This is a genomic window from Geobacillus thermopakistaniensis (genome assembly GCF_000498995.1).
Taxonomy (GTDB): domain Bacteria; phylum Bacillota; class Bacilli; order Bacillales; family Anoxybacillaceae; genus Geobacillus; species Geobacillus thermoleovorans.
Genome location: NZ_AYSF01000078.1, coordinates 1 through 92,861 on the forward strand (window position 1 = coordinate 1; position 92,861 = coordinate 92,861).

The 92,861-nt window shown below is 49.2% G+C and carries 108 protein-coding genes, 19 tRNA genes, 3 pseudogenes and 2 riboswitches; of the genes and pseudogenes, 109 read left to right on the top strand and 21 right to left on the bottom strand.

Annotated elements, in window-relative coordinates; all coding sequences use genetic code 11:
- The first annotated feature begins 12 nt into the window (after positions 1-12).
- The 19 genes from T260_RS125030 to T260_RS124940 all read left to right on the top strand — a co-directional run bounded on the left by T260_RS125030 (position 13) and on the right by T260_RS124940 (position 2,703).
- Positions 13-88 (top strand) — tRNA-Phe (locus tag T260_RS125030).
- A 234-nt stretch (positions 89-322) separates the two neighbouring features.
- Positions 323-395: transfer RNA gene (locus T260_RS125025), tRNA-Thr, on the top strand.
- 310 nt (positions 396-705) lie between these two features.
- Positions 706-778 (top strand) — tRNA-Lys (locus T260_RS125020).
- A 7-nt stretch (positions 779-785) separates the two neighbouring features.
- Positions 786-860: transfer RNA gene (locus T260_RS125015), tRNA-Gly, on the top strand.
- A gap of 5 nt (positions 861-865) precedes the next feature.
- Positions 866-951, top strand: a tRNA-Leu gene (locus T260_RS125010).
- Positions 952-956: 5 nt separating this feature from the next.
- Positions 957-1,030, top strand: a tRNA-Arg gene (locus T260_RS125005).
- 6 nt (positions 1,031-1,036) lie between these two features.
- Positions 1,037-1,110, top strand: a tRNA-Pro gene (locus tag T260_RS125000).
- 8 nt (positions 1,111-1,118) lie between these two features.
- Positions 1,119-1,191, top strand: a tRNA-Ala gene (locus tag T260_RS124995).
- A gap of 17 nt (positions 1,192-1,208) precedes the next feature.
- Positions 1,209-1,285 (top strand) — tRNA-Met (locus T260_RS124990).
- 5 nt (positions 1,286-1,290) lie between these two features.
- A tRNA-Ile gene (locus tag T260_RS124985) sits at positions 1,291-1,367 on the top strand.
- 19 nt (positions 1,368-1,386) lie between these two features.
- Positions 1,387-1,477 (top strand) — tRNA-Ser (locus T260_RS124980).
- A gap of 208 nt (positions 1,478-1,685) precedes the next feature.
- Positions 1,686-1,761: transfer RNA gene (locus T260_RS124975), tRNA-Thr, on the top strand.
- Between the two features lie 7 nt (positions 1,762-1,768).
- Positions 1,769-1,841 (top strand) — tRNA-His (locus T260_RS124970).
- A 172-nt stretch (positions 1,842-2,013) separates the two neighbouring features.
- Positions 2,014-2,084: transfer RNA gene (locus T260_RS124965), tRNA-Gly, on the top strand.
- A gap of 6 nt (positions 2,085-2,090) precedes the next feature.
- Positions 2,091-2,164: transfer RNA gene (locus tag T260_RS124960), tRNA-Ile, on the top strand.
- Positions 2,165-2,374: 210 nt separating this feature from the next.
- Positions 2,375-2,445 (top strand) — tRNA-Asn (locus T260_RS124955).
- 7 nt (positions 2,446-2,452) lie between these two features.
- Positions 2,453-2,527, top strand: a tRNA-Asn gene (locus T260_RS124950).
- A gap of 7 nt (positions 2,528-2,534) precedes the next feature.
- Positions 2,535-2,627: transfer RNA gene (locus tag T260_RS124945), tRNA-Ser, on the top strand.
- A 4-nt stretch (positions 2,628-2,631) separates the two neighbouring features.
- A tRNA-Glu gene (locus tag T260_RS124940) sits at positions 2,632-2,703 on the top strand.
- A gap of 300 nt (positions 2,704-3,003) precedes the next feature.
- On the opposite strand, the gene T260_RS124935 is transcribed toward T260_RS124940, so the two are convergent.
- A complete protein-coding gene (locus tag T260_RS124935; RefSeq protein WP_011229985.1) occupies positions 3,004-3,669 on the bottom strand; it encodes a B3/B4 domain-containing protein in 666 nt (221 codons plus the stop codon).
- 52 nt (positions 3,670-3,721) lie between these two features.
- Between T260_RS124935 and queG the strand changes: the two genes are divergently transcribed.
- The 5 genes from queG to yhbH all read left to right on the top strand — a co-directional run bounded on the left by queG (position 3,722) and on the right by yhbH (position 9,975).
- Positions 3,722-4,864: a tRNA epoxyqueuosine(34) reductase QueG gene (queG, locus tag T260_RS124930; RefSeq protein WP_011229986.1), complete on the top strand. Its 1,143-nt coding sequence runs from the start codon at positions 3,722-3,724 to the stop codon at positions 4,862-4,864.
- Between the two features lie 61 nt (positions 4,865-4,925).
- Positions 4,926-5,789, top strand: coding sequence for an amidase domain-containing protein (locus T260_RS124925; protein WP_023634359.1), 864 nt, complete (start codon positions 4,926-4,928; stop codon positions 5,787-5,789).
- A gap of 20 nt (positions 5,790-5,809) precedes the next feature.
- Entirely contained in the window at positions 5,810-6,283 is a 474-nt protein-coding gene (gene trmL / locus T260_RS124920; RefSeq protein WP_011229988.1) for a tRNA (uridine(34)/cytosine(34)/5-carboxymethylaminomethyluridine(34)-2'-O)-methyltransferase TrmL, read from the top strand.
- A 324-nt stretch (positions 6,284-6,607) separates the two neighbouring features.
- Entirely contained in the window at positions 6,608-8,503 is a 1,896-nt protein-coding gene (locus tag T260_RS124915) for a PrkA family serine protein kinase (RefSeq protein WP_011229990.1), read from the top strand.
- A 308-nt stretch (positions 8,504-8,811) separates the two neighbouring features.
- Positions 8,812-9,975: a sporulation protein YhbH gene (gene yhbH, locus T260_RS124910; protein WP_023634360.1), complete on the top strand. Its 1,164-nt coding sequence runs from the start codon at positions 8,812-8,814 to the stop codon at positions 9,973-9,975.
- A gap of 3 nt (positions 9,976-9,978) precedes the next feature.
- Here yhbH and T260_RS124905 read toward each other — a convergent pair whose 3' ends face one another.
- The 5 genes from T260_RS124905 to T260_RS124895 form a co-directional block, all read right to left on the bottom strand.
- Positions 9,979-11,532, bottom strand: coding sequence for a recombinase family protein (locus T260_RS124905; protein WP_023634361.1), 1,554 nt, complete (start codon positions 11,530-11,532; stop codon positions 9,979-9,981).
- A 122-nt stretch (positions 11,533-11,654) separates the two neighbouring features.
- Entirely contained in the window at positions 11,655-12,341 is a 687-nt protein-coding gene (locus tag T260_RS0120785) for an ImmA/IrrE family metallo-endopeptidase (RefSeq protein ID WP_023634362.1), read from the bottom strand.
- Positions 12,342-12,478: 137 nt separating this feature from the next.
- On the bottom strand, positions 12,479-13,393 hold the full coding sequence (locus tag T260_RS124900) for a BRCT domain-containing protein (RefSeq protein WP_023634363.1): 915 nt from the start codon (positions 13,391-13,393) through the stop codon (positions 12,479-12,481).
- 85 nt (positions 13,394-13,478) lie between these two features.
- The gene (locus T260_RS0120790; RefSeq protein WP_023634364.1) at positions 13,479-14,648 is read right to left on the bottom strand and encodes a 3'-5' exonuclease; all 1,170 of its coding nucleotides are present in this window, start codon (positions 14,646-14,648) and stop codon (positions 13,479-13,481) included.
- Between the two features lie 35 nt (positions 14,649-14,683).
- On the bottom strand, positions 14,684-15,049 hold the full coding sequence (locus T260_RS124895) for a helix-turn-helix domain-containing protein (protein ID WP_023634365.1): 366 nt from the start codon (positions 15,047-15,049) through the stop codon (positions 14,684-14,686).
- Positions 15,050-15,199: 150 nt separating this feature from the next.
- Between T260_RS124895 and T260_RS124890 the strand changes: the two genes are divergently transcribed.
- From T260_RS124890 to T260_RS124805, 21 genes are all read left to right on the top strand, one after another.
- A complete protein-coding gene (locus tag T260_RS124890) occupies positions 15,200-15,400 on the top strand; it encodes a helix-turn-helix transcriptional regulator (RefSeq protein ID WP_023634366.1) in 201 nt (66 codons plus the stop codon).
- 125 nt (positions 15,401-15,525) lie between these two features.
- Positions 15,526-15,753, top strand: a complete 228-nt coding sequence (locus T260_RS03575; protein ID WP_011230009.1) for a hypothetical protein — start codon at positions 15,526-15,528, stop codon at positions 15,751-15,753.
- Positions 15,740-16,261 (top strand): helix-turn-helix domain-containing protein, encoded by a 522-nt coding sequence (locus T260_RS124885; protein WP_023634368.1) that lies wholly within the window; start codon positions 15,740-15,742, stop codon positions 16,259-16,261. The genes T260_RS03575 and T260_RS124885 overlap by 14 nt, the downstream gene beginning before the upstream one ends.
- A 17-nt stretch (positions 16,262-16,278) precedes the next feature.
- A complete protein-coding gene (locus tag T260_RS124880; RefSeq protein ID WP_128738873.1) occupies positions 16,279-16,458 on the top strand; it encodes a hypothetical protein in 180 nt (59 codons plus the stop codon).
- Positions 16,458-16,625 carry a hypothetical protein gene (locus T260_RS1000000140015; RefSeq protein ID WP_023634370.1) on the top strand — a complete coding sequence of 56 codons (168 nt, stop codon included), beginning with the start codon at positions 16,458-16,460 and terminating at the stop codon, positions 16,623-16,625. The genes T260_RS124880 and T260_RS1000000140015 overlap by 1 nt, the downstream gene beginning before the upstream one ends.
- Positions 16,626-16,873: 248 nt before the next feature.
- A complete protein-coding gene (locus T260_RS124875; RefSeq protein WP_236620459.1) occupies positions 16,874-17,128 on the top strand; it encodes a hypothetical protein in 255 nt (84 codons plus the stop codon).
- Positions 17,125-17,520 carry a hypothetical protein gene (locus T260_RS124870; protein ID WP_023634372.1) on the top strand — a complete coding sequence of 132 codons (396 nt, stop codon included), beginning with the start codon at positions 17,125-17,127 and terminating at the stop codon, positions 17,518-17,520. The genes T260_RS124875 and T260_RS124870 overlap by 4 nt, the downstream gene beginning before the upstream one ends.
- On the top strand, positions 17,510-17,737 hold the full coding sequence (locus T260_RS124865) for a hypothetical protein (RefSeq protein ID WP_023634373.1): 228 nt from the start codon (positions 17,510-17,512) through the stop codon (positions 17,735-17,737). The genes T260_RS124870 and T260_RS124865 overlap by 11 nt, the downstream gene beginning before the upstream one ends.
- A 48-nt stretch (positions 17,738-17,785) precedes the next feature.
- On the top strand, positions 17,786-18,772 hold the full coding sequence (locus tag T260_RS124860) for a DnaD domain-containing protein (protein WP_023634374.1): 987 nt from the start codon (positions 17,786-17,788) through the stop codon (positions 18,770-18,772).
- A gap of 5 nt (positions 18,773-18,777) precedes the next feature.
- Positions 18,778-18,963 carry a hypothetical protein gene (locus T260_RS0120800; protein ID WP_031213103.1) on the top strand — a complete coding sequence of 62 codons (186 nt, stop codon included), beginning with the start codon at positions 18,778-18,780 and terminating at the stop codon, positions 18,961-18,963.
- Positions 18,948-19,481: a dUTP diphosphatase gene (locus T260_RS124855; protein ID WP_031213105.1), complete on the top strand. Its 534-nt coding sequence runs from the start codon at positions 18,948-18,950 to the stop codon at positions 19,479-19,481. The genes T260_RS0120800 and T260_RS124855 overlap by 16 nt, the downstream gene beginning before the upstream one ends.
- A gap of 15 nt (positions 19,482-19,496) precedes the next feature.
- The gene (locus T260_RS124850; RefSeq protein ID WP_023634377.1) at positions 19,497-19,763 is read left to right on the top strand and encodes a hypothetical protein; all 267 of its coding nucleotides are present in this window, start codon (positions 19,497-19,499) and stop codon (positions 19,761-19,763) included.
- Positions 19,764-19,966: 203 nt separating this feature from the next.
- Entirely contained in the window at positions 19,967-20,173 is a 207-nt protein-coding gene (locus tag T260_RS124845) for an XtrA/YqaO family protein (protein ID WP_031213108.1), read from the top strand.
- On the top strand, positions 20,100-20,390 hold the full coding sequence (locus T260_RS124840; protein WP_236620457.1) for an FmdB family zinc ribbon protein: 291 nt from the start codon (positions 20,100-20,102) through the stop codon (positions 20,388-20,390). Before T260_RS124845 ends, T260_RS124840 begins: the two co-directional genes overlap by 74 nt.
- Positions 20,390-20,623, top strand: a complete 234-nt coding sequence (locus T260_RS124835; RefSeq protein WP_023634380.1) for a hypothetical protein — start codon at positions 20,390-20,392, stop codon at positions 20,621-20,623. The genes T260_RS124840 and T260_RS124835 overlap by 1 nt, the downstream gene beginning before the upstream one ends.
- Before the next feature lie 36 nt (positions 20,624-20,659).
- Positions 20,660-21,001 (top strand): hypothetical protein, encoded by a 342-nt coding sequence (locus T260_RS124830; RefSeq protein ID WP_023634381.1) that lies wholly within the window; start codon positions 20,660-20,662, stop codon positions 20,999-21,001.
- A 132-nt stretch (positions 21,002-21,133) separates the two neighbouring features.
- Positions 21,134-21,874 carry a BRO family protein gene (locus T260_RS124825; RefSeq protein WP_023634382.1) on the top strand — a complete coding sequence of 247 codons (741 nt, stop codon included), beginning with the start codon at positions 21,134-21,136 and terminating at the stop codon, positions 21,872-21,874.
- Positions 21,875-21,989: 115 nt separating this feature from the next.
- A complete protein-coding gene (locus T260_RS124820) occupies positions 21,990-22,178 on the top strand; it encodes a hypothetical protein (protein ID WP_023634383.1) in 189 nt (62 codons plus the stop codon).
- Positions 22,179-22,201: 23 nt separating this feature from the next.
- The gene (locus T260_RS124815) at positions 22,202-22,642 is read left to right on the top strand and encodes an ArpU family phage packaging/lysis transcriptional regulator (RefSeq protein WP_031213110.1); all 441 of its coding nucleotides are present in this window, start codon (positions 22,202-22,204) and stop codon (positions 22,640-22,642) included.
- Positions 22,639-23,181: a site-specific integrase gene (locus T260_RS124810; protein ID WP_023634385.1), complete on the top strand. Its 543-nt coding sequence runs from the start codon at positions 22,639-22,641 to the stop codon at positions 23,179-23,181. The genes T260_RS124815 and T260_RS124810 overlap by 4 nt, the downstream gene beginning before the upstream one ends.
- Positions 23,182-23,326: 145 nt before the next feature.
- Positions 23,327-23,620: a hypothetical protein gene (locus tag T260_RS124805; protein ID WP_023634386.1), complete on the top strand. Its 294-nt coding sequence runs from the start codon at positions 23,327-23,329 to the stop codon at positions 23,618-23,620.
- A 192-nt stretch (positions 23,621-23,812) separates the two neighbouring features.
- Here the strand turns inward: T260_RS124805 and T260_RS1000000140020 are convergent, their stop codons facing one another.
- Positions 23,813-23,980 (bottom strand): hypothetical protein, encoded by a 168-nt coding sequence (locus T260_RS1000000140020; RefSeq protein ID WP_164834599.1) that lies wholly within the window; start codon positions 23,978-23,980, stop codon positions 23,813-23,815.
- 154 nt (positions 23,981-24,134) lie between these two features.
- On the opposite strand from T260_RS1000000140020, the gene T260_RS124800 reads away from it, so the two are divergent.
- The 23 genes and pseudogenes from T260_RS124800 (at position 24,135) to T260_RS124710 (ending at position 45,926) form a co-directional block, all read left to right on the top strand.
- A complete protein-coding gene (locus tag T260_RS124800) occupies positions 24,135-24,992 on the top strand; it encodes a PH domain-containing protein (protein ID WP_023634388.1) in 858 nt (285 codons plus the stop codon).
- Between the two features lie 34 nt (positions 24,993-25,026).
- Positions 25,027-25,431: pseudogene (locus T260_RS1000000139030) on the top strand (HNH endonuclease); the annotation flags it as partial.
- A gap of 114 nt (positions 25,432-25,545) precedes the next feature.
- Positions 25,546-26,040: a phage terminase small subunit P27 family gene (locus T260_RS124790; protein ID WP_023634390.1), complete on the top strand. Its 495-nt coding sequence runs from the start codon at positions 25,546-25,548 to the stop codon at positions 26,038-26,040.
- Complete coding sequence (locus T260_RS124785) at positions 26,037-27,764, top strand: terminase large subunit (protein ID WP_023634391.1); 1,728 nt, start codon at positions 26,037-26,039, stop codon at positions 27,762-27,764. Before T260_RS124790 ends, T260_RS124785 begins: the two co-directional genes overlap by 4 nt.
- 206 nt (positions 27,765-27,970) lie before the next feature.
- Positions 27,971-29,269 (top strand): phage portal protein, encoded by a 1,299-nt coding sequence (locus T260_RS124775; protein WP_023634393.1) that lies wholly within the window; start codon positions 27,971-27,973, stop codon positions 29,267-29,269.
- Positions 29,211-29,831: an HK97 family phage prohead protease gene (locus tag T260_RS124770; RefSeq protein ID WP_023634394.1), complete on the top strand. Its 621-nt coding sequence runs from the start codon at positions 29,211-29,213 to the stop codon at positions 29,829-29,831. The genes T260_RS124775 and T260_RS124770 overlap by 59 nt, the downstream gene beginning before the upstream one ends.
- 40 nt (positions 29,832-29,871) lie before the next feature.
- Positions 29,872-31,068, top strand: a complete 1,197-nt coding sequence (locus T260_RS124765; RefSeq protein ID WP_023634395.1) for a phage major capsid protein — start codon at positions 29,872-29,874, stop codon at positions 31,066-31,068.
- A 43-nt stretch (positions 31,069-31,111) separates the two neighbouring features.
- Positions 31,112-31,396: a head-tail connector protein gene (locus T260_RS124760; protein WP_031213117.1), complete on the top strand. Its 285-nt coding sequence runs from the start codon at positions 31,112-31,114 to the stop codon at positions 31,394-31,396.
- Positions 31,397-31,411: 15 nt separating this feature from the next.
- Positions 31,412-31,549: a hypothetical protein gene (locus tag T260_RS1000000139850; RefSeq protein ID WP_023634397.1), complete on the top strand. Its 138-nt coding sequence runs from the start codon at positions 31,412-31,414 to the stop codon at positions 31,547-31,549.
- Between the two features lie 7 nt (positions 31,550-31,556).
- Positions 31,557-31,886, top strand: a complete 330-nt coding sequence (locus T260_RS124755; protein ID WP_023634398.1) for a phage head closure protein — start codon at positions 31,557-31,559, stop codon at positions 31,884-31,886.
- Complete coding sequence (locus T260_RS124750; protein ID WP_023634399.1) at positions 31,886-32,245, top strand: HK97-gp10 family putative phage morphogenesis protein; 360 nt, start codon at positions 31,886-31,888, stop codon at positions 32,243-32,245. The genes T260_RS124755 and T260_RS124750 overlap by 1 nt, the downstream gene beginning before the upstream one ends.
- The gene (gp17, locus tag T260_RS124745; RefSeq protein ID WP_023634400.1) at positions 32,242-32,577 is read left to right on the top strand and encodes a tail completion protein gp17; all 336 of its coding nucleotides are present in this window, start codon (positions 32,242-32,244) and stop codon (positions 32,575-32,577) included. Before T260_RS124750 ends, gp17 begins: the two co-directional genes overlap by 4 nt.
- Positions 32,578-32,580: 3 nt before the next feature.
- Positions 32,581-33,465: a major tail protein gene (locus T260_RS0120815; protein ID WP_023634401.1), complete on the top strand. Its 885-nt coding sequence runs from the start codon at positions 32,581-32,583 to the stop codon at positions 33,463-33,465.
- Positions 33,466-33,517: 52 nt separating this feature from the next.
- Positions 33,518-33,826: a hypothetical protein gene (locus T260_RS124740; protein ID WP_023634402.1), complete on the top strand. Its 309-nt coding sequence runs from the start codon at positions 33,518-33,520 to the stop codon at positions 33,824-33,826.
- Between the two features lie 44 nt (positions 33,827-33,870).
- Positions 33,871-34,035: a hypothetical protein gene (locus tag T260_RS1000000140825; RefSeq protein WP_081712630.1), complete on the top strand. Its 165-nt coding sequence runs from the start codon at positions 33,871-33,873 to the stop codon at positions 34,033-34,035.
- Positions 34,036-34,050: 15 nt separating this feature from the next.
- On the top strand, positions 34,051-38,427 hold the full coding sequence (locus T260_RS124735; RefSeq protein WP_023634403.1) for a phage tail tape measure protein: 4,377 nt from the start codon (positions 34,051-34,053) through the stop codon (positions 38,425-38,427).
- A 16-nt stretch (positions 38,428-38,443) separates the two neighbouring features.
- A complete protein-coding gene (locus T260_RS1000000140340) occupies positions 38,444-41,743 on the top strand; it encodes a DNRLRE domain-containing protein (RefSeq protein WP_023634404.1) in 3,300 nt (1,099 codons plus the stop codon).
- A 40-nt stretch (positions 41,744-41,783) separates the two neighbouring features.
- Complete coding sequence (locus T260_RS1000000138330) at positions 41,784-43,370, top strand: hypothetical protein (protein WP_023634405.1); 1,587 nt, start codon at positions 41,784-41,786, stop codon at positions 43,368-43,370.
- A gap of 13 nt (positions 43,371-43,383) precedes the next feature.
- Positions 43,384-44,574, top strand: coding sequence for a hypothetical protein (locus T260_RS124730; RefSeq protein ID WP_023634406.1), 1,191 nt, complete (start codon positions 43,384-43,386; stop codon positions 44,572-44,574).
- Positions 44,571-44,798: a hypothetical protein gene (locus T260_RS124725; RefSeq protein ID WP_023634407.1), complete on the top strand. Its 228-nt coding sequence runs from the start codon at positions 44,571-44,573 to the stop codon at positions 44,796-44,798. Before T260_RS124730 ends, T260_RS124725 begins: the two co-directional genes overlap by 4 nt.
- 14 nt (positions 44,799-44,812) lie before the next feature.
- Positions 44,813-45,031 (top strand): hemolysin XhlA family protein, encoded by a 219-nt coding sequence (locus tag T260_RS124720; RefSeq protein ID WP_023634408.1) that lies wholly within the window; start codon positions 44,813-44,815, stop codon positions 45,029-45,031.
- Entirely contained in the window at positions 45,031-45,288 is a 258-nt protein-coding gene (locus T260_RS124715; RefSeq protein ID WP_031213123.1) for a phage holin family protein, read from the top strand. The genes T260_RS124720 and T260_RS124715 overlap by 1 nt, the downstream gene beginning before the upstream one ends.
- Positions 45,285-45,926 (top strand): LysM peptidoglycan-binding domain-containing protein, encoded by a 642-nt coding sequence (locus T260_RS124710; protein ID WP_023634410.1) that lies wholly within the window; start codon positions 45,285-45,287, stop codon positions 45,924-45,926. Before T260_RS124715 ends, T260_RS124710 begins: the two co-directional genes overlap by 4 nt.
- 31 nt (positions 45,927-45,957) lie before the next feature.
- Here T260_RS124710 and T260_RS1000000139040 read toward each other — a convergent pair whose 3' ends face one another.
- Positions 45,958-46,131 carry a helix-turn-helix transcriptional regulator gene (locus tag T260_RS1000000139040; RefSeq protein ID WP_306372131.1) on the bottom strand — a complete coding sequence of 58 codons (174 nt, stop codon included), beginning with the start codon at positions 46,129-46,131 and terminating at the stop codon, positions 45,958-45,960.
- Positions 46,132-46,509: 378 nt separating this feature from the next.
- Between T260_RS1000000139040 and T260_RS124705 the strand changes: the two genes are divergently transcribed.
- The 5 genes and pseudogenes from T260_RS124705 to T260_RS1000000139045 form a co-directional block, all read left to right on the top strand.
- A complete protein-coding gene (locus T260_RS124705; RefSeq protein WP_023634412.1) occupies positions 46,510-47,829 on the top strand; it encodes an FtsK/SpoIIIE domain-containing protein in 1,320 nt (439 codons plus the stop codon).
- Entirely contained in the window at positions 47,765-48,355 is a 591-nt protein-coding gene (locus T260_RS0120835; RefSeq protein WP_023634413.1) for a replication-relaxation family protein, read from the top strand. The genes T260_RS124705 and T260_RS0120835 overlap by 65 nt, the downstream gene beginning before the upstream one ends.
- Positions 48,356-48,369: 14 nt before the next feature.
- Positions 48,370-48,777, top strand: a complete 408-nt coding sequence (locus T260_RS124700; RefSeq protein ID WP_023634414.1) for a hypothetical protein — start codon at positions 48,370-48,372, stop codon at positions 48,775-48,777.
- 27 nt (positions 48,778-48,804) lie between these two features.
- On the top strand, positions 48,805-48,972 hold the full coding sequence (locus tag T260_RS1000000139855; RefSeq protein ID WP_023634415.1) for a hypothetical protein: 168 nt from the start codon (positions 48,805-48,807) through the stop codon (positions 48,970-48,972).
- 16 nt (positions 48,973-48,988) lie between these two features.
- A pseudogene (locus tag T260_RS1000000139045) lies at positions 48,989-49,144 on the top strand (sporulation protein YhbH); the annotation flags it as partial.
- A 76-nt stretch (positions 49,145-49,220) separates the two neighbouring features.
- Here the strand turns inward: T260_RS1000000139045 and T260_RS124695 are convergent.
- On the bottom strand, positions 49,221-49,931 hold the full coding sequence (locus T260_RS124695) for a DUF8580 domain-containing lipoprotein (RefSeq protein WP_023634418.1): 711 nt from the start codon (positions 49,929-49,931) through the stop codon (positions 49,221-49,223).
- Between the two features lie 233 nt (positions 49,932-50,164).
- Between T260_RS124695 and T260_RS1000000140655 the strand changes: the two genes are divergently transcribed.
- Positions 50,165-50,440 (top strand): LacI family DNA-binding transcriptional regulator, encoded by a 276-nt coding sequence (locus T260_RS1000000140655; RefSeq protein WP_306372130.1) that lies wholly within the window; start codon positions 50,165-50,167, stop codon positions 50,438-50,440.
- A complete protein-coding gene (locus T260_RS1000000138335) occupies positions 50,326-50,805 on the top strand; it encodes a type 1 periplasmic-binding domain-containing protein (RefSeq protein WP_236620458.1) in 480 nt (159 codons plus the stop codon). Before T260_RS1000000140655 ends, T260_RS1000000138335 begins: the two co-directional genes overlap by 115 nt.
- Positions 50,806-50,863: 58 nt before the next feature.
- Here the strand turns inward: T260_RS1000000138335 and T260_RS124690 are convergent, their stop codons facing one another.
- Both T260_RS124690 and T260_RS124685 read right to left on the bottom strand, forming a co-directional pair.
- Positions 50,864-51,544, bottom strand: a complete 681-nt coding sequence (locus T260_RS124690; protein ID WP_023634420.1) for a response regulator — start codon at positions 51,542-51,544, stop codon at positions 50,864-50,866.
- A 63-nt stretch (positions 51,545-51,607) separates the two neighbouring features.
- A complete protein-coding gene (locus T260_RS124685; RefSeq protein ID WP_023634421.1) occupies positions 51,608-53,185 on the bottom strand; it encodes an ATP-binding protein in 1,578 nt (525 codons plus the stop codon).
- Between the two features lie 313 nt (positions 53,186-53,498).
- On the opposite strand from T260_RS124685, the gene T260_RS124680 reads away from it, so the two are divergent.
- The 5 genes from T260_RS124680 to T260_RS124660 all read left to right on the top strand — a co-directional run bounded on the left by T260_RS124680 (position 53,499) and on the right by T260_RS124660 (position 59,364).
- Entirely contained in the window at positions 53,499-54,539 is a 1,041-nt protein-coding gene (locus tag T260_RS124680) for a TRAP transporter substrate-binding protein (RefSeq protein ID WP_014194935.1), read from the top strand.
- A gap of 160 nt (positions 54,540-54,699) precedes the next feature.
- Positions 54,700-55,962, top strand: a complete 1,263-nt coding sequence (locus tag T260_RS124675; protein ID WP_025039067.1) for a dicarboxylate/amino acid:cation symporter — start codon at positions 54,700-54,702, stop codon at positions 55,960-55,962.
- A gap of 282 nt (positions 55,963-56,244) precedes the next feature.
- Positions 56,245-57,072, top strand: a complete 828-nt coding sequence (locus T260_RS124670; protein ID WP_011230066.1) for an aldo/keto reductase — start codon at positions 56,245-56,247, stop codon at positions 57,070-57,072.
- A 147-nt stretch (positions 57,073-57,219) separates the two neighbouring features.
- Positions 57,220-57,912 carry a zinc metallopeptidase gene (locus tag T260_RS124665; RefSeq protein WP_011230067.1) on the top strand — a complete coding sequence of 231 codons (693 nt, stop codon included), beginning with the start codon at positions 57,220-57,222 and terminating at the stop codon, positions 57,910-57,912.
- Positions 57,913-58,023: 111 nt separating this feature from the next.
- On the top strand, positions 58,024-59,364 hold the full coding sequence (locus tag T260_RS124660) for a hemolysin family protein (protein ID WP_011230068.1): 1,341 nt from the start codon (positions 58,024-58,026) through the stop codon (positions 59,362-59,364).
- A gap of 74 nt (positions 59,365-59,438) precedes the next feature.
- Here the strand turns inward: T260_RS124660 and T260_RS124655 are convergent, their stop codons facing one another.
- Positions 59,439-60,338, bottom strand: a complete 900-nt coding sequence (locus T260_RS124655) for an RluA family pseudouridine synthase (RefSeq protein ID WP_011230069.1) — start codon at positions 60,336-60,338, stop codon at positions 59,439-59,441.
- A 138-nt stretch (positions 60,339-60,476) separates the two neighbouring features.
- On the opposite strand from T260_RS124655, the gene T260_RS124650 reads away from it, so the two are divergent.
- Positions 60,477-60,875, top strand: coding sequence for a YhcU family protein (locus T260_RS124650; protein ID WP_014194938.1), 399 nt, complete (start codon positions 60,477-60,479; stop codon positions 60,873-60,875).
- A gap of 157 nt (positions 60,876-61,032) precedes the next feature.
- Here the strand turns inward: T260_RS124650 and T260_RS1000000139050 are convergent.
- The 3 genes and pseudogenes from T260_RS1000000139050 to T260_RS124640 form a co-directional block, all read right to left on the bottom strand.
- Positions 61,033-61,287 (bottom strand): annotated as a pseudogene (locus tag T260_RS1000000139050) (zinc ribbon domain-containing protein); the annotation flags it as partial.
- Positions 61,288-61,290: 3 nt separating this feature from the next.
- Positions 61,291-61,764, bottom strand: coding sequence for a thioredoxin family protein (locus tag T260_RS124645; RefSeq protein ID WP_023634423.1), 474 nt, complete (start codon positions 61,762-61,764; stop codon positions 61,291-61,293).
- The gene (locus T260_RS124640) at positions 61,761-62,198 is read right to left on the bottom strand and encodes a disulfide formation protein C (RefSeq protein ID WP_011230072.1); all 438 of its coding nucleotides are present in this window, start codon (positions 62,196-62,198) and stop codon (positions 61,761-61,763) included. The genes T260_RS124645 and T260_RS124640 overlap by 4 nt, the downstream gene beginning before the upstream one ends.
- A gap of 173 nt (positions 62,199-62,371) precedes the next feature.
- Between T260_RS124640 and T260_RS124635 the strand changes: the two genes are divergently transcribed.
- Both T260_RS124635 and T260_RS124630 read left to right on the top strand, forming a co-directional pair.
- Positions 62,372-62,818 (top strand): CBS domain-containing protein, encoded by a 447-nt coding sequence (locus T260_RS124635; protein ID WP_011230073.1) that lies wholly within the window; start codon positions 62,372-62,374, stop codon positions 62,816-62,818.
- A gap of 116 nt (positions 62,819-62,934) precedes the next feature.
- Positions 62,935-64,692 carry a phospho-sugar mutase gene (locus T260_RS124630; protein WP_011230074.1) on the top strand — a complete coding sequence of 586 codons (1,758 nt, stop codon included), beginning with the start codon at positions 62,935-62,937 and terminating at the stop codon, positions 64,690-64,692.
- A 47-nt stretch (positions 64,693-64,739) separates the two neighbouring features.
- On the opposite strand, the gene T260_RS124625 is transcribed toward T260_RS124630, so the two are convergent.
- Complete coding sequence (locus tag T260_RS124625) at positions 64,740-64,997, bottom strand: YhdB family protein (protein WP_013146280.1); 258 nt, start codon at positions 64,995-64,997, stop codon at positions 64,740-64,742.
- A 180-nt stretch (positions 64,998-65,177) separates the two neighbouring features.
- Here T260_RS124625 and T260_RS124620 point away from each other — a divergent pair, with 180 nt between their 5' ends.
- Positions 65,178-65,426: a hypothetical protein gene (locus tag T260_RS124620; protein WP_025039331.1), complete on the top strand. Its 249-nt coding sequence runs from the start codon at positions 65,178-65,180 to the stop codon at positions 65,424-65,426.
- A 29-nt stretch (positions 65,427-65,455) separates the two neighbouring features.
- Here T260_RS124620 and T260_RS124615 read toward each other — a convergent pair whose 3' ends face one another.
- Positions 65,456-66,061 (bottom strand): DedA family protein, encoded by a 606-nt coding sequence (locus T260_RS124615; RefSeq protein WP_011230077.1) that lies wholly within the window; start codon positions 66,059-66,061, stop codon positions 65,456-65,458.
- 159 nt (positions 66,062-66,220) lie between these two features.
- Here T260_RS124615 and T260_RS124610 point away from each other — a divergent pair, with 159 nt between their 5' ends.
- From T260_RS124610 to T260_RS124585, 8 genes are all read left to right on the top strand, one after another.
- Complete coding sequence (locus T260_RS124610) at positions 66,221-67,642, top strand: SpoVR family protein (protein WP_013523016.1); 1,422 nt, start codon at positions 66,221-66,223, stop codon at positions 67,640-67,642.
- A gap of 286 nt (positions 67,643-67,928) precedes the next feature.
- Positions 67,929-69,275 (top strand): cytochrome ubiquinol oxidase subunit I, encoded by a 1,347-nt coding sequence (locus tag T260_RS124605; RefSeq protein ID WP_011230108.1) that lies wholly within the window; start codon positions 67,929-67,931, stop codon positions 69,273-69,275.
- Positions 69,272-70,300: a cytochrome d ubiquinol oxidase subunit II gene (locus T260_RS124600; RefSeq protein ID WP_011230109.1), complete on the top strand. Its 1,029-nt coding sequence runs from the start codon at positions 69,272-69,274 to the stop codon at positions 70,298-70,300. The genes T260_RS124605 and T260_RS124600 overlap by 4 nt, the downstream gene beginning before the upstream one ends.
- Positions 70,300-70,401 (top strand): cytochrome bd oxidase small subunit CydS family protein, encoded by a 102-nt coding sequence (cydS, locus tag T260_RS1000000140830; RefSeq protein WP_011230110.1) that lies wholly within the window; start codon positions 70,300-70,302, stop codon positions 70,399-70,401. Before T260_RS124600 ends, cydS begins: the two co-directional genes overlap by 1 nt.
- Positions 70,402-70,489: 88 nt before the next feature.
- The gene (locus T260_RS124595; RefSeq protein ID WP_023634424.1) at positions 70,490-70,780 is read left to right on the top strand and encodes a hypothetical protein; all 291 of its coding nucleotides are present in this window, start codon (positions 70,490-70,492) and stop codon (positions 70,778-70,780) included.
- Positions 70,781-70,888: 108 nt separating this feature from the next.
- Positions 70,889-70,991, top strand: a riboswitch (guanidine-I (ykkC/yxkD leader).
- 58 nt (positions 70,992-71,049) lie between these two features.
- A complete protein-coding gene (locus T260_RS0120845; RefSeq protein ID WP_011230112.1) occupies positions 71,050-71,370 on the top strand; it encodes a DMT family transporter in 321 nt (106 codons plus the stop codon).
- Between the two features lie 332 nt (positions 71,371-71,702).
- The gene (locus tag T260_RS124590) at positions 71,703-71,975 is read left to right on the top strand and encodes a YkvA family protein (protein WP_011230113.1); all 273 of its coding nucleotides are present in this window, start codon (positions 71,703-71,705) and stop codon (positions 71,973-71,975) included.
- A gap of 14 nt (positions 71,976-71,989) precedes the next feature.
- Entirely contained in the window at positions 71,990-72,682 is a 693-nt protein-coding gene (locus T260_RS124585) for a TerC family protein (RefSeq protein WP_021322501.1), read from the top strand.
- Between the two features lie 39 nt (positions 72,683-72,721).
- On the opposite strand, the gene T260_RS124580 is transcribed toward T260_RS124585, so the two are convergent.
- Positions 72,722-73,171, bottom strand: coding sequence for a hypothetical protein (locus T260_RS124580; RefSeq protein ID WP_014194961.1), 450 nt, complete (start codon positions 73,169-73,171; stop codon positions 72,722-72,724).
- A gap of 304 nt (positions 73,172-73,475) precedes the next feature.
- On the opposite strand from T260_RS124580, the gene T260_RS124575 reads away from it, so the two are divergent.
- The 6 genes from T260_RS124575 to T260_RS124550 all read left to right on the top strand — a co-directional run bounded on the left by T260_RS124575 (position 73,476) and on the right by T260_RS124550 (position 80,647).
- The gene (locus T260_RS124575; RefSeq protein ID WP_023634425.1) at positions 73,476-75,551 is read left to right on the top strand and encodes a carbon starvation CstA family protein; all 2,076 of its coding nucleotides are present in this window, start codon (positions 73,476-73,478) and stop codon (positions 75,549-75,551) included.
- Positions 75,544-75,747, top strand: coding sequence for a YbdD/YjiX family protein (locus tag T260_RS124570; RefSeq protein ID WP_011230117.1), 204 nt, complete (start codon positions 75,544-75,546; stop codon positions 75,745-75,747). The genes T260_RS124575 and T260_RS124570 overlap by 8 nt, the downstream gene beginning before the upstream one ends.
- A gap of 151 nt (positions 75,748-75,898) precedes the next feature.
- Entirely contained in the window at positions 75,899-76,825 is a 927-nt protein-coding gene (locus T260_RS124565) for a ketopantoate reductase family protein (protein ID WP_031206557.1), read from the top strand.
- Between the two features lie 139 nt (positions 76,826-76,964).
- On the top strand, positions 76,965-78,632 hold the full coding sequence (locus tag T260_RS124560; RefSeq protein ID WP_021322503.1) for a glycoside hydrolase family 13 protein: 1,668 nt from the start codon (positions 76,965-76,967) through the stop codon (positions 78,630-78,632).
- A gap of 55 nt (positions 78,633-78,687) precedes the next feature.
- A complete protein-coding gene (locus T260_RS124555) occupies positions 78,688-79,224 on the top strand; it encodes a YfiT family bacillithiol transferase (RefSeq protein ID WP_011230120.1) in 537 nt (178 codons plus the stop codon).
- 217 nt (positions 79,225-79,441) lie between these two features.
- Entirely contained in the window at positions 79,442-80,647 is a 1,206-nt protein-coding gene (locus T260_RS124550; RefSeq protein ID WP_023634426.1) for an MFS transporter, read from the top strand.
- A 63-nt stretch (positions 80,648-80,710) separates the two neighbouring features.
- Here T260_RS124550 and T260_RS124545 read toward each other — a convergent pair whose 3' ends face one another.
- Positions 80,711-81,895 (bottom strand): class I SAM-dependent rRNA methyltransferase, encoded by a 1,185-nt coding sequence (locus T260_RS124545; RefSeq protein WP_025038991.1) that lies wholly within the window; start codon positions 81,893-81,895, stop codon positions 80,711-80,713.
- 142 nt (positions 81,896-82,037) lie between these two features.
- Positions 82,038-82,145: riboswitch (TPP riboswitch) on the top strand.
- A 106-nt stretch (positions 82,146-82,251) separates the two neighbouring features.
- Here T260_RS124545 and tenA point away from each other — a divergent pair.
- The 10 genes from tenA to T260_RS124495 all read left to right on the top strand — a co-directional run bounded on the left by tenA (position 82,252) and on the right by T260_RS124495 (position 91,302).
- On the top strand, positions 82,252-82,935 hold the full coding sequence (gene tenA, locus T260_RS124540) for a thiaminase II (RefSeq protein ID WP_011230122.1): 684 nt from the start codon (positions 82,252-82,254) through the stop codon (positions 82,933-82,935).
- A 23-nt stretch (positions 82,936-82,958) separates the two neighbouring features.
- On the top strand, positions 82,959-83,549 hold the full coding sequence (locus T260_RS124535) for an ECF transporter S component (protein WP_023634427.1): 591 nt from the start codon (positions 82,959-82,961) through the stop codon (positions 83,547-83,549).
- Positions 83,550-83,563: 14 nt separating this feature from the next.
- Positions 83,564-85,015: an ABC transporter ATP-binding protein gene (locus tag T260_RS124530; RefSeq protein WP_023634428.1), complete on the top strand. Its 1,452-nt coding sequence runs from the start codon at positions 83,564-83,566 to the stop codon at positions 85,013-85,015.
- Positions 85,015-85,797 carry an energy-coupling factor transporter transmembrane component T family protein gene (locus tag T260_RS124525; RefSeq protein ID WP_011230125.1) on the top strand — a complete coding sequence of 261 codons (783 nt, stop codon included), beginning with the start codon at positions 85,015-85,017 and terminating at the stop codon, positions 85,795-85,797. The genes T260_RS124530 and T260_RS124525 overlap by 1 nt, the downstream gene beginning before the upstream one ends.
- Positions 85,798-85,813: 16 nt before the next feature.
- Complete coding sequence (gene tenI / locus T260_RS124520) at positions 85,814-86,419, top strand: thiazole tautomerase TenI (protein ID WP_011230126.1); 606 nt, start codon at positions 85,814-85,816, stop codon at positions 86,417-86,419.
- A 3-nt stretch (positions 86,420-86,422) separates the two neighbouring features.
- Positions 86,423-87,556 carry a glycine oxidase ThiO gene (thiO, locus tag T260_RS124515; RefSeq protein WP_011230127.1) on the top strand — a complete coding sequence of 378 codons (1,134 nt, stop codon included), beginning with the start codon at positions 86,423-86,425 and terminating at the stop codon, positions 87,554-87,556.
- The gene (gene thiS, locus T260_RS124510; RefSeq protein WP_011230128.1) at positions 87,553-87,756 is read left to right on the top strand and encodes a sulfur carrier protein ThiS; all 204 of its coding nucleotides are present in this window, start codon (positions 87,553-87,555) and stop codon (positions 87,754-87,756) included. Before thiO ends, thiS begins: the two co-directional genes overlap by 4 nt.
- Positions 87,757-87,758: 2 nt before the next feature.
- Positions 87,759-88,526, top strand: a complete 768-nt coding sequence (locus T260_RS124505; protein ID WP_013146257.1) for a thiazole synthase — start codon at positions 87,759-87,761, stop codon at positions 88,524-88,526.
- A complete protein-coding gene (locus T260_RS124500; RefSeq protein ID WP_023634429.1) occupies positions 88,523-89,548 on the top strand; it encodes a thiazole biosynthesis adenylyltransferase ThiF in 1,026 nt (341 codons plus the stop codon). The genes T260_RS124505 and T260_RS124500 overlap by 4 nt, the downstream gene beginning before the upstream one ends.
- 482 nt (positions 89,549-90,030) lie before the next feature.
- Entirely contained in the window at positions 90,031-91,302 is a 1,272-nt protein-coding gene (locus T260_RS124495) for a hemolysin family protein (protein WP_011230132.1), read from the top strand.
- A gap of 84 nt (positions 91,303-91,386) precedes the next feature.
- Here the strand turns inward: T260_RS124495 and T260_RS124490 are convergent, their stop codons facing one another.
- On the bottom strand, positions 91,387-91,599 hold the full coding sequence (locus T260_RS124490; RefSeq protein ID WP_011230133.1) for an alpha/beta-type small acid-soluble spore protein: 213 nt from the start codon (positions 91,597-91,599) through the stop codon (positions 91,387-91,389).
- 289 nt (positions 91,600-91,888) lie between these two features.
- On the opposite strand from T260_RS124490, the gene T260_RS124485 reads away from it, so the two are divergent.
- Positions 91,889-92,131 carry a hypothetical protein gene (locus tag T260_RS124485; protein WP_011230134.1) on the top strand — a complete coding sequence of 81 codons (243 nt, stop codon included), beginning with the start codon at positions 91,889-91,891 and terminating at the stop codon, positions 92,129-92,131.
- An 82-nt stretch (positions 92,132-92,213) separates the two neighbouring features.
- On the opposite strand, the gene T260_RS124480 is transcribed toward T260_RS124485, so the two are convergent.
- Positions 92,214-92,861: ABC transporter ATP-binding protein (locus tag T260_RS124480; RefSeq protein ID WP_023634430.1), on the bottom strand; the 648-nt coding region annotated here is incomplete at its 5' end.

The window sequence follows — 92,861 nt, forward strand, 5'->3', positions numbered from 1 at the left end:
AAAATAATATATGGCTCGGTAGCTCAGTCGGTAGAGCAAAGGACTGAAAATCCTTGTGTCGGCGGTTCGATTCCGTCCCGAGCCACCATTTTTATCATAGTTCCGAAAGAAGGTTCCCGCTTCATGCAAAGCTAAGTGGGAGTAGTTCACAGACATGTCAGATGTTCAAACCACCCCGGCTTAGTTCAATGGGTAGCGACGAACATTCGCATCGTCGAGTCTGTTGCGAGTTGCCTCGACGCACAAGGCTTCCTTGAATGAGCTTGAAGAGGAAGAGGCACAACCAGGCAGACAACATGAGTCACTAGCTAATTTTAAATGTGCCGGCTTAGCTCAATTGGTAGAGCAACTGACTTGTAATCAGTAGGTTGCGGGTTCAAGTCCTGCAGCCGGCATTCTTATTCCTTAATAACCCCTTAAGCCATTAAGGCGGCAACCGCGAGCCATTAGCTCAGTAACGAGCGCTACATCTTCGAGTTCGCTTCGAGTTGTCCCGACGCATCTGACATCTTCGAATATGCTAGTAGAGGAAGGGACATCGTTGTCTCGGAGTGTTATTGAACCCATGAGCCATTAGCTCAGTAACGAGCGCTGCATCTTCGAGTTCGCTTCGAGTTGCCTCGACGCACTTGGCATCTTTGAATCGGCTGGGAGAGGAAGAGGCAGGTAGAGTGAAACGAAGCTGTAGAGTGTTATCCTAACCATGAGCCATTAGCTCAGTAGGTAGAGCATCTGACTTTTAATCAGAGGGTCGGAGGTTCGAGTCCTCCATGGCTCATCGTCTTGCGGAAGTAGTTCAGCGGTAGAACACCACCTTGCCAAGGTGGGGGTCGCGGGTTCGAGCCCCGTCTTCCGCTCCACTTCCGCCGGGGTGGCGGAATTGGCAGACGCACAGGACTTAAAATCCTGGGGTAGGTAACTACCGTGCCGGTTCGAGTCCGGCCCTCGGCACTTGTGCGCTCGTAGCTCAATTGGATAGAGCATCTGACTACGGATCAGAAGGTTAGGGGTTCGAATCCTCTCGAGCGCGTTTTGTCGGGAAGTAGCTCAGCTTGGTAGAGCACACGGTTCGGGTCCGTGAGGTCGCAGGTTCAAATCCTGTCTTCCCGATTTATCATGGGGCCTTAGCTCAGCTGGGAGAGCGCCTGCTTTGCAAGCAGGAGGTCATCGGTTCGATCCCGATAGGCTCCACCTTTTGACTTAAATTTGGCGGTGTAGCTCAGCTGGCTAGAGCGTACGGTTCATACCCGTGAGGTCGGGGGTTCGATCCCCTCCACCGCCACCATTATCGGACCTTTAGCTCAGCTGGTTAGAGCAGACGGCTCATAACCGTCCGGTCGTAGGTTCGAGTCCTACAAGGTCCACCATTATTATTGTTGCTTTTTTGGAGGAGTACCCAAGTGGTTGAAGGGGTCGGTCTTGAAAACCGAGAGGCGCCGCAAGGCGCGCGGGGGTTCGAATCCCTCCTCCTCCGCCATGCACTTTAAAATCGTGCCGGCTTAGCTCAATTGGTAGAGACGAGCATTCGCATCGTTGAATCTGCTGCGAGTTGTCCCGACGCATCCCACTTCTTTGAATAAGCTTGCAGAGGAAGGGACACCGAGCATTTGACTTCCTCGAATTAGCTGGGAGAGGAAGAGGCACAACCAGGCAGACAACATGAGTCACTAGCTAATTTTAAATATGCCGGCTTAGCTCAATTGGTAGAGCAACTGACTTGTAATCAGTAGGTTGCGGGTTCAAGTCCTGCAGCCGGCACCAGAACGAGGCGACTATGGCGAAGTGGTTAACGCACCAGATTGTGGCTCTGGCATGCGTGGGTTCGATTCCCACTAGTCGCCCTTTTCATTAATATTCTATATTTGCGGGTGTAGTTTAGTGGTAAAACCTCAGCCACGAGCATCTGCATCATCGAATCTGCTTCGAGTTGCCCCGACGCATCTGGCTTCTGTGAATCAGCTGGTAGAGGAAGGGGCATGGAAGCAGCGTGGCGGATGTTCAACTAAATGATATGCGGGTGTAGTTTAGTGGTAAAACCTCAGCCTTCCAAGCTGATGTCGTGGGTTCGATTCCCATCACCCGCTTTTTATGGGCCTATAGCTCAGCTGGTCAGAGCGCACGCCTGATAAGCGTGAGGTCGGTGGTTCAAGTCCACTTAGGCCCATTATTTTCTATTGAATATTTTTGGGTCATTCGCTATAATAATGGGCGAACAATGCCCCATCGTTCCACAGCAAAATCGGAGCGACGAGCTTCACATCTTCGAATTCGCTGCGAGTTGCCTCGACGCATCTCGCTTCCTTGAATTAGCTGGCAGAGGAAGAGGCAACGAGCACATTTGGAAGATGTGCATAACATATAGTTATTCATCATTCCGCAATAGCTCAGCGGTAGAGCAACCGGCTGTTAACCGGTAGGTCGTAGGTTCGAATCCTACTTGCGGNTTCATCATTCCGCAATAGCTCAGCGGTAGAGCAACCGGCTGTTAACCGGTAGGTCGTAGGTTCGAATCCTACTTGCGGAGCCATTTCTTTGGAGAAGTACCCAAGTGGCTGAAGGGGACGGTTTGCTAAACCGTTAGGTCGCAGTTTTGCGGCGCGCGGGTTCAAATCCCGCCTTCTCCGCCATAATGGCCCGTTGGTCAAGTGGTTAAGACACCGCCCTTTCACGGCGGTAACACGGGTTCGAATCCCGTACGGGTCACTGGTTGCTGGCACCAGAGATTCTGGTGCCCTTTTGTACAATTTCTTTTGTCGATTTTTGCGTTTTTTTCTTGCGATGCGTGTGGAAGTCTGTTATAATATCTCTCGTTAGCTTTAAAATTACGTTATGATTGTTGGGGACAACGCAGTGTTTCGTTTCGTTAAAGAACGAGGCATTGCGTTTTTTTCTTTATCACCCTAAACCGAGAAGACCCCCACTTCCACGCGTGAGCGTAGGTGGGAGAGAGTTCAAGTAGGGAGGGAGTCCCCCGTTTCCAACAGCAGGAAAGTGGGGGGAAGATCAAATGAACAATTGGGCGTCGGCTTCGCCGCCATGAATTTGCACAAACATCGTTTGGATGGCTTGAAGCTGGCGCTTGGCGGTTTCTTCTGGCGTTGATGGGAGAAAGTAAACGATTTGCAAAGCGTTTTTCGTTTCTCTCGTCACGGCGGTCCGCTCCGAATCGACGATCGGACTGCCAAACGGCCCTCGTTCATCTTTGCTGACGAGTTTGTTGGCAAAGTTGACTGTGCGGCCGTTTAACGCGATGTATTCATCTTGTTCCGTGCCGATCGTGAGCGTCACTGTCCCGTTGATGCGGTCTAGATCATAGATGCCGAGCGGAATTTTATAATAGAGTGAAAAAAAGTTGTTTATGTCCGCCGCTGAATGGATAGGCGGAATGAAGCTTTTTTTCTGGATGCGTCGGTACAGGCTTTCACTTGACGGTCGATAGCGGCTTGGGTCCGTTCCGATTTGTTTGAAAGTACGGCGCCATTCGACCATCTCAGGGATGTCGGCAATCGACTTTTCCTGCAGCTCGATGTAAAGAGATTCTTGAAACAGCTCAAGCCTCCCCCTTAACATTTGCGGTGAATCGCTGACCTCGATATGATGATAGCGGATGACGCCGAATTTACCAGAAGGAAGGCGTTGCTTTAGTTGTTCTGATATCACGCATTTCATCTTGATCACCTCGGATTTCATTTTACCATATATGACGAAAGGAGGGAAAACGATGGATGTTATGGCATTAAAGCAGGAAGTCATTGAGTACAGTCGGTCAATCGGCATTGATAAAATCGGATTTGCGAGCGCTGATCCGTTTGTTGAATTAAAGGAACGGCTGCGCCGCCAGCAGGAGCTCGGCTATCAGTCCGGTTTTGAGGAACCAGATATTGAGAAACGGACGAATCCTTCATTGCTTCTTCCGGAAGCAAAATCGATTATTGCCATTGCTCTTGCCTATCCGTCTAAAATGAAAAATGCGCCGCGGGGGACAAAGACGGAACGGCGCGGCGTTTTTTGCCGCGCTTCATGGGGAAAGGACTACCACGATGTGTTGCGGGAACGTTTGCAGCAGCTCGAGGAGTTTTTGCTGGCCAAAGTGCCCCATGCCCGCGTTCGCTCGATGGTGGATACCGGAGAGCTCGCTGATCGGGCGGTGGCGGAACGAGCAGGGATCGGTTGGAGCGGCAAGAACTGCTCTATTATTACACCGGAGTTTGGATCGTATGTGTATTTGGGAGAAATGATTACGAATATTCCATTTCCCCCTGATGAACCGGTTGAAAACCGATGCGGCACGTGCACGAAATGCATTGATGCCTGCCCGACCGGGGCGCTTGTGCAAGGGGGGCAACTGAACGCACAGCGGTGCCTTTCCTTTTTAACGCAAACGAAAGGCTTTTTAGCCGACGAGTTTCGGGAGAAAATCGGGAACCGGCTGTACGGCTGCGATACATGCCAGCAAGTCTGCCCGGAAAATAAGGGGAAAGACTTTCATTTGCATCCAGAATTCGAGCCGGATCCGGAAGCGGTAAAGCCGAAGCTCATCCCGCTGCTTCAGATGAGCAACCGTGAATTTAAAGAAACATTTGGGGCCATGGCGGGTTCATGGCGTGGGAAAAAGCCGATTCAGCGCAATGCCATTCTGGCGCTCGCCCATTACAAAGACCAAACCGCGGTGCCGCACTTACTGCGTTTGTTGAAAGAGGATAGCCGTCCCGTCATCCGCGGGACGGCGGCGTGGGCGCTCGGGAAAATCGGGGATCCAAGCGCTAAGCCTTACTTGGAGGCCGCGCGGCAAACGGAGGCGGATGCCGATGTGATCGCTGAGATTGAAAAAGGACTGAAACTGTTGGCTGAGGCAAAGGAATAGGGAAAAAAACGCAGCTTCCCCACATAAGGTAGTAACAAAAACGAAAGTGGTGGAAAGCAGCATGAAAAAACAGTTGCGCGCGTGGTTGGATGAGCGAGCCCGCTCGTTTGTGTCGGAAAGCAATATCCGAAGCGAAGAGGCGGCAAGAAAGCAACGGCTTTGCCAAAAGCGCGGTGCGGAGATCGTCCGTTGCACGATCCGGGGACAAATTGTCGGCAGGCAGACCATCGAGCGGGAAGCGAAAGTTATGTATATTGCCCACCATCAATTTTTAATTAAGCAAAGGGGTTCACTATATATAGAAGAACAGGTTGAGGAGCGATGCGCCTGTTTTGTTCGCGGTGAGCTTGTAACTGATGAACCGATCAACCGGTTGGGGGGGGATATGGAGGCGCCGCGCGTCGAACGAGAGCAATGGACGGGGGAGCGTCTTTCTTACCAGTATGACCGCGCCCGGGCGGTGCGGTATGCGGAAACGTGGTGGAATCGGCATAACCCGGTGTTTCCGTCGTTTCCGGTGGATTGCACGAATTTTGTCTCTCAATGCTTGTATGCAGGCGGGGCGCCGATGACGGGCTATCCGAACCGGGCGAGGGGATGGTGGTGTCAACACGGAAGTTGGAGTTACAGCTGGGCTGTGGCCCATGCTTTTCGTTGGTATTTGAGCGGGTCGCGCATCGGCTTGCAGGCGGTGGAAGTGGCGGAGCCGGAGCAATTGATGGCAGGTGATGTCATCTGTTATGATTTTCAAGGGGACGGACGCTTCGACCACTCAACGATTGTGGTGGCGAAAGATCAGAACGGGATGCCGCTTGTGAACGCCCATACGACAAACAGCCGAATGCGCTATTGGTCGTATGAAGATTCAAGCGCCTATACGCCGAACATTCGCTATAAGTTTTTTCACATCATCGATCGCAAATAAACGTTGCTGAGGTGAAGGAAATGCCGCTTCATGTAGTGCTATACCAGCCAGAAATTCCAGCCAATACTGGAAACATCGCTCGTACGTGCGCAGCAACCGATACGTCGCTCCATTTGATCCGCCCGCTCGGTTTTTCTACGGATGATAAAATGTTAAAGCGCGCCGGGCTTGATTATTGGCCGTATGTCAATATTTCGTATTATGACTCGCTTGACGAACTATTCGCCCGCTTTCCGGAAGGGGAGTTTTATTTCATTACGAAATTCGGGCGCCGGTATTATGATTCGTTTGATTTCAGCGATACAGAAAAACATATTTTCTTTGTGTTCGGCCGTGAAACGACCGGACTGCCGAAGGAGCTGCTTGAGGCCAATATGGACCGTTGCCTTCGCATCCCGATGAATGACAAAGTGCGCTCGTTAAACTTGTCGAACACGGCGGCCATTTTAGTGTACGAAGCGTTGCGCCAACAACGGTTTTATGGGTTGTCATAAACAAAAAAACGACCTTCGCTCTGGAGGTCGTTTTTTTGGTCTTATTGTCTGACGCCTGGTTTGTCTTCATAGCCAGCGGTGAAAATGGCCGTCAAAAACGCAATGATAACCCCTAGCACAAGCAAAGTGCGCATCGTTTGTTCCTCCTTCATAATGAAAGTGGCAGGCGTTTCCCCCTTTATTATAGCGAATATGGCCAAGCATGTGAATGACCGCAGTTGGTTGTTAGGAGACAAAATTTTTTTTGCGGCGAATGATACGGGACATCCTCGCATAAATTGTAATAATCTTGCTGTTAGACATCCAAGGGTGAGGAGGTCCTTTATGGATATTTTGCAAAAAATCGCCCGGTATCGGGAAGAAGAAGAAAAGTTGAAATGGGAAGGAACGTTTGCTGAGTATTTAAAGATTTTAAAAGAAAAGCCGTGGGTGGCCCAGTCGGCTCATTCGCGTGTTTATAATATGATCAAAGATGCTGGGGTCGAAGAGGTGAATGGGCGGAAACGATATAAGTTTTTCAGCCAGCACCTGTTCGGGCTTGAGGAGGCGCTTGAGCGGCTCGTTGAGGAATATTTCCACCCGGCGGCGAAGCGGCTTGATGTGCGGAAACGGATTTTGCTGCTGATGGGGCCAGTTGGCGGCGGGAAGTCGACGCTTGTGACTTTGCTAAAGCGTGGGCTTGAAGAGTATTCAAAAACAGAGCGCGGCGCGGTGTATGCCATTAAAGGGTGCCCGATGCATGAAGATCCGCTTCACCTCATTCCTCACCATTTGCGCGACGATTTTTACCGCGAATACGGCATTCGCATCGAAGGCGAGCTGTCGCCGCTCAATATGATGCGGCTTGAGAAAGAGTACGGCGGACGCATTGAAGACGTGCTAGTGGAGCGCATTTTCTTCTCGGAAAACCGCCGCGTCGGCATCGGGACGTTCAGTCCGTCTGATCCAAAATCGCAAGACATCGCCGATTTAACGGGAAGCATCGATTTTTCAACGATCGCGGAATACGGCTCCGAGTCCGACCCGCGCGCGTACCGGTTTGACGGCGAGCTGAACAAAGCCAACCGCGGGATTATGGAATTTCAAGAGATGTTAAAGTGCGATGAAAAATTTCTTTGGCATTTGCTGTCGCTGACGCAAGAAGGCAATTTCAAGGCTGGGCGGTTTGCTTTAATCAGCGCCGACGAATTGATTATCGCTCATACGAACGAAACGGAATATCGGTCGTTCATCGCCAACAAAAAGAACGAGGCGCTCCATTCGCGCATCATCGTCATGCCGATTCCATACAACTTGCGCGTCTCGGAAGAAGAGCGCATTTACGAAAAAATGATCCGCGAAAGCGATGTCGCCGACGTGCATATCGCTCCACATACGTTGCGGATTGCGGCCATGTTTACGATTTTGACGCGGTTGAAAGAATCGAAGCGGCCGGATGTGGATTTATTGAAGAAAATGCGCTTGTATGATGGCGAAATGATCGAAGGATTCAGCGAGGTCGATGTGGAGGAGCTGAAAAAGGAGCATCCGGACGAGGGGATGAGCGGCATCGACCCACGCTATGTCATCAACCGCATTTCTGCCTGCATCATTCGCAAAGGAGTGCCGTCGATCAATGCGCTTGACGTGCTTCGTTCGTTGAAAGAAGGGTTGGATCAGCATCCGTCGATCACGAAGGAAGACCGCGAGCGGTACTTGAACTTCATTTCGCTTGTGCGTAAAGAATATGACGAAATCGCCAAACAAGAAGTGCAAAAGGCGTTCGTCTATTCGTATGAAGAGTCGGCGAAAACGTTGATGGATAACTATTTGGACAACGTCGAGGCGTACTGCAACAAGACGAAACTGCGCGATCCGCTCACTGGCGAGGAAATGAATCCGGATGAAAAGCTGATGCGCTCGATCGAGGAACAAATCGGCATTTCCGAAAATGCGAAAAAAGCGTTTCGTGAAGAAATTTTAATCCGCATTTCCGCCTATGCGCGCAAAGGGCAGCGATTTGATTACAACTCGCATGAACGGCTGCGCGAGGCAATCCAGAAAAAACTGTTCGCTGATCTAAAAGATATTGTGAAAATTACAACGTCGACGAAAACACCGGATGAGCAGCAGTTGAAAAAAATTAACGAAGTCGTCGCCCGCCTCATTGATGAATACGGGTACAACTCCACGTCAGCCAACGAATTGCTCCGCTATGTCGGCAGCTTGTTGAACCGCTAGGCATGCCTCAAGCGCTGAGGCATGCTTTTTTTATCCTCCTCCTCTGTCTGACCGAGTTGCACAGGGAGGGTCGAGCAAAGACGACGCAGCGAGCTTCGCTAAAAGGAAGAGAACAAGAGGGCGCGAAGCTGATAATCGGGCTTGTCTACTTTTCTATTTTCCTCATTCATTGGTCAATTATTTTGAATTTTTGCATACGATAAAATAAACCAACTTGGCATAGTGATGGCCCGTTTTGATGACGCCAACATAAGTATATGCGGGAAAGCGAAAAGTGTGAAAATGATTTTTTCAAAGGAGGGGAAAACATGAAGGGGAATTTTGTTGTATCGAAGGAAGACTGGTCCCTCCACCGCAAAGGATATGATGATCAAAAGCGCCATCAAGAAAAAGTGAAGGAAGCGATCAAAAACAATTTGCCCGACTTAATTACGGAAGAAAGCATTATCATGTCCAACGGGCGCGATGTGATTAAAATTCCGATCCGCTCGCTCGATGAATACAAAATCCGCTACAATTATGAGAAAAACAAACACGTCGGCCAAGGAAATGGAGACAGCCAAGTCGGTGATGTGGTGGCCCGAGACGGAAGCGGGGAGGGGCAGGGGCCAGGAAAAGGCCAAGGTGCTGGCGATTTGCCGGGCCAAGATTATTACGAAGCTGAAGTGTCGCTGATGGAGATTGAGGAAGCGTTCTTTAGCCAATTGGAGCTGCCCAACTTGCAACGAAAAGAGCTGGATCAAAATGTAACCCAACATATCGAATTTAACGACATCCGCCGCACCGGGCTGATGGGGAATATCGATAAGAAGCGGACGATGCTCGCTGCCTTCAAGCGCAATGCCATGAACGGCAAACCAGGCTTTTATCCGATTTACCGTGAAGATTTGAAGTTTAAAACGTGGAACGAAGTCGTCAAACCAGAATCGAAGGCGGTCGTCTTGGCGATGATGGACACAAGCGGATCGATGGGCATGTGGGAAAAATATATGGCACGCAGCTTTTTCTTCTGGATGACCCGCTTTTTGCGCACGAAATACGAAACGGTGGACATCGCCTTTATCGCCCATCATACGGAAGCAAAAGTCGTCAGTGAGGAGGAGTTTTTCACGAAAGGGGAAAGCGGTGGAACGATTTGCTCATCAGCCTACCGCAAGGCGCTTGAACTCATTGAGACAAAATATCCACCGTCGCGCTACAACATTTATCCGTTCCACTTCTCGGACGGCGACAACCTGACATCGGACAATGCCCGCTGCGTGAAGCTTGTTCAGGAGCTGATGAAAGTATCGAACATGTTTGGGTATGGGGAAGTCAACCAGTACAATCGTTCACCCTCTACCCTCATGCGAGCATACGGCAACATGAAACACGAGAAATTCAGGTACTATATTTTAAAGCAAAAGTCCGATGTGTTCCAGGCATTGAAACATTTCTTTTCCGCAGAAAAAAAAGGAGGCCGTCGCCTCTAGATCCTAGATCCTAGGATAAAGCTGAATGGTAAACTGGTCTTTCTTCGTCCATTCCGGTTTTCTTAGGTATGTCGCTTTCTCAAGCACCGACTTGAGAAGGCGATTTTTCTTTTCTACGTCATCTGTGAGGCGATAGGCGTCGAGCACCTTCTTGACTGTCGGGATGTATTCGTTGATGTTCTTTTCTTTCAGCTGCTCCTTGTCGATTTCCTCCCGTAGTTGATCGATTTTCTCTTGGGTTTTCTTGATCCGGCTGACGATCGTTTGCTGGCGCTCAAGGAACGTCTCGATCGTATAGACGCCTCGCTCTAGCAAGTCGTGCAGCGTGTCCTTTTGTTTGTGGAGCTCTCGGAGCTCTTTTTCTTTTTTCTCAATGGCCTTTTGCTTTAGCGGGATGACCGAACGCTGTTCTTTTCGGGCAAGAGCTTCCTCCTGCACTTCAAACTGATCGACGAACTCGGCGAGAGATTGCAAGATTTTCTCTTCGACGAGCGGCAGGAGCGCTCCCTTTTGCACACCTTTGCATTTCGGATTTGGGCAACGCACAAGCGGATGAGGGCGGTCTTTACGCGGCTGATACCACATCGTATAGCCGCAGAGTTCGCATTTCAACAACCCGGCCAGCGGGTTGGCTAACGGTTTGCTTTCCACCGTAGAAGGGCGCCAGCGGCTCCGATATGCCTTGTTGGCGGCTTCCCAGAGCTCCTTAGACACAAGGGGTTCATGGGCGTTCTCTTTGATATACCAGCGCTCTCTTGGCATTTTCTTGCGTTTATACTTGCCGTTTTGCTTAATGTATTTCACCTTGCCCCAGATGATATGCCCGAGATACACCTCATTTTTGATAATGGCGCTGATCGTCGAAGGAGACCAGAAAGCGCGCTTTTCATCAGGCGGCTTCACTCCGAGCCGATCCAGTTCAGCGGCGATTGCCTGGCGGCCGTGTCCGTCGCGCATCATCTCAAAGATTTTCACCACCACCCATGACGTTTCCGGATCGGGGTATAGCTTGAGATTTTCGTCGCGAAGATAGCCGTACGGTGGCTTTTTTGAAATGGAGCGTCCTTTCGCAGCCGAGTCGCGCCGGCCACCTTGGAGGCGCTTCGTAATGACTTTGAGCTCTTCGCGTGACACGATGGACTTTACTCCGAAAACGAGCTCCCATGTCTCGCTTTCCGGGTCATAGACTTCCGTCGGGGTGATGATTTTCGTTCCCGAATAGCGAAAGGCGCGGTCTAGAATCCCCTGATCGAGCATATCCCCACGGCCGAGGCGGTCAATGTCCATGACAAGCACCGCATCAGCCACTCCCGTTTCCAGCTCGCGCAAAAGCTTCTGAATCTCGGAGCGTTCAGCGATGGACTCGCCGGACACAATCTCTTCAAAGATGCCGAGAATATTGTGTCCTTCTTTACGCGCTATGGCTAGCAAGTTATCTCGATGTCGCTGCAATGTGTCATATGACGCGCCGGACTCAGCAGCTTTTTTCTCTTCTTCGATGTCCTTGCGGCTTTTACGCAGGTAGATAAAAACATCCAAGTTTCTCGGCCTATACATAAAACCACCTCTGACCTGGAATAGAACTCGCTATCACCATGTATGCAAAAAAAGAGGTAAATATGCGGACTAGCCGTATTTTATGTGATTCATTCATTCTGTGGCGGTATAATTCATGATTTTTAGTTGTTCCTTTGGTCCATCTGCTGTAAATAACGAATGATTTCTTGCTGTTCTTCATCCGTTAAATCTCCGTCAATAAATAGAGATCCAACATGTGACGCAGCATACTCACGAAGTAAGCGGAGATTATTCTCGGCATCACGGCCGACAGCGGCGGCAACCGGTTCAGCGACTTGCATATATCCGAAAAGCGCCTCATAAAACCGGTAGCTTTCCCATTGCTCCTTAAAGCGATCCCAGCGCCGTTTAGCGAACAGCGGCTCCACACCAAACGTTTCGCTCAGTACATAGATGATTTCCTTTTCTGTGTGCGGAAGCTCAAGCTCAAGCAGCATAAACGTCGGCACACAAAAGTGCAGCGCAAAATTCGTCGCCTGGGCTTCTTGTAGCTGTACGAGGGAAGGGGGAAGTAGCATTTGATTTCCCGCATGGCGCAATACATGCCCAAGCTCATGGCCAAACTCTTGCCATTGTTGCTGACGGCTGAGGCGGCGGTCGATGATGATGCTGTACACTCCGTTCCGTTCGATCGCTGTGCTTCGGATATCGGCAAAATGCAGCCAGACGTTCAACTTTGCGGCAATGTCGATCATATCGAGCTGACCAGGCTCTATGATAGCCAAATGGTCGTACAATTCGTGAATATATTGTTCCAGTGGGGTGAATTGGTATGATGAGAATTTCATGGGAATCACCTCACTTTTATTATAGGAACATGTGTTTGGTAAGGCAATAGAAAAAGAAAAAAGCCCCTAAAAAGGGGCTCAATGATCCGGAAATAATTATTTCTAATCGAAAAACTTAGGGTAGAATAAAATATCTCTCAAATGAGCACCTCATCCCAAAAATCATTTTCGTGTACGATAACGATTGGCGTGCCTTTTTTCCTTAATTCAATGGCTTTCTCAACTTTCCGCCCATAGCAAGCGAACGCCCAGCAAGGATTGCCGTTGCCTCCCACGATGAGGTAGTTGGTACTCTTAGTGACATTGTCGTTGAATATTCCGCCCATCTCTTGAATGATGCGGGCAATCTCGTTGCGTGTAGCCCTGTGAGAGGCACCGGTAAAGGAGAACACTTTATTTTCGAATATGATTTCTGGATTAACAGCGCATATGCCACTGATTGAGTATTGGCTTTGTAGGAATTTTACGTCTAATTCATGAATGTTGCGGGATACCTTTGTATCAATAAAAGTGGTAAAAAAGGCTTTTAGCAAGTTTTTCTCGTCTTCGCTGATCATCCCGTCTTGCTTTACACTTACCAGCAGGCTATGGATCTCGTCAAAGGGATATGTTCCTCTTAAAAAGTCATGGTCATCGATCCAAATGGACAGTTGTTCAATTTCCATGTCATTCAAAACGTTGTCTGCCATGATGCCGTGGAGAATCCCGTGTAGCTGCTGTATAGATGATGTGATGACATCATAATAGCTGTTAAAATCGTTCTCATTAATAATGTTGTTGCAAAGCCACAGAATATCCTCAAGCTCTTCTTCTTCCAATTTGTTATCCAGCAAAGCTTGGTCAATTAACGGGATAATCTCGTTAAAAGGCGCTTTTTTTGCAAATCGTCTATGTAGGTTACACCAATGAATGAGCTCCGTGATCTCTTTTTCGTTAGTGATGTTATCGGAACGGATCCCATGGATAATTCCGATCAGAGAGTTGATGGACTTGTGCAACTCGGCTTTTGAGGCGAACTTGCGATAGTCTTCAATTTCTTTGAACTTGCTCATTTTCTCTCCCCCATTTCATACAAGAATAAAAAAGACATCAAGCCACATGGCGGTGATGTCTTTTCCTGCTGCATATCCGTATAGTTTATAGACTCAAATAATCCTCGATGACTTTTTCAGCTTTACCGACATACTTTCGATAGTCTTCTAATGATTTTAAAGCCTTATCAAAATCTTTAACAATCAGCGGAGATAAGGGCAATAAATCATCAGGAGTTCGAATCAAAATGCGTGTTTGTCCTGATTCGTTTTTCGAAGCTGGCTCACAAACAACGCCAGGACACAGCTCGATGATTTCTTGTTCTAATCGTTTGGAGAGCAAGTATTTCTTTTTGCCTGTTAACTTGATTCGGGCAAACGAGTAAAACGCTTGTATGTCCAAGTAAGTCGATGTTCGAGAATAACGAACAAGACTAGTGTCACGGTTATGATCACTTAATATGCGCAGAACAATGTCATAAGCTCTTTTTTCATCATCGGAAAGACGAAATTTTTCCTCTCTCCGTTTTTGGCATGTTCGATAAACAGCGGCACAAGTCAAACAGTCGTCTAGTGCATGGTGTGAACTTAAATCTAATTGTAACCACTGTTTTAGCGTTTCTAGTTGATGATTTGGTGTTTCGGCTATGTATTTTCTCGCTAAGCTTAAAGTGTCAATGACCAAGTTTTGCGGCTTTTCCATTCTCAGCCGTTGAACGTTGCTTAATAAAAACTTTATGTCAAAAGGAGCATTGTGAGCGATCAGTACATCATCCTTTAGAAATTGGATAAAATCCGGGAAGATCTCTTCAATTGTGGGAGCATCTTTCACATCTTCGTCCGTGATCCCGGTAATGTCCGTTATTTTAGATGGGATCGGTCTCTCAGGGTTAACGAACGAAACAAATTGTTCGATTGGCTCATGATTTCGAAAACGTATCGCCGCGATTTGGATAATAGCGTCTTTCTCTGGGCTTAATCCTGTTGTTTCAAAATCTAAAACCACATAGTCGTTAGGGGTGAATGTCGCTTTTTGATAAGTATAATGATTATCTGAAGGCATCTCTATTTTCTTGTTTGTATGAGATGAAGAAAAGCCATATTCGACAGTTACCATTATCGGTGTAGGGTGAATTTCTGCATTTTCATGATTTTCACGCTCTTCATTATAAGGCTTCATGTCACTCGTGTTTGCGAGATCACCTTTGCTAGCTGGAGCATCAACATCTTTATCCTTTTTGGTTATTTTCCCGAGAAAGCGTTGTAAAATCCCCATTTTCCTCTCCCCTAAAGAACATAAAGCCCAAAGTGTTATTTATCCTTTGGCTTCCGCTCCCCCTCACTCTTGAGGATCTCCCATATTTTCAGCAATTGTTCCCGTCGCTCCTCCGGCGCTTCGGCCAGTTCCTTGAAGAACAGCCCCAGCTCGGGATCCTTGAGCTCCTCCGGAATGTCATCCTGCTCGGACGGGTTCGGATGGTCAGTCCGGCCGAGGAGGTAGTCGGTGGTGACGTTGAAAAAGTCAGCGAGCTGTCTAACGAATTCAAAGGATGGTTCTCTTTCATCTCTTTCATACATTCCTATTGTGCTCTCGCCGAGACTGAACTTATCAGCCAAGTCCTTTTGAGTCATATTCATTTTTTTCCGCAAGAAGCGGAGTCTTTTACCAAAAGTCATAATAATCACCTATCATAAATTTTAACACAAAGCGTGTGAACAAAAACAAAATATTCACCATAGAACACAAAAAGTGTTGACAACACAGAATGTGTGGTTTAATATTTAAGTAAAGAACACGATTTGTGCAGAAGAGAGGTGGCTAGGCGATTGAATAAGCAGAAAATAGCAGAAACCTTGGTCAAATTACGTGGTAATCGTTCACGCGAAGAAGTAGCTAATGCTGTTGGAATAAGTGTTAGTGCGCTACAAATGTATGAAAACGCCAAAAGGATTCCTAAAGACGAAATCAAGTTAAGAATAGCTCGGTATTATGGAGTTCCAGTCGAGTCAATTTTTTTTAAACAATAACTGCACAAATTGTGTTCTCATGGTCTGTTATCCCCTTTTCAACGTTACCTGTGAAGGAGGTGAAGCGAATGTCATCAAACGCCCCTCATGCTCCGCATAAACATGAACAAAGGGGGAATGCGGGCATGAAGGAATTTAAATACGGCAACACGACGGTGATCGTTCACTCCCCATTGGTACTCATGAGCCCAGAGGAGCGAAAGCAATGGTTTGAACAAGAATGGCAAAAAGGCAATCCGATCCTGCGGCAAATCGCCGAGGCGGTGCTGGATTGCTACCGATCTATGGATACTGTACCACAAAGTCTCAAGGATGATGGTAGAAAGGGGAGCAGGGAGGATGAAACGCGGTAGAGCGGCCGATGCGGTGAAAGCAGCGCGGCAGGCGACGGGGATGACCCAGCAACAGCTTTCGTTTGAAATCTATGAATCTCGTGAATCCGTATCGCACCAGGAAAATGGGCGGTACCGAGTGCAGCCGAACATATCGAAATATTTCGCCGAAAAGCACAATAACCCGTGGGTGGCCCTCGAGGCGGCGGCGGAATACACCGGATGGGGGCCAGTGAAGCTCGACGGGGATGCGGTGGATCTTCACCGTGCAAGCGTCACGATGAAAACACGCGAGGAGCTCACAGAAGCTCTCGAGGCGATCGAAAGTGTCTGTGTGGCGAATCATCCCAGGTCGATTCGAGAGTTTGACAAGCAACGCTTGGAAGAGGCAATGATGCAGGCGATCGACGCGATCGTGGCGCTGACCCAATACGTAGCGGTTATCTGCATGGATTACGGCTTTTCCTGGTGGAAAATGTGGCAAAAGCATCGTGCGAAACTGCAAGCGAAAGGATTCATTCGACAATGACAAAGGAGGAAAAAACAGTGTTTAAACTGCCGAATTTAGCAGAAATGACGGATGTTGAGGCTATCCATTGGTATACAAGTGAAGTTGTGCGGCTTTCAAAAGAGCGAAAACTCAATAGCGAATATGGGAAAGCACTGCTCGGGTGGAAAAAGAAAATGAACGAACGCCTGGAAAAATCGAGAAAGGAGTGGTGGTAATGTACGTGGTATGGGTAGCCAGTTCATTAATGACAGCCCGAGAAGTTCAGGAGGTATGCGCCGAGTTGCGCAATCATCCGGAGTTGATCGAAGCCATTGAGCAAGAAGCCAAAGCAAAGCTTGTCAGCATGAAAGAAGCAGCAAGCCAAACGCTCACTGCTTCCTAAAAAACCAGCCCTATCCCAAACATATCATGTTGCCAACCAAAAGGCAAGCTCATGCTTGCCGACTGGAGTACAGGCGGCGGGTGTGCCCCCAGCCCGCAAGCGCTTGTGCTTCAGTCGGTGCGCATGAGCGCCGGCCAGGCCGAGCGAGAGCGGGCGACGATCCGAAAGGGGAGCCGCGCCACAATACATGTATGGTCATTGCGACGACGCCTGGAGATCATAACGAAGGAGGAATGGCGGTGATCCATATGATCGTTTACCAAGAGGCGGTTTTGCGGCAAAAGGCATCAAGATGCATCGAGTACATACAGGAAGCGCTGCAAAACCGCGACTATGAAACGATGGCGATTGAAATATCCGAGTTGCAGTATTTAGTCAGACAGCTGCAAGAACTTGAACGAAAAGAAGCCCGGCGTCAGCAGTTGTTGAGCATTATACGAGATATGCAACGACGCGGCATTCAAATTGATTTTGTGAAGCTGGGAGAGGAGCGGAATGCGTGAATAAGCTTGATAAACATGAAAAAAGGCACATCCGGCTGCAAATCTGTGAACTTCTGGATTCGCATTGCCACACATGCCCGGAACGGATCAAATATCGAAGCACCGTATGTTTGCAAGTTTGCCCGGTCAGCCAGGAGATGCGGCAACTGGCCGCCCTTCTTGAGGGTGATTCTCCGGCCGATCCCCAACCTAGAGAACCGGTTGTGGAACAGGCGCAGAACACACAAAAGCGAAAGGGACGGTGGTCGGCAGAGGAAGTGTTCTACCTTTGGCATCATCGCAAGGTATTGACGATTGATGAGCTCGCAAATCGGCTCAATCGAGAACCAAAAGCCGTCTATGAGAAGTTGAAACAACTGTTGCAAAAAGGCGGCATCTCTGATGCTGGTTGAGAAAGGAGGGCCGGAAGCTCCCATTCTACGATATGCTTCCAAGGCGAAGAATATGCTATTTGAAGTGGAATTTGTCGTGAAGGAAAACGGCCATTTCGAGACGATCCAAACAGCACTCGTCTACGCGCTCACTGTAACCGAGTGCCGGCGGATCGCCGATGAAATGGCCTCCGAGTTCGAAGTTGACGGGATTCAGTTTTTTATTTCAGAACTCTAGTTTTTATCATGCCATAGCAAAACAGCTTTTTCAAGGGGAGGGGATGACATGGCAACCTTGCTTTTAGATGATCAGCCGTTGGTTATTTTGCCACAACTCGCCGTGGCGATCGGACTGAACGAAAGCATCGTTGTTCAGCAGCTGCATTACTGGCTCGAGAAAAGCGAAAACGTCCATGACGGCTATAAATGGATCTATAACACGTACGAGGACTGGAGGGAGCAATTTCCCTTCTGGTCAGAAAGCACCATTCGTCGGATCATCACCAAGCTGGAGAAGATCGGGATCATCGTCTCGGCGAATTTCAATCGCTCGAGGATCGATAAAACAAAATGGTATCGGATCGATTACGACAAATTGGCTGAATTCACGTCGTCTAATCAAGATGAACAGACGACTGATCAAAATGACGTTTCGACTGTTCAAAATGAGCAGACGACTGACGAAATCGACAGTCCATCCGGTCAAAATGAACAGTCCATCTGTTCAAATTGGACAGACGAAGCGCTCAATTTGAACAGACCAATACCAGAGAATACTACAGAGATTACTACAGAGAAAAAAGAAGAAGTAGAAGAAGACGCGCGCGCGCATTCCTTCCGAGAGATTATTCAATTCGTTGAACAGAACGGCTTTGGCACCGTTGGCAGCTACATAGGGGAAAAGATCGTTTCTTGGGTCGATGATACGTCCGAGGAATTGGTCTTAGAGGCATTGAAAATCGCGGTGGAGAACGGGGCCAAGACGTGGAAATACGTCGAAACCATTTTGCGTGACTGGTTCGAAAAAGGCTATCGAACCGTCGCCCAGGTGCGTGCTGCACAACTGGCATTTCGAGAACAGCAGCTGAAAAAGCGCCATGCTCCGGCTTCTGACAGCAGTCGAAAGATACGGAAGCCCGTTCGCACCGAGATCGTGCCGGACTGGCTGAACATGGACTATGGCCAGCCAGAGGATGATGACTTTGACGTCGAACAAGCGCGCCGAGAGCTTCAGGAACGTCTAAAAAAATACCAGGAAAATCCCGATGGGTGATACTTATGGGCTACCCGTTATGGATCCGTTTAGAGTACCGGAATGGGGTTGGAGCAGTGATCGGATTGACGGCCAGCGTATGTTCGGAGGCGGATTTTCTCGACATTCTCGCGCGGTGCGGCGTGACAAGAACGAGTTTGCTGACGGTGCAAATCAATGAAAAAGACTATTCAAGCTGCAGAGGGAGTTAGACGAACGCATTGTGAAAGAGAAAGGACTTAGCGGGCAGGATTTGTTGCCAAACAAGGTTTTAGCTCTGCAAGTGGAACTTGGCGAGCTGGCGAACGAGTGGCAGATGTTCAAGTATTGGAAGGGAGATCCTCGACCAAGAACTGCATCACTCCGCAATCCAGCGGTGATGATGCCTGAGGATCAAGAATGGTATAACCCACTGCTTGAGGAGTACGTGGACTGCCTTCACTTTGCATTATCGATCGGTATCGATACAGGCAATGATGATCTTACGTTTGTTATGCCAAATACAGACTCAGACATTATATACACATTTATTGAACTCAATGCAATAGCGGCAGAACTGTTAGATCGCCACTCAATGGGAATGCTTGTGGATACAGATATTTTGTACATTGACCTGCTTGAAAAGTTATTTGGATTAGGAAAACAGCTTGGTTTCACATTTGATCAAATTGAGGCTGAATATCTCCGTAAAAACGCAATCAACCATCACCGCCAGGAATGCGGATATTGAGAGGTGGTGACTACAGTGGATGCTCAGCACTGGCTGGATGAGCTCAACAAAAACCAAATCCTCCGTAATGTGCAAAAGCTGCTCGAGACACAGACTGAAAAAGGGATTCAGAAATATGGAACGACTGTCGTCCCGTCACATTACACATTCATTGAATGGCTGGAACACTTGCAGCAGGAAATGATGGATGCCATCGTCTATTGCGAAGTATTGAAGTTTAAATATGCGCAATTAATGACATTGGAAAAGTTAAATTCTGCTATGCGAGAGAGTGAACGTTAAATGAAACATCGGAAGCGGAAAGCTAGGTGGTATTTGTTATATCGCAGGGAACATCGCGATGCCGTTTATGTATATGAGCCGTTACGCAAGCATGAATTGATAAGCCGAATTCGGCGTGGATGGAGGGTAATTGGATGAAATAAAAAAAGCCGGGATCCCTCCCGACCACCTTAATATCATTATACCACAGCGGAGGGATCCAAGTGAGAAGAGCACAAGAATTGCAGATTGATATAGATAACATGACGGTTTCACATCCCGTTGTACCTGGCAAAGTGATTGTGATTGTCGTTGATGGGGTGCAAGGGAAGGCGAAAGTAGCAGAAGCAGTTGAGCATGGATATACGATTATCGAAACAGCGAAGGGAAAAACGGCGCGAATCAAATTCGAGGAAAGTGAGTTGTTTTGAAGTGAAAATTGCCGTTCATGTGTATGAATGTGAAAGCTGTGAGGTGCTTTTCGCAGTGTCGCAAGACTTCGAGGAACAGCACCTTGTGCAATGTCCTGTTTGTGGAAGTGATAAGGCGTTGCAAGAAGTATCGACTGGAGAATTGCACATACAACGGAAACAGCAATTACTTGTCGTTCCAGTAGGGAAAACAAATATTTTCGAGTTTCTGGGGTGATGATGTTGCAAATTACATTACCGCCAATCTCAGAAGATGATGCGTTAGAGTTGCAAGTCTACATCAGCTGTGGAGAAAGTGTCTTTGGACAGCCTGAAAGCCAAACGTTGCGCGAGTTTATTGACTTTCTGTATAAAAAATGTCGAGAAATCGAAGCTGAGCGCTGGCGCAACGATCCACAAAGCTGGGGTGCATGCAGTAAATGGCCGTATGAGGATGATTTGCCGTTTTAATACGCATTCGACACAAACTGCGAAGGAGTGAATTTAATGAGCAACAAAACAAAAGAGTTACTTCAGCTATTGCAAGATCACCCTGACCGAGAACTCATTTTTATGTATCCAGAGGAAAGTTCTGATCATTACTACACATTGGGACAGCCAAAAAGGATTATACTCGATGAATACACTATCGTAGATGATACAGTTTGGTTTCGAGTTGATAATCAAGACGGGTTATTTGACCATATAGCTGAAGAAATTGCTAGTCAGCATTTTAGCGATTTTCCTTTATCAGATGAACAAAATGACTGGGTAAATCAACAAGCTAGAAAACGGATTGATCAACTTGAATGGAAAAAAGCTATTGTTGTATATATCGAACCAGCTTAATGTATATTCCGAAGATGATGCGATAGAGATAAATAGATTATGGGGTAAGTAAATTTTACCCCATTTTTGAGAAAGACGAATCCACTATAGCTTGAACCGATAGTGGTCTAGTTTATGGGGAGGGAATTTTCGATGAATCAATTACAAAAGGTGTTTACTTACAGCGGCAGTCAAGTACGAACAATTATAAAGGATGATGAAGTTTGGTTTGTGGCAAAAGATGTTTGTGAAATTCTAGATATTGCTGATGCAAGAAAAGCAGTCCAAAGACTCGATGAAGATGAGCGGAGTTTAATTCCGGTCACCGATTCGCTGGGAAGAAAACAAGAAACATTCATTGTGAATGAGCCTGGTTTATACACGCTCATTTTAGGAAGTCGCAAATCAGAGGCTAAACAGTTTAAGCGATGGATCACACACGAAGTCATTCCGACAATCAGAAAAACCGGCGGCTACGTAGCGAATGACGACTTATTCGTCGAAACCTATCTAAAACACGCGGACGAACAGACGAAACTGTTATTCCGTGCCACGTTGGAAACGGTCCGAAAACAAAACGAACAGATCGCGGCGATGCAACCGAAAGCTGACTACTTTGATGCACTTGTTGATCGGCGGTTGTTGACAAACTTCCGAGATACGGCCAAGGAACTGAAAATCAAACCAAAAGCCTTTATCGATTGGCTGCTGGAGAAAAAGTATATATATCGAGACCAAAAAGGAAAGTTGAAGCCGTATGCTCAATACGTGCCGTCTCTCTTTGAATTGAAGGAATGGGAACGAAATGGACGAGCTGATGTTCAAACGCTTGTGACGCCGAAGGGACGAGAAACGTTCCGAATCTTGCTACAAAAGGCAGCTGTTTTGATATAATGGAATCAAAACCAAATATGTCCAAGACCGAGAGCGTGAGGACACTGATGATGCAGGGAGATCCCTGTATGATTGGTGTCCTCTTTTCTTTTGCAATCAAAGGGAGGGAAAACAGATGCGCACCATCCAAGACCAAATGCGAAAATGGATCAAGGCCAATAACATGACCTATCATCCGGAGCGGAACCGAAAAGAGCGGAAGAGGAACAAGGAACGGCTAACGGAGCGGGAGATTAAGGAGCTGATGGGCGTCTGTCGTCCGGTGTATCGGCGCGGCAAAGGCGGCGCATTCCGCCAGCGATAGGAGGGAGAACGTTGAGAGAGTTCATGTTGCCAGAGATTGATCGCGCGGCTACTAAAAGGGCGGTGGAGGCGGCATTGGAGAAATACCGTGTCTACTTGCTGACGCTTCGGCTGGATGAAATGCCGAGGGTCACGCAGTGTTATTCGCTTGTTCCGGCACCGTCCAATCAGTTTCGCTCCTCAACAGAAAGCATCGCAATCCGTAACGTCGATTATGAGCGGGAGCGGGAAGAGTATATCCGGCGGATCACCAGTGCAGTAAATCGCCTAAGCAAATGGGAGCGTGCCATTATTGTCCGACGATATATGTCATGGGAGGATGTCTACGACTATGAAGTGTATCCTGAGCTTGGCATGAGTGAACGAAAGTATTACCGGCTGAAATCGAGAGCATTTTACAAGCTCGCCTTTGCTTTAAAAATCGAAGTGTATCGCGAGGAAAAAAGCGAGGTGACTCTATCGTGAACTTTGTACAGCCGATTCGCGATCCGGAGAAGATTGCAGCCATGAAGAAATATTTGCTGCAGCGAAACAAACGCAACTACATCCTATTTGTCCTCGGTATCAACACAGGACTGAGAATATCAGACCTATTGCAATTGAAGAAGGAAGATTTGCTGCAGACGCATTTGAAACTGCGGGAAAAGAAGACGAGAAAGGAGAAGCGGATCCGGATCCCGCCGTCCATTCGAAAGGAGCTGATTGAATACGCCAAAACGCTCAAGGATGGCGAATATGCCTTTCGAAGTCGGCAGGGCGGCAACCGGCCCATTGATCGTTCGACGGCCTATCGCATTTTGCGGGAGGCGGCTGAATACGTGTCACTGGATGAGGTGGGAACGCATACACTCCGAAAAACGTTTGGCTACCATTTTTACCAGCAAACGAAAGACGTGGCCATGCTGCAGGAGCTTTTTAATCATTCCAGCCCTCACATTACGCTGAAGTACATTGGCGTCAACCAAGATGCGATGGATAAGGCGATGCTGAAGTATAAAATTTAATTTTTTACCCTGTAGTACATCATAAAAAAGCGTGTGGTGCACTCATAAAAGAAAAGGTCTTGAGGCTAGAACTATCAAGGGGTTGAGCCATTCGGCGAGTGCATCAGTCTGTAAATTGAAGTGAACTCATTGGGGGGGAGAGCAAGTGTTAGTCGAGGAAGCTAAAAAGCAAATCGAATACTTGCAAGAATACATTCGGAAGATCGAAAACTACACGCCCGCCACGATGGAAGAGGAAGCGGTCTATTTATATGTGCAGCTGGAAAGCGTCACGAAAGTGGTGCAGGAGCTAAATAAAAAGGGATACCGGATCGGGAAGCGGAAGCTCACGACAGTGGACGTGTCGAACATTATTCGCAGCAAACCGAAAGACGAAATGCACGAGCTGGCTAAGCGGCTATTTACGAAAAACAGGAAACGAGGGAGTCAGTATTGGTGATTGGAGTTGACATAATAGTGGCAGAAAAACGGCAGATTTTTGGCATACTGTTTGGTCGTGGAGGTGATATGATGGTAGTATAGGGCGGGTTGAATAAAGCTTAAATTTCCCTTCACTTTTTTATGCAGCGCCACTCTGACCGGAGTGGCGTTTCTGTTTCAAGGAGAGAAATCGGGAAAGTGACCTTAATGGTTATTTTTCTTTTCGTACGCCTTTAAATGGTTTGTTATCGGATGTTTTAACGTCCATAAAACGTCCATCTTCACCGCGTTTAATCCAAGAATCGATTTTGGGATTATATACTTGGGAGCGGTCTCTTACTGCTCCCTTTCTATAACCGTCCCCAGTGTTCTTTGCCAAGTTTACCAACTCCTTAATTCCCGATTTCTCTCCCTGTGTGTATTTATTCAACATACTGAGTACAAATACCTATTCCTTGTCGGAATTTGACGAAGTATTCATGTAGGAAATTTTCTTATTCTGTCGAATGAAGTAGGCAGAAGGAGTGGTAATAATGCTCAAATTTGTTTATAAGGATAAAGAATATTCGTGGGATGAGTGGAGGAATGAATATAATCAATTTGTAGACAGTCTTGAACTGCCTGATGATATTACAGAAGGGCTGTTAATAAGTGATATGGTGGCAGCTCATGATATAGGTTACTCAATTGCAATGGACAAGACTTATGAGATTTATGAGTTAATTGCAAGTGCTAGATTTGCTTTAATTAATGCGTATCAAAAGTATTTCGAGAGTAACATTCTTGCTTTTAACAATCCCTATAAAGCCCATCTTTGGTTAAGATCACAGTATTTGAAAAACTCTATTGTTTGGTACAACTCTTGTGAAGATTATATTTATCAAGTACTTTGGTTCGGTTTCGAGCTTCACAGAAGAAAGACCTATTCCCCAGATTGGTATGAAAGTGTTTTGAGGGATTGTACCTATCCTAATGTAAAACAATCTTTAGAGCAAGTTGGGACTAAAGAGGCGAATGATTTATTAGACATGATAAAAGATTATCGATTTGATCCACAAGTCAAGTATATGAGGGATAATTTAGCTAATAACATAAAACACAGAGCAAATTTGCAATTTTTAGGTTTAGAGAGACGTAGATTGATAGGAACTGAGTTTTTTAACGCAGATGGTTCAATATATTTTACTACAGATTGGATTCAGCCTATAGTAATTGATATCGATGAAACAGTTGACTTATTGAAGGATATTCATGGTAAGTTAGTAAACTTTACAAGAGAAATTATTGATTTCATGAATTTTGACCAAGTATTTGAAAGAGATAAAGATAACGTTTTTCAAATTAATAGAATAAGAGATAAATCAGAGTATAGAAAGATTATTATCGAATGAGCCTTTACGGCTCCTTTTTATTGGAGTGATATTCATGCCAAACCGACCAAAGAAACCATGCGCTGTTCCCGGCTGCCCAAACCTCACACAAAGTCGATACTGCCAAGATCACCAGCATAAAGAGCAGCAAGACAAATCCCATCGCCATCGATACTACGACGAACATTTCCGCGATCAAACCACCCGCGACTTCTATCACAGCAAAGAATGGCAGCGTGTTCGACGTGCGGCGTTGGTCCGCGATCACTATCTTTGCCAGCATTGTCTTGCTAAGCAACGCATCACACCGGCTGACGTGGTGGACCATATTGTGCCGGTGCGGGTTGATTGGTCATTACGCCTATCGTTAGGCAACCTACAGTCGCTTTGCAACCCGTGCCACAACAGAAAAACAGCTGAAGACAAGAGGATATATGGGGAGGGGCGGGGTAAAAATTTTTCGCCGGGCGGCTCTGGACCGCGCGCCCCCCTCAGCGTGCACAAAGTTCCCTTTTTGGCGTAAAAGGGGGTTAACAGTTTTTAGGGAAATTCCAAGCGAAAGGTGGTGTTGAACATGGGCCGGCGTGCGAAGCCGGTTGACTTGATTTTAATTCAGGGGACAAAGCATTTGACGAAAAAGGAAATCGACGCCCGAAAGGAGGCCGAGGCAAAGCTCCGGCCGAATGATGACAAGGTGAGACCCCCAAGCTGGCTCGACGATGTGGCCAAAAAGGAGTTCAAGCGGATCGTGAAGGAGCTGAAAGAGATCGGGCTGGTCACGAACGTCGATGTGAATGCTCTTGCCTTGTATTGCGACGCCTATGCCAACTATGTTAAGTGCTCGCAGATTATTGAGGAAGAGGGGCTTATGGTTGAATACACCAATAAAGCGGCGGAGACGAATAAGGTTCCTCATCCTCTACTCACGAAGAAAAAACAACTGCACGAGCAAATGAAATCTCTGGCCGTCGAATTTGGCTTGACGCCAAGCTCTCGGGCAAAATTGGCCTTACCAAAAGAGGAGCCAAAGCAGCCGACGCCGTTTGAACAGGAGTTTGGTGATGTATGAGCCTAAAGCAATGGCTCATTGACTATTCCCACGATGTCATCGACGGCCGTGTGATCGCATGCCAGAAACATAAATGGGCGTGCCTGCGTTTTTTATGGGATATTGAACGTGAGGGAACCGATGCCTTTCCCTATATCTTTGACGAAACGAAAGCGATGCGCTTCCTCAAGTGGATGACGCTCTTTAAGCATACAAAGGGCGTACTCAAGGGACAGCATATTCGACCACATGAAATTCAGGTGTTTGTGTTCGGCAATATTTATGGCTGGGTGCACAAGGATACGGATTACCGGCGTTTTAAGAAAGGGTATTGGCAGGTAGGAAGGAAAAACGCCAAGTCGCAAAGCCTGGCTTGTGTAGCATCCTATGAGGCGATGGCGTTCGGAGAAAGCATGTCAGAGGTGTACATCGGTGCAACGAAAACGGAACAAGCGAGAATTGTCTGGAAGGAAACCGAAGCCATGCTGGCCGGCTGCCCGGAACTAAAAGGGAAATATGAAGTGAAGTATGGGGCCATCCATCACCCGAAAAGCCGATCCATTATCCGCCCTCTTTCCAAAGAGGATCGGAAGACCGGTGATGGTTTAAATCCGCAATGTGGCATTATTGACGAGTATCATGCCCATGAAACAGATGAGATTTACAACATTCTTGATTCCGGCATGATTGCCAGGGCGCAACCGTTGCTGATGATTATTACGACGGCCGGCGCCAACTTAAACAATCCGTGTTATCGAAGCGAGTATCAATACGTTTCAAAGCTGTTAGACCCAAACAGCCCAGTAGAGAACGATCAATACTTTGCAATGGTCAACGAACTGGATAAAGACGAGGATGGAAATCTGATTGACGACATTAAGGACGAAAAAGCATGGCTGAAAGCGAACCCGATCGCGGCTTCCTATCCGGAGGGGATTGAAAATATTCGCGCTAAGCTCAAAGAAGCGCTTGAAAAACCGGACAAAATGGACGATTTTTTAACGAAAAACATGAATGTCTGGATCAATAAGCGGGAGCAAGCCTACATCTCGGCCGAACGCTGGGCGGCCTGCAGCGTGGAAAACCTGCCGGATATCAGCGGATTGGACGCGTATGTAGGTGTTGACTTGTCGGCGACGACCGACTTAACGAGCGTTTCCATTGAAATCCCTTTGAATGACGGCAAATTTGTCGTCTTGTCCCACTCGTTCATACCGGAAGAAAAGCTCGATGAGCGGGTTAAAACGGATAAAATGCCGTTTGATCAGTGGGTTCGCCAGGGCTGGATTACGGCTACGCCGGGTGCGGTCGTCGATTATACGTTTGTGCGCGAATATATCAAGTCGATTGAGCCGACATACGGCGTTTTGGTGAAGGAAATTTGCTATGACAAGTACAATGCGCGGCATTTGATGCAAGAGCTTGAGGCGGATGGCTTCACGACGGTAGAAATTCCGCAGGGGATTCGCTATTTGACGGAGCCGACGAAAAATTTCCGGACAAAAGTGTTTGAAAAGAAGATCATTCACAACCAAAACCCCGTTTTAACATGGGCAGTCGGCAACGCGGTGACACGAAAAGACGCCCAGGAGAACATTATGCTGGATAAATCGAAGAGCACGGACCGGATCGACCCACTGGCGGCGCTTATTAATGCCCACGCCCGGGCGATGTTTGCAAATGTCGAGTCGGTTGACGTATCGGAATTTGCGACCGATGACTTTTTAGACAGACTGTGGGGTTGATAAAGTGAAGAAATTACGGAAAATCTTTCGTGATTACGCGGAAGATTTTTTTATTTTCATCGGACTGACACTTATTAACGTTGCGACGTTCCGGTTAAGCGTGACGGCAGGGCTGTATATATTGGGTTTTTCTTGTTTAGCCGTTGGCATTTTTGCAGCGCTGCATCCACCGAAGCGTTATCCGCCGTGAGGGAGGTGAAAACTGAATGTTTTTCCGGCGTGCTTTGGAGCGAAGAAGTACCGATTACACGGAATACAGCCTAAATGATCCGGCGCTTTTAGATTTTCTCGGCATTTCTCCTAGTGAGGTCAATGTTTACGGAAAAAACGCGCTGAAAGAGGCAACCGTTTACGCTTGTATCAAGATTTTAGCGGAATCGCTGTCCAAGCTCCCATTGAAGACGTATCGTGAAGACGAAAACGGCGTCAATAAGGCAGTGAAGCACTATTTATATAAGTTGCTAAAGCTTCGTCCCAACCCGTATATGTCAGCGTCCGACTTCGCCAAATGCAATGAGACACAACGGAACATATATGGAAATGCGTACGTCAACATCGAGACAGATGAAAAGGGTCGGATTGTGGGGCTGTGGCCGATCGATGCAGGTAAAGTGCGTATTTGGATCGACGATATCGGCCTTTTCAGCAGCAAAAATCACATCTGGTATGAAGTCGATGTCGGAACAGAGAGACGAAAGCTCATGCCAAACGAAATTTTGCACTTTAAAAGTGGTGTGACACTTGACGGCATTGTCGGGGTTCCTCCTCTTGATTATTTGCGGGCGACGGTGGAAAATGCGGCGGCGGCCGGCCGGTTTATCAATAATTTTTACAAGCAAGGGTTGCAAGTAAAGGGAATTGTCCAGTATGTCGGCGATTTGAACCCGGAGGCACAAAAGAAATTCCGGGAAAAGTTTGAGGAAATGTCATCGGGACTGAAAAACAGTCACCGCATCGCGCTCATGCCGATTGGATATGAATTTAAGCCGATCAGTTTGACGATGTCCGATGCGCAGTTTTTGGAAAACACTGAGCTCACCATCCGGCAGATCGCTACGGCGTTTGGGATTAAAATGCATCAGCTCAACGATTTGAGCCGGGCGACCCACACGAACGTGGCGGAGCAACAACGACAATTCTACGTAGATACACTGCTCCCAATTCTAACGATGTACGAGCAGGAAATGACGTACAAGTTATTCCTAGACAGTGAACTAGACGCTGGCTATTATGTGAAGTTTAATGTCGATAGTATTTTGCGCGCTGACATTAAGACGAGATATGAAGCCTATGCGATTGGTATACAGAATGGATTCCTTGAGCCCGATGAAGCAAGGGCGAAGGAAGATTTGCCACCTCGACCTGGAGGCAATCAACTCATTGTCAACGGGAACTATATCCCTCTAACAATGGTAGGTCAGCAATACATGAAAGGAGGTGGTGACAGTGGGCAACCAAGTACCGAAGGAAACGAAAGAAATTCGGGCGCTGCCAGTGAAAATTGAGGTTCGTCAGTCGGGCGAAGAAGAAGAAAAACGCACCATCTCCGGGTCTATCAAGTACAACACCGAAAGCGCGGAGATGCGTGATTGGTGGGGCGACACGTTTGTCGAAGAAATCGCGGCCGGCGCGTTTGATGAAAGCTTGAAAACGCGCGGGGTTGTCGGGCTCTGGTCGCATGACACGGCCAAAGTGCTCGGGAGCACGAAAAGCGGAACGTTGCGCCTCGAGAGTACGGAAAAGGAGCTGCGGTTTGAGCTGGATTTGCCGAACACCACGGTCGGCAACGATGCCTGGGAGATGATCAAACGGGGAGATGTCGATGGCGTATCGTTTGGCATGCGGGTCACAAAAGACAAATGGTCGCAAGTCGATCGCGACGGCAAAAAAATCTACAAACGTTCCATTTTGGATGCGGAGCTGTATGAAATTTCCCCGGTGGCTTTTCCTGCTTATCCGGCCAATGAAGTGTCCGTTCGGTCTCTTGATGAGTACCGAGAGCAGCAAAAACGCGCTTCGAACGAATACAAAAAACGAAAACTAGCCATCGAGTTAGAGCTGATATAAAACGGCTCTTTTTATTTTGACTATAGGAGGTTGAAAAAGTATGGGTAAAGAACTGCGTGAGATGTTGCAAAAACTGGAGCGGATGAAAGCCGAAGTTCGCGCTCTCTTAGGCGAGGATAAAGTCGATGAAGCCGAAAAACGTATGGAAGAAGTGCGAGCGTTGCAAAAGAAAATTGAAGTACAGCGGCAATTGGAGGAAGAAGAACGTGGCGGTCTAGGCCTGGGCGGCGGTTATTCGGTTGGCGGCGAAACTCGTACTGTCACAAAGGAAGATGCCGAATTGGAACAGGAGTATCGGCAAATCTTTATGAAGGCGATTCGTCGCCGTCCTGTGTCTTCTGATGAACGAAGCATCATCGCGGAATATGAAAAACGCGCCGTCATGAATGAGGGCGGAACCAATCCAGCAATTCCGGACGGGGACTCGTCTTTGATTGTTCCGAAAGACATCCAGACGCGCATTTATGAAGTGATGAGAGCGCAAAACGACTTGTCTCAATATGTTCGCGTCGAGGAAGTGACCACCTTATCGGGCTCGCGTGTGCTGGAGAAAGACGAAACGATGACACCGTTTGCGTTGATTGATGAATACGGCGTGCTTCCGGAAACGGATAATCCCAAATTCGTGGCTGTCTCGTACTCCGTGAAAAAACGTGGCGGCATTTTGCCTATTACTAACGAGCTTTTGGCTGACAGCGATCAGAATATTATTAATTACATCACGCGCTGGATTGGTAAAAAGGCCGTGGTTACACGCAATAAGTTGATTACGGATCTTCTGCTGACTATGACTCCGAAAGATTTAGCTGATCTTAAAGTGGTGAAAAAAGTATTTAACGTTGACTTGGATCCGGCTATTAGCTTGAGTTCGATTGTTTTAACAAACCAAGACGGATATAACTGGCTCGATAGCCAACAGGATGCAAACGGTCGTTTCTTGCTTCAGGATGACATTACACAGCCAGGACGGAAGCTGTTGTTTGGCCGTCCAGTTGTCGTATGTTCTAATCGTTACTTGCCGTCGATCACCGGAACGACGAACAAGGCTCCCATTTTCATTGGGAATCTTGAAGAGCTTGTCGTGTTGTTCTCGCGGCGATTCTTTGAGTTGGCGGCAACGAAAGAAGGCGGCGATGCATTTAAACGTGATACGACGGATTTACGTACGATTATGCGCGATGATATTAAATTCTGGGATACCGGCGCGGCTGTATATGGCCAATTGACGCTGAGCTAATGACGGGGGTTATCCCCGTCCCCTTTTATTGGGGGTGATTGTTTTGATCATTACGCTTGATGAAGCGAAGCAATGGCTGCGCGTTGACCATAATGACGAGGATAGTTTAATTAATACGCTGATTAGTGCAGCGGAAAAGTACTTGGTTAATGCGACAGGAAATACGTTTGACAGTACGAATGAGTTGGCCAAGCTGCTCTGCTACGTTCTAGTCGCCGATTGGTACGAAAATCGTGACATGATCGGCAAGACGAGCGAGAAAGTGCGGCATACGGTCGAAAGTATCGTCGCCCAGCTGACTCATTGCTACGATAGCACGACAATGTAGAAAGGGGAAGGATCCATGAGCGAGAAGGCCGAAAAGCGTGCTGAAAAGGAACTGAAATGCCTTGTTTTGGTGTCCCCATCGGGGCATAAATACGAGGTGACGGTGTCGGATGCTGGAAGTTTGATTGTAGCTTATAAAGGTACTGGGGAATGATGAGGTGATGAACCCAGGTTTATTCCGTCATCGCATCACTTTTCAAAAATATAACGAGAGTGCAGTGAATGAAAACGGATTTCCTCTTGAAGAGAATCAGCGATGGCAAGACATAAAAACTGTCTGGGCGATGATTAAGACGCTTCAAGGTCGCGAATACTATGAAGCTGCCACAACGCAAAACGAAAATACGGTTCGTTTTGTCATTCGCTATACGTCTGGTATCAATCCAGACATGCGTATCAAGTACAAGAATCGAACATTTGAAATCCTCTCCGTTATCAATGACGATGAGCTGAACAAAACACTCACCATCATCGCGAAAGAGGTGGTGTGATGGGATTTCAGATTAACGGAATGCAAGAACTGTTACGTCAGCTTGAACGAATGGGAGCAGAAGCTGATCGTGTCAAAGAAGAAGCCCTGCTTGCTGGTGCTGAAATCATTCAGCAGGCGGCATCGGAGAGAGCGCCGAGGGACACAGGAAAGCTTGCCGAAAACATCGTGATTTCTGATGTCAAAGAAGATGGAACCGTAGACATCGGTCCAGATCGTGACCGTTTCTATGGTCTTTTTCTTGAATTCGGAACATCAAAAATGGCGGCCAGACCATTTCTTCAGCCTGCTTTTGAAGAAAGCAAAGAACAAGTACAGCAGAAAATGGCGGATGTCATTCGCAGGGAGCTGGGCTTATGAGCCTAAATAAACTCATTATCGACACATTGAAACCCATCGGCGTTCCTGTTGCTTTCCAAACTTACAGCGGTACAGCGACGACATATATCACGTTTTTTGAGTACAATCAGTTCTCTGCTCTTAATGCGGATGACGAAGAACAGCAAACAGCGCATTTCATACAAGTCGATGTGTGGTCAAAAGGCGACTACACGGCGATTGTGCAACAAGTTAAAGACTTAATGACTGCGGCGGGATTTCGCCGGACATTTGAAACCGAGTTATATGAACCGGACACCAAAATCTTTCACAAGGTGCTCCGGTTTTCTTATGTAGAAGAAAGGGAGGAATAGAAAATGCCAGGTGTACAAATTGGTTTAAGAGATTTATATTATGCGATTCTTACAAAAGACGATTCGACAGGGGTTGCATACCAAACTCCAGTAAAAATAGCTGGGGCCATCAACGCGAAAATTTCACCGAAAGTCGATACGCAGACTCTCTATGCTGATGATGGTCCATCGGAAACCGTCACTTCTTTAGGTGAGATTGAAGTAGAATTTGAAGTGAAAGATATCCCTCTACCTGTTCAAGCAGCTTTATTGGGACATTCGATGTCAAATGGAATCCTTATCAAGGACGCAGACGACGTAGCTCCTTACGTTGCTCTAGGATTCCGTAGTCAAAAAAGCAACGGGAAATATCGCTATGTATGGCTTTACAAAGGACGTTTCGAAACACCAGAACAAGAGTACAAAACAAAAGAGGACAAGCCTTCATTCCAAACTCCAAAATTGAAGGGAACTTTTGTTAAACGGGATTATGATGGTTTGTGGCAAGTGATTGGCGATGAAGATGAAGCTGGATTCACACAAGCGAACACGTGGTTCAACGCCGTTGTGAACGTTTCTGCTGATACAACACCACCGACGCTTAGTAACACGGTGCCTGCTAACAACGCGACGTCTGTTGCTGTTTCTACAACAGTACAATGGATTTTCAGTGAGGCTATTTCGCCTGATTGCGTGAATGCTTCTAACTTCATGGTTATTAAGGACAGTGACGGTTCTGTTGTTGCAGGGACACTTTCGCAAAGCGCTGACAAGACAACTATCACGTTCACACCAAGCGCCAACCTTTCTGCAGCAACGGCGTACCGAATCATTGCAACGACAGGTGTACGCGATTTGGCAGGCAACTACATGGCTCAAGCGCAGGTTCGCAAGTTTACAACAGCATAATGACAGAGGCAGCCTAGTGCTGCCTTTTTAATTTTCAAAAGGAGGAGATTTTATGTCAGTTAAAGATGTGAAAGTGAAGAAAATTCCTGTTCAGTTGGATAAAGAACGTCATCTTGTCTTTGACCTAAACGCATTTTGTGAGATTGAGGATAAGTTCGGCAGCATAACAGAAGCTTTCAAAGCACTGGAAAATGCCTCGATGAAAGCGATTCGGACTTTGTTATGGGCTGGTTTGTTACATGAAGATGAGAGTCTAACAGAAAAAGAAGTCGGAAGAATGATTGATATCGCAAATCTTTCTGAACTTGCTAATGTGATCGCAGAAGCCATGAACAACGCCCTTCCTGAACCAAAAAACTAGAGGCCAATCCCGATCTTAATGAGGAAAAAGGTTGGGATTGGCCTTTGCTTTTGTACGCCGGAACAGTGGTTTTAGGAATGGACGAGAAGGATTTTTGGCGTTGCACACCACGGAAATTTTTTGCGCTTTGCGATGTTCATAGAAAAATACACGGCAACAGCGAGCAAGAAGAAACACAAATGGGGTACATCGACCAAGTTCTCTTTTAGCAAGGAGGTGAGAGCATGGCAGAAGTCGGCGCATTACGTGTCACCCTTGGACTGGACAGCGCGGACTTTACGCGTAGTCTTGCAGAAATAAACAGGAAATTGAAAGCTGTTGAAAGTGAGTTTAAGGCGGCCGGCGGTTCAATCAAGGGTTTTGAAAACACACTGGAAGGCTTGCAGGCTAAGTCAGATATGTTGACTAGAAAAATAGCCTTGCAAAGCGCTAGAGTGCAAGAGTTGAAGCGTAGATACGAAGAATCGGCAGCAACGAAAGGGAAAGAAGCAGCTGAAACGGAAAAGTTGCTGATTCAGTACAACAAAGCGGTCGGCGAACTCAAAAAGTTAGAGAATGAGCTTCAGCAAACTAGTGCCAAGCTAGATAAATTGTCTCAAGATGTCAACAAAAACGCTACAGTCTGGGGCAAAATGCATGCAAAATTCAACGAAGTTGGTCAGCGGATGCAAGACTTAGGAAGCCGAATGCAATCAGCTGGTCAAGGAATTGCCATGTCGTTTGGAGCCGTAACAACAGCAATCGGTGGGGCGCTTGGTTTCGCAGTCAAAAAATCAATGGATTTCGAGGCACAAATTGATCGTGTTGGTGCTATTGCTGGTGCTACTCCGGCCGAACTAGAGAAATTGAAAAAGTCAGCTCTTGATCTCGGAGCATCTACATCCAAATCAGCAACTGAAGTCGCCCAAGCTCAAGAAATCATGGCGACGATGGGCTACAAGACGAACCAGATTATCGCGGCTATGCCGGGTATCATCGCGGCGGCAGAAGCATCCGGCGAAGACATGGCACTAGTGGCTGATACTGTATCAGCGGCATTGAACGCTTTCGGTCTCGAAGCGTCGGAAGCATCAAGGGTTGCTGACGTCCTTGCACAGGCGGCCAACGATTCGGCGGCTGGCATTCAGGATATGCAATACACGTTTAAATATGCGGCTCCGATTGCCCGAACGTTGGGCATCTCGTTAGAACAGCTGGGTGCGGCAACAGAAATCATGGCAAATGCAGGGATTCGCGGCGAGACGGCCGGCACTACCCTGCGTGCAGCTCTTATTCGTTTGTCCGACCCACCAAAAGAAGCAGCGGCTATGTTGCGAGAATTGGGCGTCCGTATTACAGATTCAAGCGGAAAGATGCTTCCGTTCAACCAGATTATTGCCCAGCTATCGAAAAGTACCGAAAAAATGAGCAACGCCCAAAAGCTCGCTGCACTGTCTACTATCTTTGGTACAGAAGCTGCTAGCGGGATGCTGACGGTTATTGAAGCGGGACCGGAGAAATTCGATGAACTCACAAAATCGCTGCAAAATTCGGCCGGGGCGTCACAGGAAGCAGCGCAGAAAATGAAAGACAACCTCAAAGGCTCGCTAGAAGAACTGCAAGGAGCTTTTGAAACAGCGCAAATCACGATAGGGAATGCATTGGCTCCGGCAATTCAAAAGGTGGCTGGATATATCCAACAGCTTGTGGATTGGTTCAACAATCTTTCGCCGTCCACTCAGAAAACGATCGCGACCATTGGGGCGGTATCAGCTGTGTTAGCGGCTTTAGGTGCGGCGATCGGCGTGGTGCTTACAGTCATCGGAACGGCGGCAAGCGGATTTGGCGTGCTAGCAGGGGCAATAGGGGCTATATCCGCGCCCGTTGCTATCGCGGTGGCAGCTATCGCTGGATTGATTGCGATTGGCGTCGCGGTATATAAAAACTGGGACGAGATCAAAGCGAAGGCAATCGAAGTGTGGGGTGCTATCAAGGACTGGTTTAGTCAGACACTCGAAAGCATTAAACAATTCTTTAGCAACACATGGAACAACATTAAAGATTTTACGTCGTCTACATGGGACAGTATTAAACAAACAACAGTCAACGTGTGGAATGCGATTAAAGCGGGTGTGATGGCGATTATCACACCTTTTATTAATGGAATAACCAACATCTTTAATGGCATGAAAGATGGCTTGCGGACGATTTTTGAAGGAGTCAAACAGTACTTTTCAGGTGTTTGGCAAGCAATCAAAAACATCTTTCTCGGCGCCGTCCTTCTTATCATTGACCTTGTAACCGGCGACTTCGAAGCCCTAAAAAATGACGCAAAAGCCATTTTCGAGAATCTCAAAAACGCCCTCTCGAACATTTGGGAAGGCATTAAGAAGGTATTTTCCGGTGCAGTCGAAGCAATCAAAGGTTTTGTCAGCGCCGCATGGTCGAACATACAGTCTACAACATCATCTGTTTTTAATGGCATCCGATCGCTAGCATTAAACATTTGGAATGGAATCAAATCAGCCATTTCCAGCGCGGTTAATACTGCAAAATCAGCGGTAAGCAACGCATTTTCCTCTATGAAAAGCGCTGTTTCTTCCATCATGGGCGGCATTAAGTCTACGATCACAAGTATGTGGAATAGTGCTGTGAGCTTTTTGGAGGGAATTGATCTTTATTCCATTGGCAAAAACATCATTCAAGGGTTGCTGAATGGTATATCCTCTATGGCAAGCGCCGTATGGGAAAAAGCTAAAGAAATCGCCGAGTCTGTAAAAAGCTCAATCCGAAAAGCGTTGGGCATCCATTCTCCGTCCCGCGAAACTGAAAAGCTAGGAAAATACACAGGTGAAGGCTTTGCTAAAGGGATTGAATCAAAGAAAAAGGACGTTGAACGAGCATCTAAAAAGAATGCGGAGGCGGCTAAAAAAGCCTTTGAGGAAGCTTTCAAGCAAGCGCAATATAACTTTAAAATTGGAAAAATTGATGAAGTGCAATATATATCCGCCTTGCGCAATATCCTGAAAAACTACGCTAAAACATCCGACCAAGTTCGGCAAGTGAACCTGGAAATCAAAAAAGCACAAGATGAGCAGGCGAAAAAAGCGGCAGAAGTCGCGAAAAAGACCTTTGAACAAGGAAAACAAGCTATTGAATATCAAAAGCAAATCCGTAATGTTTCCCTTGAACAAGAGCTGCAATGGTGGAACAACCTGGCTAAGCTGTTTAAGAAAGGTACCAAGGAGCGTATCGAAGCAGAGAAGGAATATGCTCGCGTCAAAGAGGAAATCACCAAGCGCAACTTCGAGAACGAGAAAAAGTGGTTCGAGGAAAAGAAATATTATGGGCAACTTTCTCTTACACAAGAGCTTGAATCGTTGAATACTGTTGCTAAACGTTATAAAGAAGGCACGGAGGAACGGATTTATTGGGAACGAGAGATATATCGCGTCAAGAAAGAAATCAACGATAAGCTTTTAGCGGCGAACAATGAGTATGCCGAAAAGGTCAAGGAAATTAACGAGCGATTACAACAAGATGAGCTAAAAGCAAAAGAGGAGTATGAAACAAGAGTAAAGGAAATCAACGACCGTCTTGCAGAAGATGAGCGAAAACTGACCGAAGAATATCAAAAAGCGGTCGACGACCGAACTAAAGCATTGTATAGCTTTGCCGGCATTTTTGATGAGATTAAGCGGAAGGATGACGTAACTGGGCAAGGGCTGCTGAAAAACCTTTCCGACCAAGTTAGTGCGTTCAAGGATTGGCAAGCGAATATTGTTTCTTTGGCTAACCGTGGTATCGACGAAGGACTTCTTCAAGAGTTGCGGGAGATGGGGCCGAAAGCCGTCGACGAAATTGCAGCGCTCAATTCCCTTTCTGACGAAGAGCTGAATCAGTACGTTCAATTGTGGCGTGAAAAGAACGCATTGGCCCGCACGCAAGCGATCAACGAGCTCGAAGGAATGAGGCTGGAAACGCAATCGAAAATTCAACAGTTACGAGCCACTGCAAGCACTGAACTCGAGCAAGTAAAGATTGAATACACAAACAAAATCGCTCAGTTGCGCGCGCAAGCAGCTGCCGAGCTTGAACAGCACAAAAATGAGTGGATGGCAAAGATCAAGGAGATCACGGAGGGGACGAAAACAGAACTGAATCTTATGACCGCATCGATGGCTGACATCGGGAAAAACACCATGCAAGGGCTCATCGATGGATTGAATTCGATGATGGGACCTCTTCGTCAAAAGGCACAGGAGATTGCTAACATTGTTCAAAGCACGATGAAAGCTACATTAAAAATCAAATCTCCTTCTCGTGTCATGAGAGATGAAATCGGTAAATGGATTCCACTCGGGCTGGCGGAAGGCATCAATAGAAATATTAACGCTGTTATTGCTGCAACCAACCGAATGGCACAGGCGGCGATTCCGACTATTCCTAATTTGAATGGCGCAGCGGCCGGAGCGATTGGATATGGAACTATGCAAACAAACAATATCGCTAAATACGGAAACGTCTATATCAACGTAACTGTTCCAGTAAACGACCTTGAACAAATTCGGACAGTGAACGACTTCTTCAACCGTCTAGGAATGAAAGTAAGACAGGCGTGAGGAGGGAGGTGTATTTATGCCAACTCAAAATTTCCGAGTAGGGGAATTGCTTAACAAGCGCACTCGTAATAGCAAAACGTGGATTAATTTTGACGGTTCATATACAACGGAAATTTACGCTGGTGACGTTCATTACCAGGATGAAAACGGGAATTGGCACAACATCGACACAGACTTGTACGATGAAGCTGACCTTGACCAAATCGACTTTCCTGTTGCAAAAGAAGGCGCGGATGTGTTCCGTGTCATGAAAGACGCGGCACAACGGATGAAAAAGAAAAACATCCTTGACCGTGACATGATGGATTATCAGGGGTTGAAAGTGCCTTTCGATTGCCGAATCCCTAAAAATTTCAGACGTGGGTATACAGTCGGTAAAGGTAAAAATAAACTACGTTTCGTTCCGGTTGGAGCAAGTCCGGCCAAAGGATATATGGAGGAAGGCAAAAAGAACTGTATACACTATCAAGACGTATGGAATGACACAGATGTTTGCCTTGAAGTCATGCCAAACGGCGTGAAAGAGACGATCATTTTGAAAAGCGACCGAGCGCCTTCCTCCTTTTCTTTTGAAGTGGATGGGCCGTTAGAGGATGATTTGACCGCAGGGAATTTGAAACTCCAGCCTGCGTGGTTAGTAGATGCAAACGGGGAACGGCGGGATGTTGCGCAAACTATTCGGCGAGAGGGAGATAAAACCTATATTGATTTAGTGGCTGATGTAACTGGGCTTGTGTATCCGATTGAGATTGACCCAACAGTGACGATACAGCCCGATTCAACCACAAGCAAAGACACTTATGTGGATTCTTATAGCCCAAACGCGACACCTTATAACGCTTCTTTTGCAAGATTCGGTTATTATTTGAACAATTCACAAAAATATAGAGCTTATCTTCAATTTGATGTTTCACAAATTCCTGCCGGAGCGGTAGTGACGAGTGCACTTTTAGGATTGCAAATTAGTGGCGAGTCAAATAATGCCCCATATAGCTATTTAATTCATAGGGTGACATCTAGTTGGAGTCAAACAAATTTATCTTGGAACAACCAACCTTCTTTTGACACAACAACTAGTATCCAGTATGACACAACGGGGTCTATCTTAGATACGAATATATCTATCGAAATTAAAGATTTTGTGAATTTGTGGCTGAGCGGAACCCCAAATTACGGGATCGTCATAAAAGATAAAGTCGAGGGAGGTTACTCGTGGAAAGAATTTTGTACGAGTGAGCATTCGACTGTTTCATATAGACCAAAGCTCACAATCACATACAACCTTCCACCAACCGCCCCAACGGTCACAGCGCCAAACGGCGGGGAAACGTGGAATGCACAGCATACGATTACGTGGAGTCCGGCAACCGATCAAGATGATCCGAGTTCAACGGAGAAAATCTACAATAACACAGAGAACGGAATTTTTTACATTAATAGCGGTGATTGGGTAAGTCAAGAGTTTACGATTGATAAGGATTATGGATATTTATCTAGCGTAAGAATGACTTTTGCATCTATAAATGGCGGGGTCGTAAAAATCTCTTTAACCAATTCTGTTGGCGGTCAGCCTGGGTCTACTGTATACGAAGCCAAAAACGTGACAATACCGGCGTCATCAAGTTATTATGCTGTGACGTTGCCGTTGACAACAAAATTGAAGTTTTCGGTAGGCACAAAGTTATGCATTAAAGTGGAGTTTATTAGTGGCTCGGCAAACGATATACAAGTCAGATACAACAGTTCCGATGCGACATACAGCGGCGGGAGTTTATATCATAAACAGGGCAGTAACAACCCTATATTGAAAGGCGATGCCTTGTTCGGAGTAGCCTTCACAGAAGCGACCCCACAGAATATGTTGCAATACCATATTCAACTCTCAACCAACAACGGTCAGAGTTGGAAGGATATTGTGACGTTGACATCGCCTGGGGCGACATCGTACACATATGATTTCACCAACGAGCCGGAAACGTCACTTGCGAAAATCAGAATTCGAGCATATGACGGAACTTCCTATGGCCCGTGGGATGAGAGCAATGGTGTGTTCACCATTCAGCACAATCAGGCGCCGACTGTACCAACGAATCTTTCACCAAGCGGAGGAACACCAAGAGACAGGGCGTCCATCATTCGTTTGTCATGGCAACACAACGATGCGAACGGTGATCCACAGGCTAAATTTGATTTACAGTGGCGGCAACAGGGTGCACAGACATGGAACACAGTGACGCAAGTGACGACGAACCAATACTGGGATGCTCCGGCCAATACGTTTCCTAGGGGAACGATTGAATGGCAGGTGAGGACGTATGACCAAGCAGGATTATCAAGTCCGTATTCCAACATTCAAACATTCTTCGCAGGGGATAAACCAACGAGTCCAACTATCACCGATCCCAGCAACGGCGCAACCGTTCCTGTGGCCAATCCTGTTGTTCAGTGGAGTTCAGTTGGTCAGACGGCGTATCACGTTAAGTTGCTGGATGTAAATGATACTTTATTGTGGGAAGCACAAGTAACCAGCACAAACAAGGCGCAGACGATTCAATACAACCTGGCAAATAACACGGATTACAAAATTCAAGTTGCCATTCAAAACGCGGACAACTTGTGGTCTGATTTCGTCACTGTCAACATCCATGTTTCCTACACACCGCCAGCGGTTCCAATTGTGTCTACGACGAAGGGCGAGGGAATCATCACAATCACGATAGACAACCCAACACCCACAGGAACCCAGCCGAACGTATCCTACAATGAGGTGTATCGCCGGAAACAAGGTGAATCCACTTGGACGCGAATTGCAACGAATATACCGGCTGATACCTCTTTTGTTGACTACACGCCAGCAAGCGGGCAAGTATATGAGTATTTCGTTCGCGCCTGGGGAACAAATGGAACATATGCCGATAGTTTGATAGTCAGCCGGTCTATTTCTTTGCAAGGGATTTGGCTTCACGAAGCGGACAATCCATTAGCGACGCTTCATCAATTCAAATTGGTGAGTGATCGCAGTGAAAATTGGCAACCTACTGCGGCAATGATGCAATTTGCAGGGCGAAGATTGCCGGTTGCAGAATACGACGATACAGAACAACGCACTATCAGCATGAAGATAACCGTATTGAAAAATAGTGATGATCGGGAAGCTATTGAAAGGTTGATTCGTTCCAAAAATACACTTTGCTACCGTGATGGCCGGGGAAGAAAAATGTTCTGCCATGCTTTCCAACTGCCGGTCGATGATGAGGTTTATGGAAATACCGTCAGCCTTACATTTGAGGAAGTTTCTTATTCAGAGGAAGTCTAAAGAGCTTCCTTTTGTTTTTTAACAAAGAGAGGTGGTTTATATGCCGTCTAATACAAGGAGCATCTTAACCGATGTAAACGGAAAACCGATTCCTCAAGTTTTTAATCCTGCAACCGATCAGTTTGAGACTCATCAAGGAACGAATGGTTCTGCACATGTTCGGGTGACGGATAGTGTCGCATATGACCTAGCTGACGATATGTTGAAGGTGAAGTCGCTTCAAAAGAAGTGGAAAGATGCGTTCACCGGTCCATCCCTTGACCCGAATAAATGGGAAGTTGTTCAGCAAGGTCCTGGGATGACAATCTCTCAATCAGGGGGAGTTCTAACGATTAACACAGGAACTACTCCTAACTCCGAAACAATTATCCAATCAAAAGAAGTGTTCACTGATCCGGTTCGCGCATTATTCGGATTAATGCTTTCTCAGCGTATTGCCAACCAAGAGTTTTATGTAGAATTTGTTTCTGTTGACCCTTCTACGTTGCAGGCAGATGGGCAACATGCTGCAGCATGGCGTATGAAGTATGAAGACTATACTTCTGCGGCTAACTACGCTGTATATGAAGTTCAAAGTGGTGGTTTATCCCGTTTGGCTTCAGGAGCATCATATATTGCCAACAACCTTACTTCTTGGCAAATTCTTGAGATTGAAATTTTCTCAGACGAAGTTTGGTTTCACTCTAGAGCGATGGATAGCGCGTCCGGTCGTTCTGCTTCATTTGTTCGTCATCAACAGATTCCGGACCCGAATGCACTTTACAAAGTACGGATTCGTGCCAAAAACTTGGGAACGGCTCCTGCATCGGCAACGAATTTCAAATTTCAGTTTGTTACTGTCGTTGATTATGCGGAACTCACGGCAGAAATTACAGCTGGGCGAGGGAATGTAGCTTCCGGACAAGCGTTAGGTGTTCAAGTACTGAATACACCGACAGTCATTGGTCGTATGGATGCAAACAGCGTAGTCTACACAGATACGACAACCAATTTGGCAGCAAGTGCTACTTATACCGGGGCTTCTCGTGATGCCGGTTCGTCGTATCAAGCCTACAATCGTTTCAGGGTGACTGTCATGCACACGGCAGGATTAACCCCCGGGCACTTGGTGATTGAGCAATCTACCGATAACTCTACATGGAGGGAAACTCATAGGGTGCCAATTCCAAGTGATGGTTTATATCGTACTTTCGACTTTCCTTGGAACCATCGTTATATCCGAGTGAAATTTGTGAATGGGGCAACAGCGCAAACGGCGTTTTTCTTGGGAACGATGCTTGTTCGCTCTGATGGGGGAACCGACTTCGATAAAACGATTTCGTTTGTTCACTCAACAACGCCTCTCGGAGCAAGCGCAACCTTCACAGGAGTAACATTAAATCTCGGTGGAAACCATTCTTTCAATCGTCACCGTGCGTTAGTCTATGCCGACCAAGCTGGAACATTGTACCTCGAACAATCTCGAGACGGTTCAACTTGGCGTACTACTGCACAAGCATCGGTTTCAGCAGGACAGACCGTTGAATTAGAAGATTTGATTGTCGCGCAATATGTACGAGTACGTTACGTAAACGGAGCGACAGCGCAAGGAGCGTTTGAACTGCAGTCGGCACTTGTTAGGCAATAGGTAGGTGATTCGTATGCAACCTCTAGCAAGAGATGGTTTTACAGCCGAACAAGTGAAGGCAGCTATCCATATGGCAGGTGGGTCGAGAAAAATTGATTTCCGATACGAGCTGTTGGATAAAAACGATAATGTCATTGGTGATCTGAACAACGTCATCGACGCTGAAATTTCAATGGATTCCCTTGCTTCCATCAAACGAACGGCAAAATTCCGGTTGAAAGATGATGGGAGTATCAATTTTTTATCTGACCGTATCCGACCATATCTTCGTTTATATGTACCGCCTGGACGACTTTTAGGGCGGTATTATTATTTCTTTCAGTCGAGTTTTTCTGCCGAGTTTGATTTACGAGTGGCACCCGAAAAAGGGGGATGGGTGGAGTTTCCTCTTGGAATCTTTCTTTTATCGAGCCCAACACGTAAAGACTCAAACCAAAATATTTATCGTGATGTTGAAGCATATGACGGGCTTTTGATTTTACGCGACGACAAATTTGACACTCGCTACACAGTGAGAGCCGGAACGAACTATCGGCAGGCCGTCATTGATATTCTTGCTAGTGCCGGCATAACAAAGCACAACATCGAACAAACCGACAAGGTACTGCCGGTCGATATGGAATTTGAACCTGGCAAAGAAAAATTGGAAGCAATCAACGCTTTGCTGACGGCAATTAACTATACACCGATTCATGTCGATGTGTACGGATACTTCACTAGCATGACATACCGAAGCCCGTCCATCCGTTCGGCTGAATACACATACAAAGATGATGAGTTGTCCATCATTTATGCCGGAATGGAGGAAGAATTAGACCTTTTCAACGTGCCGAACAAATGGGTAGTCTTATGCTCGAACGCGGAGCAGTCACTGATGTCATCGTACACTAACAGCAACCCGAACAGCCCGACAAGCACAGTGAACCGTGGCCGAACCATCGTTGACTATCGAGAAGTAACGGACATTGCCGATCAGCAGTCTCTTGACGCATATGTACAGCGCATTGCTTTCGAGGCGAGCCAAGTATACGGAAAATTAACTTTTGAAACAGCCTTAAACCCGTTACATGACTACATGGACGTATTGGAGATTGACTATTCACCGTTAGGCATCAAAGGTAAGTACGTCGAAACCGGATGGACAATGCCACTCAAAGCAGGCGCTCGAATGAAGCACGAAGTCCGTAAGGTGGTGGCTATATGATAGACCACGATTTTTTTATTTCTGCATTCATGAATCCAAAACAAGAGAAAATCATTCAATTTGCGAGGGTGGACCCGAACTACACAAGCGGTCGCCCTCGTTTGATTTTTGACGGGGAAAGTACGGTGTCTGGTAAAGCATATCCGTATTTGGCAAGCTACACTCCGGCAGCAAACGACCGAGTGATGGTAGTCAAAGGTGTTGTTGTAGGGAAAATTGTCTAGAAAGGTGTGATTCGATGGAACAACGTGTTGCAAAATTGGAAGCTGATGTGACAACGCTCCGCGATGATATGATCGATGTCAAAACCCGTCTAGCGGTCGCAGAATCAAACATTAAAGACATGCGCGAAGATATTTCAGCGATCAAAAGCAACACAACATGGATTTTGCGTTTGATTATCGGCGGCATCGTGGGAGCGGTGCTGTCTTTTATTTTGAGAGGGGGGGTCCAGTGATGGAGCAAATTCTTTCAATTGAGTTTACGGCGTATGTCGCGCTGGCTGTTCTGTTGTATGCGATTCGCCAAGCAGCCAACATCCCGAACCGCTATATCCCGATTGTCGCGGTTGTGCTAGGCGTGGCATTCTCAACATTGGAGAATCACGCCTTTTCATTTGACGTGCTAATTGAAGGACTGAAATATGCCTTGTATGGGATTGGTTCTGTAGCAGCTGTAAAATATGCACTTGAAAAGGCTGGTGAACAACAATGACAATCGGATTGAAAGAGCTGCTTGAAAAAGCGGAGAAAAAACTGCAAGGTGTGCATCCTCTTGTTGCGGCGAAAGCACGACAGCTCATCGAACAGGCGTACAAGGAAGGAATCAACGTCATCATTACACAAGGATTGCGTACAATTGAAGAACAAAACGAATTGTATGCACAAGGCCGCACGAAGCCCGGAAAGATTGTGACGAATGCGAAGGGTGGCTATTCGTATCACAATTTTGGACTAGCGTTTGATTTTGCCCTTTTGAACCCAGATGGCAGCGTCAGCTGGAACGTCGATGACAAGTGGAAACGTGTTGCTCAAATCGGAAAGTCTCTTGATCTGGAATGGGGTGGCGATTGGAAAGACTTCAAGGACTATCCTCATTTTCAGTATACATTCGGCTTGTCGCTTGCCGACCTGCGCGCAGGGAAGCGTCCGCTGGAACAAGTTGCCAAACCAGTTAGCGCGGTATCCGCAACACAGACAAAAGCAACACCTCAAACGTACACAATACAAAAAGGCGACACGCTTTCTAAGATCGCTAAGAAGTACAATACAACAGTAGATGCACTACAGAAACTGAACGGGATTCGCAATCCGAATTTGATTCGCGTCGGACAAAAATTGCGTGTGAAATAATCCAGGCCTACCCGCTTTGGGTAGGCTCTTTTTATACATCGAAAAAATCCTCTCGTTTCACTGAATATCCCAATGATCGCAATGCCCGTTCCACCTTCACCCAAGTAGAAATGCGTGGTGTGTATTTCGGATCTTTACACATATTCGAGATCGTCGTCCTTCCCACTTTTGCCTTTCGTGCGATTTCCTCCTGTGTCAATCCCATTCGATCCACCCATTTTCCAAATTTGCTTCTTGGTTTCCCCAGACCAAACACAAAAATCCCTCCTGTGCTTTTTAGCCACAGTCTTGTCCAAAAATCCCGAATTTAAACCTAATGCAAAAATGTGGAATAATGGACAAGCACGCTTAAATACGATGTATCAGACGCAAACGATAACGAATTACCCGACGCACTCGTTGTCGCGTCCAGTCGTCGAGGACATCATCGTTTTACCTATTCGTGCTCGTATTCGACCGTAGACACGGAAAACGACACGAAAAACTGCGTTATATCAGTGCATCACGCCGTTTTGAGCTATTCGCGGTGCAGGCGACTATCCTATCGGATATTTAAGGATTGGCGGTGGGGAGGTGGCACCTATTGTTTTTTGAAGTTCTATCGTCACTTGTGGCTGGCGGGATTGCGGTAACCGCATATTTAAAACAGCAAGGAGTGGGTAACGATAAAACAAAAATTGAGCGCATCGCTGCAAATACCGGTCTCGTCACAAAAGACGGAAAGCAAATCCGAATTCATCGCCATACGAGGGGGGATGGGTTTACCGAGTACGTTTTTCAAATTCCGTTAGGTTTATCGTTCGCAGACTTCGAAAAGAAAAAGCACGTTTTTGAAGACGGTCTCAACATCAAACGTAGCACTCTCGATATATCCCTTGCAGACCTCAAAACGATCAACCTTCACGGCAATATCCTCGAACAAATCAAATCAATCCTCGCTAATAAAAAGAAACTCCGAAAAGAAATCGAAATGTCTTTCGATGGAATGTTAAAGATTCGTGTGTATGAAAGGCCTTTAACTGATTTCCTTACGTTTGATGAAACGATGCTCTCACGTTGCAACGGCTGGGAAATACCAATTGGTGTTTCACGGACCGAATTCGTCAAACACGATTTTGACACGATCCCGCACATGATTGTAGCTGGAGCCACCCAAAAAGGAAAAAGCGCTTTTCTGAAACTGCTTGTTACGTCATTGATTGCACTGCACCCAGATGATGTGCGATTTACCATCCTCGACTTAAAAGGCGGCTTAGTGTTTGCGAAGTTTAAAGACGCTCGGCAAGTCGAGTGCGTGGCGAAAAATGTGCATGAATCCATCGAGGCTCTACGAGCGATTCGAGAGGAGATGAATAAGCGGTTAGAACACTTCCTCGACGCGGGCATCGAAGATGTTCGGGCAGCTGGAGTAAAGGAACGTCATTTTGTGATCGTCGACGAAGCGGCACAGATCGCCAGTGCCGGGGAGACGGATAAGGAAATCAAACGTCTCAAAATAGAGTGCGAGCACATCCTTGCCGAAATCGCTCGCGTGGCCGGCGCACTTGGCTATCGTTTGATATTCTGCACACAATACGCGACAGCTGACACATTGCCCCGTCAGGTGAAACAAAATGCCGATGCAAAGCTATGTTTCAAACTACAAACTGAAGTGGCCAGCCAAGTGGTGCTAGGTGAAGGAGAAACCGATGCTGCCCATTTACCACTCATTCCAGGGCGTGCAGTTTACGTGACTGATCGGAAGCAGATCGTGCAGTGTGCATATCTCACAAACGATGATATTAACCGGCTGATCGGCCCACATATCAACATCAGACCGCGGAAGGAGGAGAAGAACGTTGAGAAGAGCAATCAAGAAGGAACAGCGCCAAGAAGCTATTCTCTCGTCATTAGCGAAACTTGATTACTTAACACGGAGCCAGCTGCAAGTTTTGCATGATTTAGGGAGCGCACGCAATACAAGCCGCGTCATGAAGGCGCTGGAACCGTTTGTAACGAAGTTTTTAGACGGGGAGGCAGTTTACTATCTGACAAAAGAAGGACGTGATAGAACGGGCGCTAAGCGGGTTAGAAAGCGCACGATACAGGCAAGGCACTATATTATGCGGAACGATATCTATATCGCATACGGATGCCCGGAATCCTGGCGAAACGAAGTGAAGCTAGAGGTAAAAGGTGTTGTGTCTGTCGTTGCTGATGCGCTGTTTATACACGAGGGTCGCTATCATATCGTCGAAGTCGATCATCAGCAGAAAATGAGCGTCAATAAAGCCAAGATCGCCAAGTACCGCAAGATGATCGAGCTAGGCGTATTTAAAGCGCTGCCGGTCTTTATATGGATGACGACGACTGAATATAAACGCAAACAGCTTCTTGAGTTGTGTGACGGGATGGACGTCAAGGTGTTTTTAGCGAGCGAATTTCATTGAAGGAGGACAAAAATATGGTCAGACAAAAAATGGAGAGGGTAGGTACGATTAAGGAATTTATACGAGGAGAATTCACTTGTAAAAAAACGGTCATAAAGCGCGATACTCTCTGTACTGCAGCTACGGTAGCCGGCGGATCCATCTTTCTGACGTTGACAGGCGTGGATTTTGCCCATGCCTCCGCAGTCAGTGGGGCGGTCTACGACAAGATTACGAATGCATTTATGCCACTGGTAGAGCTGGTTAAAGGTTTATCATATCCGATTGCACTAGTCATTATGTCCGGCGGAGCGCTCATGATTATGATCGGGAACAAGGAAAAAGGGTATACGATGATCCAAAATTCTGCGATTGGTTATATCTTGGTCCAAATGATGCCGTTGCTGATGGATTTACTTGTCGAGCTGGCAAAAGCGCTCTGAAGGGGAAATGGTCATGAAAACATCCTTGTGAAACTCCTATTGCTGCAAACGACCGTCGTCGATCACCGACTGCAATATGCGATGATCGAGACAGACGATGATCAGGAACAGGCGTTTATCGATGGAGTAATGTCAGCGTGTGAGTTTTTCGAGAAGGCGTTGGATCATATTATAGATATAGATGAGATACACTAATTGTGTATAGCATTAACAAGTGTATCAGTACAATCGCCATTCCACGCTCATGTCGGCGTATCGCAATATTAAGGATGAAAAGTTCCGCTACTATATTTTGAAGCAAAAATCGGATGTGTTCCACGCGATGAAAACATTTTTCCGCAAAGAAGAGAGCAAGCAGCTTGTTTGATCCTCTTGTTGGCTGGAAGGGGGATTTCTTTTTTTTTGGAAGCGGGGAAGAGCGGTTTCCTTCCCCGTTGGATACGTTATTGCTTTTGTAATGTAGCAACCATGGCGAGCACGGCGCCAAGCACGTCTTCGCTGCTTGGAGCGTGTACGGTCAATAGCATCGGCGTCGGTTGGGCGCTGGCGATGACATGAACCGTGACGCCGTCTGTTTGGGCGGTGTACCAAACCGCATCAGTGAACGGCTTAGGCAACCCGTCCGTTTGTTGGCGGGCGGCGTTGGCGTCGACTGCTTGGGCATGTTCTTTCGCTAGTTGTTCATAGTTTGTTTCACCCGGAGAAAGCAAGCGGATGCGGGCGAATGCGTCGCCATGAAGCAGGACATCGGCACTCGGTTCTTCGGCGTCAAGCGTCCACCCTTCCAAAACATAGAGGGAAAAATGTTGATTGTCGCTCGTTTGCAGCGTCGCTGTTTCGGTGATGGTTTGGTTTCCTGTCCGATAGGACAAAGAAGTCGTTGGCTGCGAAGAGGCAGGTTGCTCTTCGTCAGCGGGCGGCTGCCCGGAGGTTTCTTCCTTTGCGGCTGCTTGTCTACTCGCCGCCGCATCCGATTGGCCGGAAGAAGCTTGCTTTTCGTTTGGCGGCTGCACATTGGCGGACGTTTCTCTTGAGGCGGCTGGCTGTTGTTCTTTCGCTGCTTTTGTTGCTGACTCCTGCGCTTTCATTCCGCAGCCAACCAGCAAGGCGGAGGCGACAGCGAGAGAGAACAACAGTTTCCAGTATCGAGTCATGTTCATTCCTCCTTACGTTCCATATACTCCCCATTATACCAATTGAAACGGTGGAAACAAACAGAATGGTTTCCCTATTTTTTCTGCTTGTTTGTTTTTGCACGTTGTTTGACGTGCAAGGCGATATGCGCCCCGCCCCAAACAGCGGCGACGAGCAGAACGAGTGAAGCAAATCCGTAAAGCATGTTGTCCCCCTCCTCATGTATACTAGATGGCAGGATCCACAATAATGTATGAAACGCGTTTCAAGGCAAGTCTTTTTTAGGGAGTGTGTGAATATGGCCAATATCCGTGACTTGGCGAAAGAGGCAGGCGTATCGGTGGCTGCTGTATCAAGGGTGTTGAACGGATATCCGTATGTGAGCGAGGAAAAGCGGAAGACGGTTGGGAAGCAGTGGAGAAGCTCAATTACACGAAAAATATTCAGGCCGTCCATTTGGCGAAAGGAAGGGCAGCGATTGTCGGCGTTATGCTTCCGTACATTCATCATCCTTATTTTTCTGCGATAATGGGAGGTATACCCAAAGAGGCGCTCCGTTATGGCTACCAACTGCTTTTGGTTCAGACGAATTATGACGTGGAGAGGGAACTCGAGGCGTTAGAGCGGCTGCGGATGAGGCAAATGGATGGGCTGATCGTGTGCTCCCACGAAGTGGGCTGGGAGGCGTTTGCCGCTTATCAGGAAGACGGTCCCATCGTTTTATGCGAACATGTCAGAGAGCACGATTTTCTTGCTGTTTACACCGTCGCTTTGCCACATTTTCAGCTGGGAGGGAAAGCGTTTCGCCTGATTCATCATTGGCTGGAGACAGGCAATGTGACGCGAAAGCAGGAAGAGCTGCCTGCCCGGTTGCTGGTGCGGGATACGGCATAATAGGGCCTGGCTTTCCGTCTCTGACAACCAGCTTGAAGCCGCTCGAAACGGCATCGTGTTATGTTGCTCTCAGATGGTACCGATTCACTGGGCGTCCGACGCCGCCGTATTGAACATCGAGCACGACTTTTCCCGTTTTCTCAAGGTACTCCAAATAGCGGCGGGCGGTGACGCGGGCGATGCCGACTCCTTCGGCCACTTCCTCGGCGGAAACGGGGAAGCGGTGTTGGCGCAAATAGGCGATCACTTTTTCCAATGTTACCTCATTCAGTCCTTTCGGAAGCTCGGAGGACGGTCCGGCCGGTTGTTCAGTCGCCCGCCTTAGGGCATCGAGTTCCACCTGGGTGAGCGATTCCTTTTCCGCAAGCGACCGGCGGAACGTCCGATAATTTTCCAACGCCTGTTTGAGCCGTTCAAATTTAAACGGTTTCACAATGTAATCGAAGGCGCCGTTTTGCAGGACGCGGCGCACCGTTTCAATGTCGCTCGCCGCGGTAATGGCGATGATATCAACTTCATGGCCGCGGGCGCGGATTTGTTTTAATGTTTCAAGGCCGTCCAGCTGCGGCATGTAAATATCAATCATCGCTAAATCCGGACGGAGCTCGTGAATGAGGCGGAGTCCTTCTTCACCGTTTCGAGCGAGGCCGATGACGGTGAAGCCGTCCACTTGTTCAATCATTTGCCGGTTCACTTCTTGCACCATCGGGTCATCCTCGATCAACAACACGCGATACATAGCCTTTTCCTCCTTCGTCTCGACGGGAGTGTCTTTCGCGGCCGCCGCTGCATGAATGGGTAGTCACATATCAAAGGTAACAGTAAACACCGTTCCTTTCCCTTCCTCCGACTGCACATCGATGCGCCCGTTTCCCTTTTCCACAATTTGCTTCACCAAATACAAGCCGATGCCGCGTCCGTTTTCCCCTTTGGTTGAAAAGCCTTCATCAAAAATGCGGTCAATATGCTCGCGAGCAATGCCTTGGCCGTTGTCTTCGACCGAGAGGGAACAAATTTCTTCATTTTGTTCAAGGCTGACGTAAATTTCTTTTTCCCGGTCGGTTACGCCGCGAAAGGCATCGAAGGCGTTTTCAATTAAATTGCCAAGGAGAACAACAAAATCATGGTGATCGAGATGCGGCGGAAAGCGGTGCAGCCGGCTGTGCCGGTCGATTGTCACGCGGATGCCGAGCTCCTTGCCGCGGCGGATTTTGCTTAAGAGCAATCCAGAAATGCTTTCGTCCTTGATGTTGCGGCTTAAAAACTGCGTCAGTTCTGCTTGTTCCTCTGTAACTTGGAACACGTACTCGAGCGCTTTTTCAATATGGCCGAGCTGAATAAGGCCGGCGATCGTATGAAGTTTGTTCATGTATTCATGATTTTGCACGCGCAAGGCGTGGACAAACGCCTTTACGCCCGTCAATTCTTCGGCCAGCCGTTTCACTTCCGTCCGGTCTTGGAAAATGGCGATGGCGCCGACCGTTTTTCCGTTGACTTTGATCGGGATGCGGTTGCTCCAAATCGTTAAATTGCCGATCTGCAACTCCTTATTGTAAATCGGCTTGTTTACTTCCAAGATTTCCGGAAGGTGTGTGTCCGGAATGATGGAACGGATCGATCGGCCGATGACATCCCCTTTGACGCCGAGCATTTGTTTTGCCCGGTCGTTGAAGATGGTAATTTTTTTATCGCTGTCAATGGCGATGACGCCTTCATGCATGGCGTTAAACGCTTCCGTCCGTTCGATCAGCAGCTTGGCGATCTCATGCGGTTCCAGCTCAAACATTTGCCGCTTGATATGGGAGGCGAGCAGCCATGCGCCAATTCCACCGACAACGAGCGACAAAACGACCGCTACAGCAGCTTCTTCTTTCAAAGAATCAATGGCTTCAAAAAACGTCGGCAACCGGTAGGCGGCGATGACGACGCCAATTTGTTCGTGATCGCTGTTCATAATGGGAACGAAGGCGCGAACCACTGTCCCGATTTCCCCGCGGGCTTTGGAAGTGTACGTATGTTCGGCAAACGCCGGCCCCTCATCAGCACCGCGGGAGATCGTGCCGATCATCGCAGGAAGCGGATGGGAGAGGCGCACTTTGTTCATATCGAGAACGACGATATAGTCGGCGCTGTGAATGACGCGCACCCGCTCGACGACCGGATTGATCAGCGCCCGGCTTTGTTTGTTTTCGACAATATGGCGTCTGACTTCGGGCATCTCGGAGACGGTGCGCGCGGTTAGCAAGGCGCGCTGGCTGAGTTCCTCCTCCTTTGTATGGAAAAAGTCGCTGATGATGAATACACCGCTCAGCAACATGGAAAAGCTGACGATGGCGAAAATCAAAATCGTAATTTTCCAGCGAATCGGCAGCCGGTTCATGGCGGAACTCCTTTTTGGCAATCATGATTGCTGTTGAACATGCCATATGAATCGGGAAAGGAATAAATCAACGTTTTTTTTCATTATACCAAATCTTCTTGAATGGAAAGAAACGAAAGGTGTAAAATGGCGGTGGGGAACAAATATTCTGCCCGCCAGCATAGAAGATGGGGCATACGTAAGGCGTGGCGATTGCTGCTTTCAAACCGAATCCGTGAGCTCCAGCCGCTTTTTTGCTTCAATGATTCGAGTCGGCGGGGAGCATTCCGTTGGAGTGCAATTTTAGCAATAGGATGGAAGAATGGTGTGAACAATGGGGAAAAAGTGGAGAGCATGGACAATCCTTTTGTTTGTCGGCCTCGGTCTGGTCGGCTGGGCAGCTAGCCGTCAACTGGGACGTGAACCACTTGTTTATGACGACGAGCAAAAGGGGTTGAAAAAGCAAATCATTATTTATTTCAGCCATGTCGTAGCAGAGAATACGCCAAAAGGGTTGGCGGCGCAAAAGTTTGCCGAGCTCGTCGAGCAAAAAACAAACGGCCGCGTCAAAGTCGAAGTGTTCCCGAACGGCTCGCTTTATTCGGATGGGGAAGAGCTTGATGCGCTGTTGCGCGGCGACGTGCAAATGATCGCGCCATCATTTTCAAAGGTGACAGAGCTTGTCCCCGAATGGCAAGTGCTCGATTTGCCGTTTTTGTTCCGCGATGAGGACGACGTGCGCCGCGTGTTTACTGGAAAAGTGGGCGCCGAGCTGCTTCGGATGCTGGAGGCAAAAGGAATTAAAGGACTGGCGTTTTGGAGCAATGGATTTAAGCAAATGATGAGCACAACCCGTCCGCTCATCGCCCCTGACGATTTTCGCGGCTTGCGTTTTCGCATTATGCCGAGCGAAGTGATTGAAAAGCAGTTTCGTTTGCTTGGCGGTGAACCGGTTGCTGTTTCATTTGACCGCGTTTATCAGGAGCTTGAACAGCATAAGTTTGATGGGCAGGAAAATACGATTTCTAATATTTATTCGAAAGGGTTTTACAAATTTCAACCGTATATTACAATCAGCAATCACGGGTATCTCGGGTACGCAGTCATGATGAATCAGTCATTTTGGGACAGTTTGCCGAAAGACATCCAGCAAAAAATAACTGAAGCGATGGCTGAAGCGACGCGTTGGAATTTAGAGCAGTCGAAAGAGCAAAACGAACGGGAGCTCAAGCAGCTCGAGCGGCGTGAAGATGTCTTCCTTTACCGGCTGTCGGAAGAGGAGAAACGGAAATGGGAGCAGAAGTTCGCCCCGCTGTACGACGAGTTTACGAGGCAGTTTGGTTCCGGGCTTTTGAATGAAATTAGAGGATCGTAATAGGCTTCCGCGGGCGGAAGCTTTTTTGTTTTTGAACAGCAAAAAAGGTCAAGACCAAAAAGACCAAAACGACCATTATCACCATAATATTTTGATTTCAACGATTTTTCTTTATGATAATGTTGAAAGCGTTGCCAATATATCGAAAGGAGTGGGAGAAATGCGGAGAAAACTGAAAAACTTGACGGTGCAAGTCATCATCGGCATTATTTTAGGGATCATTGTCGGATTTCTATTTCCAGAATTCGGAGCGAAGTTAAAAGTATTGGCAGACGGATTTATTAAGCTGATTAAAATGGTGATCGCCCCGATCATTTTCTTCACCGTCGTCATCGGAATCGGCAATATGGGCGACTTGAAAAAGGTCGGCCGCATCGGCGGCAAGGCGCTCATTTATTTTGAAATTGTCACGACGTTTGCGTTGGCGATCGGGATTGTCGTCGTCAACCTTGTCAAACCAGGGGTTGGGTTTCATACCGATGCAGTAAAAGGCGGCGACATTTCACAATACACGAAACAAGCGGAAGAAACAAGCCACGGTTTTGTTGACTTCATTTTAAGCATCATTCCCGACAACGTCGTTGCCGCGATGGCGAGCGGCCAACTGCTTCCGGTGCTCTTCTTCGCCGTGTTGTTCGGTTTAGCGGCTGCCGCGCTTGGGGAAAAAGCAAAACCAGTGATTTCCTTGTTTGAACGGCTGGCAGAAATTTTCTTCGGCGTCGTCAACATGGTTATGAAGGTGTCGCCGATCGCCGCGTTCGGCGCGATGGCGTACACGATCGGCACGTTCGGCCTCGGATCGCTCGTGTCGCTCGGTAAACTGATGGGTTCTGTTTACATTACGATGGCGCTTTTCATTTTCGTCGTGCTTGGCGGGATTGCCAAGTTTTATGGGTTTAACATCTTTAAGTTTCTCGCTTATATCAAAGAGGAACTGTTGCTTGTTTTGGGCACGTCTTCGTCTGAATCAGCGCTGCCGCGGCTGATGGAACGTTTGGAAAAATACGGGTGCTCGAAATCGGTTGTTGGTCTTGTCGTTCCGACAGGGTATTCGTTTAACCTAGACGGCACATCGATTTACCTGTCGATGGCAGCCATTTTCATCGCCCAAGCGTACGGCATTGATTTAACCATTTGGCAAGAGCTGACGTTGCTTGGCGTATTAATGCTCACCTCGAAAGGGGCAGCAGGGGTTACCGGTTCGGGATTCATTACGTTGGCAGCGACTTTGGCGGCGTTCCCGATGATTCCGGTCGAAGGCATCGCCTTGTTGCTTGGGGTTGACCGCTTCATGTCGGAAGCGCGGGCGATTACGAATATTATCGGCAATGCTGTAGCGACAGTGGTTGTTTCGAAAATGGAAAACGAGTTTCATCCGAACGAAGCTGAAGTGGAGCGCGCCTCGATGAGCGTGGCCAAATAAGAGTCAGGAGCCGATCTGCAAGTCCAATTGACAGCTTTTCCGTTCGCATGTTTCTGACTGCGTCGGGAAAGGAGCCGCACGCTGCAAATCGCCGAATGGATGAAAAAAGGAATGCAATGACAGCGCGAGGGGAACGTTTCCCCTCGTTTTTGCGTTGATTTTCCCCTAAAGAAAGAACAAGAGGGACGTGGGGAAGTGAGAAAGGAGAGCAAGCATATATTTTGATTTTCTTTCCCTCTTTTCCCATAATGAAACTATAATGACGCTCGAGGAGGAGAGGATATGAACGGCCTGCAAGATTGCGCCACTTTGCATAACGGGGTGAAAATGCCTTGGGTCGGCCTTGGCGTTTATAAAGTCAAAGAAGGGGAGGAAGTAAGAAGCGCGGTGCGCACCGCGCTCGAGATCGGCTACCGCCATGTCGATACAGCCGCTTTTTATGAAAACGAAGAAGGTGTCGGTCGAGCGATCCGCGAATCCGGCATTCCTCGCGAACAAGTGTTCGTGACAACGAAAGTATGGAACACCGATCAAGGGTATGAGACGACGCTGAAGGCGTTTGACAAAAGTTTGAAAAAACTCGGGTTCGATTATGTCGACTTGTATTTGGTCCACTGGCCGGTGAAAGGGAAGTATAAAGAGACGTACAAGGCGCTGGAAAAGTTGTATAAAGACGGTTATGTGCGCGCGATCGGCGTAAGCAATTTCCATATCCACCATTTGCAAGATGTACTGGCGGATTGTGAAATCAAGCCGATGGTCAACCAAGTCGAGTATCACCCGCGCCTGACGCAAAAAGAGTTGCTTACGTTTTGCCGGGAAAACGGCATCCAGCTTGAAGCATGGTCGCCGCTCATGCGCGGGGAAATTTTAAGCGAACCGACGATCATTGACATTGGGCGCAAGTACGGGAAAACGCCGGCGCAGGTGGTGTTGCGCTGGGATTTGCAACACGGCGTTGTGACGATCCCGAAGTCGGTGACGCCGGCGCGGATCAAGGAAAACGCTGATATTTTTGATTTCTCGCTGACCGACGAAGAAATGAAACAGATCGACGCGTTGAACTTGAACAAACGGGTCGGTCCTGACCCAGACAATTTCAATTTTTGATGTCCCCATCAGCCAAATAGCGCCTCGATGCAGGCGCTGTTTTTTTTTGAAACCGGAGCGGGCCGTTTGACGTATGAAAAGGTGAGCAAGTACAATAAATAATAGTATACACATTTGATGAACATTGAAAAAACGGAGGGTGCTGTGATGCTATTCCATCCGATGGATATTTTCATTTTTATCGCCTTCCTGATATCGCTTTGGGCGCAATGGAAGGTATCAAGCAATTTCAATGCCTGGTCTGAAGTTCCAGCCTCATCGGGGTTGACGGGGGCGGAAGTGGCGCGCATGATTTTAGACCGCCACGGGCTGCACCATGTGCCGGTGGAGGTCGTGCCAGGGAGATTGTCCGACCATTATGATCCGATTTCCCGCACGGTCCGTTTGTCGGAGCCGGTCTTTTATGGGCGTTCAATCGCTTCCATTTCCGTTGCCGCCCACGAGGTTGGCCATGCCGTTCAACACCAGCAAGGCTACGCTGCGCTCGTCCTTCGCCACCGGATGTTTCCGATTGTGAACTTCGCTTCGGGCGTTGCGCCGTTGTTGTTGCTCGTTGGATTTGTGCTCCATCAATTTTCGCTGATTGGACTCGGCATTTTGTTTTTCTCGCTGGCGGTGGCCTTCCAAATCATTACCTTGCCGGTGGAGTTCAACGCGAGCGCACGGGCGAAGCGGTTTATGCTGGCTGAAGGGTTGATCGCCCCAAATGAAGCGCGCGGCGTAAACAAAGTGCTTGGCGCGGCGGCGCTGACATACGTCGCGGCAACGTTGATTGCCGTGTTTGAGCTGCTGAAATATGTGCTCATTTTCACCCAAGGGAACAATAATGAGGAATCGTAACATATTGGGCCGCCTAAGGCGGCCCAGCGGCATCATCGTCTATCAGCTGCAATGGAAACTTTTGTGTGCAGGAGGTGTAACCTGGGCGCTTCATCCGCGCTCGGAGACGAATTGGATATAGCCAGTTTGCTGTTGGTGGCGTTTCTCATCGCTTGCACCGCCTTTTTTGTCGCTTCTGAATTTGCGATCGTCAAGGTGCGCAGCTCGCGCATCGATCAGCTTGTCAATGAAGGGAATCGACGGGCGGTCGCGGCGAAAAAAGTGATTTCGAATTTGGACGGCTATTTATCGGCGAACCAGCTCGGCATTACGCTCACCTCGCTTGGCCTTGGCTGGCTTGGGGAGCCGACGGTGGCGCGGATGTTGCTGCCGCTGTTTGAACGCCTCCATTTATCGGAATCCGTCTCCCACTTTTTAGCGTTTATCATTTCGTTTTCGCTCATCACCTTTTTGCATGTCGTCGTCGGTGAATTAGCGCCGAAGACGTTTGCCATTCATAAGGCGGAAGCGATTACGCTGTTTACGGCTCAGCCGCTCATCTGGTTTTACAAAATCATGTATCCGTTCATTTGGACGCTCAACAACTCTGCGCGGCTCGTGACGCGCCTGTTTGGCCTCAGGCCGGTGGCGGAGCATGAAATCGCCCACTCTGAGGAGGAGTTGCGCCTCATTTTATCAGAAAGCTACAAAAGCGGGGAGATCAATCAGTCAGAGTACCGCTATGTCAATAACATTTTTCGTTTTGACGACCGCATAGCGAAAGAAATTATGGTGCCGCGCAAAGAAATTGTGGCGCTCGATATTAACAAAAGCGTCAAGGAAAACTTGGACATCATTCGCGAAGAAAAGTATACGCGCTATCCGGTCATTGACGGCGATAAAGACCATGTGCTTGGACTCATCAACGTGAAAGAGGTGTTTACGGACTTTATTGCCAATCCGTCCAACGAAAAGCAGATGAAAGACTATATCCGCCCGATCATTCAAGTGATTGAATCGATCGCCATTCACGATTTGTTGGTCAAAATGCAAAAAGAACGCATCCATATGGCGATTTTGGTCGATGAATACGGCGGCACGTCTGGACTGGTTACAGTCGAGGACATTTTGGAAGAAATCGTTGGCGAAATCCAAGATGAGTTTGATATTGATGAAACGCCGCTGATTCAAAAAATAGACGATCGATTGATCTTGGATGGCAAAGTGTTGATCAGCGAAGTGAATGATTTGCTTGGGCTGGACATTGACGATGATGACGTCGATACGATCGGCGGCTGGATTTTAACGAAGCATTATGATATCAAACCAGGCGAGAGTGTAGAAATCGATGGCTACTTGTTTACGGTGAAGGAAATGGATGGCCATCATGTGAAATCGCTGGAAGTGGCAAAAAAAGAGCCGAGCAAAGAGGAGGAGGCGGCAGGCGCCGAAGAGGAGGAGTTGCGTTTGTAAGGCAGACGGGGGCGTCTGCCTTTTCTCGTTTCGGCCGAGAAATCCCCTCCTCCATTGAAGGACAGCAGGGTAGATCAATGGTAAATGCGCGAAAGGTCGGTGGGAAAATCGCTTGTTGGCGCGAGACAAATGACCTCTTCGTTTGTAAACGGGTGGCGGAACGTTAGCTTAGCGGCATGAAGCGCATGGCGATGAAACACTGGTTTGCCGCCATAAAGCACATCGCCGACGAGCGGATGGCCGAGATGGGCCAAATGGACGCGGATTTGGTGCGTCCGTCCAGTCTCGAGAGAAAGCTCGACAAGCGATGTTGACGGGAATGTTTTGATGACGCGATAGTGTGTCACCGCTTTTGCCCCCGTCTTCGAGACGCGCCGGCGCGTTGGATGGTGGCGGTCGCGGCCGATTGGCGCGAAAATGGTTCCTGATTTCGGGGACAAACGACCGTGAACAAGGGCGACGTACGTCCGCTTGATGGCACGGTGGGCGAGCATCCGATCGAGCGTCGCACCGGCAAGCGGGTGTTTGGCAAATAAAATCGCTCCCGACGTGTCGCGGTCAAGTCGGTGAATGTGGCGCACTTTTGTTAAAATTGCCTGCGACTGCAAATAAAACGCGACCGCATTGGCGAGCGTGCCGGTTTGCCCCGGTTCGGACGGATGAATGTCGATGCCGGCTTCTTTGTTCAAGACGAGCAGATGGTCGTCCTCCCATAAAATCGAAAGCTCCCGATATTCTGGAACGATGAACGACGGCTCCGGCTCATATGCGTAAAGCTGGAGCCGGTCGCGTTCGTTGAGCACCGTCTTCCAGGGAACAGCCTGGCCGTTCAGTTTGACGCCGTGTTCCATCCGCCAACGGTGGGCGAGCTTTTTCGAGGCGGCCCATACGTCTTTCAGGAGCTGTTCAATCGTCAAACCGCTCCACCAGCTAGGGATGATGCATTCCAGCCAATCGCCTTTTCTTGTCCACAAAGGTTGTCACACTCCCAATTGTTTGTTAGCTGTGGAAACACTTTCTACCCCTATCCTTGCGCGAGATATGGTACACTCATAGTATCGTCTTAGTGATGGAAAACGCAAGCATTGCGGCGAGAAAAGGTGGTATGGACGTTGAAAATGATGTATGCAGCGACTCCGGAACAAGAGCATTACATGCAGTATTTGCTCAACTACTTTTATACCGATGTGTTCCCGTATTACTTCGATGATGAACAAATCCGTCAATTTGAGGAATGGGGCATTCTTTCGCTGGACCACGAACATGTTGCATATAATGGAACGATGAAAGAGGCTTTCCAAATCATTTCAGCGTTGCAATCGCTCATTACCGTCATCGAACATATCGGAGAGCATGGGGATTTGGAACAGTATGAATGGCTGTTTGTTCGCAATCAAAAGATTTTGGCCCGCCATGGCATTGCCTTTCCTTTTCATGCCAAGCAGTTCACTTGCAGGCGGCTTTGGCCGTGCAGCGTGTATGCGCCTCCGGCGAGCCAATGGGTGATTTGACAATCCGCACGCCTAAAGGTGTGGGATTCTTGGGTCGTTAACACCCTCATCCATTTCTGGTTCGGACAACGCCCAAGTTCGGGGGTGTGTCATCACCCCGTCCCATCGGGTTAGGATGTACCCCAATGGGCGGCGCACCTGCGACCGGTGCGCTAGGTTAGGCGGCGAAGCCCGAAATCGCTTTGGCGATGTTGATCGCGCCATTCAAGTCGGCGTGGAGGGTGTATCCGCACTTTTGGCATCGGAAGCGGATGCCGTTTCGGTTCGCTTTCTCTCGATNGTTGATCGCGCCATTCAAGTCGGCGTGGAGGGTGTATCCGCACTTTTGGCATCGGAAGCGGATGCCGTTTCGGTTCGCTTTCTCTCGATGCCCGCATCGGCATGTTTGACTTGTGTAGGTCGGATTCACCCATCTTCACTTGTCACTGTGCAATGAGGAAAACCAGTTTCGGAACGTTTGTTCGTCATGATACCCTTCGATGCGTTTGATTTCTTTGCCGTTTTCGTAATGGACGATCGTCGGGGTGGCTTCAATATGGTACGCATCCCACCCGTCTTCGAATTCAAGCAAGTTGAACAGCTTTAAATCGATGCCAAGCTCCTTTGCGAGCGGCACGACGATCGGCGTTGTCCGCTGGCAGTGAGGGCATGTCGGGCTGTAAAAGTAAACGGTGAGCGTCTTGCCGTCAGCCAGCTGCTGTTTCAACTCCGCGGGCAAAATAATGTTGTGGTAGTTCGGGTCGTCAAGTTGGGCGATGGTGGCTGGGTTGAGCTCACTTTTATGGTAAGGATTGTTGCTTGCGGCTTCTTTTTGTTCGTACATCGTAATAAACGCGATCGCAGCGAACAGGACGACAATGATGCCGCCAAATGCGAGCAGTTTTTTCAACGTTCGCTCTCCTTTCTTTGCTGGCGCATGACGGTCCAACTTAACAACATAATGATCATAAAGGCAGTGAACGCCAAAAATGGAATGGTGATAAATCCAAGCCAGTTTATATATTGCCCTGTGCACGGAATGCGGCCGCAGCTGATGGCGTATTCTTGAAGCAGCGGAATTTTTTGCAATCCATAATGATACAGAGAAATACCCCCGCCAATCAATGACAGTGTGAAGCTATAGCGAGCTGCCGCAGCGTCTTTGCGCACAATGGCGATTCCTAAAATCACGACTTGCGGGTACATAAAAATGCGTTGAAACCAGCAAAGATCACAAGGAATAAAGCCGAGCACTTCAGAAAAATAAAGGCTTCCGAGCGTGGCGATGAGCGCGGTCGCCCATGCGGCCAAAAGCAAGTTCTCCGCACGTTTTTCTCGTTCCATGTTCTCTCCTTCTTCCCATCATGTTCCCGATCTTGCCTCCGTTAGCTCCATTATAAGGGATGGAAAACGGCACGTCCATTCATAACCGGCAAAGGGCAGGAAAGAAAACAACATTTTCTATCTATATCGCTCGACAAACGAGCCATACTAATCGGTGAAAGGGGAGGATCACATTGACGAACAACAGCGGAAACAAAGTGCAGGACATTATGACGAAAAACGTCGCAACGATTTCGCCGAACCAAACGGTGCAAGAAGCAGCGCAAATCATGAGCCAAAAAAATATTGGGGCGCTTCCGGTTGTGGAAAACGGGCAAGTCAAAGGGATGATTACGGACCGCGATATTACGTTGCGTGTTTCGTCCCAAGGAAAAGACCCGTCGACCGTCAAAGTAGCGGAGGTCATGACGAACCAAGTCGTCACCGGTACGCCGAATATGAGCGTACAGGAAGCCGCGAATGTCATGGCCCAACATCAAGTTCGCCGTTTGCCGATCGTGGAAAACAACCAGCTTCAAGGCATTGTTGCGCTAGGCGATATTGCGACGAACAGCGCATCAAACGAAGCGGCTGAACAGGCGTTGACGAACATTTCGGAGCCGTCGCAGCCGCAAGGGTAATGGGGGAAAAAGGATGCCCACATTTTTTCCAGGGCATCCTTTTTCTTTTGGCAGGTATATTGTATGATGGGAGCGAATACATAAACAGGGAAAATGAAAATCAAGGGGGAACAGCGATGGAGTGGAGACAAAAATACGAACAATGGCTGCGTGAGCCGCAGCTCGATCCGGAATTGAAGCGGTTGTTGGAACAACGCCGCAATGATGAACGATGGCTGGAGGATTGCTTTTACAAAAATCTCGAATTCGGCACCGGCGGCATGCGCGGCGAGATTGGCCCGGGGACGAACCGAATGAACATGTATACGGTGCGAAAAGCGTCGGAAGGATTGGCGCGATACATACAATCGTTTGGGGATGAGGCGAAGCAACGCGGGGTCGTCATTGCCTATGACTCCCGGCATAAGTCGCCGGAATTTGCGATGGAGGCGGCGAAAACGTTGGCTACGAACGGCATTCAAACATACGTGTTTGATGAATTGCGTCCAACGCCGGAACTGTCGTTTGCTGTTCGCTATTTGCGGGCGTTTGCCGGCATTGTCATCACCGCTAGCCATAATCCGCCCGAATATAACGGCTATAAAGTGTATGGAGAGGACGGGGGACAGCTGCCGCCTGCTGTCGCCGACCAAGTGATCCGCTATGTCAATGAAGTCGAAAATGAGCTCGCCATTCATGTGGAAGATGAGGAAACGTTAAGAGAAAAAGGCCTTATTCGCATCATCGGAAGCGAAGTCGATGATGCTTATATCCATGCGGTCAAAACGATTTCCATCCATCCGGAGCTCGCTCGGGAAGCGGCGATCAATATCGTGTTTACGCCGCTTCACGGCACGTCAAACAAACCGGTGCGCCGCGCGCTCGCTGAGCTCGGCTACCAAAACGTCTTTGTCGTCAAAGAGCAGGAGCTGCCGGATCCGAATTTCTCGACGGTCGCCTCGCCCAATCCGGAAGAACACGCGGCTTTCGCTATGGCGATGGAGTTGGGCAAGCAAGTGAACGCCGATCTGTTGATCGCCACCGACCCGGATGCCGACCGGATGGGCGTGGCGGTTACAAATGACAAGGGAAACTATGTCGTGCTGACCGGCAATCAAACCGGCGGCTTGTTGCTCCACTATTTGCTGTCGCAACGAAAAGCTCAAGGCACTCTGCCGGAAAATGGTGTTGTCTTAAAAACGATCGTGACGTCTGAATTTGGTCGGGCGATCGCCCAATCGTTTGGTCTTGAGACGGTCGATACGTTGACCGGTTTCAAATTCATCGGCGAAAAAATGAAGGAATACGAACAAACAGGGCAATATGCGTTCCAGTTCGGATATGAGGAAAGCTATGGGTATCTGATCGGCGATTTTGTCCGCGACAAAGATGCCGTGCAGGCGGCTGTCCTCGCGGCGGAAGTGTGCGCGTTTTATAAAAAGCAAGGGCTATCGTTGTATGAGGCGCTCTTGCAATTGTTTGACCAGTACGGCTATTATCGCGAGGGGCAACGATCGCTCACGCTGAAAGGCAAAGAAGGAGCAGAGGCGATTGCCGCGATTTTAGCGTCGTTCCGCCAACAGCCGCCGGTGGAGGCCGCGGGGAAAAAGGTGACGGTGATTGAGGATTACAAAACGAAAGAGCGGACGAACACGTTGACCGGCGAAAAAACGGCCATTGATTTGCCGACATCCAATGTGCTCAAGTATATCTTGGAGGATGGCTCGTGGTTTTGTCTGCGTCCATCAGGGACGGAGCCGAAAATGAAGGCGTACTTCGGCGTCAAAGGGACGTCGCTGGAGGACAGCGAAGAAAGACTAGCCCGCTTAACAGAAGCCGTCATGCAGCGCGTAAAGGATGTGCTCAGCACCGTTTCTCCTTCTTATGCGCAATGATCAGCACAATCTGCGGGGAATTGGCATCGGCCAATTCCCCGTTCGTTTTACGAGTAAAACTGTGCGTACTGCTCGACTCCCATTTTTTGTTCGCTCACTTCAAGCGCATGGTCAATATAGCGAAGCAAGGCGTGCAACCGCTCCTGGATGACGGAGTAGTCATGTTCAAAATTATAAGCGTGGAGAAACTTTTCAATTTTTTTTGACAGAATATCATCAGGCGTACGCACCATTAAAATGAGCAAATTGTCCCATTCGGAGCGATGCGTGTAATAGAGCGCCTTATCATAGTCGACGGTGTTCAAGCGGCATGCCTCCTTTATCAAGAAGGAGTCATTGTTAGTGTATGACGGTGGGGCGTTTTGTTGCCCTGTAAATGTTGCGACAGAAGGCAAAATATAAATTATAACCGAAATGAAAACGAAAAAGGAAAAATAAATGTTGCAATTTTGTGACAAGGGTAGTATCCTCAAAATAAGGGGATGATGAGAATGAACAAACGGCACGAAGGGCAAGAAATGATCAACATGTGCAAATGGATGGCGTCAGTGGGATTGATTGTCGGAGTCGTACTGTTTTTGCTTAGTTTTATCGCAAGCGCTTACAACAAAGACTATTTCTTGACGATCATCAGTCTCGGCATTATCGGGGCCTCGATGTTTATGTTCGGATTCGGCCTGTTTATGGGATTGCTGACAGAAACGTACCATCGCGGCCCGCGCGAGAACGTATAGCGCGCATAGAGAATGAAAAACACCGGAGATTACCCCGGTGTTTTTCGCTTTTGCTGGATGTACCAATAGAAGATGGCGAAACCAAGAGCGACCAAAAAGACTGGAAATAAGAATGGACGGTAGGCATGGATGTACTGCTTGACGGCCATCCAGCGGCTTTCAAAATAGGCGCCGATCGTCAAAAAGACAGCGACCCACACCATCGCCCCGCTGTAGGCGAACAAGGCAAACTTTCTCCAACGGTAGGCGTTCATGCCGGCCCAAAAGGCGGCGAGATGCCGAACGCCGGGGATGAAATAGCAAATGAACAATACCGCTGGGCCGAGCTTCGAAAAAAGCGCTTTCGTTTGCTCGAGCCGTTTTTCTGTAAGATGGAGCTTGGGACCGAATTTATGCAAAAACGGCAGCCCGAGCGTAATCCCGAGCATATAGCTGAGCGAGATGCCAATGATGGCTCCAAGCCAGCAGGAAAGAAAAGCGAGCGGATACGAAAACGCCCCCGTTGAAACGCGGTAACCGGCATATGTCAACAGCAGCTCGTCGGGGATCGGCAGCCCAACAATGCCGAGCATCAGCGCAACCATAATGCCGATGTAGCCGAAGTGTTCGATAAGATAATGCAAATAGTGCTGCAAATGACCACCACGCTTTGCCGCGATTTCTTGTATATGACCATTATAAGCCAACGGTCCACAAATGAAAATGGGGCGCTGCGCGTTCATGCCAAACGATGGAACGTATCAAAACGCCGTTTCCCTCATACATTGTGATAAGAGGAAAAAGGGGGGAGATGGATGCGGCAGGACGAGCTGAAAGAGTTGGAACGGGCGATTGCGGAAATTACGGAAATCGCAGAAGGATTTGGGCTTGATTTTTACCCGATGCGCTATGAGATTTGCCCGGCGGACATTCTTTATACGTTTGGTGCCTATGGGATGCCGACGCGATTTTCCCACTGGAGCTTTGGGAAACAGTTTTACAAAATGAAGCTTCATTATGATTTAGGGTTAAGCAAAATTTACGAGCTCGTCATCAATTCGGACCCTTGCTACGCGTTTTTGCTCGATACGAATACGCTCATCCAAAATAAGCTGATCGTCGCCCATGTGTTGGCCCACAGCGACTTTTTCAAAAACAACGTACGCTTCAGCAACACGAAGCGCGATATGGTGGAAAGCATGGCGGCGACAGCGGAGCGGATCAAGCATTATGAACATCAATACGGAAAATTGGAAGTGGAAAAATTTTTGGATGCCGTCTTGGCCATTCAGGAGCATATCGATCCCTCGCTCCTGCGGCCAAAGCTGTCATGGACGTGGGAAGATACGGAAGTGTACGAAGAGGAGGAGCCTCCGAAAACATCGACGCCGTACGACGATTTATGGTCGCTTGACGAGCGAAACAAACTGAAAACGCCGCCGCGAAAAAAACGGCGCAAGTTTCCGCCGCAACCGGAAAAAGATGTGCTATTGTTCATTGAAGAATACAGCCGCGAACTGGAGGATTGGCAACGCGACATTTTAACGATGATGCGCGAGGAAATGCTTTATTTTTGGCCGCAGCTGGAGACGAAAATCATGAACGAAGGATGGGCGACGTATTGGCATCAGCGCATTTTGCGCGAGATGGATTTGACGAGCGATGAGGCGATTGAATTTGCGAAACTGAACGCCAACGTCGTGCAACCGTCGCGCACTGGCATCAATCCGTATTATTTAGGACTGAAAATTTTTGAAGACATTGAAGAGCGGTGGAATAATCCGACTGAGGAGATGAAAAAATACGGCGTCAAGCCGGGGTCGGGGAGGGCGAAAATTTTTGAAGTGCGCGAACTCGAATCCGACATTTCGTTTTTGCGCAACTATTTAACGAAAGAGCTCGTCATGCGCGAAGATATGTATTTGTTCCAAAAACAGGGGAAAGAATATAAAATCGTCGACAAAAACTGGGAGCATATCCGCGACCAACTCGTCAGCATGCGGGTAAACGGCGGATTCCCGTATATCACGGTCAATGACGGCGATTATATGCGCAACGGAGAGTTGTATTTGAAGCATTGGTATGAAGGAATCGAACTCGATCTGAAGTATTTAGAAAAAGTGCTCCCATACATTTATCAGTTGTGGGGCCGTCCGGTCCATATGGAGACGGTCGTCGAGGAAAAGCCGATGTTGTTTACGTATGACGGGAAAACGGTGCATCGGAAATATTTATAACATGAGGGCAGGGATCTCCTGCTTTTTTTGTTTGTCACGATGAATATGTGAAAAATGACACAAATTATTCGAAATCATGCCGGATAGCGTCCCCGATTTTATGAAATAATATGAAGTGGATAATTTGTGATGGTTGTCACAAATTCTTCACCACTGTTTGTTCGCCCGGGGGGATGGATATGTGGAAGCGGCATGAAAAAACGCTTGTGTTCGTTAGCTTTGCTGTTGCGGCTGTTGTCTTGCTTTCCTTGATTGGCCGCTTGTTTTCATAAGGGGGGGATGAATCGTGAACGGTTACGATCCGGTGCTGCTTAGCCGTATTTTGACGGGATTGACACTGACGGTCCACATCATTTATGCCACGATCGGCGTCGGGATTCCACTGATGATCGCCATTGCCCAGTGGGTTGGGATTCGCAAAAATGATATGCATTACATCTTACTCGCTCGCCGCTGGACGCGCGGTTTTGTCATCACCGTAGCGGTCGGCGTGGTGACAGGAACAGCGATCGGCTTGCAGCTGTCGCTTTTATGGCCGAACTTTATGCAGCTGGCTGGCCAAGTGATCAGCTTGCCGCTGTTCATGGAGACGTTCGCCTTCTTTTTTGAAGCCATTTTCCTCGGCATTTATTTGTATACATGGGATCGGTTCGAAAATCAGAAAAAACATTTGCTTTTGCTTATCCCGGTGGCAATTGGGTCTTCAGCATCAGCCATGTTTATTACGATGGTGAACGCGTTTATGAATACGCCGCAAGGGTTTGAATTTAAAAACGGCGAGCTTGTCAACATCGATCCAATCGCGGCTATGTTCAACCCAGCGATGCCGACGAAAGTCGCCCATGTGCTGGCGACTTCGTATATGACGTCAGCATTCGTGCTTGCTTCGATCGCCGCTTGGCATTTATGGAAAGGCAATCGTCACATTTATCATCGCAAGGCACTTCATTTAATGATGAAAACAGCTTTTATTTTTTCGGTAGCCAGTGCATTGATTGGCGACTTATCGGGCAAATTTTTAGCCGAATACCAGCCAGAAAAGCTGGCGGCTGCTGAATGGCATTTTGAAACGAGCTCCCATGCACCGTTGATCCTGTTCGGCGCGCTCCAAGAAGACGGGGAAGTGAAATATGCCTTGGAAATTCCATATGCCCTTAGCATTTTGGCCCATAACCATCCCGCTGCGGTTGTGACCGGACTGAACGAAGTTCCGGAAGATGAACGCCCACCACTGTACATTCATTACTTATTCGATGTGATGGTCACGATCGGGGTGTTTTTAATGGTTGTCGCAGCCGCGTATTGGCTCGGATCGATTTTCCGCTGGAAGTGGACGGCGAAAAAGTGGTTTTTTGGACTGCTGGTGGCGGGAGGGCCGCTGGCGATGGCTGCGATTGAGGCGGGATGGTACTTAGCGGAAGTCGGGCGGCAGCCGTGGATTTTGCGCGGCTATATGAAAACGGCGGAAGGAGCGACATCGTCGGCGCATGTGGATACGATGCTTGTGTTGTTTTGCCTTTTGTATATGGTGTTAGTAATTGCGAGCGCAACAGTGCTCATCCGTATGTTCCGCCGCAACCCGGTTGAACGGGAGCTGGCAGAGCGGGCCAATAACGGGGAGGTGGCGCCATGACGCTCGAAGTCATTGGCATTTCGGTGTTATGGCTGTTTTTGTTCGGGTACATTATCGTTGCCTCGATTGATTTCGGGGCTGGGTTTTTCAGCGCCTATAGCCATTGGGCAAACAAACAGCATATTTTGCACCGCATCATTCAGCGCTATCTTTCCCCTGTATGGGAAGTGACGAACGTCTTTCTTGTCTTTTTCTTTGTCGGCATTGTCGGCTTTTTTCCGAAAACGGCGTATTATTACGGTTCTATTTTGCTTGTCCCGGCGAGCATCTCCATCATTTTGTTAGCTATTCGCGGCTCGTACTATGCGTTTCATACGTATGGGGGGACGGAACGGAACTGGTATTTAATCGCTTATGGATTGACGGGGTTGTTTATTCCGGCCTCCCTGTCCATCGTGTTGACGATTTCCGAAGGCGGGTTTGTGGAGGCAGGCGCCTCAGGCGTTGCGCTGGATTATGGGAAGCTGTTTGCAAGCCCGTTGTCATGGAGCATTGTGCTGCTCAGTGTGACGAGCGTTCTTTACATTTCTGCCGTTTTCTTAACGTACTATGCGGACGAGGCCAAGGATGAACGGGCGCGGGCGCTGTTGCGCCGCTACGCTCTTCTTTGGAGCGGGCCGACGATGTTGTCAGCGCTGCTCATTATTTACCAGCTCCGCTACCATAATCCCGAGCATTACGCCAACCTATGGAATGTGGCGTGGATGCTGGTCATTTCCTTTTTGTTTTTTGTCATTACCGTTTGGCTGCTTTGGCGGCAGCGGCGGTTCGGCTGGGCGTTTATTGCGCTGTTGTTTCAATATGCGTTCGCCTTTTACGCCTATGGCATTTCACATTATCCGTATTTGTTGTACCCGTATTTGACGATTTATGACGGGTTTACGAATGAGACGATGGCTATGGCGTTGATCGTCGCGTTTATTGCCGGCCTCCTGTTATTAATTCCGTCACTTTATTTGCTTATGCGCCTCTTTTTGTTTAACAAGGCGTACGTTAAAGGAAAATGGGAAGGGGGAAAAGGATAATGCAAACATTTTTGATCATGTATGCGCCGATGATCATCGTCGCCCTGTCGATCATCGCCGCGTTTTGGGCTGGTTTGAAAGATGTGCACGTAAATGAGTAGACACAATTTCAGCGTCTTGGTAATGCATAGTTTGCCGCCAATCGCCCACACTAGCGGATGACAACGAATAGAGAAAGGATGGGCGATGATGAAAGAAATATTGGAGCGTGTGAAAGAGCAGCTGGAACAATCGTTTGACGAACCGCGCTCGACGAGTCTTGATGGGGCGATTCATGAGCTTGAACGGTTAAAAGCGAGCGCCAGGGATAAACGGCAAATGATCGAAGATGTCATCCGTGCGGTGACTCACGCGCGCAATGCGCGAATGGAGCTGGCCGAGGCGGGAGATGAATCGGCGACAAACGCTTTCGCTGAGGCCTACCGGGCGCTCGATCAAGCGATTGAATCGTACAGCGATGTTGATAACGATCCGGTATAAAGCAGATGGGAATGTCCCATCTGCTTTCTTGCTATGCCAGCGGCACGATGGTTAAATCAGTAGCCGATTGGCCACAAACATGGTACAATAACAGCGGAAAAAAAGAAGAAAAAGGTTTTCTAGGGTTCCGCGGCTGCTTTGCGGCCGGCCTGCGACCGAGAGAAAACGCGCGGCATCGCCGCGTGCACGGAGGGACAAAAGCCCGGGAGGAGCATCGTTTCGATCGTTCTCGCGGCTTTTTTATTTTCGCTAAAAAGGGAGGACGGGGCATGGCGTGGGTTTATTTAATAGTTGCTGGTTTGTTCGAAGTTGTATGGGCGATCGCGCTGAAATATACGAACGGGTTTGCCCGCTTTTGGCCTTCTGTTGTGACGATTGCGGGGATGGCGGCGAGCTTTTACTTTTTATCACTGGCGATAAAAACGTTGCCGATCGGCACCGCCTATGCGGTGTGGACGGGAATCGGAGCGCTCGGCGCGGCCTTGGTCGGCATGTTGTTTTTAAACGAGCCAGTCAACGCGCCGCGTGTGGCGTTTTTGCTTTGCATTCTTGTCGGAGTCATTGGTTTGAAGTTTACGGCGGGGCAATAAATTGGATTCATTTCTTGTCAAGAAAAAGAGTTGACAACAGGTATAAATATTGAATATCATGAAAATATAAAAACGAATATAGTTTCTTTTGTTAAAGGGGAGTAGCTTTAACAGCAAAGTCGTCAGTTCAGGGCGCATGCCCTCGGCTTTGTTGGCAACGGCGACGTTGTTAGCGAGACCTTTACCGATGTTGGTAAAGGTCTATTTTATTTATGGAGGCCTTTACCAAAGATGGTAAGGGCCTTCTTTCATTTCATGAAACAAAAGGGGGGAAGATAATCGTAAAGGAAGATAGGTTCGGTTTCAAAAGAACAAAAAGTGGAGGGGATGGCATGCGTAAATGGTGGAAACGGCTTCGCTTCATCGTCCATGTCCGGCGTTTTCTACCGTTTTTGTTTGAATTTTTCGTTTCTCATGAAGTGCCAATGCGAAAAAAATTGTTTTCCGTCGGTTTGCTGCTTTTGTATATAGCGCTGCCGCTTGACCTCATTCCGGATTGGCTTGCGTTGTTTGGTTTGATCGATGATTTGGCCGTCTTCCTATTTATTTTGCAACAAGTCATTAAGATGGCTCCGGTTTCATTAAAAGAAAAATATAACCTGTAAAGGGGGATTCTTCCATGGATCTGTTGTCAGTAGAGTTTTGGACGGCGTTGCTGTCGATCGTCATTATTGATCTTTTGCTGGCAGGGGATAACGCCATTGTGATTGGATTGGCGGCCCGCAACTTGCCCAAATACCAGCAAAAAAAGGCCGTTGTCTGGGGGACGGTAGGCGCTGTCGTCATCCGGGCGTTGGCGACGATCTTCGTCGTCTGGCTGCTGAAAATCCCAGGGCTTTTGCTTGTCGGCGGCGTGCTGCTTGTCTGGATCGCCTATAAGCTGCTTGTTGAGGGGAAGGGCCACGACGATGTTGAAGCCGGGGGAAATTTATGGGAGGCGATTCGCACGATCATTATTGCCGATGCGTTGATGGGGCTTGACAACGTATTGGCGGTCGCCGGCGCCGCGCACGGAAACTTTCTCCTCGTCGTTCTTGGGTTGCTCATTTCCGTTCCGATCATGGTGTGGGGCAGCACGCTCATTTTAAAATGGATCGAGCGCTTCCCAATCATTATTACGATCGGCGCCGGTGTCCTCGCCTGGACGGCGGCGAAAATGATCGTCGATGAGCCGTTTTTAAAGGCGTATTTTGCCAATCCTGCCGTGAAGTATGGATTTGAGTTGCTTGTTGTTGCCGCTGTCATTGTGGCGGGAACGATGAAAAAACGAAAAAGCGCCAAAGAGCCGCAACCGAAAGCCGCCAATGAATAATTGGCGGCTTTTGTGGCTGGGCAATCACCAAGCGGATGGCTATTTCCATTTCAGCAGCAGAAATTGCAGCAGCCATCCAATGGAGAGCCCGGGGATGACAGATAAGATCGGCAGCCAAATCGGTCCAAAAAACACGCCGCCGATCGTCACGTGCGACGAGTACATCAAGCCGACCGTCACAAAGTAGGCGGAGACGACAAACGGCAAAAACGAGTACGGCGTTTGCCCGCCGCCAGCGTCTTTAAACGCATCCCACATGGCAAAAAAGTATAAACATGGATAAAACATCAGCCATCCGATATCGACAATGCGGGCGGCCTCATCCGTACGTCCCAAAAAGCTGAGGCGGATGGCTTCATTGAAATGGGATTGGGTGTTAATCACAAATTCCAACGCAATAAACAAAATTCCTTTTATATACTTTTTGTTCAACAGTTGCCCGAATCCAGGCAAAGCAATGCTCCATAACAATGCTTCGATCGCTTTCACCTTCTCGAACCCTTTACTGAGATAATATTAGTTGATCGTTGCTTTGTCCGTTGCACCGTCAGATGGAGCTGGAGACAATCGATGGGTGCTTCATGGTCAGTTGCTGGTTAAGCCGATGGGTGCAATTACATTTTTTGCGCCAAAGACTTGTTTTATACTTTTTTGCAATAGGAATGCAGGAAAACTTTCCTATAGAACCAAACGATATGTTAGCTGAAGATAAAAAAATACTTTAAATTTTTCAGAATAATGAATATAATAGTGACGTAAAGGATTTTGACAAATAAATAAAGGGGGAAGCCGTGTGAAGGGGCTAAAATCGATTTTGTTATGGGGCCTGATTTCCGTCCTTGGGGCCGCAGCGTTTGCCATTTTGGCTTTAAGCCGCGGCGAATCGGTCAACGCCATGTGGCTTATCGTCGCCGCCGTCTGCACGTATGCGGTCGCTTATCGGTTTTACAGCCGGTTTATCGCCCGCAAAGTGTTTGGTCTTGATGATAACCGGAAAACGCCAGCGGAAGTGTTCAATGACGGGAAGGACTATGTTCCGACGAACAAATGGGTGCTATTTGGCCATCACTTTGCCGCTATTGCGGGTGCGGGACCGCTTGTCGGACCGATTTTGGCCGCGCAGATGGGCTATCTGCCTGGGACGCTTTGGATTGTGATCGGCGTTGTGCTCGGCGGAGCGGTGCAAGACTTTGTCATTTTGTTCGCTTCGATGCGCCGCAACGGGAAGTCGCTCGGCGAAATGATTAAGGAAGAAATGGGTCCGGTGACGGGCTTTATCGCAGCGCTTGGCATTTTGGGCATTATGATTATTTTATTGGCCGTATTGGCGCTCGTTGTCGTGAAAGCGCTTGTCGGAAGCCCGTGGGGGATGTTTACGATCGCCGCGACGATTCCGATTGCGATTTTGATGGGCATTTACATGCGCTTCATCCGTCCAGGGCGCGTTGCTGAAGCGTCGCTTGGGGGATTTGTGCTGTTGATTTTGTCGATCGTGGTCGGGCAATATGTCGCGGAGCACCCGACGCTCTCGGCGATGTTTACGCTAAAAGGGGAAACGATCGCCATCTTAATGATCATTTATGGCTTTGTCGCTTCGGCGTTGCCGGTATGGCTGTTGTTGGCGCCGCGCGACTATTTGAGCACGTTCTTGAAAATCGGCACGATTGTCGGATTGGCGCTCGGCATTTTCGTCGTCATGCCGGACTTGCAAATGCCGGCAGTGACGAAATTTATCGATGGCACCGGGCCGGTGTTTGCAGGCAACTTGTTCCCGTTCTTGTTCATTACGATCGCTTGCGGCGCGGTGTCTGGATTCCACGCGCTCGTTTCATCCGGCACAACGCCGAAGATGATTGAGCTTGAAAGCCATGCGCGGCCGATCGGCTACGGTGCGATGTTGATGGAGTCGTTCGTCGCGGTTATGGCGATGGTGGCGGCTTGCGTCTTGACGCCAGGGGCGTATTTTGCCATCAACAGCCCGGCGGCAGTGATCGGCACGGATGTCGTTCAGGCGGCCAAAGTCGTGTCGTCGTGGGGATTTACGATCACCCCTGACATGCTGACGGAGCTGGCGAAAGACGTCGGCGAACAAACGGTGTTGTCACGCACGGGCGGGGCGCCGACGTTGGCGATCGGGATGGCGCACATTTTATCGAGCGTCATCGGCGGCAAGGCGCTTATGGCGTTCTGGTATCACTTTGCCATCCTGTTTGAAGCGCTGTTCATCTTGACGACGATTGACGCCGGCACGCGCGTCGGCCGTTTCATGATCCAAGACATTATGGGCACGTTTTACAAACCGCTCGGCAAAACGGATTCGCTTGCCTCGAACTTGATCGCTACGACCCTTTGCGTACTGGCGTGGGGTTACTTCCTGTACCAAGGCGTCGTCGACCCGCTCGGCGGCATCAACACGCTATGGCCGCTGTTTGGCATCGCCAATCAAATGTTGGCTGGCATCGCCTTGTTGTTTGCGACGACGGTTCTATTTAAAATGGGCAAAAAGGCATATGTTTGGGTCACGCTCGTGCCGACAACATGGCTTTTGGTCGTCACGCTGACAGCCGGGTATCAAAAACTGTTCCACGAAAATGTCAAAATTGGTTTCTTGTCGCATGCGAAAATGTTCCAAGACAGCTTGAGCCAAGGCAAAATTTTGGCGCCGGCAACGAATGAGGCGCAAATGCGGCAAATTATTATGAACGATTACATTGATGCGACATTGTGCGCGATTTTCATGCTCGTTGTGATCGCGATGCTGATCTCGGCGTTGAACATTTGGATCAAAGTATTGCAAAACAAACATGTGCCGCTCAAGGAAGCGCCGTACGTGCCGCGCGATGGAGAAGGAGCGAAGCACTATGCCTAAATGGCTGCAAAACGTTTTGGCTTATCGCCGGCAGTTTCTTGACTTGCTTGTCGGTGTGCCGAGCTATGAAAAATATGTCGAGCATATGAAAACCCATCATCCTGGCGAGCCGATTAAGTCGCGGAAAGAGTTTTTCTGCGAGGCGCAAGAGGCACGCTACAATGCTAAAGGCGGCAAAGTGTCGCGTTGCTGCTAGCAAACGGGAAGGAAGGAGGGGCGCGTTCCCTTCTTCCTTTTTTCTTCTTGTTCATCATCGCTGAGAAAATGTTCGATTGGCGGCATGGTTTTTGTGAAAGACGTTGGGAGCGTTGGATCAACCCTCAGTGGAGAAAGGAGCTGTACATATGATGCGCATTCTGTTTGTCGGAGCAGGAGCGGTCGGCGGGTATTTCGGCGGCCGTCTGCTTGAAAAAGGGGTGGACGTAACGTTTCTTGTTCGCGAGCGCAGAAAACAGGAACTGGAGAAATATGGGCTTGTCATCCACAGTGTCCATGGCGATGTGAGATTGGCGCCGAAATTGCTTGTTGCCGGCGAATCGGCCGAGCCATTTGATCTTGTCGTGTTCTCAAGCAAAGCGTACCATTTAGACGGCGCCATCGCCGACGCGAAACCGTATGTTGGAGAGGCGACGATGATTTTGCCGTTGTTAAATGGCATGGCCCATATGGATGCGTTATGGAAGGCGTTCGGCCGCGAGAATGTCTTAGGCGGGCTTTGCTTTATCGAAACGACGTTAAACGAGAGAGGGGAGATCATCCAAACGAGCCCGGCGCATGAGATGCGTTTCGGTGAATGGCCAAACGGGCGGAGCGAGCGAACGGAGGTGCTTGCATCGTTGTTTGCCGGCGCTAACGCCTGCTTTCGCCTAAGCGAACAAATTGCAGCTGATATGTGGAACAAATATTTGTTTATCGCGACGATGTCGGGCGTGACAACGCTGTTCCGCGCCCCGATCGGGCCGATCCGTTCCGGGGAGTACGGGAGCGTCATCATCGATCGGCTGTTTCGGGAAATCAAAACGATCATTCAGGCGCATGGGGCGCCGCTGACCGATGAAATGGCCGAGCGGCAGCGCACCCAGCTCGAGCAGATCGCCCCAACGATGAAATCGTCCATGCAGCGCGATATGGAAAAAGGACAGCTCATTGAAGCCGATCATTTGCAAGGGTATTTGCTAGCATTGGCGAAGCGGCATGGCATCCATGCTCCGATGCTCGAGGTGGTATATCACAATTTAAAAATTTACGAAGCGAGCCGCGCAACCGGTGAGTGACCAGTTGTTCAACCCAGCCGTTTGGCAGGAGCGTGCAGCCCCGCCAAACGGCTGTTTTTTGAGAAAAAGAGAAGTTGTTTACCGCACCAATATAGTGTACAGTTAATAGTGAAAACGTGTGCACAAGGAGGAGGCAGCCTTGAAAAAAACATGGTGGAAAGAAGGCGTTGCGTATCAAATTTATCCTCGCAGCTTTATGGATGCCAACGGCGACGGCATCGGTGATCTTCGCGGCATCATCGAAAAGCTGGATTATTTGGTGGAGCTTGGAGTCGACATCGTTTGGATTTGTCCGATTTACCGGTCGCCGAACGCCGATAACGGATATGACATCAGCGATTATTATGCCATTATGGATGAGTTTGGAACGATGGATGACTTCGATGAATTGCTTGCCCAAGCCCATCGGCGCGGGTTGAAAATCATTTTGGATTTGGTCATCAATCATACGAGTGATGAGCATCCGTGGTTTATCGAATCGCGGTCATCGCGAGACAATCCGAAGCGCGACTGGTACATTTGGCGCGACGGCAAAGATGGGCGCGAACCGAACAACTGGGAAAGCATTTTCGGCGGCTCGGCATGGCAGTATGACGAGCGGACGGGTCAGTACTATTTACATCTTTTCGATGTGAAACAGCCCGATTTGAACTGGGAAAACAGCGAGGTGCGCCAAGCGCTGTATGACATGATCAACTGGTGGCTGGATAAAGGCATCGACGGCTTTCGCATCGACGCGATTTCCCACATTAAGAAAAAGCCGGGTCTTCCCGATTTGCCAAATCCGAAGGGGCTGAAGTACGTGCCGTCATTTGCTGCGCACATGAACCAGCCAGGGATTATGGAGTATTTGCGAGAGTTGAAAGAGCAAACGTTTGCACGATATGACATTATGACGGTCGGCGAGGCGAACGGAGTAACGGTTGATGAGGCCGAACAATGGGTCGGGGAAGAAAACGGCGTGTTTCATATGATTTTTCAGTTTGAGCATTTAGGGCTTTGGAAAAGGAAAGCCGATGGTTCGATCGATGTCCGCCGGCTGAAGCGGACGTTGACGAAATGGCAAAAAGGATTGGAAAACCGTGGGTGGAACGCGCTCTTTTTGGAAAACCACGACTTGCCTCGATCAGTGTCGACATGGGGAAATGACGGCGAGTATTGGGCGGAGAGCGCGAAGGCGCTTGGCGCGCTCTACTTTTTCATGCAAGGGACGCCGTTCATTTACCAAGGGCAAGAGATCGGGATGACGAACGTGCAATTCTCCGACATTCGCGACTACCGCGATGTCGCTGCCTTGCGTCTGTATGAACTCGAACGGGCGAACGGCCGGACACATGAGGAAGTGATGAAGATCATTTGGAAAACCGGGCGCGACAACTCGCGCACCCCGATGCAATGGTCTGGTGCCCCAAACGCTGGATTCACGACAGGTACGCCATGGATCAAGGTGAACGAAAACTATCGTACGATCAATGTCGAGGCCGAGCGGCGCGACCCGAACTCGGTATGGTCGTTTTATCGACAAATGATTCAGCTTCGGAAAGCGAACGAGCTGTTTGTTTATGGAACGTACGATCTGCTTTTGGAAAACAACCCATCCATTTACGCGTACACAAGAACGCTTGGCCGCGATCGGGCGCTTATCATTGTCAACGTATCCGATCGTCCTTCACTTTACCGCTATGACGGCTTCCGCCTTCAGTCAAGCGATTTGGCGCTTTCGAACTACCCGGTCCGTCCGCATAAAAATGCGACGCGTTTTAAGCTGAAGCCGTACGAGGCGCGCGTATACATCTGGAAAGAATAAGAAGGAATTTGCCTTTCCGTGTGGAATAAATGCATACGGAAGGGAGATGATCAACATGGCAACGGTCGATCCGATTCGCTACCCGATCGGAACGTTTCAAGCGCCGCAGCAGTTTGAGGCTGGGGAGGTGCAAGAGTGGATTGCTGCCATCCGCGGGCTGCCGAGCGACTTAAGAACCGCTGTTTCCGGCTTGAACGATGAGCAGCTGAACACGCCGTACCGCGAAGGCGGCTGGACGGTTGCCCAAGTCGTCCATCATTTGGCTGATGCAAGCATGAATGCGTTTTTGCGCACGAAATGGGGAGTGACGGAAGACGGCCCAACGGTGAAGCCGTTTGCGGAAAGCGAATGGGCGAAAACGGCCGATGCTTGCTTGTTGCCCATTGAACCGTCGCTTTTATTGCTTGACGGGCTGCATGCGCGATGGGCGGCGTTGCTTGAATCGATGACGGAGGCAGATTTTCACCGAACCGTTCGGCCGGAAGGGGCAGCGGGGGAGATGCCGCTGTATGTATTGACCGCGTTGTATGCATGGCATGGGAAGCATCATACCGCGCAAGTTGCGTCGTTGCGCAAACGAAAAGGATGGTAAAGGCTGCCGATTCTTCGGCGGCTTTTTTCTTCATGCATCATAGAAGGATGGTGCTGCGCAAACAACACCCGGGAACCGCCGGCTGGGCGGGGCTTTTTTGTCGTCATCCTGCCGGGAGAACGGTGAAATAGCATTTTGCTTAAACGGCGGCATAGGATTATGTTATACTAACAAATATTAAGGGACACGAAATACATAGTTCGCAAGGGGGATCGGTATGGGAGCGGAGCAGCAGCCGCTTATTGCAGAACAAAAAGAAAAAATATGGACGAAAGATTTTGTTTTGATTTGTTTGGCCAATTTTTTTGTGTTTCTTGGGTTTCAAATGACGTTGCCGACCCTTCCGCTGTTTGTCGAGCATTTGGGCGGCAATGATCAGCTGATTGGCGTTGTCGTCGGTGTGTTTACGTTTTCGGCGCTCATCGTCCGTCCGTTCGCCGGCCATGCGCTTGAGACGAAAGGGCGCCGGTTTGTGTTTTTATTGGGGCTTCTCATTTTTGTCATTTCTGTCGGTTCCTACAGCTTGGTCTCAAGCATTTTCCTTCTCTTTTTGATGCGGGTCGTCCAAGGAATCGGCTGGGGGTTTTCGACAACCGCTTCCGGAACGGTGGCGACGGACATCATTCCAGCGAGTCGCCGCGGGGAAGGAATGGGCTATTACGGGCTGTCTGGGAATATCGCCTTGGCGTTTGGTCCGTCGCTTGGACTTGTGCTTGCCGCTATGATTCCGTTTAGCCATCTGTTTGCCATTTGTGCGGCGCTTGGAGTCGCTTCGGTGCTGTTTGCCGCCGCAATCACGTATAAAAAAGCGGAAGCCGTGCATGGCAAAGGGGCGAACAGATGGGATTTGTATGAAAAAAGCGCTTTGACCCCGTCGTTGCTGTTGTTTTTCTTGACGGTGACGTTCGGCGGCATCGCCTCATTCTTGCCTCTATATACGGCGCAAAAACAGATCGGCGGCCTGCAGCTGTACTTTTTGCTTTACGCGCTTGCCTTGATGGTGACGCGAACGTTCGCTGGCCAGTTGTATGACCGAAAAGGGCATCGGGCCGTCTTTCTCCCTGGTGCGGGGCTTATTTTGCTGGCGATGCTTCTTCTCGCTTGGCTGCCGGGAGAATGGGCGTTGCTTTTGGCGGCGGTGCTGTACGGTTTCGGCTTTGGCATGGTGCAACCGGGGCTGCAGGCGTGGTCCGTCGAGCGGGCGCCTGCCCACCGCAAGGGAATGGCGAACGCGACATTTTTCTCGTTTTTTGATTTAGGGGTCGGCGTCGGGGCGATAGTGTTTGGCCAAATCAGCCATTGGTTCGGCTATCCGAGCATTTATTTAGCTGCTAGCGGTTCGGTGTTCCTTTCGATGCTTGTCTATCTGTCGGTCTTGCATAAAGAACAATCGCTTCGCCCCAGGGAACGAAAAAACGCTTAGGGATAACCCCTAGGCGTTTTTTCTGCCCAGCGGCGCATCGAAACGGCCTTTGAGGGCGGCTCGTCACCGCCGGGAATGCACTTCGTAAATGGCGAATTTTAAGTAGTCGCCTTCTTCCGCGGCAAGGAGTTTCGGGTGGTCGTAGCCGGCGCCGTTCCAATATACTTGGCGCAGCACTTTTTTCGCGTCAAATGCCGCATCAGCGATCATCTCTTGAAATAGGTGCGGGCGGACGTGGTACGAGCAGCTTGATGTGACGAAAAAGCCGCCGTCTTTGACAAGCTTCAATCCGTTTAAGTTAATGTCTTTATAGCCGCGCAGCGCCTTCGGGACGGCATGGGCCGATTTCGCGAACGCCGGCGGGTCGATGATGACGACATCCCACTGTTTGCCGGCGCGCACCGACTCGCGCAAATAGTCGAAGGCGTTGGCGACGACAAATTCAACGTTCGTGAATCCGTTTAACGCGGCGTTCCGTTTCGCCGTTTCGATGGCATGTTCAGAAATATCGACGGCAGTAGCATGTTTTGCCCCATACAGACAAGCGTTTAGCATAAACGAGCCGGTATGGGTGAAGCAGTCGAGCACGGTTGTCTCCGGACCGATGAGCGGACGAAGAGCGGCGCGGTTTTGCCGTTGGTCGAAGAAAAAGCCTGTTTTTTGTCCGTTTTCAATATCGACGATGTATTTCACGCCGTTTTCCTCGATTTCGATTTCCGTTTCCGCTTCCCCGTACCAAAAGCCTTTTTCTTGTTTGAGACCCTCAAGCTCCCGAACGGACACATCGTTGCGCAAATAAATGGCCCTTGGGGCAAACACGTCAAGCAAGCCGCGCAAAATCCAGTCTTTCCGCCTTTCCATGCCGAGCGCCAAAATTTGCACAACAAGCACATCTTCATATTTGTCGACGATCAATCCGGGCAAAAAGTCGGCTTCGCCATAGACGGCGCGGCAGGAGCGAACGCCGGGAATCATCCGTTCACGGTACGCCCACGCCTGACGGATGCGGTCGATGAAAAAGCGCTCATCGAGTTCATCGTTTGGGTTTTGCGTCAAGACGCGGACGATGATTTGCGAAGCGGGGTTGATATATCCTTTCGCCAGCCAATACCCTTGATGATTGTAAACGTCAACGAAGTCGCCCGGCGCAGCATCGCCTTCGATGCGGTCAACTTCACTTTGAAAAATCCATGGATGCCCTTGCTCAAGCCGTTTTTTCCGTTCTCTTTTCAGGATGACCTTCGCCATCGTTTCCACTCCCATTCCGTCGTCAATTGCTGCGTTTCCATCATAGCGGATTGCAACGCATAGCGCAACGTCGGAGAAAAAAAGATTGACAATCGTTCGTGCCATGGTATGATTAAGTGTAAAGAAAACTGAAAATTGCACCATCATCCACTAGGGGGGCCTTTAGAAAGGCTGAGATCAAAGTGTGCCTTTGAGACCCTTAGCACCTGATCTGGGTAATGCCAGCGTAGGGAAGTGGAGGAGCAGCACAGCAAGGCTAGGCTTTGCCTTGCCAACGTCGCATGCCCACGCCGCTTTCTTTACGCCAATCGGCAAAGGAAGCGGCGTTTTTATTTTGCCAAAAAGGGGGAAAACGAATGTCATTTGCCAAACAATTGCGCCAAGCGGCCGATCCGATCTGGCAGGCGAGTTTCCGCCATCCGTTTGTTCAGGAGCTTGGCCAAGGGACGCTTGCGCGCGAGAAGTTTCGCTATTACGTGATGCAAGATGCCTATTATTTGCGCCATTTTGCCCGCGTGCAGGCGATCGGGGCGGCGAAATCGCCGGATTTGGCGACGACAGCCCGGTTGGCGCACCATGCACAAAGCACGTGCGAAGCCGAGCTGTCTCTGCATGAAACGTTCGCCGAGCTCTTGGGCATTACAGAAGAGGAAAGGGCGGCGTTCATTCCGGCGCCGACGGCGTACGCCTATACGTCGCACATGTACCGCGCGGCGTACGAAGGGCATCTCGGTGATGTTATCGCCGCCATTTTGCCGTGCTACTGGCTGTATTACGAAATTGGCGAGCGCTTGAAAACGTGCCGCCCGAACGATCCGATTTATGAAAAATGGATCGGCACCTACAGTTCGGACTGGTTCCGCTCGCTTGTGGAAGAGCAAATCGCGCGGCTTGACGACATCGCTGACGAGGTCACCGAAGAGGATCGCCATCGGATGAAGCGGCATTTCCTCATCAGCAGCGAATATGAGTACGAGTTTTGGGAGATGGCGTATCGGCTTGAGCAGTGGCCGTCGGCTGAATTGGCGGCGAGCCGTTGACGTGAGACAAGGAGGAGAACAGGATGGAAGTGAAGACAAAAGGGTTAAAATTGGTGGATATTTTAACGACGATCGTCATTGCGATTGTGTTTGGCATTATTTACAAATTATGGGGCCCGCTATATAGCGCGGTGGGAGCAGTAGGGTTTCATCTCGATCAACTCATTTACGGCATGTGGTTTATCGCCTCCTCGCTCGCTTATTTGCTCATTCGCAAGCCAGGGGTGGCGTTGCTCGCGGAGATTGCGGCTTCGTCCGGCGAGCTGATCATGGGATCGCAATGGGGGCTTGAAGTGCTCATTTACGGGGTCGTTCAAGGGCTGTTGGCCGAGCTCGTCTTTGCCGCCTTCCGCTATCGGCGCTTTGATACGTTCGTTGTATCGCTCGGCGCGGTCGGGGCGACGATTGGCTCGCTCATCATGGACTTTTACAAAGGCTATATTGAGGCGCTCGCCCCATGGAATATGGCGCTCTTTTTGCTGGCGCGTTTTATCGGCGCCATCCTCATCTCCGGCGTGCTTGCTGTTTCATTGGCGAAAGCGCTCGAAAAAACCGGAGTGACGCAAATGTGGCGGCCGGCCTCGAAAGACGATTACGATGCATTGAACCGGTAAGGCGGCGAATGGCGATGAAACAAGCAATTGCGATTGATCGGCTGCGCCTGAAATTTCCCGGGAGCGACGGGCTGCTGTTTCGCGACTTGTCGCTTTCGATTGCCGAGGGGGAGAAAGTGCTCCTCCTTGGTCCGTCCGGATGCGGCAAGTCGACATTATTGCAAGTGATGGCTGGCATCATTCCCCGCTCGATCGATGTGCCGATGAAAGCGGAGCGCCTTAAGCGGCCGGAACGGTGGGGCTATGTTTTCCAAGATCCTGATGCGCAATTTTGCATGCCGTATGCGGACGAGGAAATCGCTTTTGCCCTCGAAAATCGAAGCGTGCCGCGCCACGAGATGCCCGTCCGCATCCGTGCCCTGCTGAACCAAGTCGGTTTGGAGATCGCTCCGCATACGGATATTCATACGCTTTCCGGTGGAATGAAGCAGCGATTGGCTCTTGCTTCGGTGCTGGCGCTTGAGCCGGATGTCTTGTTTTTGGATGAGCCGACGGCGCTGCTTGATGAAGAAGGGACGAAGGCGGTATGGCAAACGGTGAAGCAGGTGGGCCGCGGCAAAACGGTCATCATCGTCGAGCATAAAATTGACCATGTGCTCGACTTTGTGGATCGCATTGTCTTGTTCGGCCGCGATGGGCGCATCATCGCCGACGGCGAGGCGAAGGCGGTGTTTTCCGACTATAAAGACGTCATTGCCGCTGAAGGGATTTGGTATCCAGGCGTCTGGGATGACTATGACCGGACGGCAAGGCGGCGAAATCGCCATCGAGGCGAGGAGCTTCTTCGCCTCGCCCGTTTTCGCGGGTTCCGCGGCCGGGAGGCGAAAATCTATGTTCCTGAAGCAACGGTGCACGCCGGCGAATGGATTGCCGTCACCGGAAAAAACGGCGCCGGTAAAAGCACGTTGCTGCACGCGCTTATGCAACTCATCCGCACGGACGGAGAGTATATGCTGCTAGGCGCCGACATCAAGCGGCAACACCCGCTTTACCGCCATATTGCGTTCGTTTTCCAAAATCCGGAATGGCAATTTGTCGCCCATTCCGTTCGCGAAGAGCTCGCCTACTCGCTTCGGCTTGAGGGGCGGCCGGAAGAGGAAATTGAGGGAATCGTCGACCGTCTGTTGCGTGAATTTGACCTTGTTGAGCAGCAAGACCAGCACCCGTACCAACTGTCGGTCGGACAAAAGCGGCGGTTGAGCGTCGCCGCTTCGATCGTCGCCGGCCAGCGCCTCTTTTTGCTTGATGAGCCGACATTTGGGCAAGATGCAAAAAATACGTTCGCGTTGCTCGAAATGCTTGAAGCATACCGTGAACAAGGGGCGGCGATCATGATGGTTACACATGACGAACAAATCGTCCGCCGCTTTGCGACGAGACAGTGGGTGATTGAAGATGGGGCGCTCGTTCGGGACGAACGGCTTGACATCCGAGAGCCGGTGTTGGCGGAAGGTGGGGCAGGGTGATGAAATGGGAGGTTCGCTGCCGCGAGACATGGCTTCATGAGACGAACCCGAGTTTGAAGCTCATTGTGCTTGTCGTGCTCTTTTTCGCTGTGTTGTTCATTCATAACCCGAACGTGCTGATTAACGTTTCGCTCGCTCTCTTCGTTTTGTTTTGCTTTGGCACCGGCTATCCGGCGAATGTGTTGTTTTGGCTGTTTTTGCCGTTTTTCCTCGTGTTTGTTTCGACGGCTTCATCGATGATGATGTTTGGCGAGGGAACGACGACATGGGTTCGCTGGGGGCTCATCCATGTTACAGCGGAAAGTTTTTGGCGCGGGGTGCACATCGGGTTTCGCGCTTTGGCGCTTGGGCTTCTCGGATTGATTTTTTCGCTGACGACCCGGCCGGTTCCGTTGTTTTATTCGCTCATGCAGCAGTTGAGACTGAAGCCAAAGTATGCGTACAGTTTTTTGGCGGCCGTTCGCCTATTGCCGATTATGCTTGAAGAGTTTCAGGCGATCCGCTATGCGTTAACAGTGCGCGGCGTGCCGAATAAGGGCGTCCTCAGCAAAGTGAAGCGCTACGCCATTCCGCTGTTGTCGCAAAGCATCCGCCGCGCCCAGCGCATCGCCGTGGCGATGGAAGCGAAACAATTTTCCGGCAGCGGGCGGCGCACGTTTTATTATGAAATCGGGTTCGGCAAATATGATATTTGGCTTGTCGCCTTGTTTGCCGCTTTGATGTTCGCCGCCTACTATGTCGGTGTTCATTATCCGTATATTTCTATAAGCGATGTACGGTAGAAAGAAAGGGATGGCGATGGGGGTTCTCCATTTCGTTTCCACCGGGCGTCAGACGGTTGACGAATTTGCCGCGATTTGTGCGCACACCCATCCGTATGCCGACCTGATTCATATTCGCGAAAAAGGGAAGACGGCGCGTGAAGTGGCGGCGTTTGTCGCGGCACTGCTTCGCGTCGGGGTGCCGCTGCAAAAAATCATCGTCAATGACCGGGTTGATGTCGCCGCTGTCTACGGTGTCAAAGGTGTGCAGCTTGCTTATCACAGCCTGCCGGTGCGCGCCGTCCGCCGCTCGTTTCCGGACTTGACGGTTGGTTGCTCGGTGCACGGGTCGGAGGAGGCGAAACAGGCCGAACAGGATGGCGCTCACTTTTGTTTGTATGGCCATATTTTTCCGACGGACAGCAAGCCCGGTTTGCCGCCGCGCGGTCTGGACTCGCTTGCGGAAATCGCGGCCGCCGTGTCCATTCCAGTCATCGCCATTGGCGGCATTCACGCCGGCAACGCTCGTCGGGTGCTGGAAGCGGGCGCAGCCGGGGTGGCAGTATTGTCGGCTGTTTTTTTCGCTGCTGACCCCGTTGCTGAGGCTAAACGGCTGGCAGACATCGTGAAAGGGAGGGGATAGGGGATGACGCATCGGTATGACGTCGCCATCGTCGGCGGCGGGGTGATTGGGGCGGCCATCGGTTTTGAGCTCGCCAAGCGGCGGCATCGCGTCGCCATTTTTGAAAAAGGAACGATGGGAAGCGGGGCGTCAAGCGCGGCAGCCGGCATGCTTGGGGCGCAATCCGAGTTTTCGACGTCAAGCCCGCTTGTGCCGCTTGCCTTGCAAAGCCGAGCTCTCATGCCGGCCTTGGCTGAAGAGCTGAGGGAGAGGACCGGCATCGATATCGGCCTTGTCGAAAAAGGATTGATCAAACTAGCGACAACGGAAGAGGAAGCAGACGATCTCTATCGCCATTATACATTTTGGCGGGGCATAGGCGAACCGGTGCAGTGGCTCACGAAAGGGGAGGCGCTTGAAATGGAGCCGCGTCTTGCGGCGGAAGCGCTTGCCGGCGCGATGTACATCCCTGGCGATGGGCAAGTGAGCGCTCCGGATTTGGCCGCCGCTCTTGCCTATGCCGCCGCCTCCGCCGGCGCTTGTCTGTACGAGTATACGGAAGTGTTCGACATCCGTTCCGACAGCAGTGGGCATGTGTTAGACACAACAGGCGGGACGTTTGCCGCCGAGGCGGTCGTCATCGCTTCCGGCGCTTGGGCGGCGCGGCTCGGCGCGCGGGTCGGGCTTTCGCTTTCCGTTTATCCGGTCAAAGGAGAATGCGTCATGGTGCGCGCCCCGGTTCCGTTGTTGCAAACGACTGTATTTGCGAAAAACGGCTGCTACATCGTTCCGAAATCAGGAAACCGGCTGCTCATCGGAGCGACGTCCACGCCCGGCACGTTCGATCGACGTGTATCGGCCGGTGGGGTGATGAACTTGCTTCACCGCGCCGCCCACCTTGTTCCGGACATCGAACAGGCGGAATGGGTGGCATCATGGAGCGGCATTCGGCCGCAGACCGAAGACGGCTTGCCTTATCTAGGCGAGCATCCGGAGCGGCGCGGCTTATTCGTCGCTGCCGGACATTACCGGAACGGCATTTTGCTCAGCCCATTGACCGGTCTGCTTGTCGCCGACTTAGTGGAGCGGAAAGAGACGGCGTTTGATCTTGCGCCATTTTCGTTGACACGCCATATCGGAAAGGTGGGGGTGGAATGACGTTAGTGATTAACGGGGAGACGGTCGCCGTGCCCGACGAGGTGAAAACGGTGGGCGATTTGCTTGCCCATTTCCGGCTTGAGAACAAGCTTTGCATCGTCGAAGTCAATGTCCGCATCATCCAAAAACATGAGTATGGGACGACGGTGCTATGCGATGGTGATCGCGTGGAAATCGTTCATTTTGTAGGAGGCGGTTGATGATGTTGAAAATTGGCCCATATGAATTTTCTTCGCGGCTGTTGCTCGGCACGGGCAAATATCCGAGCTTGGACGTGCAAAAAGAAGCGGTGGAAGCATCAGGGGCGGAAATTTTAACGTTCGCCGTCCGGCGGATGAACATCTTTTCCCCGGAGCAGCCGAACTTTTTAGAGCAGCTCGATTTAAGCAAATATAAGCTTTTGCCGAACACCGCCGGGGCGAAAACGGCCGAAGAAGCGGTGCGCATCGCCCGACTCGCCAAGGCATCCGGATTGTGTGATATGATAAAAGTAGAAGTGATCGGCTGCGACAAAACGCTCCTCCCAGACCCGATCGAGACGTTGAAAGCGGCGGAAATGCTGCTTGAGGAAGGGTTTATCGTGTTGCCGTACACATCCGATGATGTCGTGCTGGCGAAGCGGCTAGAGGAGCTTGGCTGCCATGCGATCATGCCGGGCGCCTCGCCGATCGGGTCCGGGCAAGGCATCATCAATCCGCTCAATTTGAGCTTTATCATTGAGCAGGCGAACGTGCCGGTCATTGTCGACGCCGGCATCGGTGGACCGGCGGACGCGGCGCTGGCGATGGAGCTTGGCGCGGATGGGGTGCTCTTGAACACCGCTGTTTCCGGCGCGGCCGATCCAGTGAAAATGGCGAAAGCGATGAAGCTGGCGGTGGAAGCGGGCCGGCTCGGCTATGAAGCCGGACGCATCCCGAAAAAACGGTACGCGTCAGCGAGCAGTCCAACGGAAGGAATGAGTGTTGTTTGAACGAACGGTATTCCCGGCAGCAACTATTTGCACCGATTGGCGAGGAAGGGCAAAAGAAAATACGGGGAAAGCATGTCGTGTTAGTCGGCGCCGGAGCGCTCGGCACAGGCAACGCCGAAGCGCTCGTTCGCGCCGGCATCGGCAAATTGACAATCATTGACCGCGATTACGTCGAATGGAGCAATTTGCAACGCCAGCAACTGTACAGCGAAGCGGATGCGAAGGAGCGGCTGCCAAAGGCGATCGCTGCCAAACGGCGCCTTGAACAAATCAACAGCGAGGTTGAGATCGAGGCCATTGTCGGCGACGCCGGCCCAGAAGAATTGGAAACGATCGCCCTCAAGCAACGCCCTGACTTATGGATCGATGCGACAGATAATTTTGATACGCGCCTTGTCCTCAATGACGTTGCCTACAAGTACAACATTCCGTGGATTTATGGCGCTTGTGTCGGCAGTTACGGTTTAAGCTGCGCCTTCATTCCGAACCGCACGCCTTGTTTGTATTGCTTGCTTGAAACGGTGCCGCAAGGGGGATTGACGTGCGATACGGCCGGCATTATCAGCCCAGCGGTGCAAATGGTTGTCAGCTATCAGATGGCTGAGGCGTTAAAAATTTTAGTGGAGGACTGGTCGGCGCTCCGCGGCAAGCTCGTTTCGTTTGACCTTTGGACGAACGAATACGCCTCCATTCGCATTGACGGGGTGAAAAAGGACGGTTGCCCGACGTGCGGACGTCATCCATCTTATCCGTTTCTTTCCTATGAACAACGGACGAAGACTGCCGTCTTGTGCGGGCGCGATTCTGTGCAAATCCGTCCGCCTGCCCCGCGCCAGTACGACTTGAATGAATTGGCGGAGCTGTTTCGCCGCCAAGGGCTTCAAGCGGAAGCGAACCCGTATCTTGTCTCCGTTTCGCTCGGCGACAAGCGATTGGTTGTCTTTCGCGACGGCCGTGCGCTTGTGCACGGCACGAAAGACGTGCAGGAGGCAAAGGCGATCTATTACCGCTATTTAGGTTGAAACGAGGGAAAATGAAATAAGGGCGTCCATTGATGGGAGGACGCCCTTGTTTTGTTCATCAAACTGTCAAAAAGACACCCTTCTCCTCCCTGCTTTTCCCGCCGGCAATATGGTACGATGAAAGAGGGGAAGAAAAGGGAGGGGAAGACGAATGGCCGAGTGGTCGGTGACATTCAACATTGCCTCATTGCTTGTTCTTGTGTATTTGATTGGTTCCTGTTGGCTTGAATCATGATGCGCCTCGGTTCATCCGGCGCATTTTTCTTTTTGGTTGTCTGGATTTATATGGAAGGATAACTCGCCAGCTATAGTCAGTTGGCGAAAAATTTGTTATATTTAAGATAGGAAGAGCGAAAACGGCTGCTGCCGGTCGCATCGCTTTGTTTCCGCTTAGCGCGGCAAGTGTGGCTTTTACAAGCATGATTCGGCGGAAAAATGGATATGAATAACATAGTCACCATCCATAGGAGTGTGAAGATTCATTGGAAGAGTGGCCGTTAAGGTTGTTCGGGTGGTTTTTCCTCTCCCTGCTCGCCAATGCACTGTTCGCTTCAGCAGAAGCCGCGTTTTCTTCGGCAAGCAAGGCACGGTTGCGGCATTATGCGGAAGAGCATCTGCACAATAAGCGTCTCCAAGCGGTGATCGGTCAGCTTGACCGCGTGTTGTTGGCGCTTGCTGTGGCCAACCGCCTCACCAGCGTCGTGACGGTCGTGCTCTTTACGGACATTGCCGTTTCGTTGCTTGGGGAACAGATGGGCTTGTTTGCCACGCTGGCGGTGATGACAGTATTATTTGTCGTCTTCGGTGAAATTTTGCCAAAATCGATGGCGAAAGAGCATGCGGAGCAGCTCGCCATCCGATACGCCGGCCTTGCCTATGGGCTGATGAAGTTGATGACGCCGGTTACGGCGTCGCTCCAAGCCTTAAAAGATCGAATCGCCAAGAGGTTCGCCAATGGGGTGGCTGTGCCGGCTGTTACGGAGGAAGATATTAAAGTGATGGTTGAGCTGAGTGAAGAAGAAGGGGTCATCGACAACAAAGAAAAAGAATTGATCCAACGTTCGCTCGATTTTGATGAAATTTTGGTCGGAGAAATTTTCACGCCGCGTGCTGATATGGTGGCGGTGGAAGTGAACCAGCCGATTGAAGAGATTCGCGACGTGTTTTTGGAAGAGAAATATTCCCGCATCCCGGTCTATGAAGGGGATATTGACAACGTGATCGGCATTTTGTCGGAAAGCGACTTTTTCAGCGAGCTTGTGCAAAAGCGGGAGGTGCGCATCCGCGATTTGTTGCGCCAGCCGTTGTTCGTTGTCGAGTCCATGAAAGTGTCGGATCTTCTGCCGGAGCTGCAAAAAAGCAAAGTGCATATGGCGATCGTCGTCGACGAGTTTGGCGGCACCGCTGGACTCATTACGCTCGAAGATATTCTCGAGCAAATTGTCGGCGAAATATGGGATGAGCATGATGAAGCGGTGAAAACGGTGCGCCAAATCGACGAGCACAGCTTCGAGTTCAGCGCCGAACTGCCGCTGGATGAATTTTGCGAAGTGATGAACATCGACGTGCCAAGGAGCGAATCGCATACGTTGGGTGGTTGGATTTTTGAGATGTTTGAGCGTATTCCAGCAGTCGGCGAAACGTTGCAATATGGATCGCTGACGTTCACCGTCCGCCAAGTCGACAATCGGCGCATTCGCAAAGTGCTTGTCTCATTGAGCCAACCGCTTGCCGAGCAGGCGGGAGGCGCCTGATTCGCTCCCCGTTCCCATATGAAAGCGCCCCGGGCTGACTGCCCGGGGCGTTTGCCATCTATATGAAGTTGTTCGTTAAGGCGGTTATTGAATGTTGCCGAATTGGCCCCCAAGTTGTTGCTGAGCCATGGCGACAAGACGTTTCGTAATTTCGCCGCCGACCGAACCGTTCGCGCGAGAAGTCGTGTCAGCGCCGAGGTTCACACCAAATTCTTGGGCGATTTCGTACTTCATTTGATCAATGGCTTGTTGAGCACCAGCGACTAACAGTTGGTTGTTGTTATTGTTGCGTGCCATCGTTGATCATCTCCTCTTAAAAATTTTTGATGGTTGGGGTGGTTGGATTTGCACCAACACTTCACGCTGCAAGGCGTGTGCCAAGCTTGGCTGAACCCACCGGCCCACCCGCCTTTGGCTTCGCCAGCGTCCCTGTTGCAACGGATGGGTGATTTCGCTGGCGGTACTCATAGTTTGGGACGTTTTTTGCCTGTTATGCATGGTGAGAATATGGGAATTTTTAACGTTTTACCGCCGTCACCATTAGGGAATATGTAAAGATAAGGAACATCTTAGAGGAGGAAGCAGCATGAATGTATGCCCGCTGTGCAACGGGTTGCGCCGGGTGACGGTGTATTGCAGCTACTGCCGGCAACCAATGGAAGATCATGGGAAAGTTACAGATTATTTCGATGACTACAGCCCGTACATGGATGCGGACGTCATGAAGCTTGTCGACGGCTATTTGCGCACGTATACGAATCATGAATGTGTTCATTTGTTTTACTGTCCGACTTGCCATGAGGAGGAAGTGCGTTTTATCAAGGAATAAGGCTGTTGATGGAGTGGAAAGGAAAGGCGTTCCGTTTTTTCGGAACGCCTTCGAATGAATCTATATGAACAACAATGGGGGGTTACTTTTCATCCGCCGCCCGGATGCGCCGTTCCGTTTCAACGTCAAAGAAATGCGCTTTGTTCATATCAAGCGCCAGGTCAATCCGGTGGCCCGGCTTGATTTCCGTGCGGGCGTCGATGCGAGCGACCAATTCTTGGTTGTCGATGCTAAAATAGATCATCGATTCAGCGCCAAGCAGCTCGGCGACTTCGACGAGAGCGGTAACTTTCGTCGCCGGAGATGCTTCAAGGAAGAGCGGTTCGTCGTGAATGTCTTCCGGACGAATGCCTAAAATCACTTCCTTGCCGACATACCCTTGCTCACGCAACACTTTCATTTTTCCTTCCGGAATGCCAAACGATGTTTGGCCGACGACAAACTTGCCGTCTTGCAGCGTTCCACGAAGGAAGTTCATGGCCGGTGAACCGATAAAGCCGCCGACAAAAATGTTTTCCGGTTTTTCGTATACCTCGCGCGGCGTCCCGACTTGCTGGATGACGCCGTCTTTCATGACGACAAGACGGGTGGCCATTGTCATGGCTTCCGTTTGGTCGTGGGTGACGTAAATGGTCGTCGTTTCCAAGCGCTGATGGAGCTTCGCGATCTCTGAGCGCATTTGCACCCGCAGTTTCGCATCCATTTTCGGCGGGTTTTTGCGTGCCTTTTG

Bases quoted from the DNA above. Each gene is read 5' to 3' on its own strand.
- T260_RS1000000138330 (WP_023634405.1), top strand. From the start codon at position 41,784: ATGCCGTCTAATACAAGGAGCATCTTAACCGATGTAAACGGAAAACCG.
- T260_RS124830 (WP_023634381.1), top strand. From the start codon at position 20,660: ATGAGCAACAAAACAAAAGAGTTACTTCAGCTATTGCAAGATCACCCT.
- gp17 (WP_023634400.1), top strand. From the start codon at position 32,242: ATGAGCCTAAATAAACTCATTATCGACACATTGAAACCCATCGGCGTT.
- T260_RS124670 (WP_011230066.1), top strand. From the start codon at position 56,245: ATGAACGGCCTGCAAGATTGCGCCACTTTGCATAACGGGGTGAAAATG.
- T260_RS124800 (WP_023634388.1), top strand. From the start codon at position 24,135: ATGCTCAAATTTGTTTATAAGGATAAAGAATATTCGTGGGATGAGTGG.
- T260_RS124840 (WP_236620457.1), top strand. From the start codon at position 20,100: ATGGATATACGATTATCGAAACAGCGAAGGGAAAAACGGCGCGAATCA.
- tenA (WP_011230122.1), top strand. From the start codon at position 82,252: ATGTCATTTGCCAAACAATTGCGCCAAGCGGCCGATCCGATCTGGCAG.
- T260_RS124815 (WP_031213110.1), top strand. From the start codon at position 22,202: ATGTTGCCAGAGATTGATCGCGCGGCTACTAAAAGGGCGGTGGAGGCG.
- T260_RS124935 (WP_011229985.1), bottom strand. From the start codon at position 3,669: ATGAAATGCGTGATATCAGAACAACTAAAGCAACGCCTTCCTTCTGGT.
- T260_RS124895 (WP_023634365.1), bottom strand. From the start codon at position 15,049: ATGACTTTTGGTAAAAGACTCCGCTTCTTGCGGAAAAAAATGAATATG.
- T260_RS124865 (WP_023634373.1), top strand. From the start codon at position 17,510: ATGCTGGTTGAGAAAGGAGGGCCGGAAGCTCCCATTCTACGATATGCT.
- T260_RS124825 (WP_023634382.1), top strand. From the start codon at position 21,134: ATGAATCAATTACAAAAGGTGTTTACTTACAGCGGCAGTCAAGTACGA.
- T260_RS124820 (WP_023634383.1), top strand. From the start codon at position 21,990: ATGCGCACCATCCAAGACCAAATGCGAAAATGGATCAAGGCCAATAAC.
- T260_RS0120800 (WP_031213103.1), top strand. From the start codon at position 18,778: ATGGGCTACCCGTTATGGATCCGTTTAGAGTACCGGAATGGGGTTGGA.
- T260_RS0120790 (WP_023634364.1), bottom strand. From the start codon at position 14,648: ATGGGGATTTTACAACGCTTTCTCGGGAAAATAACCAAAAAGGATAAA.
- T260_RS124790 (WP_023634390.1), top strand. From the start codon at position 25,546: ATGGGCCGGCGTGCGAAGCCGGTTGACTTGATTTTAATTCAGGGGACA.
- T260_RS1000000140340 (WP_023634404.1), top strand. From the start codon at position 38,444: ATGCCAACTCAAAATTTCCGAGTAGGGGAATTGCTTAACAAGCGCACT.
- T260_RS124525 (WP_011230125.1), top strand. From the start codon at position 85,015: ATGAAATGGGAGGTTCGCTGCCGCGAGACATGGCTTCATGAGACGAAC.
- queG (WP_011229986.1), top strand. From the start codon at position 3,722: ATGGATGTTATGGCATTAAAGCAGGAAGTCATTGAGTACAGTCGGTCA.
- T260_RS0120845 (WP_011230112.1), top strand. From the start codon at position 71,050: ATGGCGTGGGTTTATTTAATAGTTGCTGGTTTGTTCGAAGTTGTATGG.
- T260_RS124835 (WP_023634380.1), top strand. From the start codon at position 20,390: ATGATGTTGCAAATTACATTACCGCCAATCTCAGAAGATGATGCGTTA.
- T260_RS1000000140015 (WP_023634370.1), top strand. From the start codon at position 16,458: ATGTACGTGGTATGGGTAGCCAGTTCATTAATGACAGCCCGAGAAGTT.
- T260_RS124585 (WP_021322501.1), top strand. From the start codon at position 71,990: ATGGATCTGTTGTCAGTAGAGTTTTGGACGGCGTTGCTGTCGATCGTC.
- T260_RS124730 (WP_023634406.1), top strand. From the start codon at position 43,384: ATGCAACCTCTAGCAAGAGATGGTTTTACAGCCGAACAAGTGAAGGCA.
- T260_RS124905 (WP_023634361.1), bottom strand. From the start codon at position 11,532: ATGTATAGGCCGAGAAACTTGGATGTTTTTATCTACCTGCGTAAAAGC.
- T260_RS1000000139040 (WP_306372131.1), bottom strand. From the start codon at position 46,131: ATGGGATTGACACAGGAGGAAATCGCACGAAAGGCAAAAGTGGGAAGG.
- T260_RS1000000139850 (WP_023634397.1), top strand. From the start codon at position 31,412: ATGAGCGAGAAGGCCGAAAAGCGTGCTGAAAAGGAACTGAAATGCCTT.
- T260_RS124860 (WP_023634374.1), top strand. From the start codon at position 17,786: ATGGCAACCTTGCTTTTAGATGATCAGCCGTTGGTTATTTTGCCACAA.
- T260_RS124785 (WP_023634391.1), top strand. From the start codon at position 26,037: ATGAGCCTAAAGCAATGGCTCATTGACTATTCCCACGATGTCATCGAC.
- T260_RS124590 (WP_011230113.1), top strand. From the start codon at position 71,703: ATGCGTAAATGGTGGAAACGGCTTCGCTTCATCGTCCATGTCCGGCGT.
- T260_RS124680 (WP_014194935.1), top strand. From the start codon at position 53,499: ATGGGGAAAAAGTGGAGAGCATGGACAATCCTTTTGTTTGTCGGCCTC.
- thiO (WP_011230127.1), top strand. From the start codon at position 86,423: ATGACGCATCGGTATGACGTCGCCATCGTCGGCGGCGGGGTGATTGGG.
- T260_RS124690 (WP_023634420.1), bottom strand. From the start codon at position 51,544: ATGTATCGCGTGTTGTTGATCGAGGATGACCCGATGGTGCAAGAAGTG.
- T260_RS124740 (WP_023634402.1), top strand. From the start codon at position 33,518: ATGTCAGTTAAAGATGTGAAAGTGAAGAAAATTCCTGTTCAGTTGGAT.
- T260_RS124750 (WP_023634399.1), top strand. From the start codon at position 31,886: ATGGGATTTCAGATTAACGGAATGCAAGAACTGTTACGTCAGCTTGAA.
- T260_RS0120815 (WP_023634401.1), top strand. From the start codon at position 32,581: ATGCCAGGTGTACAAATTGGTTTAAGAGATTTATATTATGCGATTCTT.
- T260_RS124485 (WP_011230134.1), top strand. From the start codon at position 91,889: ATGAATGTATGCCCGCTGTGCAACGGGTTGCGCCGGGTGACGGTGTAT.
- T260_RS03575 (WP_011230009.1), top strand. From the start codon at position 15,526: ATGAAGGAATTTAAATACGGCAACACGACGGTGATCGTTCACTCCCCA.
- T260_RS1000000140655 (WP_306372130.1), top strand. From the start codon at position 50,165: ATGAAACGCGTTTCAAGGCAAGTCTTTTTTAGGGAGTGTGTGAATATG.
- T260_RS124600 (WP_011230109.1), top strand. From the start codon at position 69,272: ATGACGCTCGAAGTCATTGGCATTTCGGTGTTATGGCTGTTTTTGTTC.
- T260_RS124775 (WP_023634393.1), top strand. From the start codon at position 27,971: ATGTTTTTCCGGCGTGCTTTGGAGCGAAGAAGTACCGATTACACGGAA.
- yhbH (WP_023634360.1), top strand. From the start codon at position 8,812: ATGAAGGGGAATTTTGTTGTATCGAAGGAAGACTGGTCCCTCCACCGC.
- tenI (WP_011230126.1), top strand. From the start codon at position 85,814: ATGGGGGTTCTCCATTTCGTTTCCACCGGGCGTCAGACGGTTGACGAA.
- T260_RS124570 (WP_011230117.1), top strand. From the start codon at position 75,544: ATGCCTAAATGGCTGCAAAACGTTTTGGCTTATCGCCGGCAGTTTCTT.
- cydS (WP_011230110.1), top strand. From the start codon at position 70,300: ATGCAAACATTTTTGATCATGTATGCGCCGATGATCATCGTCGCCCTG.
- T260_RS124665 (WP_011230067.1), top strand. From the start codon at position 57,220: ATGCTATTCCATCCGATGGATATTTTCATTTTTATCGCCTTCCTGATA.
- T260_RS124710 (WP_023634410.1), top strand. From the start codon at position 45,285: ATGACAATCGGATTGAAAGAGCTGCTTGAAAAAGCGGAGAAAAAACTG.
- T260_RS124630 (WP_011230074.1), top strand. From the start codon at position 62,935: ATGGAGTGGAGACAAAAATACGAACAATGGCTGCGTGAGCCGCAGCTC.
- thiS (WP_011230128.1), top strand. From the start codon at position 87,553: ATGACGTTAGTGATTAACGGGGAGACGGTCGCCGTGCCCGACGAGGTG.
- T260_RS124735 (WP_023634403.1), top strand. From the start codon at position 34,051: ATGGCAGAAGTCGGCGCATTACGTGTCACCCTTGGACTGGACAGCGCG.
- T260_RS124550 (WP_023634426.1), top strand. From the start codon at position 79,442: ATGGGAGCGGAGCAGCAGCCGCTTATTGCAGAACAAAAAGAAAAAATA.
- T260_RS124695 (WP_023634418.1), bottom strand. From the start codon at position 49,931: ATGACTCGATACTGGAAACTGTTGTTCTCTCTCGCTGTCGCCTCCGCC.
- T260_RS124715 (WP_031213123.1), top strand. From the start codon at position 45,031: ATGGAGCAAATTCTTTCAATTGAGTTTACGGCGTATGTCGCGCTGGCT.
- T260_RS124545 (WP_025038991.1), bottom strand. From the start codon at position 81,895: ATGGCGAAGGTCATCCTGAAAAGAGAACGGAAAAAACGGCTTGAGCAA.
- T260_RS124755 (WP_023634398.1), top strand. From the start codon at position 31,557: ATGAACCCAGGTTTATTCCGTCATCGCATCACTTTTCAAAAATATAAC.
- T260_RS124490 (WP_011230133.1), bottom strand. From the start codon at position 91,599: ATGGCACGCAACAATAACAACAACCAACTGTTAGTCGCTGGTGCTCAA.
- T260_RS124915 (WP_011229990.1), top strand. From the start codon at position 6,608: ATGGATATTTTGCAAAAAATCGCCCGGTATCGGGAAGAAGAAGAAAAG.
- T260_RS124925 (WP_023634359.1), top strand. From the start codon at position 4,926: ATGAAAAAACAGTTGCGCGCGTGGTTGGATGAGCGAGCCCGCTCGTTT.
- T260_RS0120785 (WP_023634362.1), bottom strand. From the start codon at position 12,341: ATGAAATTCTCATCATACCAATTCACCCCACTGGAACAATATATTCAC.
- trmL (WP_011229988.1), top strand. From the start codon at position 5,810: ATGCCGCTTCATGTAGTGCTATACCAGCCAGAAATTCCAGCCAATACT.
- T260_RS124565 (WP_031206557.1), top strand. From the start codon at position 75,899: ATGCGCATTCTGTTTGTCGGAGCAGGAGCGGTCGGCGGGTATTTCGGC.
- T260_RS124535 (WP_023634427.1), top strand. From the start codon at position 82,959: ATGGAAGTGAAGACAAAAGGGTTAAAATTGGTGGATATTTTAACGACG.
- T260_RS124610 (WP_013523016.1), top strand. From the start codon at position 66,221: ATGCGGCAGGACGAGCTGAAAGAGTTGGAACGGGCGATTGCGGAAATT.
- T260_RS124675 (WP_025039067.1), top strand. From the start codon at position 54,700: ATGCGGAGAAAACTGAAAAACTTGACGGTGCAAGTCATCATCGGCATT.
- T260_RS124725 (WP_023634407.1), top strand. From the start codon at position 44,571: ATGATAGACCACGATTTTTTTATTTCTGCATTCATGAATCCAAAACAA.
- T260_RS124885 (WP_023634368.1), top strand. From the start codon at position 15,740: ATGAAACGCGGTAGAGCGGCCGATGCGGTGAAAGCAGCGCGGCAGGCG.
- T260_RS124875 (WP_236620459.1), top strand. From the start codon at position 16,874: ATGATCGTTTACCAAGAGGCGGTTTTGCGGCAAAAGGCATCAAGATGC.
- T260_RS124685 (WP_023634421.1), bottom strand. From the start codon at position 53,185: ATGAACCGGCTGCCGATTCGCTGGAAAATTACGATTTTGATTTTCGCC.
- T260_RS124530 (WP_023634428.1), top strand. From the start codon at position 83,564: ATGAAACAAGCAATTGCGATTGATCGGCTGCGCCTGAAATTTCCCGGG.
- T260_RS124595 (WP_023634424.1), top strand. From the start codon at position 70,490: ATGAAAGAAATATTGGAGCGTGTGAAAGAGCAGCTGGAACAATCGTTT.
- T260_RS124620 (WP_025039331.1), top strand. From the start codon at position 65,178: ATGAGAATGAACAAACGGCACGAAGGGCAAGAAATGATCAACATGTGC.
- T260_RS124900 (WP_023634363.1), bottom strand. From the start codon at position 13,393: ATGAGCAAGTTCAAAGAAATTGAAGACTATCGCAAGTTCGCCTCAAAA.
- T260_RS124700 (WP_023634414.1), top strand. From the start codon at position 48,370: ATGGTCAGACAAAAAATGGAGAGGGTAGGTACGATTAAGGAATTTATA.
- T260_RS124505 (WP_013146257.1), top strand. From the start codon at position 87,759: ATGTTGAAAATTGGCCCATATGAATTTTCTTCGCGGCTGTTGCTCGGC.
- T260_RS124720 (WP_023634408.1), top strand. From the start codon at position 44,813: ATGGAACAACGTGTTGCAAAATTGGAAGCTGATGTGACAACGCTCCGC.
- T260_RS124640 (WP_011230072.1), bottom strand. From the start codon at position 62,198: ATGGAACGAGAAAAACGTGCGGAGAACTTGCTTTTGGCCGCATGGGCG.
- T260_RS124555 (WP_011230120.1), top strand. From the start codon at position 78,688: ATGGCAACGGTCGATCCGATTCGCTACCCGATCGGAACGTTTCAAGCG.
- T260_RS124765 (WP_023634395.1), top strand. From the start codon at position 29,872: ATGGGTAAAGAACTGCGTGAGATGTTGCAAAAACTGGAGCGGATGAAA.